This is a genomic window from Pseudomonas sp. S3E12 (genome assembly GCF_001702295.1).
Lineage (GTDB): Bacteria > Pseudomonadota > Gammaproteobacteria > Pseudomonadales > Pseudomonadaceae > Aquipseudomonas > Aquipseudomonas marginalis.
Window position 1 is genome coordinate 566349 of record NZ_MBDT01000005.1, and the last position, 113157, is coordinate 679505.

Sequence of the window (113157 nt, forward strand, 5' to 3'; positions counted from 1 at the left end):
GCGGGGTATGTCACCTATTCCAATCGGCAGAAGACCCGGCAGCTGAATGTGCCGGAAACGTTGTTTCCAAAGGTTGGGGCGGTCAGCCAGGAAGTGGTGGAGGCCATGGTGCGCGGCGCCCAGGAGAAAAGCCTGGCGCGCTTTGCCGTGGCGGTCAGCGGTGTGGCGGGGCCCGATGGTGGTTCGGTGGACAAGCCGGTGGGCACCGTGTGGCTGGCCTTTGGCGTTGGCGAGGAGGTCACGGCCGAGCTTCAGCACTTCCCCGGCAACCGCGATGAGGTCCGCCGACAAACGGTGAAGGCCGCGCTGGAGGGCTTGTTGCGACGAGCTGCAGCAGAAATAGAAAATCAGGGGTAGGCGATCTCCGATCTTTGTGGAACAATACTGTCTACTTATACAGGTGTTGGCCGTCAGGCCTTATTGATTACGTGAGGACTTTAATGGACGACAACAAGAAGAAAGCCTTGGCTGCGGCCCTGGGTCAGATCGAACGTCAATTCGGCAAGGGTGCCGTAATGCGTATGGGCGATCACGACCGTCAGGCGATCCCGGCTATTTCCACTGGCTCTCTGGGTCTGGACATCGCGCTCGGCATTGGCGGCCTGCCAAAAGGCCGTATCGTTGAAATCTACGGTCCTGAATCTTCCGGTAAAACCACCCTGACCCTGTCGGTGATTGCCCAGGCGCAAAAAATGGGCGCTACGTGCGCATTCGTCGACGCCGAGCACGCCCTGGATCCTGAATACGCCGGCAAGCTGGGCGTCAACGTTGACGACCTGCTGGTGTCCCAGCCGGACACCGGTGAGCAAGCCCTGGAAATCACCGACATGCTGGTGCGCTCCAACGCCATCGACGTGATCGTGGTCGACTCCGTGGCAGCTCTGGTACCCAAGGCTGAAATCGAAGGTGAAATGGGCGACATGCATGTGGGCCTGCAAGCCCGCCTGATGTCCCAGGCGCTGCGTAAAATCACCGGTAACATCAAGAACGCCAACTGCCTGGTGATCTTCATCAACCAGATCCGCATGAAGATCGGCGTGATGTTCGGCAGCCCGGAAACCACCACCGGTGGTAACGCGTTGAAGTTCTACGCGTCGGTTCGCCTGGACATCCGCCGTACTGGCGCGGTGAAAGAAGGTGACGAGGTGGTCGGTAGCGAAACCCGCGTCAAGGTCGTGAAAAACAAAGTGGCTCCGCCTTTCCGCCAGGCTGAATTCCAGATTCTCTACGGCAAGGGTATCTACCTGAACGGCGAGATGATCGACCTGGGCGTGCTGCACGGCTTCGTTGAAAAATCCGGTGCATGGTATGCCTACAATGGCAGCAAGATCGGTCAGGGCAAGGCCAACTCGGCCAAGTTCCTGGCGGACAACCCGGATATCGCTGCCACGCTTGAGAAGCAGATCCGCGACAAACTGCTGACCCCAACACCAGACGTGAAAGCTGCCGCCAACCGCGAGCCGGTTGAAGAAGTAGAAGAAGCCGACACTGACATCTGAAGTAAACGATGACCGTTGTACTGGATACACTCGTCGCCGTTCGGCGCACCGCAATGGACCTGCTCGCTCGCCGCGAGCATGGTCGAGTCGAGCTGACGCGTAAACTGCGTCAGCGCGGCGCGGAACCTGAGATGATCGAAACCGCCCTTGACCGTTTGACGGAAGAGGGGCTGCTTTCGGAATCCCGTTATCTCGAAAGTTTTGTCTCCTACCGAGCCCGTTCCGGCTATGGCCCGGCGCGTATTCGCGAAGAGCTGAGCCAGCGCGGTTTACAGCGAGCCGATATCGACCTTGCCTTGCGTGAGTGCGGTATCAGTTGGCAGGCACAACTGGAAGACACCTGGCGCCGCAAATTCTCGGGTCATCTCCCCATTGATGCCAGGGAACGCGCCAAGCAGGGGCGCTTCTTAAGTTATCGCGGTTTTTCGATGGAAATGATCAGCCGCTTATTAAGTGGCCGAGACATGGATGACTGAACACCTTGTTGTGTGGTGAACGGCCTTGTTGTGTGGTGAATAGGCTTGTTGTTTGTTGAATGGGCTTCTTGTGTGGTGAATGGGCTTGTTGTGGTGAGCGGGCTTGTTTGTGGTGAGCGGGCTTGCCCCGCGCTGGGCTGCGAAGCAGCCCCAATGGCCTCACCTTCGATCTAAACCTGAAACACCAAACCTGAAGCCCCCAAAAAAGGCCCGCTATGAAAATAGCGGGCCTTTTTGCGTTTCTGGATTCTGCATTTCTGGATTTCACGCCGGCTGCGGCGCTACCCGCTGTTGCGTCTTCCCCTGAGCCTGCGCCCAGTTCTCCGGCAAGTTGATGTAATCCACCAGCTCCCGCAACCGGCCCTGGTCGCGGCCATTGAAGTTGAACACCAACCGCGTCAAATGGCTGAACTTCGGCTCATCATGCTCCTCGCCCGTATAGGCAAGCTGCTGGAATTCTCCGCTCAATCGCAGGCTGGCAAATTCACTCTGCAAATGAGCCAGAGCTCGATCGCTGAGCGGGTGGTTCATGCGCACCACAAACTCACGTTTCAACCAGCGCGTGGAATGGAAGTTGGCATAGAACTGATTGATCTCTTCCACTGCCTCTTCAGCGCTGTACACCAGGCGTACCAGCTTGAGGTCGGTGGGCAGGATGTAGCGATTGGCTTCCAGCTGGCTACGGATAAAGTCCAGGGCGCCTTGCCAGAAACCGCCACCCGGCGCATCCAGCAACACTACCGGCACCAGCGGGCTTTTGCCGGTCTGGATCAGGGTCAATACTTCCAGGGCTTCATCCAGGGTGCCGAAACCACCGGGGCACAACACCAGCGCATCGGCTTCCTTGACGAAGAACAGTTTGCGGGTAAAGAAGAAGTGGAAGGACAGCAGGTTCTCGGTGCCATCGATGGTCGGGTTGGCATGCTGTTCGAACGGCAGGGTGATATTGAATCCCAGGCTGTGTTCCAGGCCTGCCCCTTCATGGGCCGCCGCCATGATCCCACCGCCGCCGCCGGTGATTACCATCAGGTCCGAACGGGCCAGTGCGGCACCCACCTCGCGGGCCAAGGCGTACAGAGGGCTTTCCACCGGGGTGCGTGCAGAGCCGAACACCGTGACCTTGCGGCGCCCCTTGAACTGTTCGAGTACGCGGAAGGCGTGGTCCAGTTCGCGAATGGCTTGCAAGGTGATCTTGGCGTTCCAGCGGTTGCGGTCGTCCTGGGCCATGCGCAGCACGGTCAGGATCATGTCGCGATACAGGGGGATATTCGGGCTGTTGGGGGCGATCTGCTGGAGCTGAGCTTCAACCTGTTGCGTAAGGTCGGCCCCGTTTTCTTCAAAATGCCGGAGCAGGCGGTCATTCGGTTCGTAAGGCATTCAACTTCTCCTTCTTCACAGAGGCTGGGCCAACGGCGAGAGATTCGTCCGGGGGCCACGACACTGCATGTGTCGCTGCATACCAAGGCATTGCACGTGTTCGCCAGGCAGCAAACGGGCTCTGTATATTCCTTGTGATTTAAAAAACCTTTGCACTGCATGACGCAGGAGGGCAACCCTCTTTTGCCCTGGAAATGTTACAGAACGGTGTGGAAGCCGTGATGAACGGGCGGTCGGGATGACTTGATCATGGGCCGAAAAACCCTTGGCTGGCAACCGCTTATTGGTCACTCGACAGGGAGTTCAGCTGAACTGCAGGGAAACGGAGCAGGGGCGTGCGCGCTACTGAGCAGCAGCGCGCGAAGGGCAAGCGAAGATTACTTTTTCTTCTTGGCGGCAGCCGGTGCCGGGCAATCCGCTTCCACGAATTTCACCGATGCCACAGGGCGGTTGGTCTTGTTCTCGGTGATTTCATAGCGCATCACTGCGCCCTTGGCCATCAGCTCGCGATAACCTTTGTTCAGGCACACGCTTTGCCCCAGCTGGAAATACACCGCCTTGGGGTTGGCGCGCATCTGTTCGGCGCGATCAGGCAATACGCTGAGGTGATCGATCAGTTGCATGCCCTCAACGGTGTAGGCCACTTCCAGGGTTTTTTCGTCGATTTCCCGGGGCAGGTCCTTGTTGCTTTCAGTCGCGACGCTTTGCAGCTTCCGGTTCATTTGGGCCTCCAGCAGCGAGGCCGCCTGGGCGCCCACGGGCAGTACCAGCGCAAGTGCGATGGATGGGGCGGCAAGACGCAGCATGGAACGCAGCATGAAACTCTCCTGATTCGGTTACTGGTGCATAGACCAGCCACTGCGCTGTGCGTTCAGTGGCGCGCAATTATAGGTGACCCCTTGCCACTACAGCCAGGCGTATCGCTGGTAAACTGCGGTCACTTCAGCCTTCCACGAGTTTTCTCCGTGTCGATCTACCCCTCTGTACGGCGCATCCGATGAGCCACGCCGTCTCCCGCCTGCGCACACAGCGCCTGGCACGCGCGATCAAGCCCTTCGTCAATCGAGGCTCCCGTGCCGAACGCTGCCCCGGCTGCCGGGTCATCCCCGAATACTGCCTGTGTGCCTGGCGCCCCCAGGTCGCAGCCAGGTCCGCCATGTGCCTGTTGATGCACGATGTCGAACCGATGAAACCCAGCAACACCGGCTGGTTGATCGCCGACGTGGTCGAGGACACCACGGCATTCGCCTGGTCGCGCACCGAAGTCGACCCGGATTTGCTCACTCTGCTCGCTGACCCGCAGTGGCAGCCCTATATCGTGTTCCCCGGCGAATTCGTGGCGCCCGAGCGTGTTGTCAGTACCGTGGCGGTGGCAGAAGGCAAGCGCCCGCTGTTCATCCTGCTGGATGGCACCTGGAGCGAAGCGCGCAAGATGTTTCGCAAGAGTCCCTATCTGGAGCATCTGCCGGTATTGAGCCTGGCGCCTGAGCAGCTTTCGCGCTACAAACTGCGCCGCTCCAAGCGTGATGACCATTTCTGCACCGCCGAAGTCGCCGCCCTGTGCCTGGAACTGGCCGATGACGCCGCTGCCAGCGAAGTACTGGACGCCTACCTCGACGTATTCAGCACCCATTACCTGGCCGCCAAGTTCCAGTTGCCACTGGACCCGACCGACTGCGTCCATACTCGTCTGGCACCCTATATACCCACGCTATAGCCAGACGACGTTTGCATGATGGCACCGTAAACCTGCATGCCGCTAAAATGCCCATGGGCGTAGTGCTTGACCCCCCAGGCTGCGCTGGGCATGCTGAGCGCCGATTGGGGTGCAACCGTGAGTTTTCGACGTCGTTCCAAGTGCTTTTGACGTTGAACGTACCCTGTGGCGATGGCTGCCTGGCCGTCGCCTTGTGTATTGGTGAACCCCGAACTCATCGGGGCTGCCATAAAAAACAGGATCATTTAATCAATGGCCACATACGAAATCCTGATAGCCGATGACCACCCGCTGTTTCGCAGTGCGCTGCATCAGGCCGTGACCCTGGGCCTTGGCCCCGACGTGCGCCTGGTTGAAGTGGCCAGCATTGCCGAGCTGGAAGCCCGCCTTACCGAGAAATCCGATTGGGACCTGGTGCTGCTCGACCTGAACATGCCCGGCGCCTACGGTTTCTCGGGGCTGGTGCTCCTGCGTGGGCAATACCCGCAGATCCCCGTGGTGATGGTCTCTGCCCAGGAAGACGCCGACGTGGTGGTGCGTTCCAAGGAGTTTGGCGCCAGCGGCTTCATTCCAAAGTCCAGCGCGATGGAAGATATTCAGAAGGCCGTGCGTGCAGTGTTGGACGGTGATGTGTCCTGGCCGCCGCAGGCATTCGAACACATCAACGTGTCCGACGAAGCCAAGGCCGCCCGTGATGGCTTGGCCAGCCTGACACCCCAGCAGTTTCGAGTGCTGACCATGGTCTGCGAAGGTTTGCTGAACAAGCAGATCGCCTATGAGCTGAGTGTGTCGGAAGCGACCATCAAGGCGCATGTCACGGCAATCTTTCGCAAATTGGGGGTGCGCACGCGGACCCAGGCGGCGCTGCTCTTGCAACAACTTGAGTCAATTGCTCAGCATTAAGTTGTTACCGATTCACGCTTTTTTGACTTTGCGTGATCTAGTTTCCCCACTTCTTTGGTTCAGTTGCCTACGTCTATGTCGCCTTTCAAGGGTCAAACCGGTCTCAAACGTATCTTCAATGCAGGGGGCTATTCCCTGGATGGCCTGCGCGCGGCTTTCACCGGTGAGGCGGCGTTCCGTCAACTGGTCTTGTTGAACGTCATCCTGATCCCGCTGAGTTTTTTCCTGCACGTCAGCCGTGTTGAGCGCGCGCTGCTGATTGCGGTGTGCCTGTTGGCCCTGATCGTTGAATTGCTCAATTCGGCGGTAGAAGCGGCGATCGACCGTATTTCCCTTGATCGCCACCCCTTGTCGAAAAACGCCAAGGACATGGGCAGCGCTGCGCAATTCGTGGCGTTGACCATGATCACCCTGGTGTGGGCCGTGATCCTGATCTGACGATCAGGCAATGCTCGGCAGCACGATCTCGTCGCTGCGCTGAACCCCGGCGGTGAAGGTCCGACACAGTTCCAGGAACTCTCGCATGGCCGAGGTCTGGTATTTCTGTTTATGCCAGATGAAGTAGAACTGCCGGGCCAGGTCCAGGTCCGGGGTTTCTACCGGCACCAGGCTGCCACGGCGAAATGCATCGCGCAGCGCCAGCCGGGAAATGCACCCGATGCCCAAACCCGATTCCACCGCCCGTTTGATCGCCTCGGTGTGCTCCAGCTCCAGGCGGATATTCAGCGCGCTGCGGTGATGGCGCATGGCCTGGTCAAAGGTCAGGCGCGTGCCGGAGCCTTGTTCCCGCAGGATCCAGGCCTCATGGGTCAATTCTTCCAGGGTGGCCACGCCGCGCTTGGCCAGGGGGTGCTGAGGTGCACAAAACACCACCAGCTCATCTTCCACCCAGGTTTGCACCTCGATATCGGGGTGGCTGCAGTCGCCTTCGATTAGACCCAGGTCAATTTCGTAGTGCGCAACCTGATGCACGATATTGGCAGTGTTCTGCACATGCAGCTTCACCTGGCTTTCGGGGTGCTGCTGCATGAAGCTGCCGATCAGCAGGGTGGCCAGGTAATTGCCAATGGTCAGGGTAGCGCCGACCGCCAGGGAGCCGAAGCCGGACTTACCGTTGAGCAGGTCTTCGATCTCCTTGGCCTGGTCCAACAGCGCCACCGCTTGAGGCAACAGCTGATGGCCCAAGGCGTTGAGACTCAGGCGCTTGCCGGCACGGTCGAATAATTGGCAGCTGGATTGGCGCTCCAGCTCGGTAATCGAGGTGCTGGCGGCGGATTGAGATAAGGCCAGAAGGCCAGCAGCGCGGGAGACGCTTTCCTGCTGGGCGACGGCGACGAAGACTTGCAGTTGACGGAGAGTAAATCGCATATCGATATAACCGATAACCCTTATCTTAATAATCCAGTTAACAGATATTGTCGCCGCCATTAGAATGCTGTGCAATTGCGCACTTCATCTTTGGCGCAGACCCATTTCCAGGAGTCCCCCGTACATGAGCAACATGAACCACGAGCGTGTCCTCAGTGTTCATCACTGGAACGACACTCTGTTCAGCTTCAAGTGCACCCGCGATCCGGGCCTGCGCTTCGAGAACGGTCAGTTCGTGATGATCGGCCTGCAACAGCCCAACGGCCGCCCGCTCATGCGCGCTTACTCCATTGCCAGCCCGAACTGGGAAGAGCATCTGGAGTTCTTCAGCATCAAGGTGCCGGATGGCCCGCTGACTTCCCAATTGCAGCACTTGAAGGAAGGCGACGAGATCATCATCAGCAAAAAACCGACAGGCACCCTCGTGCTTGACGATTTGAAGCCGGGCAAACACCTCTACCTGCTCAGCACCGGTACTGGCCTTGCTCCGTTCATGAGCGTGATCCAGGACCCGGAAACCTACGAGCGCTTTGAAAAAGTGATCCTGTGCCACGGCGTGCGCTACGTCAACGAAGTCGCTTACCGCGAGTTCATCACCGAGCACCTGCCGCAGAACGAATTCTTCGGCGAGGCCCTGCGTGAGAAGTTGATCTACTACCCGACCGTGACCCGCGAGCCATTCGAAAACGAAGGCCGCCTGACCGACCTGATGCGCAGCGGCAAGCTGTTCAGCGACATCGGCCTGCCACCGATCAACCCAGAGGACGACCGCGCCATGTTGTGCGGCAGCCCAAGTATGTTGGACGAGACCAGCGAAGTGCTGAACAGCTTCGGCCTGAAGGTTTCGCCGCGGATGCGTGAGCCGGGTGATTACTTGATCGAGCGCGCGTTCGTCGAGAAATAACTGCGGTAAAAAATGTGGGAGGGGGCTTGCTCCCGATGGCGGTGGGGCAGTCGATATACACGTTGACTGATCCATCGCCATCGGGAGCAAGCCCCCTCCCACATTGGGTTTCCGGTTTATCCCGCTGGCACCACTTCCAACACACAAATCATCCCGGCCTCTGGATAGTGCCAGCGCACATCCACATCCCAGAACTGCGCCCCGTATTCGCGTTCAGGCCCTGGCGTCTGGTACGCCGGCCGTGGATCCTGTGCCAGACACTGATCGATCAACTCCACCAACGGCTCCCCAAGGCGCTGGGCATGGCCTTGTGCCTGCTGCAGTGCGCTCTTCAGCCACTGCACCGGAATCAGTTGTGGTGCACCACTGGCGATGCTGTTGGTGGCTGTGTCGATGATATCGGCGTAGGGCACATACGGCTTGATATCCAATACCGGGGTGCCATCGAGCAAATCGATCCCGGAAATCCATAGCCGGCCCGGCTCCACCTTGTCCAGCTTGACCACTGACTGGCCAATCCCGTTGGGCCGATGAGTCGCGCGGGTCGCAAACACCCCCATGGACGTGTTGCCACCCAGGCGGGGCGGGCGCACTTTCAGGCGGGGCTTGTCTTCCAGGGCCTGGTGGAACAGAAACAACAGCCACACGTGGCTGACCTGCTCCAGGCCCTGTACCGCCTCGCCCTGGTCGAACGGCGCCACCAACTCCAGCACGCCCCGCGCGGCAGGCGCCAGTTGCGGTTGGCGCGGGATGGCGAACTTCTCCTTGAAGCAGGAGCGTACGAAACCGACCGGCGAGACCTGGTAACCCATGGCTTACGTGCGAACCCGCAGCGTCAGGCCCTTGAGGAAGTTGCGCAGCAGCTGGTCGCCACAGGTGCGGTAGTTGGTATGGCCGAACTTGCGGAACAGTGCGCTCAGTTCAGGCTTGGACACCGGGAATTCGGCAGCCTTGAGGATGGCGTGCATGTCGTCCTCCTTCAGTTCGAAGGCCACACGCAGTTTCTTGAGGATGATGTTGTTGGTCACCGGGGTTTCGATCGGCTGCGGCGGACGGCTTTCGTCCTTGCCGCGCTTGAAAATCACCAGGCCATCGAGGAAGTGGGCCATGACCTCATCCGGACAGAACACAAAGCCTTCTTCCTCGTCTTTCTTGAGGTAGGTCAGCAGGTCTTCCTTGGTCACGTCCATGCCGCCGAGCTTGATAAGCTCGACCATCTTGTTGTCGCTGATGTCGAGCATGTAGCGCACGCTGCGCAGTACGTCGTTGTGAATCATGGTGGGCAATCCTGGTTTTCAACGGTGGGCGCCGCCGGGTGGGGCGGTGCCTGGAAAGGGGGAGGCTGTTTAGAACTTTTCTTTGCCGGACAGGTAACGCCATTGGCCAACCGGCACTTTGCCGATGGACACGCCGCCGATGCGAATGCGGCGGATAGCGACGACTTTCAGGCCAACGGCTTCGCAGAACAGGGCGATCACGCCCGGTTGCGGGTTTTTCATCGCAAAGCGCAGGCGATTTTCGTTCTGCCAGCTGGCTTTTACGGCTGGCAGCTCTTTGCCTTTGTAGGTCAGGCCGTGGTTCAGGCGGTTGAGGCCGTGGGCAACCATGTCGCCTTCAACCTCCACCACGTATTCCTGCTCGATCTTGGCGGCATCGGCGGTCAACTTGCGCAGAATCTTCCAGTCCTGGGTAAACACCAGCAGGCCGCTGGCCTTGGCTTGCAGGTCGGCGCTGGCGGTCAGGCGCAGGAAGTGGCCCTTGAGCGGACGCTTGCTGAAGCGGTGTTCCTCCGAGAGGGTTTCGGCGCTGATCGAGGCCATTGCCGTCTCAGCATCTACACCAACCGGGGCGTGGAACAGGATGGTCACCGGCTCTGGCGCAGTGGCCTTGGCCTCCGGGTCCAGTTCGACCTTCTGGGTGGTGATCTTGAATTGCGGCTCGTCGATCACTTCACCGTCCACCGAGACCCAGCCGCCTTCGATAAACAGCTCAGCCTCCCGACGGGAGCAACCGACCAGTTCGATAAGGCGTTTGGAGAGGCGTATGGGGTCAGTCATGACAAGGGCCGTAACAAAAGGGGGCGGCTATTGTACCTGTGTGGGCGCGGTTAATCCCGGCCCCATTTCATTTAGCCCTGACGGGCGTTTTGTTGTTGCTGGCGCAGGCGCAGGTGCAGCAACGGATAGGGCTGCCCCAGGCCGTCATGCTCGGTGCGTCCGACCACTTCGAAACCCTGCTTGAAATAAAACCCCAAGGCTTGGGGGTTCTGCTCGTTGACGTCGAGTTCGTCGGCGTTCATGCGCTCGATTGCATAACGCAGCAACTGCCGGCCGAGGCCTTGCCCGCGGTATTGCGGGTCGACGAACAGCATCTCCACCTTACCGCACGCCACCCCGGCAAACCCGGTGATGCGTTGGCGCGAGTCACGGGTGCAGATCAGCATCACCGAATCCAGGTAGCGGGTCAGCAGCAGGTTTTTCAGCAATACGATGTAACTGTCCGGCAAAAAATCATGGGTGGCCCGCACCGAGGCCTCCCAGATGCGCGCCAGCTCTGCGTAGTCGCTGGCTTTAGGTGTGTGGATAACTGAATGCTGACGCATGCCCGCTGCCCCTTGCGTTGATTGGCGCTGATGGGCAAAACGATAGACCTAAAAAAGCCCCGCATCTTGTCCAGAAGCAGGGCTTTTCAAGTTTTTTCGATCAGTCGCGCTTTTCAGCCCACAGATCGTACTCATCAGCGTCGGTCACGGTGCACCAGACCTTGTCACCCGGCTTCAAGCCGCTGGCATCGTCGATAAACACGTTACCGTCGATTTCCGGTGCATCGAAGAAGCAACGGCCGACTGCACCTTGCTCGTCGACTTCATCGATCAGCACTTCGATTTCCTTGCCGATACGCAGTTGCAGGCGCGCCGAGCTGATTGCCTGTTGGTGCGCCATGAAGCGCTCCCAACGGTCCTGCTTGACGTCATCCGGGACCACGGCCAGGTCCAGCAGGTTGGCCGGGGCACCTTCCACGGGCGAGTACTGGAAGCAACCCACACGGTCCAGTTGCGCTTCGGTCAGCCAGTCCAGCAGGTACTGGAAGTCTTCTTCGGTTTCGCCGGGGAAGCCGACGATGAAGGTCGAACGGATGATCAGCTCGGGGCAGATCTCGCGCCAGTTCTTGATGCGCGCCAGGGTCTTGTCTTCGAAGGCCGGGCGTTTCATGGCCTTGAGCACTTTCGGGCTGGCGTGCTGGAACGGGATGTCCAGGTACGGCAGGATCTTGCCGGCGGCCATCAACGGGATCAGCTCGTCCACGTGCGGGTACGGATAGACGTAGTGCAGGCGCACCCACACGCCCAGGCTGCTGAGGGCTTCGCAGAGTTCGGTCATGCGGGTTTTCACCGGCGCGCCGTTCCAGAAGCCGGTGCGGTATTTCACGTCGACGCCGTAGGCGCTGGTGTCCTGGGAGATCACCAGCAGCTCCTTGACGCCGGATTTGACCAGGCGCTGGGCCTCGTCGAGTACATCACCCACCGGGCGGCTGACCAGCTTGCCGCGCATCGACGGGATGATGCAGAAGCTGCAGCTGTGGTTGCAGCCTTCGGAAATCTTCAGGTACGCATAGTGACGCGGGGTCAGCTTGATGCCTTGGGGCGGTACCAGGTCGATCAGCGGGTTGTGATCCTGGCGCGGCGGCACCACCTCGTGCACGGCATTGACCACCTGCTCGTACTGCTGCGGGCCGGTCACGGCCAGTACGCTGGGGTGCACGTTGCGGATATTGCCTTCTTCCACACCCATGCAGCCGGTCACGATGACCTTGCCGTTTTCCTTGATGGCTTCGCCGATCACTTCCAGGGACTCTGCCTTGGCCGAGTCGATAAAGCCGCAGGTGTTGACCACCACCACATCGGCGTCCTGGTAAGTGGACACGACGTCATAGCCTTCCATACGCAGTTGCGTGAGGATGCGCTCGGAATCGACCAGAGCCTTCGGGCAACCCAGGGAAACAAAGCCAACCTTGGGGTTGGCTTTTGCGATGGTGGTGGACATGTCTAACCTCGGTATTGAATGACGCCGCCAGTCGGGCACGACAGGGCTGCGGACGGGCGCTTGCTGCGCCTCTGATCAAAAAGTGCGCAATTCTAGCGACGGGCAACGCACTTGACCAGCTTTATGCAGGGAAATGCGACGAGTGTTGTGTTGGGTGAATCGCCCAGCCCTTACACGTTCTTAAGCCCGGACGTCCTGCTCTGTGCGGTGCGTTACAACTTTAGACATGCCCACACCTAACGCCTGAAGCACTTTCAGGAGAGTGGAAAGCTTTGGGTCGCCGCCGACGCCGAGGGACCTATAGAGATTTGCTCTATTGAGGCCCGTGTTCTGCGACAGACTGAGCATCCCGCCGCGAGCGTCCGCCACTCGACGGATAGCGACAAGGAACGCGTCTTCCCCACCCGCTTCATCGATTTCCTCAAGCGCGACAGATAGATATTCCAAGGCAAATGCTTCGTCGTCTCGGAGCATTTCAAGAACACTATCTTCATGAGAACGAGTACGAATGGTCATTTTTGCTGCACCTTGTAAGATTTCCAGAGGGCCTTGGCCTGATCAATGTCGTTCTGCTGCCTGGCCTTTGAGCCGCCGCCCAACAGGAAAACAATTTTTCGATCCTGGATTGCGTAATACACACGAAACCCAGGCCCGAAGTCGAGTTTCATCTCAAAGACCCCGTCACCCACCGACTCGGTAACACCAAAGTGGCCAAGGGAAGCTCGATCCACTCTGGTGGTGATTCTTGCCTTTGAACGCGTGTCTTGCACGGTGTCCAGCCAAGCCTGGTAGATATCCACCCCGTTGACTGAAAGTACGTGTTTCACTTCGTACATGCGGAATGTACCTTAAAAGAGACAGAGCAATGATTGAGTTTTTATATCGACTACGCACGTGATGCAGGCGCGCGATTTATTGATCAGGCAAGGTGGCCAAGGAGCTTGCGCATACACCGCTGAGGCTGCGCTACTGAGCCGGGCGGAAAATATACGGTTGGCCGTAAATGTGATCAATGCAGGCAAAAAGGCTCCAAAATGCCGCTTCATCTACGACTGACGGTGTAAATCGATACCCGAATCACTTGAGCAGGGAAATACGACGACCGCTGCGCTATGCTTCGCGCCGTTGCGCACGGGGAAAACCCTTGGGTCAATAAAACGTCTGTTACGAGAAGTAAAACAGCGCATGCTAGGGTCAGCTTAGACGCGCTGTTTATAAGAGACCTCAGGTCAAAGGGCAGGAGTGGTTGATGGGTCAGGCAATTAGTCAGGCAGCAGGTGCCGAGCATTCCAACGCGAAGCCGATCGGCATGCTGGTGGCAGCGGTCGGGGTGGTTTACGGCGATATCGGTACCAGCCCGCTCTATACCCTCAAAGAGGTGTTCAACGGTGGTTATGGGGTGCAGGTCAACCATGACGGTGTGCTGGGGATCCTGGCGCTGATCTTCTGGTCGTTGATCTGGGTGGTGTCGATCAAATACATGCTGTTCGTGCTGCGCGCCGATAACCAGGGCGAAGGCGGCATCATGGCCCTGACCGCGTTGGCGCGAAGGGCGGCGGGGGAGCGCAAGAAGTTGCGCAGTTTCCTCGTGGTGTGCGGCCTGTGCGGTGCGGCGCTGTTCTATGGCGACAGCATGATTACCCCGGCGATTTCGGTGCTGTCGGCCATTGAAGGCCTGGAACTTGCGTTCGACGGCCTGGAAAAATGGGTGGTGCCGATCGCCCTGGTGGTGCTGGTGGCGCTGTTCCTGATCCAGAAGCACGGTACCGACCGCATCGGCAAGTTGTTCGGGCCGGTGATGGTGACCTGGTTCCTGGTGTTGGGTGGTCTCGGTGTGTATGGCATTACCCTGCACCCTGAAGTGCTCAATGCCCTGAACCCGATGTGGGGCGTGCGTTTCTTCGAGGCCCACCCTGGCATTGGCGTGGCAATCCTCGGTGCGGTAGTGCTGGCGTTGACCGGTGCCGAGGCGCTGTATGCCGACATGGGCCACTTCGGCCGCAAGCCCATCGCCCGCGCCTGGTTCATCCTGGTGTTGCCGGCGCTGGTGCTCAACTATTTCGGCCAGGGCGCCATGCTGCTGGGCGACCCGGAAGCCGCACGCAACCCGTTCTACCTGCTGGCGCCGAGTTGGGCGCTGATCCCGCTGGTGGTGTTGTCCACCCTGGCCACGGTGATTGCGTCCCAGGCGGTGATTTCCGGTGCGTTCTCGTTGACGCGCCAGGCGATCCAGTTGGGTTATATCCCGCGCATGCATATCCAGCACACCTCAAGCGCCGAACAGGGCCAGATCTATATCGGTGCGGTGAACTGGTCACTGATGGTCGGCGTGATCCTGCTGGTGCTGGGTTTCGAGTCCTCCAACGCACTGGCGTCGGCCTACGGCGTGGCGGTGACGGGGACTATGTTGATGACCACGATCCTGGTGTCGGCAGTCATGCTGTTGCTGTGGAAATGGCCACCGATTCTGGCCGTGCCGGTCCTGGTCTGCTGCCTGTTGGTGGACGGGCTGTACTTCGCGGCCAACGTGCCGAAGATCATTCAGGGCGGCGCCTTCCCGGTATTGGCGGGGATTGTGCTGTTCGTGCTGATGACCACCTGGAAGCGCGGCAAGCAATTGCTGGTGGACCGCCTCGATGAAGGTGGCCTGCCGTTGCCGATCTTCATCAGCAGCATCCGCGTGCAGCCGCCGCATCGCGTGCAGGGCACGGCGGTGTTCCTTACCGCGCGCCCGGACGCCGTGCCCCATGCGCTGTTGCACAACCTGTTGCATAACCAGGTGCTGCATGAACAGGTGGTGTTGCTGACAGTGGTCTACGAAGACATCCCGCGTGTCCCGGCCTCACGGCGCTTCGAGGTGGATTCCTACGGCGAGGGGTTCTTTCGCGTGATCCTGCACTTCGGCTTTACCGATGAGCCGGACGTCCCCGAAGCGTTGAAGCTGTGCCATTTGGACGGCCTGGATTTCAGTCCGATGCGCACCACGTACTTCCTCAGCCGTGAAACCGTCATCGCCTCCCGCATCAAGGGCATGGCCCGTTGGCGCGAAGCGTTGTTTGCATTCATGCTCAAGAACGCCAACGGCAACCTGCGGTTCTTCAAGCTCCCGGTCAACCGAGTGATCGAATTGGGCACCCAGGTCGAAATGTAAGCCTGCGCGGTACGGGAGCCGGCAATCGGCTCCCGCTTTACGTCTGAACTCTGTGCAATCCACGGTTGTCGACTAGGCTCTAAGCACTGTTGTGTAGGAGCGGGCTTGCCCGCGAAAAACGTCACGGTAACGCGTTAATCCTGGATAGACGCGGCGCCTATGAGGCCTTCGCGAGCAAGCTCGCTCCTACAAAAGTGCCCAAAAGCCAAGAAGAGGTGCGCCATGAGCCAGCTGCTCGAACCCTATACCCTGCGCCAATTGACCCTTCTCAACCGTATCGCCGTGTCGCCGATGTGTCAGTACTCAAGTGTCGATGGCCTGGCTAACGACTGGCACCTGGTCCACCTCGGCAGCCGCGCGGTCGGTGGCGCCGGGCTGATATTCACCGAAGCTACCGCCGTAACCGCCGATGGCCGCATCACGGCCGAAGACCTGGGCCTGTGGAACGACGAACAGATCGAACCCCTGCGGCGCATCACACGGTTTATCGCCGCCCAGGGCGCGGTGGCGGGCATCCAACTGGCCCATGCCGGGCGCAAGGCCAGCACCCACCGGCCATGGATCGGCAAGCACGGCAGCGTCAAGCCGCAAGACGGTGGCTGGGTGCCGGTGGGGCCGTCGCCGATTGCCTTCGACCCGCAGCACACCCAACCCAAGCCTTTGGATGAGGCGCAGATCCAGCAAGTGATCGCCGATTTTGTCGCCGCCGCCAGGCGCGCCCTGACCGCTGGTTTTGAAGTGGTGGAAATCCACGCCGCCCATGGTTACCTGCTGCATCAATTCCTCTCGCCCATCAGCAACCAGCGGCAGGACCAATATGGCGGCTCCTTCGAGAACCGTATCCGCCTGGTGCTGCAAGTGACCGAAGCGGTGCGCGAAGTCTGGCCCCAGGAGCTGCCGCTGTTCGTGCGGGTGTCGGCCACCGACTGGGTGGAAGATGGCTGGAACCCTGATGAAACCGTTGAACTCGCGCGTCGCCTCAAAGACCTGGGCGTGGACCTGATCGACGTATCTTCCGGTGGCACTGCCGCCAACGCCGAAATCCCCACCGGCCCCGGTTACCAGACGCGCTTTGCCGAGCGTGTACGCAAGGAATCGGGCATCGCCACCGGCACCGTCGGCATGATCACCGAACCGGCCCAGGCCGAGCACATCCTCCGTACCTGCCAGGCCGACATCATCTTCCTGGCGCGTGAACTGCTGCGTGACCCTTACTGGCCGTTGCATGCCGATGATGATCTGGGCGGGCGCAAGGCTATTTGGCCGGCTCAGTACCAACGAGCGACCCACCGGGACCAACCGATCCATGAGTCTGACTTGAGGGATTGATCCTGCGTCGGCGCCCTCGAAACCCACCTTGAACCGGTGGGTTTTTTTTGCCTGCTGCTGTGGGATATGGTTGTAGGTATTTGTTACCGAAGTGGTTTTTTAAGTGAATACTCTAAAAAAATCCCACGCGTAACGAGATTGTTTCTACGCTTAGGGTACGACTGATTTCTGGCCCAGGGAGTCAGTCTGTTTGTACACCGAGGCATTGCGTTCCCCGGGAAACGGTTTGTGGGCACAGGAGTTTTTGATCGATATCAGGAGAAACAGTCCATGGCCAAGTCCTATGGTGTAGCGGGTGCGGTGGTGTCTTTTTTTACCCGCAGGGTGTCCTTGCGTGGCCGCAGGTTGAGTTCGGACGAAGCCGAGTTACTGGCGCAGTATCGCGCCCTGACCGAAAGCGATCAGGTGGCGATGCGGTATTTGATTGGAGCGATGAAGAGTGTGTCGCGGTTCTGATGGCGTGCCCGAGGATCGTTCCCACGCGAGCGTGGGAACGATCTGGATCAGGTGTACTTGCGCTGTTCCGGTGCCGGCGGGAAGTACTGATACAACCAGGTTTCACTCAGGGTGCGGTCCTGGGTGCGGATAAACAGTCGCAGTTCCACCGGCTCCACGCTGTCGCTGGTCGGGTACCAGTCGAACAGGATGCGGTAACCCTTGATGTTGTCGAGCACCAGCACGCTGAAGTCTTTCACTTCACCGTGGGAGCAGGTCACCACCGGCTCGATCCCGGTGCCGGCCGGCAAGCGGTCCAGGCCGCCGCCCTTGAAGTCCACGGCAAACCGGCGCGCCCACACTGGCGGGTAGTGCTCCCCCGGCGCCCAACCTTCGGTAAAGCCGCCCATGCCGGAACGGGTCGCATCGACTTGCGCCAGCGGCGTGCTGACCGGGGGCAGGGCGCTCCAGTACAGCTTGTAGCCATAGTTGAGTGAATCGCCGGCCGCCACCGGCTTTTTCGGGGTCCAGAAGGCCACGATGTTGTCCAGGGTCTCGCCGGTGGTGGGGATTTCCAACAGGTCGATCGAGCCTTCGCCCCAGGCGGTGGTCGGTTCGACCCACAGGCTTGGACGCTTGCTGTACCAGTCGACGGTGTCCTGGTAGCTGGCGAACTCATGGTCGGTCTGCACCAGGCCGAAACCTTTCGGGTCGGTGTCGGCGAACGCATTGAACTGCAGCTTGGCCGGGTTATTCAACGGGCGGCAAATCCACTCGCCATTACCCCGCCACATCGCCAGGCGGTCCGAGTCGTGGATCTGAGGGTGAATGGTGTCGCACATGCGGCGCTCGTGGGTGCCGCAACTGAACATGCTGGTCATGGCGGCGATGCCCAACTGTTCGATGGCGGTACGTGCGTTGATATGGGCGTCGATGGCCATCACCACCTGGTTGGCCTGGCAGTCGATATCGAAGCGGTAGGCACCGGTGGCGCTCGGCGAGTCGAGCAGGGCGTAGACCACAAAGCGGGTCGCGTTCTTGTCCGGGGTCTCGAACCAGAACTGCGTGAAATCGGGGAACTCTTCGCGTTTTTTTGCGTAGGTATCAATCGCCAGGCCACGGGCGGAGAGGCCGTACTGGCCGGTGGAATCCACCGCGCGGAAGTAGCTGGCGCCGAGAAACGACAGCACGTCATGGCGATCCAGTTCCGGCGCCTTGAACAACTTGAAGCCGGAGAAACCCAGGTCGCCGGTCAGCTGTTTGGTGTCGACGGTGGTTTTTTCATAATTGAACAGTGAAGGGCGGAAATGCACTTCGCGGGCTTCACGGGTCTTGGGGTCGACGCTGTGCATGCGCACCGGTGTCTTGAAGCCCATGCCGACGTGGAAGAACTGCACGTCGAGCTGGCCGTTCAATTCCTTCCACAGCGAATGGTTGCCGTCGTAGCCGATGGCGTTGAAATTCTGCGGGGTCATGGTCGCCAGTGTGGGCGGCAGCACCTGTCTGGTGTCTTTATACGCGGTCCCGGCCAGCTGTTTGGCTTGGGCCTTGAGCGTTTCAAAATCGAACGCCACGGCCTTGCCATCGGCGGCACGGTTCCCGGCCCAGGCCTGCGCGGCAAGCAGGCCGCTGGCCGATAAACCGGTGTAGGCCGCAATGGCCATGGAGGCTTTGAGCAAATTCCTGCGGTGCATAGAGACAACCTGTCGTGAGCAAATCCCGCGCCGTTCCTGGCACGTGCTGGATCAGAAATTACGGTTCGGACATGCCTTCGGCCAAACGCAACGGACATTAAACAGACGCCGGATAGCTTAAGCGGTTCGATGACGTAGGAAAATTGATTGATGGCGGGGTGATAGCATTGCAAATGCGACAAGACATTTCCGGCGCTCTGAGTGGACACATTACCCAGGAATTATGAACATCCAAATGTAGGAGCGAGCTTGCTCGCGAAGAACGTCAACGATAACGCGGACATTCTGATTAACCGCGGTGCTCTTGCGTTCTTCGCGAGCAAGCTCGCTCCTACAATAAAGCGTTACGGCGCTTGGGGAGATCAGTGCTTGAACATCACATGCCGAACCATGGTGTAGTCCTCCAGCCCGTACATGGACATATCCTTGCCATACCCCGACAGTTTCTGACCACCGTGGGGCATTTCGCTGACGAGCATGAAATGGGTGTTTACCCAGGTGCAGCCGTACTGCAGGCGCGCGGCCAGGCGATGGGCGCGTCCTACGTCGGCGGTCCATACCGACGACGCCAACCCGTAGTCCGAATCATTGGCCCAGCCCAGTACCTGCACCTCATCGGTGAACTTGGTCACCGACACCACCGGCCCGAACACCTCGCGGCGCACGATCTCATCGTCCTGTTGCGCATCGGCGAGTACGGTCGGCTCAAAGAAGAAACCATTGCCTTCCACCGCCTTGCCACCGGTGACCAGGCGGATATGCGGCTGCGCCACGGCGCGTTCGACAAACCCGGCAACCCGGTCGCGGTGTTGCGCAGTGATCAACGGCCCCAGCTCAGTGGCCGGGTCATCCTGCAAGCCGTATTTGATGCTGGCGACCGCCGCGCCGAGCTTCTCCACAAAGGCATCGTAGATGTCCGCCTGCGCATAAATCCGGCACGCTGCGGTGCAGTCCTGCCCGGCGTTGTAGAAGCCAAAGGTACGAATGCCTTCCACCGCTGCATCGATATCCGCGTCGTTGAAGATGATCACGGGCGCCTTGCCGCCCAGCTCCATGTGCAGGCGCTTCACGCTGTCGGCGGTGCTGGAGATGATATTCGCACCGGTGGCGATGGAACCGGTCAGCGACACCATGCGCACTTTCGGGTGGTTCACCAGCGGGCTGCCCACGGTGGGCCCACGGCCGAACACCAGGTTGAGTACCCCGGCCGGGAAAATCTCCGACGCCAGCTCGACCATCCGCAACGCGGTCAGCGGGGTTTGCTCCGATGGCTTGAGCACCACGGTATTGCCCGCGGCCAGGGCCGGTGCGATTTTCCAGGCGACCATCATCAGTGGGTAGTTCCACGGCGCGATGGACGCGATCACGCCCACCGGGTCGCGACGGATCATCGAGGTGTGGCCGGGCAAGTATTCACCACCGGCCGAACCGCTCATGCATCGGCTGGCGCCGGCGAAGAAGCGGAACACGTCGGCAATTGCCGGGATCTCGTCGTTCAGCGCGGCGCTGTAGGGCTTGCCGCAGTTGTCCGATTCCAGCTTGGCCAGTTCTTCGCCGTGGGCTTCGATCACGTCGGCCAGTTTCAGCAGCAACAGCGAGCGATCCTTGGGCGCGGTCTGCGACCAGCCTTCGAAGGCCGCATCGGCGGCGCGCACGGCGGCGTCGACCTGGGCTTCGCTGGCTTCTTTGATTTCCACCAGCACGCGGCCCAATGCCGGGTTGAACACCGCTTGCGCCGGGCCTTCGCCTTCGACCAGATGGCCGTTGATCAAGAGTTTGGTTTGCATGGTTCAGTCCTCCAAAAAGCGATCGTTATGTCACTGAATAAACCGGCTCTAAATGTGGGAGGGGGCTTGCTCCCGATGACAGTCTTTCAGTCACATCATCTACAACTGACACACTGCTATCGGGAGCAAGCCCCCTCCCACATTTGAGCTCGGTGTCTTCAATAAAAAATTATTTACCACCACTCCCGGCCACGCTTTCACCACCGCGGGTCAGGTAATAGGCGCCCAGGATCGGGAACATCGTCACCAGCATCACCAGCATCGCGACCACATTGGTCACCGGCACATCCCGTGGCCGGCTCAATTGGTTGAGCAACCACAGCGGCAACGTACGTTCGTGGCCGGCGGTGAAGGTGGTGACGATGATTTCGTCGAACGACAGCGCAAACGCCAGCATGCCGCCGGCCAGCAGCGCCGAGCCAAGGTTGGGCATGATGATGTAGCGGAAGGTCTGCCAGCCGTCGGCACCCAGGTCCATCGAGGCTTCGATCAGGCTGTGGGACGTGCGGCGCAGGCGGGCGATGACGTTGTTGTAGACGATCACCACGCAGAACGTCGCGTGGCCGACGATGATGGTGAACATCCCCGGCTCGATGCCTAATGTCTTGAACGTCGCCAGCAGTGCAATACCGGTGATGATCCCCGGCAGCGCAATCGGCAGGATCAACATCAGCGACACGCCTTGCTTGCCAAAGAACTCGCGGCGATACAGCGCCGCCGAGGCCAGGGTGCCCAGCACCATGGCAATCAGGGTGGCGATGGCGGCGATCTGCAACGACAGCTTGATCGCTTCCAACACGTCCGGCCGGGCGAAGGCCACGCTGAACCACTTCAGGGTAAAGCCCTGGGGCGGAAAGCTGAACGCGGCTTCTTCGGTGTTGAAGGCGTAGAGGAAGATGATCAGGATCGGGAAGTGCAGGAATACCAACCCGCCCCAGGCTGCGATCTTCAAGCTTAATGATGATTTCTCAGAGTGCATCGAAGGCCCCCAGGCGTTTGACGATGGACAGGTAAACTGCGATCAGCACGATCGGCACCAGGGTGAACGCCGCCGCCATGGGCATATTGCCGATGGCGCCTTGCTGGGCGTAGACCATGCCGCCGACGAAGTAACCCGGCGGGCCCACCAGTTGCGGCACGATGAAATCGCCCAGGGTCAGCGAAAACGTGAAGATCGAACCGGCGGCAATCCCCGGCACCGACAGCGGCAGGATTACCTGCATGAAGGTCTGGCGCGGCTTGGCGCCGAGGTCGGCGGAGGCTTGCAGCAACGACGGCGGCAAGCGCTCCAGGGACGCCTGGATCGGCAGGATCATGAAGGGCAGCCAGATATAGACGAACACCATGAAGCGCCCCAGGTGAGAGGTGCTCAAGGTGCTGCCGCCCACGCCGGGAATGCCCAGCACGAACTGCAACACCGGTTCCAGGCCCAGGTGCTGCACGAACCACTGCGCCACGCCGCCCTTGGCCAGCAGCAAGGTCCAGGCATACGCCTTGACAATGTAGCTGGCCCACATCGGCATCATCACCGCGATATAGAAGAACGCCTTGGTCTTGCCCGTGGTGTAGCGCGCCATGTAGTAGGCGATCGGGAAGGCGACGATGGCGCTGGCGATCGACACCACGATCGCCATGCCCAGGGTGCGCAGGATGATGTCGAAGTTCGACGGCTGGAACAGCGCGGCGAAGTTGGCCAGGGTCAGGTCCGGGGTGACCGCCATGGTGAAGTCGTCAAAGGTATAGAAGCCTTGCCACAGCAGGGTCAGCAGCGAACCCAGGTAGATCGCGCCGAACCAGATCAGCGGCGGAACCAGCAGCATCGCCAGGTACAGGTTGGGCTTGCGGTACAGCAGGTTGGAAAACCTGCGCATCGGCGGTTGGGAAAGGGCCAGGCTCATGTCACACCTCGCCTGCGCGGTCAGTCAGCGGCGTCATGGCTTCTCGCGCCCAACGGGCGGTGATGGACTGGCCGACCTGATGGCCGCTGCTGATGTCCAGCCACTGGTTGTTGGCCTGGCTGATGTTCAGCGCCTGGCCGTTTTCCAGTTTCAGCTCATAGCGGGTGGCGCTGCCCTGGTACTGGATGTCGTGCAGCAAGCCGCTGATTTCCACTTCGCCGGCGCCCAGCGGGCCCTCGGCAAAACGCACATGTTCCGGACGGATCGAGAACGGCTGCGGGCTGCCGCTGAGGCGCTGGGCCAACTCGCCGCGAATCACGTTGGAGGTGCCGACGAATTCGGCGACGAACGCGGTGGCCGGTTTCATGTACAGGTTGCGCGGGGTGTCGACCTGTTCGATGCGGCCCTTGTTGAACACCGCCACACGGTCGGACATCGACAGCGCTTCGGTCTGGTCGTGGGTGACGAAGATAAAGGTGATGCCGAGCTGGCGTTGCAGCTTCTTCAGCTCGCTTTGCATCTGTTCGCGCAGCTTGAGGTCGAGGGCGCCCAAGGGTTCATCGAGCAGCAACACGCGGGGGCGATTGACCAGGGCACGGGCCAGGGCCACCCGTTGGCGTTGGCCGCCGGAGAGCTGTACCGGCTTGCGCTCGCCGTAGCCACCGAGGGCGACCATTCCCAAGGCTTCTTCGGCGCGGTTGAGGCGTTCGGTCTTGCCCACGCCTTTGACCTTGAGGCCATAGGCGACGTTGTCGCGCACGTTCATATGGGGGAACAGTGCGTAATCCTGGAATACCGTGTTTACGTCACGCTGATACGGCGGCAAGCCAGCGGCTTCCTCGCCATGAATGCGGATCGAGCCTGCGCTCGGCTGCTCGAAACCGGCGATCAGGCGCAGGCAGGTGGTCTTGCCCGAGCCGGATGGGCCGAGCATGGAAAAGAACTCGCCGTCCTGGATATCGATGGAAACCCGGTCAACGGCTTTCACTTCGCCGAACTGCCGGGAAACGTGGGTGAATTGGACTGCAAGCGTCATGGTGCGGTGCTCCAAAAAGGCGCGGGTGGTCGCAGCGCCCGGCCTGGACTGCTGAAAAAACAAAACATCCGTGAATGCGGTCGATGTAGGAGGGGGCAAGCCTCCTCCCACAGGGGATCTATGCCGTCTGCATGGTCTTAGCGGCCGCCCATGATCGCGATGTAGTCCTGGGTCCAGCGGCTGTACGGCACGAACTTGCCGCCCTCGGCCTGCGGGGTTTTCCAGAAGGCGATCTTGTCGAACTGGTCGAAGCCGTTGGTCTTGCAACCCTCGGCGCCGAGCAGTTCGCTTTCCTTGCAGGCTGCGGGCACCGCCGGCAGCGAGCCGAACCAGGCGGCGACATCGCCCTGGACTTTGGGCTGCAGCGACCAGTCCATCCACTTGTAGGCGCAATTCGGGTGCTTGGCCTCGCTGTGCAGCATGGTGGTGTCGGCCCAGCCGGTGGCGCCTTCCTTGGGAATGGTCGAAGCAATCGGCTGCTTCTCGTTTTGCAGGCCGTTGACCTGATACGGCCAGGCGCTGGAGGCCACCACGCCTTCGTTCTTGAAGTCGCTCATTTGCACGGTGGTGTCATGCCAGTAGCGGTGGATCAACGGCTGCTGCGCGCGCAACAAATCGAGCACGGCCTTGTACTGGGTTTCGGTCAGTTCATAGGGGCTCTGGATCCCCAGTTCCGGCTGGGTGCTCTTGAGGTACAGCGCCGCATCGGCGATGTAGATCGGACCGTCATAGGCCTGCACGCGACCTTTGTTCGGCTTGCCGTCCGGCAGGTTCTGCGCATCGAACAGCACGTTCCAGCTGGTGGGCGCGGTCTTGAACACGGTGGTGTTGTACATGAGCACGTTCGGGCCCCACTGGTACGGGGTGCCGTAGGTCTGCTGGCCCACCACGTACCACGGCGCATCCTTGAGGCGCGGGTCGATGTTCTTCCAGTTGGGGATCAACGCCGTGTTGATCGGCTGCACACGCTTGCCGACAATCAATCGCAGCGACGCATCCCCGGACGCGGTGACCAGGTCATAACCGCCCTTGGCCATCAAACTGACCATTTCGTCAGAGGTGGCGGCGGTTTTCACATTGACCTTGCAGCCGGTTTCCTTCTCGAAACCTGTGACCCAGTCGTAGGCCTTGTCGCTTTCGCCACGTTCGATATAGCCGGGCCAGGCGACGATATCCAGCTGGCCTTCTCCAGCGCCCACCGCCTTGAGCGGTTCGGCGGCCTGGATACTGACGCTGGCCAGCAGCGCGGTGGTCAAGGCACTGAGCAGTGCGGTCTTATGCGCAGACATGGGGATTCCCTCTTCTTTAATTATGGTCGGGGCAGTGTGTGAAGCCGTGACGCATGAGCTTAGTTGTTGTTTTAAAGATGCTGGCCGTGGCGGGCCATGATGTGGCGCACCACGCTGTAGTCCTGTAGCGAATCGCTGGACAGATCTTTCCCATACCCCGAGCGCTTCAAGCCGCCGTGTGGCATTTCGCTGACCAGCATGAAATGGCTGTTGATCCAGGTGCAGCCGTATTGCAGGCGTGCGGCGACCTGCATGGCCTTGTCCAGGTTCTGGGTCCAGACGGAGGAGGCCAGGCCGTATTCGGAATCGTTGGCCCAGTCCACCGCCTGTTCCAGTTCGTCGAAGCGGGTCACGGTAACCACCGGGCCGAACACTTCGCGCTGGACGATTTCATCGGTCTGCTTGCAACCGGCGAGCAGCGTCGGCTGGTAATAGAAGCCGGCCCCGGAATGCACGGCCGCGCCGGTGACCCGCTCGATATGCGGCTGGCCGAGGGCGCGCTCGACAAAGCTGGCCACGCGGTCGCGCTGGCGTGTGCTGATCAGCGGGCCGAGTTCGTTATCGGCATCGCGCTTGCCGGCGAAGCGCAGGCTGCTGACGGCTGCGCCCAGTTCGGCGACCAATTTGTCGTGGATGCCCGCCTGGGCGTAGATGCGGCACGCCGCGGTGCAGTCCTGGCCGGCGTTGTAGTAACCGTAGGCACGCACACCTTCGGCCACGGCTTGCAGGTCGGCATCGTTGCACACGATCACCGGCGCCTTGCCGCCCAATTCCAGGTGTGTGCGCTTGAGAGTCTTGGAGGCGGCCTGCAGGATTTTCTGGCCGGTGACGATGTCGCCGGTCAGCGAGACCATGCGCACCTTGGGGTGGCTGACCAAATGGCTGCCCACGCCCTCACCGCCACCGCACAGAATGTTGATGACCCCGCGGGGTAACACGTCCTTCAGGACCGGGGCCAATGCGAGGATTGACAGCGGCGTGTGTTCCGACGGCTTGAACACCAGGGTATTACCGGCCGCCAGCGCCGGGGCGATCTTCCACGCGGCCATCATCAGCGGGTAGTTCCACGGCGCAATCGAGGCCACCACGCCAATCGGATCGCGGCGCACCATGCTGGTGTAGCCCGGCAGGTATTCGCCGCTGAGCTGGCCGGTCTGGCAGCGCACGGCGCCGGCGAAGAAGCGGAACACATCGATGGTGGCGCTCAAGTCGTCCTGGCGTGCCAGGTGCAACGGCTTGCCGCAGTTCAGCGATTCCAGGCGGGCGAGGTAGTCGGCGTGTTTCTCGATGGCGTCGGCGATGCCCAGCAGGACGTTCGAGCGTTGTTGCGGCGTGGTCCGCGACCAGCCAGCAAAAGCGCGGTGTGCGGCGAGGATCGCACTTTCGACCTGCTCGGTGCTGGCCTCGGCGATCTGGGTGAGCACTTCGCCGGTGGCCGGGTTGAGGATCGGCTCGGCAACGCCCTGGCCCTGGACCAGTTCGCCGTCGATCAGCAACGCAGTGAGCAGCGGGGTGGGCGTGCCGGACATTTTTCGTGATCTCTTTTCTTGTGCGGTCATGGGCGTTCTCTTACAAGGCGCCTTACCTTCTCTTATGGATAGACAGAGACTAGAGCTCAGGCGCGAGGTCAACAAATACTAAATACTGAATACAGCATTCGATTAAATAGATGGCTTGCGTGGGTGTGGTTGTTCCCGCGCCACGGTGAGGAACGGATCCACCAAGGCCGGCCGCGCGGTGCCCCGACGCCAGGCCAGGCCGACGTCCAGGGTCTGGCTGAGGTCGGCAATCGGCCGCGCTTCAATAATGTCGCCCTCCAGGGACCAGGGGCGGTAGGTCATGTCCGGTTGGATCGACACGCCCAGGCCCGCGGCCACCAGGCTGCGCACGGCTTCGGTGGAGGCGGTGCGCAGGGTCACGCGCGGTTGCAGGCCGGCAGCGGCCCACAGGCGCTGGGCGTTATGCCCCATTTCGTCGACATTCAACTGAATCAACGGCTCGCCTGCCACGTCGGCGAGGTTGATGCTGTCGTGCTCCAGCAGTGGGTGTTGCGCCGGCAGCCACAGGCGGTGGGGCGAGTGGGTGAGGACTTCGGTCTGCAGGGCGTGGCGATCTTCCAGGTTGGAGAGGATCAGCACGCCCACATCGATCTCGCCGCTGACCAGCAAATGCTCGATATACGGGCGTTCGTCTTCCATCACGCGGATCTCCACGTTGGGGTAGGCGCGCTGGAAGCGGGTGAGCAAATCTGCCAGGTAGTAGCCGGCGACCAGGCTGGTCACGCCGATGATCAACTGCCCGGCGACCTGGTCGGTGCTCTGTTGCAGGCTGCGCTTGGCATTGTCGACGGTGGCGAGGATCAAGTGCGCCTGGCGCAGGAACTGATGGCCCTGGTGCGTGAGGGTCATGCCCTTGGCGTGGCGGTTGAACAGGGTGACGCCGATTTCCTGCTCCAGTTGCTGGATCGCCAGGGTCAGGGTGGACTGGGAAATGAACGCGGTCTGCGCGGCGGCGGAGATCGAGCCGGTCTCGGCCACGGCGATAAAATGCCGGATTTGACGCAAGGTCATCATGCTGGAATTACCAGTGGGGTGTTTTTATAGATTTGTCCGAGTGTATATCGGTTTTAGCGAAGGGCAGTGGCGTTACATCTGGAAGCACTCTAGATCGCGGCTTTTTGGCACTTAGTTTTACGCTGAGGGCCTATTGGTCCATGAACCCTAGTGTCTGGAGGCTACGAATGAATACCCGTGGATTGCTCGATCAGTTGCTCAAGTCCGGCCAGGACATGTTGCAGAACAAAACCGGCGGCCAGCGCAAGCAGGACGATAAAGGCGCCCTCGGCGGGCTGCTCGGCGGCGGCGGTCTGGGCAGCCTGCTCGGCGGTGCGGGCGGTGGCGCCCTGGCGGCGGGCGCCATGGGCCTGTTGCTGGGCAACAAGAAGGCGCGCAAGTTTGGCGGCAAGGCCCTGACCTATGGCGGGCTGGCCGCGTTGGGCGTGATTGCCTACAAAGCCTACGGCAACTGGCAGGCCAAGCAGGCCAACGCGCCTCAGGGTGAGCCGCAAACCATCGACCGCCTGCCACCGGCCCAGGTCGAGCAGCACAGCCAGGGGATCCTCAAGGCATTGGTCGCCGCCGCCAAGGCCGACGGCCATGTGGATGAACGCGAGCGCGCACTGATCGAAGGTGAATTCACCAAGCTGGACAACGACCGCGAACTGCAAAGCTGGCTGCACGCCGAGCTGAACAAGCCGCTGGATCCGGCCGACGTCGCCCGCGCCGCCGGCACCCCGGAAATGGCTGCCGAGATGTACATCGCCAGCGTGATGCTGGTGGACGAGGAGAACTTTATGGAAAAGGCGTATCTGGACGAATTGGCCCGCCAACTCAAGCTCGAACCGGGCTTGAAGCTGGAACTGGAAAAGCAGGTACGGCTTAACCAGTAACCAACGGGGCCGGGCAAATCCAACCTGTGGGAGGGGGCTTGCTCCCGATAGCGGTGGTCCAGTTCGAATCTCTGCAACTGACCCACGGCAATCGGGAGCAAGCCCCCTCCCATAGGTGTTTTTGCAATGTGTGTGTGCCACATCGAAACCCATTGATAAATGAGGGCTTCTGCTCAGCTATACTCCCCTCCATTTGAATGGCCCTTCGAGGAAACACTGTGAAGAATTGGACCTTGCGCCAGCGGATTTTGGCGAGCTTTGCGGTCATTATCGCGATCATGCTGCTGATGGTTGTGGTGTCCTACTCACGGTTGCTGAAGATTGAAGCCAGCCAGGAATCGGTGCGTGACGACGCGGTGCCGGGGGTTTACCTCAGTTCGATGATCCGCAGCGCATGGGTCGACAGTTATTTGCAGACCATCGATATCATTGGCCTGCGTGAGGATAAAACCTTCACCAATAGCGATAAATCGGACTACAAGGCCTTCGAATCGCGTATCGAACAGCAGATGGCCAATTACGAAAAAACCGTGCATAGCCAGGCCGATCGCATGGAGTTCGACAACTTCAAGGCCGCCCACATCAATTACAACAAGGTCCTGGCCCAGGTACTCGATCGCGTCGAAGCCAATGACCTGCCGGCCGCGCGTGAGCTGCTGGAAGAGCAATTGACGCCGATCTGGACCGAAGGGCGCATGAAGCTCAATGACATCATCACGGAAAACAAGGCCGTGTCCGACAACGCGACGGCCGCCATTGACGACGCCGTTGCCTCTGCCAAGGTCAGCATGTTCCTGTCGCTGGCCGTGGCGATCCTCGCCGCCGGCCTGTGTGGCCTGCTGCTGATGCGCGCGATCATGGCGCCGATGCAGCGTATCGTCGAGATCCTCGAAACCATGCGCACCGGAGACTTGAGCAAACGCTTGAACCTGGAGCGCAAGGACGAGTTCGGTGCGGTGGAAACCGGCTTCAACGACATGATGACCGAGCTCACGGCCCTCGTGTCCCAGGCCCAGCGCTCTTCGGTGCAGGTCACCACCTCGGTCACCGAGATTGCGGCCACCTCCAAGCAGCAACAGGCCACTGCCACTGAAACGGCGGCCACTACCACTGAGATCGGTGCCACTTCGCGGGAGATCGCTGCCACTTCCAAGGATCTGGTTCGCACCATGACCGAAGTGTCTACCGCCGCTGACCAGGCCTCGGTGGCCGCCGGTTCCGGCCAGCAAGGTCTGGCGCGCATGGAAGAAACCATGCACTCGGTGATGGGCGCCGCCGACTTGGTGAATGCCAAGCTGGCGATCCTCAATGAGAAGGCCGGCAACATCAACCAGGTGGTGGTGACCATCGTCAAGGTCGCCGACCAGACCAACCTGCTGTCCCTGAATGCCGCCATCGAAGCCGAAAAGGCCGGTGAATACGGGCGCGGTTTTGCCGTGGTGGCCACCGAAGTGCGGCGCCTGGCCGACCAGACCGCCGTGGCCACCTACGACATCGAGCAGATGGTGCGTGAAATCCAGTCAGCGGTTTCGGCGGGCGTGATGGGCATGGACAAGTTCTCCGAAGAAGTCCGTCGAGGCATGTTCGAAGTGCAGCAAGTGGGCGAGCAGCTGTCGCAGATCATCCATCAGGTACAGGCCCTGGCGCCGCGGGTGTTGATGGTCAACGAAGGCATGCAGGCCCAGGCCACCGGCGCCGAGCAGATCAACCATGCCCTGGTGCAACTGGGCGATGCCAGCAGCCAGACGGTGGAGTCCCTGCGCCAGGCCAGCTTTGCCATCGATGAACTGAGCCAGGTTGCGGTGGGTCTGCGCAGCGGCGTGTCGCGTTTCAAAGTCTGATGAGCGACCTCGCGGCTAAACGCGGCGCCATTCCGGCAGCGAAAAAAGCCTTGTTCCTGGTGTTTCACATCGGTAGCGAACGCTTTGCGCTCAAGGCCACGGAGGTGGCCGAGGTGTTGCCACGCCTGCCACTCAAGCCCATCGCCCATGCGCCACTGTGGGTGGCGGGCATCTTTGCCCATCGCGGGGCGTTGGTACCGGTCATCGACCTGAGCGCGCTGACCTTCGGCACAGCGGCCCAGGCGCGGACGAGTACGCGCCTGGTGCTGGTCAATTACCAGCCGCACACCTGGGTCGAATCGCGCTGGCTCGGGCTGATCCTCGAGCAGGCCACGGACACCCTGCGGTGCGACCCGGCGGAATTCCAGCCTTACGGCCTGGATAACCGCCAGGCGCGGTACCTGGGGCCGGTGCGGGAGGATGCCCTGGGCCTGATGCAGTGGATTGGCGTGAATGACGTGCTCACCGATGATGTGCGCGCCCTGTTGTTTTCTGCCGAGCTGAGCCTATGAGCAACGACCCGCGTTTTTTTGCCTTCTTGAAAGAACGTATCGGCCTGGATGTCGCGTCGGTCGGCGAGGCCATCATCGAGCGCGCCGTGCGCCAGCGCAGCCAGGCCGTGCAGGCACAAACACCAGGTGAATACTGGCAGCACCTGCAAAGCTCCGAGGACGAGCAACAAGCGCTGATCGAAGCCGTGATCGTCCCCGAGACCTGGTTTTTTCGTTACCCCGAATCCTTTGCGACCCTGGCCCGACTGGCGCTTGCACGCCTGGCCGAGATCAAGCAGATGCGCGCCCTGCGCATTCTCAGCCTGCCGTGTTCCACCGGCGAAGAACCCTATTCCATTGCCATGGCCTTGCTGGATGCCGGGTTGGCGCCGCACCAGTTCAAGGTACTGGGCCTGGATGTCAGCCCGCTGTCGGTGGAGCGCGCCCGGCGCGGGGTGTATGGCAAGAACTCGTTTCGTGGCGGCGATATTGCCTTTCGCGACCGCCACTTCACGGAATACGGCGACGGGTTCCACATCGCCGACCGCGTGCGTGAACAGGTGCGCCTGCAAGTCGGCAACCTGCTCGACCCGACGCTGCTGGCGAACGAGGCGAGCTACGATTTCGTGTTTTGCCGCAACCTGCTGATCTACTTTGACCAGCCGACCCAGAAGCAAGTCTTCGATGTGCTCAAGGGCCTGACCCATGTGGACGGCGTGCTGTTTATCGGCCCCGCGGAGGGCAGCTTGCTGGGGCGCCACGGCATGCGCTCGATTGGGGTGCCGCAGTCATTTGCCTTCAGCCGGCATGCCGAACCGGTGAAGCCTGAGCCGGTATTCGTGCCCATGCCGACGCCACCGCGCCGCGTCGCGCCGGTACCGGTCAAGCCGCGACCGTTCAGCACGGCCAGCACCCAGGCGGGGCCGATCAAGGCGCCGCCCTCCGATGCGGGCACCTTGCTCAGCCGCATCGCCAGCCTGGCCAACGAAGGTAAAAGTGCCGAGGCCCGCGCCGCCTGCGAGCAGTATCTGAACAGTCACCCGCCGGCCGCCCAGGTGTTCTACTGGCTGGGGTTGCTCAGCGACGTGGCCGGCAGCGCCCTGGAAGCCCAGGGGTTTTATCGTAAAGCCTTGTACCTGGAACCCCAGCACCCGCAGGCCTTGATGCACCTGGCCGCCTTGCTCGAGTCCCAGGGCGACAGTGCGGGGGCGCGCCGTTTACAGGCGCGGGCCGCCCGCAGCGAGCGAGCAGACAGTGAGTCCAAACGATGAGTAGCACCGAGGCGCTCAACACCGCAGGCCTGGACTTGACCCTGGCCGACACCCAAGCCATCGACGACTGCTGGAACCGTATCGGTATCCATGGCGACAAGTCGTGCCCGCTGCTGGTGGAGCATATCCACTGCCGCAACTGTTCGGTGTACTCGGCTGCCGCCACGCGCTTGCTGGACCGCTATGCCTTGCGGCAGGACGACCGTCGTCCGGTGGCGGCTGCCGAGGTTGACGAAAAGATCGTCACCCGCTCGCTGTTGGTGTTTCGCCTCGGCGAGGAATGGCTGGGCATCGCCACCCGCTGCCTGGTGGAGGTGGCCCCGTTGCAACCGATTCATTCGCTGCCGCACCAGCGCTCCCGTGCCTTGCTCGGTGTGGCCAATGTGCGTGGCGCGCTGGTGGCGTGCCTGTCGCTGGTGGAGTTGCTTGGCCTGGAAACAACCCATCAGGGCGCCAGCGGTGGGCGGATCATGCCGCGCATGCTGATCATCGCCGCGCAGGATGGCCCGGTGGTGGTGCCGGTGGACGAAGTGGATGGCATCCATGCCATCGATGAGCGCACCCTGAAGGCGGCGTCGGCCTCGGGTACCCAGGCCAGCGCGCGCTACACCCAAGGTGTGTTGCAGTGGAAAGGCCGTAGCCTGCGGTGGCTGGACGAGGCGCAATTGTTGTCCGCCGTAACCCGGAGCCTCACATGACCCCCGACCAGATGCGCGACGCCTCGCTGCTGGAGCTGTTCAGCCTGGAAGCCGATGCCCAGACCCAGGTGCTGAGCGCGGGCCTGCTGGCCCTGGAGCGCAACCCTACCCAGGCCGACCAGCTTGAAGCCTGCATGCGTGCCGCGCATTCGCTCAAGGGCGCGGCGCGCATCGTCGGGGTGGACGCCGGGGTCAGCGTGGCCCATGTCATGGAGGATTGCCTGGTCAGCGCCCAGGAACGCCGCCTGCACCTGCAACCCGAGCATATCGACGCGTTGCTGCAAGGCACCGACCTGCTGATGCGTATCGCCACCCCTGGCAACGATGTCGGCACGGCGGACATCGACGCCTATGTGGCGTTGATGGAGCGCCTGCTGGATCCATCCCAGCCCAGTGCCTACGTCGCGCCGCTGCCCGCTGTGCCTGAGCCCGCCCCGGCGCCGCTCATCGAAGAGCTGCCGCCGGAGCCTGAGCCCGCACCGCCCGTCGCCAGCGATCCGCCGCGTCAGGGCCGGCGCATGACCGAAGGTGGCGAACGCGTATTGCGCGTGACCGCCGAGCGCTTGAACAGCCTGTTGGACCTCTCGAGCAAGTCCCTGGTGGAAACCCAGCGGCTCAAGCCCTACCTGGCCAGCATGCAGCGTCTCAAACGGATTCAAAGCCAGAGCGTACGCGCCCTGGATACCCTGGATGGCCAGCTCAAGACCCTGGGTTTGAGCCTCGAAGCCGAGGAAGCCCTGGCCGATACCCGTCGCCTGTTGAGCGAAGCCCAGGCGCTGCTGGCGGAAAAGACCGCCGAGCTGGATGAGTTTGGCTGGCAGGCCGGCCAGCGTGCCCAGGTGCTCTACGACACTGCGCTGGCCTGTCGCATGCGCCCGTTTGCCGATGTACTGGCCGGGCAGGTGCGCATGGTGCGCGACCTCGGCCGCAGCCTGGGCAAGCAGGTGCGCCTGGAGATCGAGGGGGAAAAGACCCAGGTCGATCGCGACGTGCTGGAAAAGCTCGAAGCGCCACTCACCCATCTATTGCGCAATGCCGTCGACCACGGTATCGAAATGCCCGAGGAACGCCTGCTGGCAGGCAAACCCGCCGAAGGCCTGATCCGCCTGCGCGCGTCCCATCAGGCCGGCCTGCTGGTGCTGGAGCTGAGTGACGACGGCAATGGCGTCGACCTGGAGCGCCTGCGCGGCACCATCGTCGATCGGCATCTTTCAACCTGGGAGACGGCCTTGAACCTGAGCGAAGAGGAACTGCTGACGTTCCTGTTCCTGCCGGGGTTCAGCCTGCGCGACAAGGTCACCGAAGTGTCCGGACGCGGTGTCGGGCTGGATGCGGTGCAGCATATGGTCCGCCAACTGCGCGGCGCGGTGGTGCTTGAGCAGACGGCAGGGCAGGGCAGTCGCTTCCACCTGGAGGTGCCACTGACCCTGTCGGTGGTGCGCAGCCTGGTGGTGGAAGTCGGCGAGGAAGCCTATGCGTTCCCGCTGGCGCATATCGAGCGCATGTGCGACCTGGCCCCCGACGACATTGTGCAGTTGGAAGGCCGCCAGCATTTCTGGCACGAAGGTCGGCATGTCGGCCTGGTCGCCGCCAGCCAGTTGTTGCAGCGCCCATCGGGGCAGAGCAGTGACGAAACCTTGAAGGTGGTGGTGATTCGCGAGCGCGATGCGGTTTACGGCATTGCCGTGGAACGCTTTATCGGCGAGCGCACCCTGGTGGTGCTGCCGCTGGATGATCGCCTGGGCAAGGTCCAGGATATTTCCGCCGGCGCCTTGCTGGACGACGGCTCGGTGGTATTGATCGTCGATGTGGAAGATATGCTGCGCTCGGTGGACAAGCTGCTCAACACCGGGCGCCTGGAGCGCATCGCCCGGCGCAGCCAGCAGGCCACCGAGGCACCGCGCAAGCGGGTACTGGTGGTGGACGACTCGCTCACTGTGCGGGAGTTGCAACGCAAGTTATTGCTCAATCGCGGGTACGAAGTGGCCGTCGCGGTCGACGGCATGGACGGCTGGAACGCCTTGCGCTCCGAAGATTTCGACCTGCTTATCACTGATATCGATATGCCTCGTATGGACGGTATTGAATTGGTCACACTCCTGCGCCGTGACAGTCGCCTGCAATCGTTGCCGGTGATGGTGGTGTCCTACAAAGACCGTGAAGAAGACCGCCGTCGCGGGCTGGACGCTGGGGCGGATTATTATCTGGCCAAGGCCAGCTTCCACGATGACGCGCTGCTGGATGCCGTGGTGGAGCTGATCGGAGGCGCGCGATCATGAGGATTGCGATCGTCAATGACATGCCCCTGGCCGTGGAGGCCCTGCGCCGTGCCTTGAGCTTCGAGCCCATGCACCAGGTGGTGTGGGTGGCCAGCAATGGCCTGGAGGCGGTGCAGCGCTGCGCCGAATTGACCCCGGACCTGATCCTGATGGACCTGATCATGCCGGTGATGGACGGCGTGGAAGCCACGCGGCAGATCATGGCCGAGACCCCATGCGCGATCCTGCTGGTGACCGTCGACCGCCAGGCCAATATGAGCCGGGTGTTCGAAGCCATGGGCCACGGCGCCCTGGATGTGGTGGACACGCCGGCGCTCGGCGTGGGCAACCCCAAGGATGCGGCGGCGCCATTGCTGCGCAAGATCCTCAACATCGGCTGGCTGATCGGCCAGCGCGGCAGCCGTGTGCGCGCCGAAACCACCCCGGAGCGCAGCACCGGCAAACGCCAGAGCCTGGTGGCTATCGGTTCTTCGGCGGGTGGCCCGGCTGCCCTGGAAATCCTGCTCAAGGGGTTGCCCCGGGACTTTGCCGCCGCCATTGTGCTGGTGCAGCATGTGGATCAGGTCTTCGCCGCCGGCATGGCCGAATGGCTGAGCAGCGCCTCCGGCCTGCCGGTACGACTGGCCCGCGAAGGCGAACCGCCGCAAAGCGGGGTGGTGCTGCTGGCCGGCACCAATCACCACATTCGTTTATTGAAGAATGGCACGCTAGCCTATACCGCAGAGCCGGTGAACGAGATTTACCGGCCTTCGATCGACGTGTTTTTCGAAAGCGTGGCCAGCCACTGGAATGGCGATGCCGTCGGCGTACTGCTGACCGGTATGGGCCGTGACGGGGCCCAGGGGCTCAAGCTAATGCGTGAACAAGGTTATTTGACCATCGCCCAGGATCAGCAAAGCTCGGCGGTGTATGGCATGCCCAAAGCGGCGGCGGCGATTGATGCTGCTGTTGAAATTCGCCCACTGGATAGAATTGCGCCCCGATTGCTGGAGGTCTTTGCAAAATGATCATGACCTTCCGCAGTGTTGGCTTGCAGGCAGTAATTCAGGTGACTGCACATGAATGATTTACAGATCGACGACATCAAGACCGACGAAAACGCCGCCATGGTGTTGCTGGTCGACGACCAGGCCATGATTGGCGAAGCCGTCCGGCGTGGCCTGGCCCACGAAGAAAACATCGACTTCCACTTCTGTGCCGACCCGCACCAGGCGATTGCCCAGGCCATCCGCATCAAACCCACGGTGATCCTGCAGGACCTGGTGATGCCCGGCCTCGACGGCCTGACCCTGGTGCGCGAATACCGCAACCACCCGGCCACGCAGAACATCCCGATCATCGTGCTTTCCACCAAGGAAGACCCGCTGATCAAGAGCGCGGCGTTCTCGGCGGGGGCCAACGATTACCTGGTCAAGCTGCCGGACAATATCGAACTGGTGGCGCGTATCCGCTATCACTCACGCTCCTACATGACCCTGCTGCAGCGCGATGCCGCCTACCGTGCGCTGCGGGTCAGCCAGCAACAGCTGCTGGACACCAACCTGGTGCTGCAACGGCTGATGAACTCCGATGGCCTGACCGGGCTGTCCAACCGTCGCCACTTCGACGAATACCTGGAGCTGGAATGGCGCCGCGCCATGCGTGACCAGACCCAGCTGTCATTGCTGATGATCGACGTGGATTTCTTCAAGACCTACAACGACAGCTTTGGCCACGTCGAGGGTGACGAAGCCCTGCGCAAAGTGGCCAACACCATCCGCGAAGCCAGCAGCCGCCCCTCGGACCTACCGGCGCGCTATGGCGGCGAAGAGTTTGCCCTGGTGTTGCCGAACACCTCGCCGGGTGGGGCACGCCTGGTGGCGGAAAAGCTGCGCATGGCCGTCGCCGCGCTGAAGATCCCGCATATCGCACCGGCGGAAGGCTCGAGCCTGACCATCAGCATCGGGCTGTCGACCATGACGCCGGTGCAGGGTACCGATTGCCGCCAGTTGATCATGGCGGCGGACAAGGGCTTGTATACGGCCAAGCACAACGGGCGAAACCTGGTCGGTATCGAGTGACTTGAGGCCGCAACAGATCAAAATGTGGGAGGGGGCTTGCCCCCTCCCACATTTAACCCTGCGTAATCTGCCTTTTCGCCAGGCGGACTGCCGTTCCCCCCCGTTTGCCGTTATACTCGCCGGCTTTCAAAAGTTCGCCAACGAGTGCTGCCCGCCATGGAAATCAACCCGATCCTTAACACCATCAAGGACCTGTCCGAGCGCTCCGAAACTATTCGGGGGTATCTTTGACTACGATCAAAAGCATGAGCGTCTGACCGAAGTCAATCGCGAGCTTGAAGATCCGAGTGTCTGGAACAAACCTGAATACGCCCAGGAACTGGGACGCGAGCGCGCTGCGCTGGCGCAGATCGTCGACACCCTCGACGAACTGAACACCGGCCTGGCCGATTGCCGCGACCTGCTGGACATGGCCGTCGAAGAAAACGACGAAGGCGCAGTGGGCGATGTCGTCGCCGAGCTGGCCCGTCTCGAGGAAAACCTCGCCAAGCTTGAATTTCGTCGCATGTTCAGCCACGAAATGGACCCGAACAACGCCTACCTGGACATCCAGGCCGGTTCCGGCGGCACCGAAGCCCAGGACTGGGCCAACATCCTGCTGCGCATGTACCTGCGCTGGGCCGACAAACGCGGTTTCGACGCCACCATCATGGAATTGTCGGCCGGTGAAGTCGCCGGCATCAAGGGCGCGACCGTGCACATCAAGGGTGAATACGCCTTTGGCTGGCTGCGTACCGAGATCGGCGTACACCGCCTGGTGCGCAAGAGCCCGTTCGACTCCGGCAACCGTCGCCACACCTCGTTCTCTGCGGTGTTCGTCTCGCCCGAGATCGATGACAAGGTGGAAATCGAGATCAACCCGGCTGACCTGCGTATCGACACCTACCGCTCCTCCGGTGCCGGTGGCCAGCACGTAAACACCACCGACTCGGCCGTACGTATTACCCACGTACCGACCAATACCGTGGTGAGCTGCCAGAACGAACGTTCCCAGCACGCGAACAAGGACACCGCCATGAAAATGCTGCGGGCCAAGTTGTACGAGCAGGAAATGCAGAAGCGCAACGCCGCTTCCCAGGCGCTGGAAGACACCAAGTCGGATATCGGCTGGGGTCACCAGATCCGCTCTTATGTGCTCGATGCGTCGCGGATCAAGGATCTGCGCACTAACATCGAACGCAGCGACTGCGACAAGGTACTCGACGGTGACATTGACGAATACCTGGAAGCCAGCCTGAAATCTGGCCTGTAACCCCTTGTAGGAACCGGGGGGACGCCCAGTCCTTGCCGGCGATCCCCGGCCGCAGGCCGGGGACCACGAACCTGATGGAAAATTTAAAGACATGAGCGACCAACAACTCGACCCGCAAGCCCTGCAACAGGAAGAAAACTCCCTGATCGCCCTGCGCAAGGAAAAGCTGGCTGCCGAGCGCGCCAAGGGCAATGCCTTCCCCAACGACTTCCGTCGCGACAACTACTGCGATGCCTTGCAGAAGCAGTACGCGGACAAGACCAAGGAAGAGCTGGCAGAAGCGGCGATCCCGGTCAAGGTGGCAGGTCGCATCATGCTCAACCGTGGCTCGTTCATGGTGATCCAGGACATGACCGGGCGTATCCAGGTCTACGTCAACCGCAAGACCCTGTCTGAAGAAACCCTGGCCTCGGTGAAAACCTGGGACATGGGCGACATCATCGCCGCCGAAGGCACCCTGGCCCGTTCCGGCAAGGGCGACCTGTACGTGGAAATGACCAGCGTGCGCCTGCTGACCAAGTCCCTGCGCCCGTTGCCGGACAAGCACCACGGCCTGACCGATACCGAGCAACGCTACCGTCAGCGCTACGTTGACCTGATCGTCAACGAAGACGTGCGCCAGACCTTCCGCGTGCGTTCGCAGGTCATCGCGCACATTCGCAGCTTCCTGATGCAGCGTGACTTCCTGGAAGTGGAAACCCCGATGCTGCAGACCATCCCGGGGGGCGCCGCAGCCAAGCCGTTCGAAACCCACCACAACGCACTGGACCTGGAAATGTTCCTGCGTATCGCGCCTGAGTTGTACCTCAAGCGTCTTGTGGTCGGTGGCTTCGAGAAGGTGTTCGAGATCAACCGCAACTTCCGTAACGAAGGCGTCTCGACCCGGCACAACCCGGAATTCACCATGTTGGAGTTCTACCAGGCGTACGCCGACTACGAAGACAACATGGACCTCACCGAAGAACTGTTCCGCGAGCTGGCGCAACTGGTCCTGGGTAGCACCGACGTGCCGTACGGCGACAAGGTGTTCCACTTCGGCGAGCCGTTCGTGCGTCTGTCGGTGTTCGACTCGATCCTCAAGTACAACCCTGAGCTGACCGCCGACGACCTCAACGACATCGACAAGGCCCGCGCCATCGCCAAGAAAGCCGGTGCCAAGGTGCTCGGCTTCGAAGGCCTGGGCAAACTGCAGGTGATGATTTTCGAAGAGCTGGTGGAGCACAAGCTGGAACAGCCGCACTTCATTACCCAGTACCCGTTCGAAGTGTCGCCGCTGGCCCGTCGCAACGACGACAACCCGAACGTCACCGACCGTTTCGAGCTGTTCATCGGCGGCCGCGAAATCGCCAACGCCTACTCCGAGCTTAACGATGCCGAAGACCAGGCCGAGCGCTTCATGGCCCAGGTGGCCGACAAGGACGCCGGCGACGACGAAGCCATGCACTACGACGCCGACTTCGTACGTGCCCTGGAATACGGCATGCCGCCAACGGCCGGTGAAGGTATCGGCATCGACCGCCTGGTGATGTTGTTGACCAACTCGCCGTCGATCCGCGATGTGATCTTGTTCCCGCACATGCGGCCACAAGCGTAAATGTAGCGAAATCCGAAGCCGCCTTTTATAAGGCGGCTTTTTTATGTGGCGTTTTTAAGCGTCAAGCAAACAGCGCCAGGTTTTGATCTATTCAAGGATGTGTGTCGTGAACCGCGTAACCGCTCAAGAAGGTGCCGCCGGCATTGCCGCTGCCGTGGCTGAAAGCGTCCAGTACCAGGGCCGTAAGGCCAGCCGTCGGGGCAGCGAGCAACGCAGGCAAGACATTCTCGATGCAGCCATGCGCATCGTGGTGCGCGATGGCGTGCGCGCCGTGCGCCATCGGGCCGTGGCGGCCGAGGCCGGTGTGCCGTTGTCAGCCACTACCTATTACTTCAAGGACATCGATGACCTGCTCACCGATACCTTCGCCCAGTATGTTGAACGCAGCGCCGCCTTCATGGGCAAGCTATGGGTGCGTAACGAAGGCCTACTGCGTGAGATGGTCGCCTATGGCGATGGCAGCCCGGAATCGCGCTCGCAACTGGCCGATGACATTGCGCGGCTGACCGCCGACTATGTGCTGCGCCAACTGACCAACCGCCGCGAACATTTGATGGCCGAACAGGCCTTCCGCCAGGAAGCCTTGCTCAACCCGCGCCTGGCTGAGCTGGTGCGGTCCCACCAGCAGATCCTGTTGCAGGGCACGGGGCAGTTTTTCCAGGTATTGGGCTCCCGCGAGCCGCAACAGGACGCCAAGGTGTTGACGGCGATTATCAGTCGGATGGAATATCAGGGCCTGCTGGGCGGCGCAGAGCCTCTGACCGGTGAAGAGATGCTTGAGATCCTCAAGCGTTACATGCATTTGGTGTTGGCCTCGGTCTGACACCGGGGGAGTCCAATGAAAACCTGGCGTGTGGCGGTAATCGCCTTGTCGTTCCTGTTGCTCAGCGGTTGCCTGGTCACGTTCAAGGACCCGTTGCCCGCCCATGAGGCGGCGCCGGATGAGTTGCTGGGCCATTGGACCAGCAGGAATGCCTGGGGCGAACCGCTCAATCTGCACATCAGCCGTGCCGGTGAGCACCGCTACAAGGCAGTGAGCTACCCTAAAGCCACGCCGGCCCAGCGCGATGAGTACCTGTTTACCGTTTCGCGTCATGGCAACCGCTGGTACCTGTCGGCACCGTTGCCGGCCCGGTTCGGAGGGCATTACTTCCTGGCGGGGTTCGAGTTCGACGATAAGCACGAATTGGTGGTCTATAACCTCGACCTCGAACAGATTCACCAGGCCATCGGGCAACAGGTGCTGCAGGGCAGCAGCGTGGAGACCGTCGAAGGCGCCGGCGTACGGGTCGACAGTTCCATGAGCCAGGTGTTTGCCTACCTGGATGACCCGGCCAATGCCGATGTGTTCGTTGAAGCCGTGCGCTACCAGCGTGCGGGCAAATAACGTTTAGAGAGGAAGCACCGGGTGGACGATTACCAGCAGACGATACGCAGCTTGTCCGATCGCATTGTGCTGGCGCAAACACCGATTCGCGTCCTCGACGCCGTGAAGTGGGACGACAACATTCGCCAGGGATTCCTCAAGGCCAAGGGCAAGGCCATGCCTGCCGTGGATCGCGACTACTACCTGAACCGACCGCTGTCGTTCGACTCCAGTGCGGTAAAGCTGGAATTCCAGAACATCGAACGCGACATCACTCGCCGCCTCGGCCAGTTCAGCCCGGTGGGGCAGATCATGCGCCGCATGTGCCGCGAATACCGCATGGTGGTGCGCATGCTCGAAGCCCGCGGCACCGAGGACTTCGGTCTGATCTCCCAGGAGCTGTACGGCGCCGCGTCCGATGCCTTCCACGCCGGCGACCCGACCCTGGCTGACCTGGGCCTCATGCTCTCCGACTACCTGAACAATATCGACGGCCGTGGCGACCTCAAGGATGAAGCCAAGACCCTGACCGCCAAGGACGCCGTGGCCCTGCTGCAAACCCGCCTGAACAAGGTATTTGGCGAGGCCGAGGAGACCATCCGGGTGTTTGAGTCCGACGGTATCGTCGCCGATGCCGCCGCGGGCGCCGACTATATCAAGATCCGCGCCGACGCGATGTTCAACGACCGCGACGTGCGTGCGCTGGAAGTCCACGAAGGCCTGGTGCATGTCGGTACCACGCTCAACGGCCAGAACCAGCCGATCTGCACCTTCCTGTCCAAGGGCCCGCCGTCGTCCACCGTGACCCAGGAAGGCCTGGCGATCCTCATGGAGATCATTACGTTCGCCTCCTACCCGAGCCGATTGCGCAAGCTGACCAACCGCACCCGGGCGATCCACATGGTGGAAGAGGGTGCCGACTTCCTGCAGGTGTTCGAGTTCTTCCGCGAGCAAGGCTTTGAAATGGCCGAAAGCTATGGCAACGCCAGCCGGGTATTCCGTGGCTCGGTGCCGAACGGCCTGCCGTTTACCAAGGATCTTTCCTACCTCAAGGGCTTTATCATGGTCTACAACTACATCCAGCTGGCCGTGCGCAAAGGCAAGCTGGAGCAAGTGCCGCTGCTGTTCTGCGGCAAGACCACCCTGGAAGACATGCGCACCTTGCGCCAACTGGTGGACGAAGGCCTGGTGGTGCCGCCCAAGTACCTGCCGGAACAGTTCCGCGACATGAACGCACTGGCGGCGTGGATGTGTTTCTCCAACTTCCTCAACCACTTGAGCCTGGACCGGATCGAGGCGGATTACTCCAATATCCTTTAAACGCTGTTATTCACGAGGCTTCAACGGATGAGAATCCTCGGCATTCTGTGCCTGCTACTCACATTGAACGGTTGCAGCTCGCTGCTGTTCTACCCCGAACCCGGCCTGCCATTCACTCCCGAAAAAGCGCACTTGCAATACCGTGATGTCACCCTCACCACCGCCGACGGCGTCAAGCTGCATGCCTGGTGGCTGCCGGCCAAGGCCGGCGTGCCTCTCAAGGGCACGGTGCTGCACCTGCACGGCAACGGTGGCAACCTGGCCTGGCACCTGGGTGGCAGCTGGTGGTTGCCGGAGCAGGGCTACCAGGTACTGCTGCTGGACTATCGCGGTTACGGGCTGTCGGAAGGCAAGCCCTCACTGCCGGCGATCTATCAGGATGTGGACGCGGCGTTCAACTGGCTCGACCAGGCGCCCGAAACCCAGGGCCAGCCGCTGATTGTGCTTGGCCAAAGCCTGGGCGGCGCGCTGGCGGTGCATTACCTGGCGGAACACCCGCAGCGTCAGTCCCAACTCAAGGCCCTGATACTGGACGGCGTGCCCGCCAGTTATCGTGACGTAGGACAATTCGCCCTGAGCACTTCCTGGTTAACATGGCCCTTGCAGGTGCCCTTGTCTTGGCTGGTGCCCGACGCCGACAGCGCGATCAACGCCATGCCGCACCTGACCGGCGTGCCGAAATTGCTGTTCCACAGCCTCGACGACCCGATCGTGCCCGTGGCCAACGGTATCCGCCTGTATCAGGCCGCGCCACCGCCACGGGTATTGCAGTTGACCCGCGGCGGCCATGTGCAGACCTTTGCCGACAAGACCTGGCAAACCGTGATGCTGCGCTATCTGGACGACCCGCAGCACTTCAACGGCCTGCGCCGCCTGGGCGAGATTCCGAACTACCCCATTCCTAAAGTTGATCCATCAGAGAGCCCGCAATGAGCGAAGAACGCAACATGATCCCGCTGATCCTCACGGGTATCGGCACCATCATCGGCACCGTCGGCTGCCTGTGGTACTACGGCTATTTGCACTTCGCCAAGCCTGAGGATGCGCTGCTGCTCAGCGACTTCACCATGCTCAAGACCGTGCCGGGCGAGGACTACAAGATCTCCCTGACCCCGGCCGCTCAAGTGGCGCAGTGCGTCGATGGCGTGCTGGTCATGTTCGATACTGAGCAGAAAGGCTTGAGCGGTGTGTTGGTCAATAATAAGAAGCAGGCGGTGCGTTGCATGGGGCAGGAAACGCCGCAACTGCAGCAGTAAGCCAGCGCGTCGAGTTCGTGGGAAAGTGCCACTCAATCTGAGGATTCGTCCCTTGGTGCAGGTCCGAGTCTTCGCAGGCCGGAACCATCTCTATTCGTCCGCCACAGACTACGGGCTGATCGGTATGACTGATCGGTCCTTATTCAATTTATTGTGGAGTTAATATTTATGAGCGGTATCAGCGCAATACGGCCTCAGATGAATGCGGACAGCTTTGGTGCCAGCGGAGGCAACGAGCAAGACCTCAGGGGGAAGATTAATGACACAGAAAACAAAATTAACGAATTGAAGGCAAAAGGTTCCCAGGGCGGGCAAGGAAGCGGTGGGGCCGGAGGAGGAGACACTCTCGAGGATTTGGAGAAGTTGCTGGAGAGGCTGAAGAAGGAGCTTGCACAACTGCTGCAATCAACTGCTCCGCAGGGCGCTCAAGGCGGCGAAGGTGGCGAAAAAGGTGTAGGACAGAGCGGTCCGCAAATCCAGCCGCCAAACTACCAAAGCTCAGGCCCCGTCTCCGCCTCCGCCTGATTGCCCACCCGTGGATAACCCGTCTGTCATAGGCGGGTTTTTTCACCGGGCATGGGGCGATAGTCGATGAGGACATCGGCACTTGCGGCAGTCATTGGCGACGGGATTATCTGGAACCATAGCGCGTCATAAAACCACAGAAGGCGGAGTTGCTTACACAGATCGAGGCTGAAAAGGTGGCGATACGCATTGCTGCAATCGACAACATGCTGGACATGATCAGGGGGCATGAGGCGCTGGTAAGGCGAGACGCTCGCAATCATGAGCTTGAGCAGCTGATGGATAAGCTCTCGCAAAATACGTACGGCTCGAAGGTCGAATTGCCCGCCGAGGATACACATCGCACTATCCAGTTCGGCGACCCGAAAAAAAACCCACCGTGAGGTGGGTTTTTTATCCAGCATCAATCAATCAGTTCGCCATGGACGAACGTGGCTTGACCGGCTGGTTGTCGTTGGAGATGGTCACTTCAACGCGGCGGTTCATGGCTCGGCCCGAGACGCTGCCGTTGTCGGCAACCGGGTATTCCTTGCCATAACCCTGGGTCACGATGCGCGAGATATCCACGCCTTGCTGAGCCAGTGCGCGTTGTACCGAGGCCGCGCGGCGCTCCGAAAGGCTCTGGTTGTACGAGTCGGAACCGGTGCTGTCGGTGTAGCCTTCGACTATCACCTTACGATCCGGATTGTCACGCAGGAACTGCGCCAGCTTGGTGATGTTCACCAGGCCGCTGGATTTCAGGTCGGACTTGTTGGTAGCGAACAGCACGTCGCCGAATGTCACCAGCGTACCGCGATCGGTTTGCTTGGCATTCAGGCTGTCCTGCAGCTGCTTGATCTGCGCGTCACGGGCCTCGAGCAGGGCACGGGCACGTTCGTCGCCGGCGTTTTTCAGCTTGGCTTCGGATTCGCGCAGCGCGATGGTGTCTTTGGCCACTTCAACACGCTGGTTGGTCAGGTAGGCCAGTTGGTCAACTTTCTTCTGGTCTTCCTTGTCGCGGTAGGCCTTGTCAGCCTTGTCCAGCCATTCGCTGGCGTCCTTGGTTTCCAGCGCGGCAAGCTTGGTGGCTTGCGGGTTGGTTTGCAGGGACGAGAAGTTGGTCCGTGCGTTTTCCAGGTTCGCGTTGGGCGGGGTAGAGCAGGCCGCCAGGGCAACGCTCATCGCCAGCAGGGCAGGGATCATCAATTGTTTACGCATAGTCGTGTCGTCCTTTCAATTCGATATCGGGTGCAGTGCAATCAGGCGCGGCGCTTTATTTCTGCTGGATAGCAGCCGGGCGCATACCTTCCTGACGCAGCTCCTGAACAGCTTTCTGGGAATCCTTCACAGCCTGTTCGGCCTTGGCCGCCTGGGACTTGCGCTCTGCAACGCGAGCATCCCATTCAGCCTGTTCGGCCAGGCGACGCGCCTCGTCATAGTTCTTGTCGTGCATGGCGATTTCGGCTTGCTTGAGCTTGTCCTGGGCCGATTTCATTTCAACTGCTGCGTACTCGGTGCCGCCGGCGCTCACTGCGCTGTTGACCGCGGACTGAGTCACCGCGTATTGCTCGGTGGGCGGGTTGCCGGCGCAGCCAGCCAAAACGAAGCTGGTGCCGATCGCCAGCGCGGCCAATTTAAGCCCGCGCAGGTGGTTAAACGTGGATTTGGCAGTGCTGGTCTTCATCGTCTTCAACTCCATTGGATAGCTCCTAAAAACATCAAAATCCATCGCAGTCGATGAACGGCCGGGGCGCGGCGGTAAAGCACGACGGGCCCTTTCAAACGGCCGTTCCAAGTGATGGCTTACTGGCTGTGACCGGAGGCTTTTTTCAAAAGTTCAGAAGAGATGGCGATTTGCCTAAAAAAATATCTGACTGATTGGTCAGGGTAAAAAATTGGAACTTTTGCGACGTGCAGGGGTACTCCGAGCCTCGGCAGAGGCCCGGAATACGGGGTTCAGATGGGTGTCAATCGAGTCCGTCAGTGCTTTTGGTCGTCGGCACTGGCAGACAAATCATGCAGATAGCGACGGGACAAGGTCAGGAACCGCGGTGTTGGCCCGACGTCCTCATAGAGCGGGTCGCCCTCTTCATCGGTGGCAATGACCTGTTGCCCCCTGATGTAGGGAAAGCTGGCTTCCAGCTCCTCAAGGGCGGCGCCGATCAGCTCGCCGAGCAGTTCTTCGGTGTGGCGCTTGGGGTACATCTCGGCGATGGCTGCCAGCCGTGCAGCAGCCTCCACATCCAGATGGATGGCGTACTCGGTCTTGGTCAGGCGACCCTTGGCGTTCTCTTCCCAATGCTGGGCCAGTTCTCGAATTTTCATGGCAACCTCAATAAAGCCTGCGGTGGCAGGCGGTGATGAGTGACCAGCCGCGCGCGTGGATAAACGCGGCGGCTCACACTTGAGACTAGCTGCAAGTCACAAGGTTTAAAGTCTTGTCATAAAACGATGCCGGCGGCACTCTGACAGACCTGCGCGTCCCGGATTTCTGGCTGGAGATTGGCTGATGAGTGATATCGATGCACGCTTGCGTGAGGATGTTCACCTGCTGGGTGAACTGTTGGGCAACACCATTCGAGAGCAGTACGGCGATGATTTTCTCGCCAAGATCGAACAGATCCGCAAAGGCGCCAAGGCCGACCGCCGCGGAGCCGCCCCGGACAAAGCCGCGGGTGATGAACTGAGCGCCAGCCTCAATCAGTTGCAGGAAGACGAACTGCTGCCGGTGGCGCGGGCCTTCAACCAGTTCCTCAACCTGGCCAATATCGCCGAGCAGTACCAGTTGATTCACCGGCGCGACGAGTCGCAACCGGCGCCGTTCGAGTCCCGCGTATTGCCGGAGTTACTGGCGCGCCTGCAGGGCGAGGGCCACAGCAATGAGTCCCTGGCCCGCCAGTTGGGGCGCCTGGACATCGAACTGGTCCTCACCGCCCACCCCACCGAAGTGGCACGCCGCACCCTGATCCAGAAATACGACGCCATCGCCGCACAACTGGCGCTGCAGGATCACCGCGACCTCACCACCGCTGAGCGCGAGCAGATCCGCCAGCGCCTGCAACGCTTGATCGCCGAAGCCTGGCACACCGAAGAAATCCGCCGAACGCGGCCCACCCCTGTGGATGAAGCCAAGTGGGGCTTCGCGGTGATCGAGCATTCGTTGTGGCACGCCATCCCCAATTACCTGCGCAAGGCCGACCAGGCGTTACACACTGCAACGGGTCTGCGTTTGCCGCTGGAAGCCGCGCCGATCCGCTTTGCGTCGTGGATGGGCGGCGACCGTGACGGCAACCCGAATGTCACCGCGCCGGTCACCCGCGAGGTGTTGCTGCTGGCGCGCTGGATGGCGGCCGACCTGTACCTGCGCGATATCGATCACCTGGCCTCCGAACTGTCGATGCAACAGGCCAGCCCGGCGTTGCAGGCCAAGGTCGGCGACAGCGTCGAACCCTATCGTGCCCTGCTCAAGCAACTGCGCGAACGCCTGCGCGCCACGCGCCAATGGGCGCATACCGCGTTGAGCAGCAGCACGCCGGCGCCTGCCGAGGTGTTGCAGAACAACCGCGACCTGCTTGAGCCACTGGAGCTGTGCTACCAGTCGCTGCACGCGTGCGGCATGGGCGTGATCGCCGACGGCCCGCTGCTCGATTGCCTGCGCCGGGCCGTCACCTTTGGCCTGTTCCTGGTGCGCCTGGATGTGCGCCAGGATTCCAGTCGTCATTCGGCGGCCATGACCGAAATCACCGATTACCTGGGCCTGGGCCGTTACGAGGACTGGAACGAAGAGATGCGCATCAGCTTCCTGATGAAGGAGCTGGCCAACCGTCGACCGCTGTTGCCGGGCTATTTCAAACCATCGGCCGATACCGCCGAAGTACTCAACACCTGCAAGGAAGTGGCCGCCGCGCCTGCCGCCTCGTTAGGCTCGTATGTCATTTCCATGGCCGGTGCCGCGTCGGACGTATTGGCGGTGCAGCTGCTGCTTAAAGAGTCGGGCGTTCAACGGCCGATGCGCGTGGTGCCGCTGTTCGAAACCCTGGCCGACCTGGATAACGCCGGTCCCGTGATCGAGCAACTGTTGCTGCTGCCGGGCTACCGGGCGCGCTTGCAGGGCCCGCAGGAAGTGATGATCGGCTACTCCGACTCGGCCAAGGACGCCGGCACCACCGCCGCCGCCTGGGCTCAGTACCGGGCCCAGGAGCGGCTGGTGGATATCTGCCGGGAGCAACAGGTGGAATTGCTGCTGTTCCATGGCCGTGGCGGCACCGTCGGGCGTGGCGGCGGCCCGGCCCACGCGGCGATCCTGTCGCAACCGCCGGGTTCGGTGGCGGGGCGTTTCCGTACCACCGAGCAAGGCGAGATGATTCGCTTCAAATTCGGTTTGCCGGACATTGCTGAACAGAACCTCAATCTCTACCTGGCCGCCGTGTTGGAGGCAACGTTGCTGCCACCGCCGCCACCGGAGCCGGCGTGGCGCCACTTGATGGATGAATTGGCGGCCGACGGCGTCAGCGCTTACCGCGCGGTGGTGCGGGAAAATCCGCAATTCGTCGAGTATTTTCGCCAGTCCACCCCGGAGCAGGAGCTGGGCCGTCTACCTTTGGGCAGTCGCCCGGCCAAGCGTCGCGCCGGAGGCATAGAAAGCCTGCGTGCCATTCCGTGGATCTTCGGTTGGACCCAGACTCGCCTGATGCTGCCGGCCTGGCTGGGTTGGGAAGCCGCATTGAGCAAGGCCCTGGAGCGCGGCGAAGGTGAACTGCTGGGGCAGATGCGCGAACAGTGGCCGTTCTTCCGCACCCGCATCGATATGCTGGAAATGGTCCTGGCCAAGGCCGATGCCGATATTGCGCGCCTGTATGACGAGCGTCTGGTGCAGCCGGACCTGTTGCCATTGGGTGCGCACTTACGCGACCTATTGTCGCAGGCATGCGACGTGGTGCTTGGCCTGACCGGCCAGTCGCAACTGCTGGCCCATAGCCCTGATACCCTGGAGTTCATCCGCCTGCGCAACACCTACCTTGACCCCTTGCACCTGTTGCAGGCCGAGTTGCTGGCGCGCTCGCGTCGCCAGGAAGCCGCGCAGGACAGCCCTCTGGAACAGGCGCTGCTGGTGTCCGTGGCCGGTATTGCCGCCGGCCTGCGCAACACCGGCTGAGGTTTTTTGCGTGTGCTCAAAGGCTTGCGGATAAACCACGACGGCCGCCCCGAAAGGGGTGGTCGGCGTTTACAGCGCTGGTTGCACTCAGGCACACCCTACCTATGACGTACGCGTGGCGCGGGTTCCTGCGACTTTTGGCGGCTTGTGTGGTTAGGGCCCGCTGTGTATCTTGATCAGCCTTTGGCCGTTTGGGCGGCCTGGGCCCATAGTTTCATGAGCCCTAATATTATTTTTACGAGATTGGCCCCACGCGGCGAATCCGAGCGTCATCTCTATAAAAAATTGAGGAGCACATCGATGCGCGTCATTCTGCTGGGAGCTCCCGGGGCCGGTAAAGGTACTCAGGCAAAGTTCATCACTGAAAAATTCGGCATTCCACAAATCTCCACTGGCGACATGCTGCGTGCTGCCGTCAAGGCCGGCACCGAGCTGGGCCTGATCGCCAAGAGCGTGATGGACAGCGGTGGCCTGGTCTCCGATGACCTGATCATCAACCTGGTCAAGGAACGCATCAGCCAGGAAGACTGCAAGAACGGCTTCCTGTTCGATGGTTTCCCACGCACCATTCCCCAGGCCGAAGCCCTGGTGAAAGCCGGCGTCGAGCTGGACGCGGTGGTGGAAATCGCGGTTGAAGATGAAGAAATCGTCCAGCGTATCGCCGGTCGTCGCGTCCACGAAGCCTCCGGCCGCGTGTACCACACCGTCTACAACCCGCCTAAAGTTGAAGGCAAGGACGATGTCACCGGTGAAGACCTGGTGCAGCGCAAGGACGACACCGAAGAAACCGTGCGTCATCGCCTGTCGGTCTACCATTCCCAGACCAAGCCGCTGGTGGATTTCTACCAGAAGCTGTCCGCAGCCCAGGGCAAGCCGAAGTACAGCCATATCCCTGGCGTCGGCTCGGTGGAAGCGATCACCGCCAAGGTCCTGCAAGCACTGAGCTGATCCTTTATCGGCTTGATAGACAACGGCCCGCTTGCGGGCCGTTGTTGTTTATACTGGCGCACTTTTTTTGACTTGGACACCCACACCGATGAGCACCCTGCTGGCCCTGGACACCGCGACTGAAGCTTGCTCCGTTGCCTTGCTGCACGATGGCAAGGTCACAAGCCACTACGAGGTGATCCCGCGCCTGCATGCGCAGAAGCTGTTGCCGATGATCAAGCAGCTGCTTGAAGACGCGGGCACCACCCTGTCGGCCGTGGATGCCATCGCCTTTGGCCGTGGCCCGGGAGCGTTCACCGGGGTGCGCATCGCCATTGGCGTGGTCCAGGGCCTGGCCTTTGCGTTGGAGCGCCCGGTCCTGCCGGTCTCTAACCTGGCCGTACTGGCTCAGCGTGCCTTGCGCGAACACGGCGCCCAGCAGGTGGCGGCGGCGATCGATGCGCGTATGGACGAAGTGTATTGGGGCTGCTACCGCGAAACGGCTGGCGAAATGCGCCTTGTCGGCGAGGAAGCGGTGCAGCCACCGGAATCGGCGGTATTGCCCGACGATGCCAGCGGTGACTGGTTCGGCGCTGGAACTGGCTGGGGGTATGGCGAGCGTATCGGTGTTCAACCGGCTGGGCAGGACGCCACCCTGTTGCCTCATGCCGAAGATCTGCTGACCCTGGCACGCTTTGCGTTCGAACGTGGCGAGGCGATTCCTGCGGATCAGGCCGCACCGGTCTACCTGCGCGATAAAGTCGCGCAGACCAAGGCGGAAAGAGGGATTATTTGACGCCAAAAATGATGGCAATTTGAGGCAAAAGTCGCCAATCGTCAGAATTTGCCCGGGTTTTTAAACCTTTTTCAAATTATGTGTTCTAGTTATCACCAGAGCATTTGCGCGCGACGGACAGTGCTGCCAAAATGCCATTACTGATAGCGAGTTCGCGCCTATGCGTATAGATGGATTTTCCTCACAGTCGTACCCGATCAAGCGCAAGCCGCGTAAGGCAAACGCCAGGGTGGACGACTCCGTCGAGGATTCGCCGGACTTCATTGAGGTGCAATCCGATGCGCAGGCCAGTTCACAAGCCCGCATCAGCGGCGTTCCCGCCCGTCAGCAAGACATGGTCTTCCCGCGTTCCATGAGCAAAAGCGTTGCCACCGCCCTGGCCAGCTACCTGACCACCGCTGGATTTGTCGAATGGGATATGGAAGTGCTGGGTCTCGACATCCACATCTGATGCGCCTGCCTTACTACCTCGGCTGCCCGTCCTGGAGTGAAAACGCCTGGCGCGAGTACCTGTACCCAGCCGACGCCCGCTCCGGCGATTACCTTGCCCTTTATTCCCAGGTCTTCAACGCCGTCGAAGGCAATACCACGTTCTACGCTCGCCCTTCGGCCGCTACTGTGCAGCGCTGGGCTGAGATCATGCCCGACGATTTTCGTTTCACGGCCAAGTTCCCCGGTGACATCAGTCACGGTGGCGACTTGCGTGAGCAATTGCCGGCAGCGGAAAGTTTTGTCGGTTTGATGAGCCCGCTCGGTGAACGTGTTTCGCCGCTGTGGCTGCAGCTGTCGGCGAGTTTTTCGCCGCAACGCCTGGCTGAACTGGCCGGCTTTATCGATGGTCTGGAGCGCCCGATGGCGGTGGAAGTGCGCCACCCTGAGTTCTTCGCCAAGGGCGATGCCGAGCGCATGCTCAACCGTTTGTTGCGTGATCGCGGTGTCGAGCGCATCTGCCTCGACCCGCGCGCGTTGTTCAGTTGCACGTCGACCTCGGCGGCGGTACTGCACGCACAATCGAAAAAGCCCAAGGTGCCGCCCCGTCCGGCAGCGCTGACCCGGTTTCCCCAAGTGCGTTTTATCGGTCATCCCGAGCTTGAGGCGAATGACCCGTTCCTGGTGCCGTGGGTGGAAAAAATCGCGGGTTGGATCGAAGAAGGCCGCACACCCTATGTGTTCCTGCACACCTCGGATAATCGCCTTGCCGCGCAACTGGCCCTGCGTTTTCACACGCAACTCATGGCGCGCCTGCCCGGCCTGCCGGCGCTGCCGACCTTGCATCGGGAACCCGAAGCCGAGCAACTGGGGTTACTCTAGGGCTCCTTTTTCCGCCAGGAGTCAGTCATGGATGCCCAAACCCTTCGCGCCGAAACCTTCAAGGCCCTGCATGAGCGCGACCGCGCCTTCGTGATGCCTAACCCGTGGGACGCCGGCTCTGCGGTGATGCTCACCACCCTTGGCTTTGAAGCCCTGGCCACGACCAGCGCGGGTTATGCGTTCAGCCTGGGACGCCCGGACGCGGAAGGGGCGTTGTCCCTGGAAGACACCTTGCGCAATGCCAGCATGATTGCCAAGGCCACCGCGCTGCCGGTGGCGGCCGACCTGGAAAACGGCTTCAGCGATACCCCCGAAGGGTGTGCCGAAACCATCTTGCGGGCGGCGGCCAGCGGTATCGTGGGGGGCTCTATCGAAGATGCCACCGGCGTTGCCGTCGACCCGATCTATCCCTTCGACCTCTCCGTAGAGCGCGTGGAAGCCACCGTCGCCGCTGCCCGCAGCTTGCCATTCCCCTTCACACTGACGGCCCGCGCGGAAAACCTCCTGCATGGTCGCCTGGATCTGCCCGACACTATTCGCCGCTTGCAGGCCTACGCCGAAGCCGGCGCCGACGTGCTCTATGCGCCGGGACTGCGCAGTGCCGAGGACGTGCTGGCGGTGGTCAAGGCCGTGGCGCCAAAGCCGGTGAACGTGTTGATGTCCGGCGCCCTGAAACTCAGCGTGGCGCAATTGAGTGCGATGGGGGTAAAGCGCATCAGCGTGGGCTCGGCCATGGCACTGGCGGCCTATGGTGAATTCTACCGCGCGGCCCAGGAAGTCTATGAGCTGGGCACCTTCAGCTTTACCGAACGCTCGATGCCCTTCAGCCAGGCCAATCAGTTCTTCAAGGACTGAGCCGTGCGTTTTTTCAAACTGCTGGGTGCTCTGCTGGTGCTCAGTGCTGCATTTGCCGTGGGTGTGTGGCGTGGCTGGTTGCCGCTGCCGGCTGAATGGAACCCCTGGTCGCCGCTGGACGTACGGTCCAGCCCGAACCTGTTGACCCGCTACAAGCTGGGACGCCTGCAGGATGACCCCGAGCTGTGCGACCAAGTGCTGAAAACCTCTGGTTTGCGTGTCAGCCATCAGGCTGACACGCCCGCCGACGCTGCCTGTCCGCTGCGCAATACCTTGCGCGTGCAGGGTGCAGACGTGGCATTAAGCAGCAGCTTTCTCGCCAGTTGCCCGTTGGCCGTGGCGTTCGCGCTGTTCGAGCGCCACAGCCTGCAACCGGCAGCCCAGGCGGTGTTCGGTCAGGCGGTGACACGGGTCGATCATCTGGGCAGCTTTGCCTGTCGCAACATGTATAACCGTGCCGAAGGACGGCTCAGCCAGCATGCGTCGGCCAATGCCTTGGATATTGCCGGGTTTCGCCTGGCGGATGGGCGCAGTATCAGCGTGCTCAAGGATTGGTCCGGGGAGGGCGACAGCGCGCGGTTCCTGCGCCAGGTGCGCGATGGCGCCTGTGATGATTTCAATGTGGTGTTGAGCCCGGACTACAACGCCGCGCACCGCAACCATTTCCATCTGGACATGGGCCGTTGGTGGGTGTGTCGCTAGGCCGCCAGGCGCAGGTTGTGGGTGATCAGTGGGCGTGCCCAGTGGTAGTCGAAGTCCAGCGCCTTCTGTTGCGCCAGCAGTTCTTCGGTTGGGTAAGGCGTGGCGGGTGGTGGCAACAGGTCCAGTTCGAACTCGGCAATCGGCAAGTGCAGAGGCCGTGGTTCCGGCGCCGGGCCGGGCTCAGGCAATGGCTGGCCGGCCGTCAGGACGATGGGGCGAACCCAAGCGCTTTCGAAATTCTGCTGGCGCTGCTGCGCGACGATTTCTTCCTGCGGGAATGGCGTGGCGGCCGGTGGCAGCAACTCGGTTTCGAATTCGGCGATAGGCAGGAACAGTGGCTCAGGTGGCGCAATCTCGGTGTCTTTGACGTCGCACTCACGCTGCGTGAGGATCTGCGACAACAGGTCGGCACCGGCGCTGGGCTCTACCGCCGGGTCCGCCGGTGCCGGCGCCTTGGCGGCGAGCGCGTCCGGCGTTTCACCGAGCTGCTCGGCCAGCGCCCGGGCGAAGAAGTCCTGCCACACATGACTCACCCCGGCCAGCGCTTGGGTATTGCGCAGGCCGTAGTGGTTATGGGTCGGCAGTACACCGATGGTTAGGGGGAGAATGTCTGACATTTTTCTCGGTCGACGCTCAGCTCTGGCAAAATACCTGACTGTTGTTTTTATCGGCCGTTGTTTGCCGATCCTTAATATTTTTGAGCGTAGCGATTGATGAGCGAACAACCAGCGGCCAGCCGCATCCAGGTCGAGGCCTTGGGCGAAGGTTTCCAGGCCCGGGCCGAGCAGTGGGCTGAACAGCTCGGCTTGCCTTTACAGCTTGCGGATGCGGATTTTTCCCTGCAGGTAGGCGAGCATGGCCTGCAACTGCAACAGTTGGGGCCTGAGGCGCCGGGGCCGGTGCGGGTGGACTTCGTCGAAGGCGGCGCGGCTCACCGGCGGCTGTATGGTGGCGGCAGCGGACAGATGATCGCCAAGGCCGTGGGCATTGCCCAGGGCGTACGTCCCCGTGTGCTGGACGCCACGGCCGGCCTGGGCAAGGACGCGTTCGTGCTGGCCAGCTTGGGCTGTGAGATGAGCCTGATCGAGCGCCAACCGCTGATTGGCGCCCTGCTCGAAGATGGCCTGGCACGCGCTACGCAGGATTTTGACGTAGCGCCCATCGTGGCGCGCATGAAGCTGCTCAAGGGCAACTCCATTGACGTGATGCTCAATTGGCAAGGGGAGCCGCCCCAGGTGATCTACCTCGACCCGATGTTCCCTCACCGTGAGAAAACCGCCCTGGTGAAGAAAGAAATGCGCTTGTTCCGGCCACTGGTGGGGGATGATCCGGATGCACCGGCTCTGCTGGCCGCCGCCCTGGCCTTGGCCAGCCACCGCGTGGTGGTCAAGCGCCCGCGCAAGGCGCCCTGTATCGAAGGGCCCAAGCCGAGCCATGCGCTGGATGGCAAGTCCAGCCGGTATGACATTTATCCCAAGAAAGCGCTCAAGCCTTAAGCCACAAGCAGCTTGCAGCTAATCACCTGCAACTGCATCTCTCCTATAGGCCCGCATAAACAACCCCACCACCTCCTGCACATGGGCTTCGGCGGCTTCCTCACTCAGTTGCCCGCCGCAGCCATACAGCAGGCAGAAGTTCGCCGTGCCCTTGAGCAGGCAGAAGAAGTGCTCGGCCGCCGTAAACGGTCTGTCGATGCTCAGCGCGCCGCTCTGATCGATCTTGCCGAGCAGGCGCTCCATGCCCTGGAGCATGCGCATGGGCCCGGCTTCAAAGAAGATTTGGGAGAGTTTCACGTCCTGATTGCCGGTGGTCATCATCAGGCGATGCAGGTTCACCGACTCTTCACTGTTGATCAGCCGATGGAACCCCCGCGCGATATTCAACAATACCGTTTCCACCGGCATGCCTTCGGGCAGTTCGAAGTACATCACCGGCAACTGTTCCTCGCACTTGGCCACCACGGCGGCGGTGAACAAGGTTTCTTTGTCGGTGAAGTGGCTGTAGACGGTCAGTTTCGACACGCCGGCCTCAAGGGCCACGGCATCCATGCTGGTGTTGGCGTAGCCGTTGCTCAAGAACAGGGTTTTCGCTGCCGAGAGGATTGCCTGGCGTTTTGCCATGTCCTTGGGACGCCCGGGGCTATTGGTGTTTACACGATTGTCGGACATTTTCACCTTTAATACTGGACTGGCGAGTTTGGTATTAATAACATACCGGCCAGTATAATTATTCCTAGCTCCATTTGCGAAAGGTCCTTCAGCATGCGCAGCACTGTCCTGCCCTTTGCGTTGCCTGTCTGCCTGGTCTTCCTGTTAGCCGCCTGCGGCCATGAAGAAGCGGTCCAGACCACCGTCCGCCCGGCCATGGTGGTGCAGCCGCAACCCTCGGCGCAGTCGACGGACAGCTACCCCGGTGAAGTACGCGCTCGCTATGAGCCGGACCTGGCCTTTCGCATCGGTGGCAAAGTCAGCAAGCGTCTGGTGGAGGAGGGCGAGCGGGTCAAGACCAACCAGGCGCTGGCGGAACTTGACCCTCAGGATGTGCGCCTGCAACTGGAGGCCGCCCGTGCCCAGGTCGCCGCTGCCGAGGCTAACCTGCGCCTGGTGCGCGCTGAGCGTGATCGCTACAAGACCCTGATGGACCGTCAGATGGTCAGCCGTTCCCAGTACGACAATTCCGAAAACCTTTACCGTTCCGGTGAAGCGCGCCTCAAGCAGATCAAGGCCGAGTTCGACGTGGCCAGTAACCAGGCCGGCTACGCCGTATTGCGCGCCCCCCAGGATGGCGTCGTCGCCAAGCGCGCGGTGGAAGTCGGCCAAGTGGTCTCCGCTGGCCAGACCGTGTTCACTCTGGCTACCGATGGCGAGCGCGAAGTGCTCATCAGCCTGCCCGAACAAGGGTTTGGTCGCTTCAAGATCGGTCAACCGGTCGCGGTGGAGTTGTGGAGCCAGCCGGGCCAGCGTTTTACCGGGCGCATCCGTGAACTGTCGCCTGCGGCTGATCCAAAATCGCGCACCTTCGCCGCTCGCGTTGCCTTCACCGGCGGCAAAGTCCCGGCGGAACTGGGGCAAAGCGCTCGCGTATTCATACAGGCCGACGGCGTTATTCCGCTGTCGGTACCGCTGTCTGCCCTGAGTGCGGAGAACGGTGCGTCCTACGTCTGGCGTGTACAGCCGGACAGCACCCTCAAGCGCACTCCGGTACGCATTGGCGCCTTCGGCGAAAAAACCGTACCGGTGCTGGAGGGCTTGGCCCCCACCGATTGGGTGGTCGCAGCCGGCGTGCATGTGCTCCATGAGGGTCAGCAAGTGCGTCCGGTGGACGGCTCCAACCGTATAGTGAACCTGGCGGCCAAGGAGTAGTCCCCGATGGCTTTCAATCTTTCCGAATGGGCGTTGCGTAACCGCCAGATCGTACTGTTCCTGATGATCCTGCTGGCTGTGGTCGGTACCTTGTCCTACACCAAGCTGGGGCAAAGCGAAGATCCACCGTTTACCTTCAAGGCCATGGTGATCAAGACCAACTGGCCCGGCGCTACGGCCCAGGAAGTCTCGCGCCAGGTCACCGAGCGTATCGAGAAAAAACTGATGGAGACCGGCGAATACGAGCGCATTGTCTCGTTCTCCCGCCCGGGTGAGTCCACCGTCACCTTCATTGCGCGCGACTCCATGCACTCCGTGCAGATTCCTGAGTTGTGGTACCAGGTGCGCAAGAAGATCAGCGACATCCGGCAGACCTTGCCGCCGGATATCCAGGGGCCGTTTTTCAACGACGAGTTCGGTACCACCTTCGGCAATATCTACGCCCTGACTGGCGACGGCTTCGACTATGCCGTGCTCAAGGACTACGCCGACCGCATCCAGATTCAACTGCAACGGGTGGCGGATGTGGGCAAGGTCGAGTTACTTGGCCTACAGGATGAGAAGATCTGGATCGAGCTGTCCAACCTCAAGCTCGCCACCCTTGGCCTGCCGTTGGCCGCTGTACAGCAGGCGTTGCAGGAGCAGAACGCGGTGTCCACTGCCGGCTTCTTTGAAACCCCGAGCGAGCGTGTGCAACTGCGCGTGTCGGGCAACTTCAAGACGGTGGAAGAGATCCGCAACTTTCCGATTCGTGTCGCTGATCGAACCTTCCGGATTGGCGATGTAGCCGACATTCACCGCGGTTTCAACGATCCACCGGCACCGCGCATGCGTTACATGGGGGCGGACGCTATCGGACTGGCCGTGGCCATGCGTGATGGTGGCGATATCCTGGTGTTGGGCAAGGCCCTCGAAGGCGAATTCGCACGTTTGCAAAAGAACCTTCCGGCGGGCATGGAGCTGCGCAAGGTGTCAGACCAACCGGCAGCGGTGAAAACCGGTGTCGGCGAATTCGTGCAGGTGTTGGCCGAGGCATTGGCAATTGTCTTGCTGGTGAGTTTCTTCTCCCTCGGCATACGCACTGGCATGGTCGTAGCCCTGGCGATACCGCTGGTGCTGGCAATGACCTTTGCCACCATGTATTACCTCGGTATCGGCCTGCACAAGATTTCCCTCGGCGCGTTAGTGCTGGCCCTCGGCTTGCTGGTGGATGACGCCATCATTGCCGTGGAAATGATGGCAATCAAAATGGAGCAGGGCTACGACCGGCTCAAGGCGGCCAGTTTTGCCTGGACCAGCACCGCCTTCCCGATGCTCACTGGTACGCTGATCACGGCCGCCGGTTTCCTGCCGATTGCCACTGCGCAATCGAGCACAGGTGAATACACGCGCTCGATCTTCCAGGTCGTGACCATCGCGTTGCTCGCCTCATGGATCGCCGCCGTGGTGTTTGTGCCGTACCTGGGGGAAAAACTCCTGCCGGACCTGGCGAAGATTCACGCGGCCAAACACGGCACCGATGGCCCGGATCCCTATGGCACGCCGTTCTACCAACGTGTAAGACGTTTGGTAGAGTGGTGCGTGCGTCGGCGCAAAACCGTGATTGTCCTGACGTTGCTACTGTTTATCGGCTCGGTGGCGTTGTTTCGCTTTGTGCCGCAACAGTTCTTCCCGGCCTCAGGCCGCCTGGAATTGATGGTCGACCTGAAACTGGCCGAAGGCGCTTCCCTGAGCAACACCGCCGACCAGGTCAAGCGCCTGGAAGCCTTGCTCAAGGAACACGCCGGCATTGATAACTATGTGGCCTACGTCGGCACCGGTTCGCCGCGTTTCTACCTGCCACTGGACCAGCAACTGCCAGCGGCCAGTTTTGCGCAGTTCGTGGTGTTGGCTAAGACCATCGAGGGGCGCGAAAGCCTGCGCACCTGGCTGATCGAAACCCTCAACGAACAATTCCCCGACCTGCGCTCGCGGGTTACCCGCCTGGAAAACGGCCCTCCCGTCGGCTACCCGGTGCAGTTTCGCGTAACCGGCGAACACATCGAGGAAGTCCGCGCCCTTGCACGGAAGGTCGCGGCCAAGGTTCGCGAAAATACCCACGTCGTCAACGTGCACCTGGACTGGGAAGAGCCGAGCAAGATCGTCTACCTCAATATCGACCAGGACCGCGCCCGCGCCCTCGGTGTCAGTACCGCCAACCTGTCGAAATTCCTGCAAAGCTCACTGACCGGTTCCAGCGTCAGTCAATACCGGGAGGACAACGAGTTGATCGAAATTCTCCTGCGCGGCACCGTCCACGAGCGCACCGAGTTGTCGCTGCTGCCCAGCCTGGCGGTGCCGACCGACAACGGTAAAAGCGTGGCCCTGTCGCAGATCGCCACCCTCGAATACGGCTTCGAAGAGGGCATTATCTGGCACCGCAACCGCTTGCCGACGGTGACCGTGCGCGCCGATATCTACGGCAAGGAACAGCCGGCAACGTTGGTCCAGCAAATCCTGCCAACCCTTGAGGGCGTGCGCGCCGAATTGCCGGATGGCTACCTGCTGGAAGTCGGTGGCACCGTCGAAGACTCCGCCCGTGGGCAGAACTCGGTGAAGGCCGGCGTGCCGCTGTTTATCGTGGTGGTACTGACCTTGCTGATGCTGCAACTGCGCAGCTTCTCACGCACGGCGATGGTGTTTCTGACCGCGCCGTTGGGCCTGATTGGCGTGACGCTGTTCCTGCTGGTGTTCCGCCAGCCCTTCGGCTTCGTGGCCATGCTCGGGACCATCGCGTTGTCGGGGATGATCATGCGCAACTCGGTGATCCTGGTGGACCAGATCGAGCAGGACATCAAGGCCGGGCTGGCGCCGTGGCAGGCAATTATCGAAGCCACCGTGCGGCGTTTCCGCCCGATTGTGCTGACTGCCCTGGCGGCGGTGCTGGCGATGATCCCGCTGTCACGCAGCGTGTTCTTCGGGCCGATGGCGGTGGCGATCATGGGCGGCTTGATCGTGGCGACGGCGTTGACCCTATTGTTCCTTCCGGCCCTGTATGCTGCGTGGTTCCGAGTGAGGAAGGACGTCGCGTAATCATGCTGGCCACTGTTTCTGCCCTGATGTTGTTGCTGCTCGCCCCCGGCCCGACCAATACCCTGCTGTTTCGTGCAGGGGGGCTGTTCGGGTTCCGGGCTTCGTGGACACTGCTATTTATCGAGTGCCTGGCCTACGTGCTGCAAGTCTCGGCGTGGGGCGTAGCGTTGTTCTACCTGGCCGCTTACTCCCCTTGGGCCGTCAAACTGATCCAGCTGGCGGCGGGTACTTACTTGCTCGTGGTGTCCTGGCGCTTATGGCGCAGCGCAAAAACCTCGGACGGTGTGACCCGGGATCGCTTCACTGGTGGGTATTTTTTCTGGATGACGGTGATGAACCCAAAAGGGCTATTGATCGCCTCGTTGATCGCGCCACCGGATACGTTTACCCACTGGCCCGGCTACCTTTCCTTCATGTGCACGCTGGCATTGGTCGTGGTTCTGGTCGGGTCGGCCTGGATCGTATTCGGCGTCGGTGTCGTCGGGCGCGGGCGTCACTGGTTGACGCCGCGTGTCATCAACAGGACCGCTGCGCTCGCCATTGGTTGTTTTGCCTCGGTCCTGCTTGGCCACCTGGCGACCTCGATTCTCAACTGACGCGATCCGTCCTGCTGCGCTTATGACGGTGTCTCAACGCGTGGCTCGCTCAGTTCGCTCATCTGGCATGTACGGGGCTGCTGGAACATCGCGCTGTTTCTTACGAGGGACGGAACCATTCAAGCCTGCGCGCCACACAGCATTACCCGCCCGCATGCAGCGAACCTGCAGCTCGCGGGCGCTGGGTGTTGGTCTAAATTGAATTGGAAGGAGAGATGATGTTTATATTAACGTGGCCGCTGCAAATCATGAACTCGATGCTGGGTGGTGGCATGGGGCTCGGAGGGGGGATGGGCCAGAACCCACCTATCAACATCAATATCAACAATGACAATAACAACCTGAACCACAACCTGAACCACAACCAGACCTCGATCAACCTGTCGAGTCTTCCGGTCAGGCCTTGGATACCTTATTAAAAGTATCCCTTATGGCTTGGGTCATGAGCGTTGAACGCTTTGACCCCTGGCGCTGCAGCAAGAAGCAAAAAAGCCCTGAGGTCATCAGGGCTTTTTCGTGGTTCATCAGTACTGTCTTGCCTGCCGTTTAAAGTGCGCCGAACACCTTCTTCGCCAGACTGGTGGCCGCCGCCGCCGGGTTCTTGCGAATCGTCTCTTCCTGCTGCGCAATCATCTTGAACAAACCATCCAGCGCCTGTTCGGTCACGTAGTTTTCGACGTTGGCGCTCTTGGCATCCACCGCGCCAAACGCGGCGGCCTTACCTGCGAGGGCGTTGTACTGCTGGGCCACGCCCACCTTGTCGGTAGCGGCCTTGACGATCGGCAGGAACTTGGCGCGGATCTGTTCGCGACTGCTCTTGTTCAGGTACTGGGTGGCGGAGTCCTGGCCGCCGCTGAGGATGCCCTTGGCGTCGGTCACGCTCATGTTTTTCACGGCATTGACCAGGATCGGCTGGGCCTGGGTCACGGCGGTTTCAGCGGCTTTGTTCATGCTGTCTTCCAACTGCGTGACCTGGTCACCCATGCCGAACATTTTCAGCTTGTCGGCGACTTTGCCCAGCTTGCCCGGCAGGCCGATCTTCACTTCAGGGTTGTTGCTGAAACCACCGGGTACACCCAGTTGTTTCACGGCGATCTGTGCGCCTTGGGTCAGGGCGTCCTTGAGGCCGCCGCTGGCGTCGCCCTGGGACAGGCTACTGAGGTCCAGGGCCATGGCGTTGGCGCCGAGCAGCAGGCCGGCACACAGGGCAGTGAGGCGAAGGGAGTTGCGGAGCATGGGGGCGTCCTTATGTTCGAGTTCAGGGTGCTACGGCGTTCACGCGCACGCGCAGCGGTTGTGGATCCTGGCCGTTGAGCTGCACCGTGTGCCGTTCGGTGGTGATAAACAGTAGCTTGCCATCCAGTTCGATGCGAGCGCTCACCGAATAACTGTGGCCCGGCTTGACCTGTGCGGGGTCGTAGGTCAGGTGAAACGGCAGCGGCACCTGGCCTTTGACCGGGCCTTTCTGCTCGGCCAGCGTCACCGCGGGCGCGTCCGCCAGGGACACGTCCTGCAGGCTCACGCTCAAGGTGGCGGCGGGCGGCAGGGCAATGCGTTGCAGGTAGAACACTTCGCCGTCGAGGCTGGCCTTGGGCGCTGGATGCATGGATTGGCAGGCTCCGAGCAGGGCGGTGAGACCCAGGAGAATGATTTTTTTCATGGTGCAGCTCCTTTTCAACGGCGCCAGCATCCAACTGGCGCCTTGTTCAATCTAGCGTGTTTCTTCTGCTTCCACCGGCGCTTCGGCCGCGCCATCCACACGGTGCAGGGCCACCTGGCGGATCGACAGGCGAATCTCCGCGGGCAACACGCGCTTGGCCGCGCCTTCGGCCAGTTCGCCGAGCAGATCGTGGTAGCTCAACTTGCCGGCCTCGTCGCGGCGCAGCACATCTTGCTCCAGCAAGGTCTGGATGAAATGTCGGAAAAGGCTCTTGTCGAAGAATTCCGGGGCGTTGAGGCCATGCAGGATCGACAGGCGCTGGGCCATGATCGTGCACAGGTCTTCCAGTTCTTCGGCGCTGATGCTGTTCTGGCCGCTGTTGAGCAACAGCGAGATCGCCATGTAGAAGCGTTGCAGGGTCTGGGCGATGGTCCTGGAAAGCAGGGTCAGCAGCACGAAGTGTCGCGAGCTCGGTGCAGGGCGCAGGAACACATTGTTTTCGAAGCGCAGCAGGCCCTGTTCGACGAACGCGTCCAGCCATTGATCGACCACCGTATCCAGCTCTTCCAGCGACCAGCGGATAAACAGCTCCGATTGCAGGTACGGGTACAGCGCGTGGGTATAGCGCAGGATCTGCTCGCGGCTCATCCGCGAGCTGCTCTGGAAGAAGCTGGCCAGCAGCGCCGGCAGGGCGAAGATGTGCAGCACGTTGTTGCGGTAGTAGGTCATCAGGACGGCGTTCTGCTCGTCCAGGTACAGAATTTTGCCCAGGGCATCGCTCTGTTCCGACAGCAGGTCCATGTCCTTGACGTGCTTGATCAGAGCCAGGCCGTCGCCTTCGGGCAAGGTGGTGTGGGGCGAATAAGGCACGCGGCGCAGCAGCGCCAGGTACAGGTCCAACTGGCGGGCCATGGCCTGTTCATCCAGGGCCAGGCGCGTGGTCGACAGCAGCGCCAGAGCCACCAGGTTCACCGGGTTCACAGCGGCGGCTTCGTTCAGGTGGCGGGCCACCTGCTCGCCGAGGCGGTTGGTGGTTTCGTTGAGCCAGGCCGGTTTGTAGTTCGGGCCCAGTTCCTGGGCGCGCCAGTCCGGTTGCTCGGCGTCGAGGAACTCGGCCAGCTTGATCGGCTCGCCGAAGTTGACCGCGACCTGGCCAAAGCGCTGCTTGAGCGCGCCGACCACTTTGAAAATATCGAAGATCGACTCTTTCTTCTTGCTCGCACCCCGCAGCTCGCCGAGATACGTGCGGCCTTCGAGCACGCGCTCATAGCCGATATACACCGGCACGAACACGATCGGCATGCGCGAGGAGCGCAGGAAACTGCGCAGCGTAATCGCCAGCATCCCGGTCTTCGGCTGCAGCATGCGCCCGGTGCGCGAGCGCCCGCCTTCGACGAAGTACTCCACCGGGAAGCCCTTGGTGAACAAGGTGTGCAGGTATTCGTTGAACACCGAGGTGTACAGCGGGTTGCCCTTGAAGGTGCGGCGCATGAAAAACGCACCGCCACGGCGCAACAGGCTGCCGATCACCGGCATGTTCAGGTTGATGCCGGCGGCGATATGCGGCGGGGTCAGGCCGTTCTTGAACAGCAGGTAGGACAGCAGCAGGTAGTCGATATGGCTGCGGTGGCAAGGCACATAAATCACCTCGTAGCCCTGGGCAACCTGTTGCACGCCCTCGATGTTATTGACCTTGATGCCGTCGTAGATCTTGTTCCAGAACCAGCTCAGCACCACTTCCAGGAAGCGGATCGCGGTGTAGGTGTAGTCCGAGGCGATCTCGTTGCCGTAGCGCAGGGCCAGGGCCTTGGCTTTTTCCGGGCTGATTTTTTCCCGCTCGGCTTCGTCAAGGATGGCCTGGCGCACCAGCGGCATGTTGACCAGGCCTTTCACCAGATTGCGCCGGTGGGACAAATCGGGGCCGATCACCGCCGTCTTCAGGTTACGAAAGTGCACGCGCAGGATGCGTTGGGCCATGCGCACGGTGCGTTCGTGGCCTTTATTGTGCTCGATCAATTCACGCAGGTTGATGGGCGCGGAGAATTGCACGCGGGTCTTGCGCCCCAGGATCAGGATGCTCAACAACCGGCGTAGACGCCCGGTGACCGCCCAGCTGTCGGCAAACAGCAGTTTCCACGGGCTGGACTCGCTCGCAGGGGTTTGTCCCCAGAACACGCTGACCGGAATGATTTGTGCATTCTCTTCGGCGTGTTCGCTGAGGGTGTTGACCAGGCGGGTCAGGGTCGGCGGCGCGCCACGCTTGTCCTGGCGCCCCAGCCAGTCCGGCTCGGGCGTGAGGTAGAAGAACGCCGCGGGTTCCATCAACGGGCCTACCGATACCGGCAGCACCGGGCGCGGCAGGCCGGCCTTGGTGCACTCGGCATCGACCACGGCCAATTCGGTGAGGGAGGGCGATTGCAGGACGTAAAACACCGGCCGGCTGCGGTCCAGGTTGAGGGTAAGGGACGACTGGTTGATCGTCTCCGAGCGAACCCAGAGGTACAACAGTCGGCGCAAGGTGCCAAACACCAGACGGCGGAACGGGGAGCGGGTCATAGGCGAGCTGCTTCAAGTGGGAAAAACCGAGCAGGCGCTCGGGCGGGTAGTGTGCCGTATTCGCCGAAAATCGGCAAAAAAGCAGCGATGTAAACTTGAGTTGATCGTTTTTGAGCCTGTCTTATACTCGGCAGTTCAACGCGATCGGCTCAACAATAACAATCAAGTGGGAGTGAACAGATGGCAACGCGCGAGACAGGCAATGTGAAGTGGTTCAACGACGCCAAGGGCTATGGCTTCATCCAGCGTGAAGATGGCAAGGATGTGTTTGTGCACTACCGCGCCATTCGCGGCGACGGCCACCGCTCGTTGGCCGAGGGCCAGCAGGTGGAATACGCCGTGGTAAGCGGCGAGAAGGGGTTGCAGGCGGAGGATGTAGTCGGTCTGTAAGTTCACCACATGAACCCATGTGGGAGGGGGCTTGCTCCCGATGGCAGAGTGTCAGTCACTGAATACATTGGCTGATACACCGCTATCGGGGGCAAGCCCCCTCCCACATGTTGATTGTGGTTTACCTCTCAGGCTCAGGCAGTTTTCCAGGTGATCTGCTCTTCACCGTCCGCGCTGATGCGAATCCAGGTGTCGGCGCTTTCCTCACCTTCTTCCTCGACCCAGCTCCCCGGTGCACAGCGCACTTCCACGTTCAGCGCAGCAAACGCAGCGCGGGCGCAGGCAATGTCGTCTTCCCACGGCGTCTGGTCACTTTCCAGGTACAGGCTGTTCCACTTGCCTACGGCTTTCGGCAGCCAGGTGACCGGCACATTGCCGGCCTTGCACTTGTAGGTCTGGCCACGCTGGACCCAGTCGCTGCAAGGGCCCAGGGCGGTGCCCAGCCAGGCGGCGATGGCCTTGTAGTCGACGTCGGCGTCCTTCAGGTAAATCTCGATATCGGGTTGGCGCATGGATATTCCTCGTTGCGGGATTCGAAAATCCATTCGCGGATGGTTAAACGTCGGTTATTGAAGCACGAAATAATCGTAGCGCATCGACACCGTGACCAGCAGCGGCTCGGCCGCCTCGATCACCTCGGTACGGCGTTCGGCACTGGCGCGCCAGCCGTGAGGGGTCATGGCCAGCAGGTTGGCGCGGTCCTGGGGCTCGGCCAGGCTCAAGGTGAATTCCAGGGTTTCACTGTGGGCCAGGCTCATGCCGTCCGGCACCAGGGCCAGGTGCTTGTCGTCGGTGTACTCGCGCACTTCGTCGTAAAGGCGCTCGCGCAGTTCCATCAGGTGGCCGCTGGTCGGGCCGACCTTCATCAGGCCGCCGCCGGGACTGAGCAGGCGCTTGGCCTCTTGCCAATCCAACGGGCTGAACACACTGGCGAGGAACTGGCAGCTGGCGTCGGCCAACGGCACGCGGGCCATGCTGGCGATCAACCAGGTCAGCGCCGGGTCGCGTTTGCACGCGCGCTTGACCGCTTCCTTGGAAATGTCCAGGGCGTAGCCATCGGCATGGGGCAGGGCCGCGGCGATTTGCGCGGTGTAGTAACCCTCGCCGCAACCGATGTCCACCCAGCGCTGCGGTGCGCGTTCGGCGGCCAGCTCGGCCAGGCGCTTGGCCACCGGGGCGTAGTGCCCGGCGTTGAGAAAGTCACGGCGCGCCTCGACCATGGCCAGGTTGTCGCCCGGGTCGCGGCTGTTCTTGTGCTGCACCGGCAACAGGTTCAGGTAACCCTGGCGCGCGCGGTCGAACCGGTGCCCGGCCGGGCACGCCACGCCATTGTCCACCGCGTTGAGCGGGGCGCTGCAAATCGGGCAGGCCAGCATCAGGCGAGCAACTTGATCAGGGTCTGGTAATAGATTTCGGTCAGCACGTCGAGGTCGCTGGCCAGGATCCGCTCGTTGACCTGGTGGATCGTCGCGTTTACCGGGCCCAACTCGACCACCTGGGTGCCGAGGGTCGCAATGAAGCGCCCATCGGAGGTGCCGCCACTGGTGGAGGCCTGGGTCTCACGCCCGGTGATCGCCTTGATGCTGGCCGACACCGCATCGAGCAACGCGCCCGGCTCGGTGAGGAACGGCAGGCCCGACAGCGCCCACTCCACATGCCAGTCCAGGCCATGCTTGTCGAGAATTGCCGCAACGCGCTGTTGCAGGCCTTCGACCGTGGATTCGGTGGAAAAACGGAAGTTGAACACCGCCGTCAGGTCACCCGGAATCACGTTGGTGGCGCCGGTGCCAGAGTTGAGGTTGGAGATCTGGAAGCTGGTCGGTGGGAAGAAGGCGTTGCCGTTGTCCCAGTGCTCGGCGGCCAGTTCGGCCAGGGCCGGTGCGGCCAGGTGGATCGGGTTCTTCGCCAGGTGCGGGTAGGCCACATGGCCCTGTACGCCGCGCACGGTCAGGGTGGCGCCGAGGGAGCCGCGACGGCCGTTCTTGACCACGTCACCCACCAGGGTGGTGCTCGACGGTTCGCCGACGATGCACCAGTCCAGGCGCTCCTTGCGCGCGGCCAGGCGTTCGATCACGGCCTTGGTGCCATGGTGCGCCGGGCCTTCCTCATCGCTGGTGATCAGGAACGCGACCGAGCCCTTGTGGTCCGGGTAGTCGCTGACGAAGCGCTCGGCCGCCACCAGCATGGCGGCCAGGCTGCCTTTCATGTCGGCCGCGCCACGCCCGCAGAGCATGCCGTTTTCGTCGATCAATGCGTCGAACGGGTCGTTCTGCCAGGCTTGCACCGGGCCCGTGGGGACCACGTCGGTATGGCCGGCGAAGCACAGCACCGGGCCGTCATGCTTGCCATGGGTGGCCCAGAAGTTGTCCACGTCCTCGATGCGCATCGGCTCCAGCGCAAAACCGGCGTCGCCCAGGCGCTGCATCATCAGCTTCTGGCAATCGGCGTCGATCGGCGTGACCGAGGGGCGACGGATCAGGTCGATGGCAAGTTGAAGGGTCGGCGAAAGGTCGGCATGGGCCGTCATGGGAAAACTCCGGGAAGCATGTCTGGAAGAGCGGGGCGGGCGGACAAAACGGCCGTTATCTTATAGCAAAACGGCGACCAGAGGCCGCCGTTTAGTGCATTGCGCACGTTTTTAAGCCACAGGTGCAGGCTCAGGTGCCACGGCCGGTTTTGGCAGCGACGACAGGAACGCCATGATCAACGCCGCCACATACGGCAGCGATTGCACCAGCAGCATCACCACCCAGAAACGTATGTCATTGCTCGGCAGGCCCTGCACCAGGTAGATCCCCAGCGCCGCGCCCCACAACAGCAGCATGATAAACATTTCTTCGCGGGCTTCGGAAATCGCTACCCAGAAGCCGTGGTTATCCGCGTTTTTCGGTGTACGAAAGAACGGAATGCTGGTGGTGAAGAAACCATACAGCACCGCCTTGGCGATGGTGTGGGACAACGCCAGGCCAGCCAGGGCGGCGCAGAACGCATCCTTGAGGTTCACACCTACCGCGCGGCGGTAGAGGAAGATGATCTTGCCCACCTTGAACACGAACAACGCCAACGGCGGGATCGCGAAAATCAACAGCGGCGGGTCGACCCGGGTCGGCACGATGATCATCGCCGCCGACCACAACAGCGCGCCGACGGTGAAGAAGATGTTCATGCCGTCCGCCACCCACGGCAACCAGCCCGCGAGGAAGTGGTAGCGCTGGCCACGGGTCAGCTCGGTGTCTTTGCCGCGCAGCAGGCTGGCGGTGTGGCGCTTGATGATCTGGATCGCGCCATAGGCCCAGCGGAAGCGCTGTTTCTTGAAGTCGATAAAGGTATCCGGCATCAGGCCCTTGCCGTAGCTGTCGTGGTAGTACGCCGCCGACAGGCCTTTCTCGAATACCCGCAGGCCCAATTCGGCGTCTTCGCAGATGCACCAGTCGGCCCAGCCCAGTTCCTCGAGCACCGAGCGACGGGTCATGGTCATGGTGCCGTGCTGGATAATCGCGTCGCGGTCGTTACGGGTGACCATGCCGATATGGAAGAAGCCTTTGTATTCGGCGTAGCAGAGCTTCTTGAAGGTACTTTCGTTCTGATCGCGGTAGTCCTGCGGCGACTGCACCACGGCGATTTTCGGGTCGGCGAAGTGCGGCACCATGTGCTTGAGCCAGTTCGGCGACACGCAGTAGTCCGAGTCGATCACCGCGATCACTTCGGCATCCTTGGCGGTGTGCGGGATCAGGTAGTTCAGTGCACCGCCCTTGAAACCGGCCAGGGGTGCGACGTGGAAAAACTTGAAGCGCGGGCCCAGGGTTTCGCAGTAGTCGCGCACCGGTTCCCATACCGCCGGGTCCTTGGTGTTGTTGTCGATGATCAGGACTTCGTAGTCCGGGTAGTCGAGGGCCGCCAGGGCGTCGAGGGTCTGTTTGACCATCTCTGGCGGCTCGTTGTAGCACGGCACATGGATCGACACTTTCGGGCGGTAGTCCGATTCCCCTTCCACCGGCAGGAATTCACGCCGGCGCTTGTGGGTCCATACCGCTTCCGCCAGTTCGTGGGCTTCGGTCAGCAACACAATGAACACGCCCAGGGCGCCCAGGGCCAACAAGATGCCGACGGTCACGCTGAACCAGGTGCTGTATTGCTGGCTGTAGTCGTAGCCGATCCACACCAGTACCGAACCACAGAGGAACGCGATAAAGGTCAGGAAGGTGCGGCCACGCTGGCGCAGGGATGAGCCGTCGATCATCAGCAGGGTCAGGGACAGCAAGGCGAGCACCACCGAGCCGATCGCCAGGACGCGCCACTGCGGGATTGCCACCACCGGCCCTTCGAAGTTGAATTTCTGCTGGCGCGCGGCGTTGTACACGCCCCAATACGCGCCGGCCGAGCCTTCGTCGCTGACCTTCCACGGCTGGTCGAAGGCCTCGATCACGAAGTAGTTGTAGCCCTGGCGGTTCAGCTTGTTCACCAGCGTACGCAGGTAAATGGCCTGGTCTGCGGGGGACGTTTCATTCCCGCCGCGCATACGGCCGTTACTTGGCCAACCCACTTCCGACAACAGCAGCGGCTTTTTCGGGAACAGTTTCTTCAGGTCCCTGGCACGGTCGAGTACGTACTGGCCGGCCTTGTCCATCGGGATGTATTCCCAGAACGGCAGGATGTGAGCGGCGATCAGGTCGACGTGCTTGGCCAGTTGCGGGTTCTTTTCCCAGATATGCCATTGCTCGGAGGTCGTCACCGGTACTTTCACGGCGCTGCGTACCCGGTCCAGCAACACGATCAGGGCTTCAGGCGTGATCTCTTCACGGAACAAGGCTTCGTTACCGACCACGACCCGCACGACACTGCGCGAGCTGTTGGCGATCTCGATGGCCCGCTGGACTTCGCGCTCGTTACGCTCCAGGTCCGGGCTGATCCAGATCCCCAGGGTTACGCGCAGGCCGAACTCTTCGGCCAGCTTGGGAATGTCCCCCAGCGTGCCGTCGACCGAGTAGGTGCGGATGTTATCCGTCAGCTTGCTCATGATCTCCAGATCGCGCCGCATCTGCTCGTCGGTGGGGTACTGGTCTTTTTGCGGGTACTGGCCTTGCTGGAACGGCGAGTAGGAAAAACCGGAGATCTGTTCGGGCCAGTTGGGAGCAGTGACCGGGCGGTTGATCAGCGCCCAGAAGCCGGTGAACAGCGCGGCAATTGCCAGCACTATCACCAGGTTGAGTCCAAATTTACGCGATGCCATGGTTATGTCGGGTTCCAAAGGGTGTGGAACGAAAAGAGGTGTCGGCCTGCACCGAACGGCGCGCATCCTACACCGGCCTTTCCCTGACCGTACAGCAAGCCGAGAAAAACCGGACATTGGGCAGCGAAAGTACATCTAAGTTCTTAACTTGTAGCTTGTAGCTTAAAACTTGTCGCTGCGTAGCCCTATAATGCGCGCCGGTTTTTGGGGTAATGGTCATGAGTACAGAAGATCCGCGGTTTGCAGGCGTCGCCCGCTTGTATGGCATTGAAGGCCTGGAGCGCTTGAAAGCGGCCCATGTGGCGATCGTCGGCGTCGGCGGCGTCGGCTCCTGGGCGGCGGAAGCCATGGCCCGTTGCGGAGTGGGCGAGATTTCGCTGTTCGACCTGGACGACGTCTGCGTCAGCAACAGCAACCGCCAGTTGCACGCCTTGGACAGCACCGTGGGTAAGCCCAAGGTCGAGGTGATGGCCGAGCGCCTGCGCGCGATCAACCCGGATTGCACGGTGCATGCGGTGGCGGATTTCGTCACCCGCGACACCATGGCCGAGTACATCACGCCCACTATCGACTGCGTGATCGACTGCATCGACGCGGTTAACGCCAAGGCCGCACTGATTGCCTGGTGCAAGCGCCGCAAGATCCAGATCATCACGACTGGTGGCGCCGGTGGGCAGATCGACCCGACGCTGATCCAGGTCTGCGACCTGAACCGCACCTTTAATGACCCCTTGGCGTCGAAAGTGCGCTCCACCTTGCGCCGTGACTACGGCTTTTCCCGCACCGTGACCCGCCATTACAGCGTGCCGTGCGTGTTTTCCACCGAGCAACTGCGCTACCCCAAGCCGGATGGCAGCATCTGTTTGCAGAAGAGTTTTGTCGGTGATGGGGTGAAGCTGGACTGCGCCGGCGGGTTTGGCGCGGTGATGATGGTGACGGCGACCTTCGGCATGGTCGCGGCGACCAAGGCGGTGGACAAGATTGTGGCCGGGGTGCGCAGGCCTTCGGAGCGGGTCAAGCCCGCCTGAGTCTCAGAACGTTACACGGTTCAAATGTGGGTATGACTGAGTTCGCGCATGCGCTGCAGGACTGCATTCAGCCCATTGCTGCGCGACGGCGACAGTTGACGGGAAAGCCCCAGCTGATTGAACCAATCCGGCAAGTCGACCGCCTGCAACTCGTCCGCCGACAGCCCATTGACCCGCGCCAGCAGCAATGCCACCAAGCCACGAATCATCCGCGCATCGCTGCTCGCGGCGAACTGCCAGTGGCCATCGTGCAAGCGCCCCACCAACCACACCAGGCTCTCACAGCCCTGCACCAGGTTGGCATCGACCTTCTCCTCGTCCGCCAATACGGGCAGACGTTCACCCCACTGCATCAGCATTCGCGCGCGCTGTTCCCAACTGCCGACTGACTGGAAGGCCTCCAGCGCAGCTACCGCATCTACCGGCAGGCTCATCGCAGCATATCCAGCGCCCGGTCCAGCGCTTCAAAGAAGTGTTCCAGGTCATCGGAGTCGTTATACAGCGCCAGGGAGACACGGATCGCCCCCGACAAGTGCATCGCCTTGAGCAGCGGCATCGCGCAGTGATGGCCGGCGCGTACGGCAATGCCTTGCTCGGTCAGCAGGTGTGCGAGGTCGGCATTGTGCACGCCCTCGACCACAAAACTGACCAGCGCCGCCTGCGGCGAGCCCAGCACACGGACGCCATTGCGCGCATTCAGCCCGCGCAACAGGTAGTCATGCAGGGCCGCTTCATGGGTGAGAATCGCCTGTGGGTCCAGCGAACCCAGGTAGTCCAGAGCCGCGCCCAGGCCGATCACGCCGGCAATCGGCGGGGTGCCGGCTTCGAACCCCAGCGGTGCCGGGCGGAAGCTGGCGCTGTGGTAGTCGGCCTGTTGCACCATCTCGCCACCGAATTGCCAATGGCGCAGGTGATGCAGGGCTGCGTGGCTGCCGTACAGCACGCCGACGCCGTCCGGACCGTACAGCTTGTGGCTGGAAAACACATAGAAGTCGCAGCCCAGGGCCTGCACGTCGTGGCGGCCGTGGACGATGCCTTGGGCGCCATCGACCACGGTCAGGGCACCGTGGGCCTGGGCCAACGCCAGCAAGGCCGGCAACGGCTGCCAGGTGCCAAGGACGTTGGACAGTTGGCTCACCGCCAGCAGGCGCGTACGCGGGCCGATCGACTCGGCGGCGGCTTGCAGGTCGATCACGCCGTCATCGCCGAGAGGCAATACCACCAGGGTGAGCGCGCGACGCTTGGCCAGTTGCTGCCACGGCAACAGGTTGGCGTGGTGTTCCAGGGCGCTGATGACAATCTCATCGCCCGCATTGAATAAGTGCTCAAGGCCATAAGCCAGGAGGTTCAGCGCTGACGTCGCGCCGTGGGTGAACACGATTTGCCCGCTGTCACCTGCATTCAACCACTGCACAACCTTGCTGCGACTGTCCTCGAAGGCCTGGGTCGCATGGGCACCCGGCAAATGCTGGGCGCGGTGCACATTGGCGGCGCCATTGGCGTAGTAATGGCTGATGGCATCCAGCAGGGCCTGGGGTTTTTGCGTCGTCGCGGCGTTGTCCAGATAAGTCTGGTCTTGCCGTTGAAGGGTGGCGATGGCCGGAAAGTCGGCGCGCCAGGGGGAGGGCACAAGCATGGTGTTCAAGACTCGTATAAGCGGGCCCCAGGGTCGGGGCCCGCCAGTGGCATCGAGTGGCTGCTTAGTTGTGAGCGTGCAGCGCTTCGTTCAGTTCGATGGCCGATTTGTGGGTTTTGCACTCCACGGCACCGGTCTCGGAGTTACGGCGGAACAGCAGGTCCGGTTGGCCGGCCAGCTCACGGGCCTTGACCACCTTGACCAGTTGGTTCGACTCGTCCAGCAGCGCAACCTTGGTGCCGGCGGTGACATACAGGCCCGATTCCACGGTGTTGCGGTCGCCCAACGGGATACCGATACCGGCGTTGGCGCCGATCAGGCAGCCTTCGCCGACCTTGATCACGATGTTGCCGCCGCCCGACAGGGTGCCCATGGTGGAGCAACCGCCGCCCAGGTCCGAACCCTTGCCGACGAACACGCCGGCCGATACACGGCCTTCGATCATGCCCGGGCCTTCGGTGCCGGCGTTGAAGTTGACGAAACCTTCGTGCATCACGGTGGTGCCTTCGCCCACGTAGGCGCCGAGGCGAATACGCGCGGCATCCGCGATACGCACGCCGCTCGGTACCACGTAGTCGGTCATTTTCGGGAACTTGTCCACCGAGAACACTTCCAGCAACTCGCCACGCAGGCGGGCTTCCAGTTGGCGTTCGGCCAACTCGTTGATGTCGATCGCGCCCTGGCTGGTCCAGGCCACGTTCGGCAGTTGCGGGAACACACCGGCGAGGCTCAGGCCGTGTGGCTTGACCAGGCGATGGGACAGCAGGTGCAGCTTGAGGTAGGCCTCCGGGGTGGACGTCAGTGCGGCGTCTTCGGCCAGCAAGGTGGCGACCAGCGGCGTGTGGCTTTCAGCCAGGCGGCTCAGCAGGGCGGCCTGGGTGGCGTCGACGCCTTTGAGCGCGTCAGCCAGTTGCAGGGCCTGGGCGACGGTGAAGGTGATCGCCTGGTTGCCTTCGCTGTAGCCGAGGATCGGCGCGATGGCGGCAACGATTTCAGCCGATGGGTTGAGCAGGGGTTGTGCGTAAAACACTTCCAGCCAAGCACCTTGGCGGTTCTGAGTGCCGACGCCGAAGCCCAGGCTGAACAGGGAATTGGACATGCTGTTACCTCTACAAAAATGGAAGGGCTGGCCTACTTGAGGGCCGCCGAATAACTATCTGGCTTGAAGCCAATCAGGGTTCTGTCGCCGAGATCAAGCACCGGGCGCTTGATCATCGAAGGTTGTGCGAGCATCAATTCAATGGCTTTCGACTGATCGAGATCGGCTTTGCGTTCGTCTTCGAGTTTGCGAAAGGTGGTGCCCGCACGGTTCAAAACCACCTGCCAACCGTGCTCGTTGCACCATTGGGTCAAGTGTTCGCGGTCGATACCGGCCGTTTTGTAGTCGTGGAACTCATAGCTCACCGCGTGCTCGTCGAGCCAGGTGCGCGCCTTTTTCATGGTGTCGCAGGCTTTGATGCCGAAAAGGTGCAACGTTTTGCTTGAAGCGGTCAAGGAATTGCCCCCCCTGCTTTACTGATGCAAGTGCCAATGAAAATGAAAGGTCACGGATTATGCCACGCCCAGAGATTTTGGGTGCCGCTCGTCAGCAGCGTGCGACTTTTGTGCAAAAGCCAGCGCGCAGCATAGGCCGGTAAGATAGCCGGGTAATATGGCACTTCAACGGCCAGTTGTTGCCTGATGTGTGTCGTTGCAAGCCGATCGTCCGGGAAACCCGCGTTATGCAAACCGCCTACACCGTTCTTATCCTGCTGATGCTGGTCAGCGTTTCGCGTCTGGTCGGACGTGTCATCCCCCTGCCGTTACCCCTGGTGCAGATTGCCGCCGGCGCCTTGCTGGCCTGGCCCACGCTGGGACTGCATGTGGCGCTGGACCCGGAGCTGTTCCTGTTTCTGTTCCTGCCACCGCTGCTGTTCTCCGATGGCTGGCGCATGCCCAAGCGCGAATTGTGGCGCCTGCGTGGGCCGATCCTGACACTCGCCGTCGGGTTGGTGCTGTTCACCGTGGTCGGTGCCGGCTACTTCATTCATTGGTTATTGCCGACGATCCCACTGCCGGTGGCCTTCGCCCTGGCGGCCGTGTTGTCGCCCACCGATGCCGTGGCCGTGTCGGCAATTGCCCAGAACCGCTTGCCGACGCCGCTGATGCATATGCTCCAGGGCGAAGCGTTGATGAATGACGCCTCGGGCCTGGTGACCTTCAAGTTCGCCTTGGCGGCCGCGTTGACCGGTGTGTTCTCGTTGGCCGATGCCAGCCTGACCTTTGTCTTGGTGGCCTTGGGCGGCCTGGCGGTGGGGGTGGCGCTGAGTTGGCTGGTCGGCCGCCTGCGCGCCTGGATGATTGCCCGGGGCTGGGATGACCCGGCAACGCATGTGGTGTTCATGTTGCTGCTGCCGTTTGCGGCCTACGTGTTGGCCGAACGCCTCGGCGCCTCGGGCATCTTGTCGGCGGTCGCGGCGGGCATGATGCAAAGCTGGCTCGACCTGCTGCCTCGCCAGACCAGCACGCGCCTGCTCAATCGCAGCGTCTGGTCATTGCTGGAGTTTGCCTTCAATGGCCTGATCTTCCTGCTGCTGGGCCTGCAATTGCCGGACATCATCAAGGCCGTGGCCAGTCATGAGCCGACGCTGTGGCCCACCTTGTTGTATCGCTGCCTGGATGTGATTGCGATTTTCCTGGTGTTGGTGGTGCTGCGTTTTATCTGGGTGCAGAGCATCTGGCGCCTATCGGGTTTGCTCCGGCGACTGCGTGGGAAAAGTGAGTTGACCCTGGTGCCCACTGCGCGTTCCTGCTGGCTGTTGACCGTGGGCGGTGTGCGCGGTGCGGTGACCCTGGCCGGTGTAATGTCGGTGCCATTGCTGTTGGTGCCAGGCCAGGATTTCCCCGAGCGCGACCTGCTGATCTTTATCGCAGCGGGTGTGATCCTGCTGTCACTGATCGCCGCCTGCATCGCCCTGCCGCTGCTCTTGCGGGGCGTTGAAAAAAGTCCGGACGAAAAGCGCCATAACGAAGTGCGCGAGGCCTGGAAAAAAACCGCCGTGGCGGCTATCCATGCCCTGGAGGCGGAAGAGCCCGTGGAAACAACAACCCAGGACGCCGCCCAGGCCGCGCTGGCCACTGAACTCAAGGCGCGCCTGATGTCGGAATATCGCCATCAGCTGGAGGTTTACAACGATTCAGCCGAGGCCCAGGCGCTGGCCCAGCAAATGGATCAACTGGAGCGAAAGTTGCGGCTCAAGGCGCTGCGCGCGCAGCGGTTGGAGTTGTACAGCTTGAGCCGTCATCACCAGATTGGTGATGACGTGTTGCGAGAGGTGCTGGCAGAGTTGGATATGAGTGAGGCGAATTTGGGGCCCGTGAAGTAAAAGTGGTATTACGCAGTGGGAGGGCGATCAGGTTTGATTAATATCTTCATCAACGTATAAATGAGTTGCCCCGCAGGCGTGCTGTCCTGCGGATAAAGCAATTGAATAAAATGCTTATCACCCTCTGATAATTGCAACGGTTTAGGGATTTCGTTTGGACTTTTCAATCGCGGCCTGGAGAAATTGTAGTGCATGATTGATTTTTCATCGTAAGGCGAAGTTTTCACGGCGCTGCGATGTGATTTCCTGAGGATGTCGTGGTAAGCCTCACCTCGTGTTTTATTTCGGGATTCGTAATCTTTGTAAACTTCATCGTCATCAAATACCAATGTCCGATCCGGGTGCTGGTGTTCATGCCTTAAACCCAGCGCATGACCAAACTCATGTACCACCTGCGCTTCAATACGTTCCGGCGAACTGCCGAAGCCAATACTCATCGTCGGTTCAGAGGGAGAGGCGTTTTTTGCGTCCGTTCCAACATACGACCAGCCTGCAGTGCTCGTGTTGTTTGCGGTAATTCTGATATCGCCCTGCGCTGTATCGACGAACTTCAAGTGCAGGTTTGTGTGAGGCGTCCATTTTCTTATATTGGCTTTTACCAGCGTCTTCTGCGCGTCCGTCATATCCAGCAACGCTATCTTCAGGACTGAATGCTGTGGCCAGAGTTTGTCGGGGGTGGCGATGCCACGTTTATGCCGGGTGGGATTTGATTCGGGCGTCGTAAAGGCGGCTGTATTGTATGGGGAAGTAGCGGGAGGCAAGTTGCAGACGGTCATGTCTTCTCTCCATCAAAAGTAAAAAGCCAGGCAGCCATGAACGGCACGGACTGCCATTGGCATCATTGTTGGCTGCTGCTTTTGGTGGGTGAGAGACGCAGGCGTGTTCCCGTTCAAAGGGTTGCTTGATCTTTCTTTGAGTTGGCCGCTCCGGAACGCGCGAGCGGCCCTTGGGATCAGCGACGACGCTGAATGAAGTCCCGAATTCGCTCAGCCGCTTCCACGCACTCGGCAAGCGGTGCAACCAGCGCCAGGCGCACACGGCCAGCTCCGGGGTTGACGCCATCCACTTCCCGGGACAGGTACGAACCCGGCACCACGGTCACGTGTTCCTCCACGAACAAATCGCGGCAGAACGCGGCATCATCGCCTTGCACATTCGGCCACAGGTAGAAGCCGCCGTCCGGGGCCTGTACGTCCAGCACCGGCTTGAGGATCGCCAGCACGGCATCAAACTTCTCGCGGTACAGGTCGCGGTTGGCCTGCACATGGGCCTCGTCCTGCCAGGCCGCAATGCTTGCCAGCTGGGTTTGCACCGGCATCGCACAGCCATGGTAAGTGCGGTACAGCAGGAAACCCTTGAGGATCTCGGCGTCGCCCGCGACAAAACCGGAGCGCAGGCCTGGCAGGTTGGAGCGCTTGGACAGGCTGTGGAACACCACGCAACGCTTGAAGTCCTGGCGGCCCAGCTCGACGCACGCGCTGAGCAGGCCCGGTGGCGGGGTTTGTTCGTCGAAGTACAGTTCGCTGTAGCACTCGTCGGCAGCGATAACGAAGTCATATTCGTCGGCCAGGGCGATGAGTTTTTTCAGGGTGTCGACCGGGATCAGTGCACCGGTCGGGTTGCCGGGGGAGCACAGGAACAGGATCTGGCAGCGTTTCCAGATGTCCGGCGATACTGCGTCGAAATCCGGGTTGAAGCCGTTTTCATCCAGGCATGGCAGGTAGTGCGGCTTGGCCCCGGCCAGGAACGCGGCGCCTTCGTAGATCTGGTAGAAGGGGTTCGGGCTGACCACCAGCGCGTCGTCGCCCCGGTTGACCACGGTCTGGGTGAAGGCGAACAGCGCTTCACGGGTGCCGTTGACCGGCAGGATAGTGCGCGCCGGATCCAGCCAGCCCTTGGGTACGTCGAAGCGGCGTTCGCACCAGGCGCCAATGGCCTCGCGCAGGGCCGGGATGCCCAGGGTGGTGGGGTAGACCGCCATCTGGTCGAGGTTGTTGGCCAGGGCATCGGCAACGAACTGCGGCGATTTGTGCTTGGGTTCGCCGATGGACAACGCGATCGGGCGCTTGTCCGGGTTCGGCGTGACGCTGCCCAGCAGGGCGCGCAGCTTTTCGAACGGGTAGGGCTGGAGCTGGTTCAGGGCGTTGTTCATCGGTGGATCTCGTGCAAGGCGTTAAAAACTGGGAGGGGAGCGGTGGGCCGCTCCTGGTATCAAATCGTCAGGCGCGTCAGCTCGACACCGGGTTCCTGGGTCACGCTCAACTGCTGCACGATCGCCGCCTGCAAGCGCAGGCACAGCTCCGGGTCGGACAGCGGCTGGTTATCGGCATCGGTAATAAAGAACACGTCCTCCACGCGCTCGCCGAGGGTCGCAATCTTGGCGTTCTGCAGTGACAAATCGAATTCAAGGAAAATGCCGCCGATCCGTGCCAGCAGGCCTGGCCGGTCCGGCGCGCTGAGTTCCAGCACGGTCACCGGGCGCTGCGCATCGTTGGAAATGGTCACCTGGGGCGCAAAGGCAAAGTGCTTGAGCTGACGCGGTACCCGGCGCTGGATGATCGTCGGGTAGTCGTCGGGGTTACGCAGGGCTTCGGTCAGGCCTTCGCGGATCTTTTTCACCCGCGCCGGGTTATCGCCGATGGACTCGCCTTCGGTGTCGAGCACGATATAGGTGTCGAGGGTGAACTGGCTGCTGGAGGTGATGACCCGTGCGTCGTGGATGTTCAGGTTGAGCTGGTCCATGGCCGCCACGGTCACGGCGAAGAAGTCGTGCTGGTCGGGCGCATAGATGAAGATCTGCGTGCCGCCTTCGAATTCGCGCTGGGTGGTTTCCTTGATCAACACCAACGGGCCGCCATCGGCCGGCTGTTGCAGGATCGCGTCGCTGTGCCAGGCGACATCGCCGGCGGTGTGGCGCAGGAAGTAATCGTCCCCCAATTGCGACCACAACTGCTCGACATCGTCCGGGTCGTTGCCGCCGCGCACCAGGATGTCCAAGGCGGCGCTTTGGGTGCGGCGGATTTGCTCTTCGCGGTCCACCGGGTTTTCCAGGCCACGGCGCAGCGCGCGCTTGGTCTCGGTGTAGAGCTGGCGCAACAGGCTGGCGCGCCAGGAATTCCACAGGGTCGGGTTGGTGGCGTTGATGTCGGAAACGGTCAGCACGTACAGGTAGTCGAGGCGGGTTTCATCGCCGACGATCCCTGCGAAGTCGTGGATCACCTGCGGGTCGGACAAGTCCTTGCGCTGGGCGGTGGTCGACATTACCAGGTGGTTTTGCACCAGCCACACGATCAGGCGGCTGTCCCACAACGGCAACTGATGGCGTTGGCAGAACGCCTCGGCATCGACCGCGCCGATTTCCGAGTGGTCGCCATGCCGGCCCTTGCCGATGTCGTGGTACAGGCCGGCCAGGTAGATCAACTCCGGCTTGGGCAGCTTGGCCATGAGCTTGCTGGCCAGCGGGAATTTCTCTGACACCTGGGTGTACTGCAACTTGCGCAGGTGCTTGATCAGGTTGAGGGTGTGGGCGTCCACGGTGTAGATGTGAAACAGGTCGTGCTGCATCTGCCCGACGATAAACCCGAACTCCGGCAGGTAACGCCCGAGGATGCCATAGCGGTTCATGCGCCGCAGGTTGCGATGGATGCCGATCTTGCACTTGAACAGTTCGATAAACAGGCTGGTGTTGCGAATGTCGTTGCGAAAGTCGTCGTCGATCAGGTGACGGTTTTCCCGCAGCAGGCGGATGGTGTCGGCGCGTACGCCCTTGATTTCCGGCTGCTGGGCCATCAGCACGAAGATTTCCAGCATGGCGAACGGAGTGCGGCGGAACACGTTGTCGTTGCGTGCCTCGATATAGCCGTCGTGCAGTTGGAAGCGCGAATTGATCGGCTGCGGCGGTGCTTCGTCTTCCGGAGCGAGGATCACTTCTTCGAAATGCTGGATGATCAGGTCGCTGAGCTGGGCAATGCTCATGACCACCCGGTAGTACTGCTGCATGAAGCTTTCGATGCTGGTCTTCGCGTCTTCACCTTCAAACCCCAGCAGGGTGGCGATGGAGCGCTGGTGGTCGAACAGCAGACGATCTTCGGAGCGCCCGGCGAGCATGTGCAGGGCGTAGCGCACTTTCCACAGGAACTCCTGGGACGACGCCAGCAGGGCGTTTTCGCTCTCTACCAGGAAGCCTTCGCCGGCCAGGGCGCGCAGGTTCAGGGTGCCGTATTGGCGGCGCGCTACCCACAGAATCGTCTGGATGTCGCGCAACCCGCCCGGCGAGCCTTTGACGTTGGGTTCGAGGTTGTATTCGGTGTCGTTGTACTTGTGGTGCCGGGCCTTCTGCTCCGCACGCTTGGCCAGGAAGAAATCCTTGCTCGGCCACATGTGCGCGGTGCTGGTGACTTCGAGCATGCGCTGGCGCAGGCGCTCGGGGCCGGCGATGGTGCGGCTTTCCATCAGGTTGGTGATGACGGTCAGGTCGGCGCGGGCCTCTTCGGCGCACTCATCCACCGAGCGCACGCTCTGGCCGACTTCCAGGCCGATGTCCCACAGCAGTGTCAGAAAGCGCTCAATGGAATCGCGAAAGATCTCATGGTCGGCGCTGTCCAGCAGGATCAGCAGGTCGATGTCGGAGTAGGGGTGCAGCTCGCCCCGACCGTAGCCGCCGACCGCTACCAGGGCAATATCGGCGTCTTCGCTCCAGCTGAACTGTTCCCAGGCTTTTTGCAGGATGTTATCGACGAACCAGGCGCGGTCTTCGATCAGCCGGCGGATGTCCCGGCCGCTGCGAAAGCGCTCGTCGAGCACCTCGCGGGCCTGGCGGATCGCCTTTTTGAACGCGGCGATGGGGCTCGCTTTCAGTGCCAGCTCGGCCTGGAACTGGCCACGGTCGAAGAGTTCGGGATCCACCTGGGGCATTGATCGGCTTTCCTTTCTATCTATCAGTCAGTCACAACACAGTTTGGGAAAACCTTGGCAGCCCTTCACGCCGAAACGCGTGGGATCGTGTCGTCGGCGCGCAGGGTGAAGATCTCGTAGCCGGTCTCGGTGACCAGCAGGGTGTGTTCCCACTGGGCCGAGAGCTTGCGGTCCTTGGTGATGGCGGTCCAGCCGTCGCCCAGCACCTTGGTGTCGGCCTTGCCCTGGTTGATCATCGGCTCGATGGTAAAGGTCATGCCTGCCTTGAGCTCCATGCCGGTGCCGGCGCGGCCGTAGTGCAGGATCTGCGGTTCTTCGTGGAAGACCGTGCCGATACCATGGCCGCAGAATTCACGCACCACCGAGAAACCGTTCTTTTCGGCATGCTTCTGGATCACTTCACCGATGTCGCCCAGGCGGCAGCCAGGCTTGACGATCTCGATGGCCTTGTACATGCATTCCTGGGTGACCTGGGACAGGCGCTCGGCCCACACCGGCACGGTGCCGACGTGGAACATGCGGCTGGTGTCGCCGAAGTAGCGGTCCTTGATCACGGTGACGTCGATGTTCAGGGTGTCGCCGTCCTTCAACGGCTTGTCGCCCGGAATCCCGTGGCAGACCACGTGGTTGACCGAAGTACAGATCGACTTGGGGAAGCCCTTGTAGTTCAGCGGCGCAGGAATGGCGCCCTGCACATTGACTATATAGTCGTGGCAGATCTGGTTCAGGGTTTCCGTGGTAACGCCGGGCTTGACGTGTTCTGCAATCATTTCCAGCACGTCGGCAGCCAGTTTGCCGGCAATGCGCATGCCGGCGATGTCTTCGGCGGTTTTCAAACTAACGGTCATACAGGCTCTCTCTAGCGCGATGCGCTGAAATCAATACGGTTTACGGGCGTGCGACAAAAGGTTGCAGAATTCGCACAAGCGCCAAAAAACGCGATTCTAACAGACGCGGGCCGCAAATCATGAGCCCCCGACGATCGCTTCTCTCTATCAGATGGGGTTATATCGGCTCTATTCAAAGGGTTGCGTACACGTCGCCCAGGCCAAATGTGATTGCGTGTTTCGTTTTCGCCCTTCGTGTGGTATAAAATGCGCCGCTTTCCGGGGATACCCCGAAAAGCTTAAATCCACACACGTGTCGACACGATGACCTGGGTGCCGGAGGCCTTGATGCCGCTGGTTGGTCATTGGGATACGTGGAGGCCAAACCCGACTTATTAAGGAACTATCATGTCCCAAGTCAACATGCGCGATATGCTGAAGGCCGGTGTGCACTTCGGTCACCAGACCCGTTACTGGAACCCGAAAATGGGTAAATACATTTTCGGCGCGCGTAACAAGATCCACATCATCAACCTTGAAAAAACCCTGCCAATGTTCAACGAAGCTCTGACTTTCGTAGAGCGCCTGGCCCAGGGCAAAAACAAGATCCTGTTCGTCGGCACCAAGCGTTCCGCTGGCAAGATCGTTGCTGAAGAAGCAGCACGTTGCGGTTCGCCGTACGTCGATCACCGCTGGTTGGGCGGCATGCTGACCAACTTCAAAACCATCCGTGCTTCCATCAAGCGTCTGCGTGACCTTGAAGTGCAGGCCGAAGACGGTACTTTCGCCAAGCTGACCAAGAAAGAAGCGCTGATGCGCACTCGTGACCTGGAAAAGCTCGATCGTTCCCTGGGTGGTATCAAGGACATGGGCGGTCTGCCTGACGCACTGTTCGTTATCGACGTTGATCACGAGCGCATCGCGATCACCGAAGCCAACAAGCTGGGCATCCCTGTTATCGGCGTAGTCGATACCAACAGCAGCCCGGAAGGCGTTGACTACATCATCCCAGGCAACGATGACGCCATCCGCGCTATCCAGCTGTACATGGGTTCGATGGCTGACGCTGTCATCCGTGGTCGCAACCACGTTGCTGGTGGTACCGAGCAGTTCGTTGAAGACGCTCCGGTAGCCGCAGCTGAGTAATTGACGCCCTGGCGTTGACTCAGTAAGCAAAAAGGGGGCTTGGCCCCCTTTTTGCCACCTCGAAAACCATTTGTCAGCAGCGCAGCTACATCACCTGTAACGTGCAGCGGCTAACAAGGGTGGTTCGGGAAGAATTGATCCCCCGTTCGATCGGGTGGAATGGTTGAAAACCTATCCAAGAGGAATTTGAAAATGGCAGCAATTACTGCAGCGTTGGTTAAAGAACTGCGTGAGCGTACCGGCGAAGGCATGATGGATTGCAAGAAAGCCCTGGAAAAGGCTGACGGCGACATCGAAAAAGCCATTGATGACATGCGTGCTTCCGGCGCCATCAAGGCTGCCAAGAAAGCAGGCAACGTGGCTGCTGAAGGCGCTATCGCTCTGAAAGAAGACGGCAAATCTGCTGTTCTGCTGGAAGTGAACTCCCAGACCGACTTCCTGGCCCTGCAGGACGACTTCAAGGCATTTGTTGCTGCCAGCGTTGAAAAAGCGTTCGCCGACAAGCTGACTGACGTCGCTCCGCTGATCGCCGCTCAAGAAGCTGATCGCCTGGTACTGGTCGGCAAGGTTGGCGAAAACGTCAACATCCGTCGTCTGGTACGCGTTGAAGGTGATGTTGTCGGTGGTTACCTGCACGGCAACAAGATCGGTGTTGCAGTGGTCCTGAAGGGCGGCAACGTTGAGCTGGCCAAAGACATCGCTATGCACGTAGCGGCCAGCAACCCTGAGTTCCTGCTGCCTTCGGAAGTTTCTGCCGAAGCGATCGAGCGTGAAAAAGCTGTGTTCCTGCAGCTGAACGAAGAAAAAATCAAAGGCAAGCCAGAAAACATTGTTGAGAACATGGTCAAGGGCCGTATCAGCAAGTTCCTGGCTGAGGCAAGCCTGGTTGAGCAGGCGTTCGTCAAGAACCCTGAAATCAAGGTTGGCGAACTGGCCAAGAAAGCCGGTGCTGAAATCGTTTCCTTCACTTACTTCAAGGTAGGCGAAGGCATCGAGAAGCCGGTCGACAACTTCGCTGAAGAAGTTGCTGCCCAGCTGGCTGCCGCCAAGCAATAAGACAGTTTTTAACTGTCGCCCGAAAGAGGCTGCCCGCTCACGCGCGCAGCCTCTTTTCAAATGGGCAGGCCGATTTAATTTGGCTTACCCTCGGAACTGGCTTACAAAGCCGTGTTCCGATGGCGCTGTGAGAGCGTCCAGCTAGAGTGATCGCAAGCCGTAAACGGCTCGCCAAGAATTTTTTAAAAATACGCCGCAGGAGAGATTCGCAATGGCTCAGCAGGGCAGTGGTTATCAGGCTCGCTATAAACGCATTCTACTCAAGCTTAGCGGCGAGGCCCTGATGGGCTCGGAAGAGTTCGGGATCGACCCCAAGGTACTCGACCGCATGGCGCTGGAAGTCGGCCAGTTGGTCGGCATCGGCGTACAGGTCGGCCTGGTGATCGGTGGCGGTAACCTGTTCCGCGGCGCGGCACTGAGTGCGGCCGGCATGGATCGGGTCACCGGCGACCACATGGGCATGCTGGCCACTGTGATGAACGCCCTGGCCATGCGTGACGCCCTGGAGCGTGCCAATATCTCGGCTATCGTGATGTCGGCTATTTCCATGGTGGGCGTGACCGATCACTATGATCGTCGCAAAGCCATGCGCCACCTGAACGCCAAAGAGGTGGTGATCTTCGCTGCCGGTACCGGCAACCCGTTCTTCACCACGGACTCGGCTGCTTGCCTGCGCGCCATCGAGATCGATGCCGACGTGGTGCTCAAGGCGACCAAGGTAGATGGCGTGTACACCGCAGACCCATTCAAAGACCCGCATGCCGAGAAGTTCGATCATCTGACCTACGATGAAGTGCTGGATCGCAAGCTGGGCGTGATGGACCTGACGGCTATTTGCCTGTGCCGCGACCATAAGATGCCGCTGCGCGTATTTAACATGAACAAGCCCGGTGCCCTGCTGAATATCGTACACGGCGGCGCGGAAGGGACTCTGATCGAGGAAGGCCAACAATGATCAACGAAATCAAGAAAGACGCCCAAGCGCGTATGCAGAAATCCCTGGAGTCTCTGAGCCACGCATTCGGCCAGATTCGTACCGGCAAGGCGCACCCGAGCATCCTGGGCAGCGTGATGGTGCCCTACTATGGCACTGATACCCCGCTGAGCGGCGTGGCCAACGTTACTGTAAAGGATTCGCGCACCCTGCAAGTCGTGGCCTTCGAGCGCAACATGCTCGCTGCAGTCGACAAGGCCATCCAGAGCGCCGGCCTGAACCTCAACCCCACCAACCTGGGTGAGTTGCTGCTGATCTCCATGCCGGCCCTGACTGAAGAAACCCGCAAGGGCTTCACCAAGCAGGCCCGCAGCGCGGCTGAAGATGCACGGGTTGCAGTGCGTAACATTCGTCGTGATGCCTTGGGCGAGCTGAAGAAACTGGTCAAGGACAAGGAAATCAGCGAAGACGAAGAGCGTCGTGCCGTCGCCGATATCGACAAGCTGACCAAGGAAGCCGAGGCGAAGATCACCCAGGCAACCGACGAAAAAGAAAAGGACCTGATGGCCGTATAAGGGGTCAGGACGCCTTCATGGAAAAGACCAAGCAGACTGTGCCCTCCGTGGTGCCGCGCCATGTCGCGATCATCATGGATGGGAATAATCGCTGGGCGAAGAAACGCTTTATGCCGGGTGTTGCCGGGCATAAGGCGGGTGTCGATGCGGTGCGGGCCGTGATCGAGGTGTGTGCCGAGGCCAAGGTCGAGGTATTGACCTTGTTCGCGTTCTCCAGTGAAAACTGGCAGCGACCCGCCGAAGAAGTCAGTGCCTTGATGGATCTGTTCTTCAAGGCGCTGCGTCGTGAGGCCAAGCGCCTGAATGACAACAACATCAGCCTGCGCATCATCGGCGACCGCTCGCGCTTCCACCCGGAACTGCAGGCGGCCATGCGTGAAGCCGAGGCGATCACTGCCGGTACTGACCGCTTTGTGCTGCAAATCGCCGCCAACTACGGTGGCCAGTGGGACATTGCCCAGGCTGCGCAGCGACTGGCCCGCGAAGTGCAGGCCGGTCACCTGCGGCCGGACGACATCACGCCTGAACTGTTACAGACCTGCCTGGTGACCGGCGACCTGCCGTTACCTGACTTGTGTATCCGTACCGGTGGTGAGCATCGCATCAGCAATTTCCTCTTATGGCAATTGGCCTATACCGAGTTGTACTTCTCCGACCTGTTCTGGCCGGACTTCAAACACGATGCCATGCGCACTGCGCTGGCCGATTTCGCTTCCCGTCAGCGTCGCTTCGGTAAAACGAGTGAGCAGATCGAAGCTGGGGCCCGGGTTTAAATGCTTAAACAACGAATCATCACCGCACTGATACTGTTGCCGATTGCCTTGTGCGGGTTTTTCCTGCTGGATGGCTCCGGCTTTGCGCTGTTTATCGGCCTGGTGGTAACCCTGGGTGCCTGGGAATGGGCGCGATTGGCAGGTTTCAACGCACAGTTGCCGCGTGTGGTGTATGCCCTTGTGGTGGCGGTGCTGCTGTTTCTGATGCACACCCTGTCGAGCATCATCGTGCCTTGGGTGTTGGGGGCGGCGGTGCTGTGGTGGGCGCTTGCGACCTACCTGGTGCTGACTTTTCCGCGCAGCAGTGGCCAGTGGTCCAGTGTCGCCAGCAAGCTGGTGATTGGCTTGCTGATTCTGTTGCCCGCCTGGCAAGGGCTGGTGGAGATCAAGAATTCGCCCATGGGTAACTGGTTGATCATGGCGGTGATGGTGCTGGTCTGGGGCGCAGATATCGGTGCCTACTTCTCTGGTCGTGCATTCGGCAAGCGCAAGCTGGCGCCGGCAGTCAGTCCGGGCAAGAGTTGGGAAGGCGTGTATGGCGGCCTGGCGTTGACGCTGGCGATCACCCTGGCGGTGGGGCTGGTGCGCGACTGGTCGGCGAAGGAAATCTTCCTGGCCCTGCTGGGCACGGCCATCGTCGTATTTATCTCGGTGGTCGGTGATCTCACAGAAAGCATGTTCAAGCGCCAGGCCGGGATCAAGGACAGCAGCAACCTGCTGCCGGGTCATGGCGGGGTGCTGGATCGTATCGATAGCCTTACCGCAGCCATCCCGATCTTTGCCGTGCTGTTGTGGATGACCGCTTCGTGAGCCGCCTGCAACAAGTGACCGTGCTGGGTGCAACCGGCTCGGTAGGGTTGAGCACCCTGGATGTGATCGCTCGTCATCCTGACCGCTATCAAGTGTTTGCCCTGACCGGGTTCACCCGCCTCAGCGAACTGCTGGCACTGTGCGTGCGCCACGTGCCGCGCTTTGCCGTGGTGCCCGGGCGTTCGGCGGCACGGAGCCTGCAGGATGATCTGCGGGCTGCCGGGCTGGCCACTCAGGTGCTGGTGGGGGAGGAGGGGTTGTGCCAGGTCTCGGCCGATGCCGAGGTGGATACGGTGGTGGCCGCTATTGTCGGTGCGGCCGGCTTGCGTCCGACCTTGGCTGCCGTGGATGCGGGCAAGAAAATCCTGCTGGCCAACAAAGAAGCGCTGGTGATGTCCGGCGCGCTCTTCATGCAGGCGGTGCGCAAGAGCGGCGCCGTATTGCTGCCCCTCGACAGTGAACACAATGCGATCTTCCAATGCATGCCCGGCGACTTTGCTCGTGGCCTGGGCCAGGTGGGTGTGCGTCGGATTCTGCTGACCGCGTCGGGTGGTCCTTTCCGGCAAACTCCTTTGGCGGAGTTGGAGCAGGTGTCTCCGGACCAGGCGTGTGCTCATCCTAACTGGTCGATGGGGCGCAAGATCTCCGTCGACTCGGCAAGCATGATGAATAAAGGCCTGGAGTTGATCGAGGCGTGCTGGTTGTTCGATGCGCGACCGGAGCAGGTCGAGGTGGTGATTCACCCGCAAAGTGTGATTCATTCGCTGGTCGACTACGTGGATGGCTCGGTATTGGCTCAATTGGGCAATCCGGATATGCGCACCCCGATCGCCAATGCCCTGGCCTGGCCGGAGCGAATCGATTCCGGCGTGGCGCCACTGGATCTGTTTGCCATTGCCCGCTTGGACTTCGAGGCGCCGGACGAGCAACGTTTTCCGTGCCTGCGTCTGGCACGTGAGGCCGCGGAGGCGGGTAACAGCGCGCCGGCGATGCTCAATGCGGCGAATGAAGTGGCCGTGGCGGCGTTTCTCGAACGGCGCATCCGCTTTCCGCAGATCGCGAGTATCATCGAGGACGTCCTGGGTCTTGAGCCCGTGGTCGCGGTGAACGACCTCGGCGCGGTATTCGAGGCGGACACCAAGGCACGCGCTTTGGCCGAACAATGGTTGAACCGCAACGCGCGTTAGTCTTGTGGGCGCGATTGAGCCCTGGGGCACTGGATTGGAATGCGGAGAAATTAGATGAGTGCGCTTTACATGATTGTCGGCACCCTGGTTGCTCTGGGGGTGCTGGTTACCTTCCACGAATTCGGTCACTTTTGGGTGGCACGTCGTTGCGGCGTCAAGGTACTGCGCTTTTCCGTCGGCTTCGGTATGCCGCTGGTTCGCTGGCATGACCGGCACGGCACCGAGTTCGTGATCGCGGCCATCCCGTTGGGTGGCTACGTCAAGATGCTCGATGAGCGTGAAGGCGAAGTGCCGGCCGATCAGTTGGACCAATCCTTCAATCGCAAGACCGTTCGTCAGCGTATCGCCATTGTTGCGGCCGGTCCGATCGCCAACTTCCTCCTGGCGATGCTGTTTTTCTGGGTCCTGGCCATGCTCGGCAGCGAGCAGGTGCGTCCTGTCATCGGCGCGGTCGAGGCGGACAGTATCGCCGCCAAGGCAGGTCTGGTCGCAGGGCAGGAAATTGTTTCCATTGATGGTGAGCCGACGACGGGTTGGGGCGCGGTCAATTTGCAACTGGTCCGTCGTTTGGGTGAAAGCGGCACTGTCAACGTCGTGGTGCGTGAGCAGGATTCCAGTGCCGAGACCCCGCGCACGTTGGCCTTGGACCATTGGCTCAAGGGCGCTGACGAGCCTGATCCGATCAAGTCCCTGGGCATCCGGCCATGGCGTCCTGCGCTGCCGCCAGTGCTTGCCGAGCTGGATCCGAAGGGGCCGGCCCAGGCCGCGGGTCTGAAAACCGGCGATCGCTTGCTGGCCCTCGATGGCCAGGTGTTGGGTGAGTGGCAGCAGGTGGTCGACCTGGTACGTGTACGCCCTGATACAAGGATTGTGCTGAAAATTGAGCGTGACGGTGCTCAAATCGACGTCCCCGTGACCCTGGCGGTACGTGGGGAAGCCAAGGCGGTCGGGGGTTACCTGGGTGCAGGCGTCAAGAGTCCGGAGTGGCCGCCCTCGATGGTGCGTGAGGTCAGTTTCGGGCCGCTGGCGGCCATTGGCGAGGGTGCAAAACGCACCTGGACCATGAGTGTGCTGACCCTCGAATCCCTCAAGAAAATGTTGTTCGGCGAGCTCTCGGTAAAAAACTTGAGTGGACCGATAACCATTGCTAAAGTGGCGGGCGCTTCTGCCCAGTCGGGTGTCGCGGATTTCCTGAATTTCCTGGCTTATCTGAGTATTAGCCTGGGTGTTCTGAATTTGCTGCCCATTCCAGTATTGGATGGGGGGCATCTGTTGTTTTATCTGGTCGAGTGGGTGCGTGGTCGCCCCTTGTCGGATCGGGTGCAGGGTTGGGGGATACAGATCGGTATCAGCTTGGTGGTCGGGGTGATGTTATTAGCCTTGGTCAACGATCTGGGTCGACTGTAACGCTTCGCTGAATTGCGAATCTGCCGCATTTTGCGGCAGTTTGTTTATTGCCAGTTGGAATAAGAAAGGACTTCATGAAACGTCTGCTGCTAACTGCGGTTCTCACCGTATTGATGATCGCCGAAGTTCACGCCGAGTCCTTCACCATCTCCGATATTCGCGTCAACGGCCTCCAGCGGGTTTCCGCGGGTAGCGTCTTTGGTGCCTTGCCGTTGAACGTCGGGGAACAGGCTGATGACCGTCGCCTGGTGGAATCCACTCGTGCGCTGTTCAAAACCGGGTTCTTTCAAGACATCCAACTGGGTCGCGAAGGTAACGTCCTGGTTATCACCGTCGTCGAGCGACCTTCCGTCGCCAGTATCGAGATCGAAGGCAACAAGGCGATCTCCACTGAAGACCTGATGAAAGGCCTGAAGCAATCCGGCCTGGCCGAGGGCGAGATCTTCCAGCGCGCCACCCTTGAGGGTGTGCGTAACGAACTGCAACGCCAGTACGTTGCCCAGGGCCGCTACTCCGCGACCGTGGAGACGGAAGTCGTGCCGCAGCCTCGTAACCGTGTCGGCCTCAAGGTCAACATCAACGAAGGTACCGTGGCGGCCATTCAGCACATCAACGTGGTGGGCAACACCAAGTTCGCTGATGAAGACCTGATCGACCTGTTCGAGCTCAAGACCACCAATTGGTTGTCGTTCTTCAAGAACGATGACAAGTACGCCCGCGAAAAACTCTCCGGTGACCTGGAACGCCTGCGCTCCTACTACCTGGACCGTGGCTATATCAACATGGATATCGCTTCGACCCAGGTGTCCATCACCCCGGACAAGAAGCACGTCTACATCACTGTCAACGTCAACGAAGGCGAGAAGTACAAGGTTCGTGACGTGAAGCTCAGCGGCGACTTGAAAGTGCCTGAAGACCAGGTCAAGGCCCTGTTGCTGGTGCAGAAAGACCAGGTGTTCTCGCGCAAGCTGATGACCACCACGTCCGAACTGATCACCCGTCGCCTGGGTAACGAAGGCTATACCTTCGCTAACGTCAACGGCGTGCCTACCCCCCACGATGAAGACCACACCGTGGACATCACCTTTGTCGTCGATCCAGGCAAGCGTGCCTACGTGAACCGCATCAACTTCCGTGGCAACACCAAGTCTGCGGACGAAGTGCTGCGCCGCGAAATGCGCCAGATGGAAGGTGGCTGGGCATCGACTTACCTGATCGACCAGTCCAAGACCCGTCTTGAGCGCCTGGGCTTCTTCAAGGAAGTGAACGTCGAAACGCCAGCCGTACCGGGTGTGGATGACCAGGTTGACGTGAACTACGCCGTGGAAGAGCAAGCGTCGGGTTCGATCACCGCCAGTGTCGGTTTCGCACAAAGTGCCGGCCTGATCCTCGGTGGTTCCATCACCCAGAACAACTTCCTGGGTACCGGTAACAAGGTGTCCATCGGCCTGACCCGAAGCGAATACCAGAGCCGTTATAACTTCGGTTATGTCGACCCCTACTGGACTGCCGACGGCGTGAGCCTGGGCTACAACGCCTTCTACCGCACCACCGACTACAAAGACCTCGACGTCGACGTAGCCAGCTATGCAATCGACAGCCTGGGCGTAGGCGCCAACATCGGTTACCCGATCAGCGAGACTTCGCGCCTGACCTTCGGCCTGACTGCGCAACAGGATGAGATCAAGACCGGTGTGTACACCGTGGACGAGATCTTCGACTTCACTCGCAAGGAAGGCGACAAGTTCCTGAACTTCAAGGCGTCCGCCGGCTGGTCCGAGTCGACCCTGAACAAAGGCGTGCTTGCCACCCGTGGCCATTCCCAGAGCCTGACGCTGGAAGCAACGACGCCGGGCAGCGACCTGTCGTTCTTCAAGCTCGACTACCGTGGCCAGTTGTTCCAGCCGTTGAGCGATAACTACACCATGCGCCTGCACACCGAGCTGGGCTATGGCGACGGTTATGGTTCCACCAATGGGCTGCCGTTCTACGAGAACTACTACGCGGGTGGCTTCAACTCCGTGCGGGGCTTCAAGGACAGCACCCTGGGTCCACGTGGTACACCGAGCCGTGGCGTTGGTGTGACCGGTAACCAGGGCACCGTCGCTGACTCCGACAACGACCCTCTGCCATTCGGTGGTAACGTGTTGATCCAGGGTGGTGCGGAAATCCTGTTCCCGCTGCCGTTCGTCAAGGATCAGCGGTCCCTGCGTACTTCGGTCTTCTGGGATGTGGGTAACGTGTTCGACTCCAAGTGCGAACAGATCACCAACCCAAGCGGCGTGAAGTCACGGACTGAGTGCAACGACGTGAGCCTCAGCAACCTGGCGAGCTCGGTGGGTGTCGGTGTGACCTGGGTGACCGCGCTTGGCCCGTTGAGCTTTGCTCTGGCCATGCCGATCAAGAAACCGGATAACGCTGAAACCCAGATTTTCCAATTCTCCCTCGGCCAGACGTTCTAAGCGTCTGACCCAAGATAACGACAACGGATTCTGTAGGAGTACATCGTGCGTAAGTTGACTCAATTGGTTCTGCTGGCCACCGTGCTGGTAGCCACCCCGGCCTTCGCCGAAATGAAAATCGCCGTCCTGAACTATCAGATGGCCCTGCTGGAATCCGATGCGGCCAAGAAATACGCCGTGGATGCGGAGAAAAAATTCGGTCCGCAACTGACCAAGCTCAAGACGTTGGAAAGCAGCGCCAAGGGTATCCAGGACCGTCTGGTAGCGGGTGGCGACAAGATGCAGCAAGGCGAGCGCGAGCGTCTGGAGCTTGAGTTCAAGCAAAAGGCCCGTGACTACCAGTTCCAATCCAAGGAGCTGAACGAAGCCAAGGCTGTTGCCGACCGTGAAATGCTGAAACAGCTGAAGCCTAAACTCGACAGCGCCGTGGAAGAAGTCATCAAGAAAGGTGCCTTTGACCTGGTGTTCGAGCGTGGCGCAGTGATTGACGTCAAGCCTCAATACGACATCACCCGTCAGGTGATCGAGCGCATGAACCAGCTGAAGTAAGCCATGACCGCGACTATCAAGCTCGGCGAGTTGGCCGAGTTCCTGGGAGCCACCTTGCGTGGTTCCCCGGAGAAGGAAATCACTGGGCTAGCCACCTTGCAGGAGGCTGGCCCAGCTCAGTTGAGCTTCCTCGCAAACCCCCAATACCGTAAATACCTGGTCGACTGCCAGGCCGCAGCCGTGTTGCTGAAGGCCGCTGACGCCGAGAGTTACGCCGGGGATGCCCTGGTAGTGGCTGACCCCTACCTGTCTTACGCAAAGGCGTCTCATCTGTTCGACCCGAAGCCCAAGGCAGCAGGTGGTGTTCATCCGTCTGCGGTTATCGCCGATGATGCCCAGGTTGACCCTGCGGCCAGCATCGGTGCGTTTGCGGTGATCGAGAGCGGCGCACGCATCGCGGCCGGTGTAACAGTCGGCGCGCATTGCTTTATCGGCGCTCGCTGTGTAATCGGCGCCGACGGTTGGCTGGCACCTCGCGTGACCCTGTACCACGACGTGCGTATCGGTGAACGTGTGGTCATTCAATCGGGTGCCGTGATCGGCGGTGAAGGCTTTGGCTTTGCCAACTCGAAAGGCGTCTGGCACAAGATTGCCCAGGTTGGCGGCGTATTGATTGGCGACGACGTGGAAATCGGTGTCAACACGGCTGTCGATCGCGGAGCCCTGGCCGATACCGTGATTGGTAACGGCGTGAAGCTCGACAACCAGATCCAGATCGCCCACAACGTGCAGATTGGCGATCACACCGCCATGGCCGCGTGTGTAGGCATTTCCGGCAGCACCCGAATCGGCAAGCATTGCATGCTCGCCGGTGGCGTAGGGCTGGTGGGGCATATCGATATTTGCGACAACGTTTTCATCACCGGCATGACCATGGTCACCCACTCGATTACCGAGCCGGGTGCCTATTCTTCCGGTACCGCCATGCAGCCTGCAGCTGAATGGCGCAAGAGCGCAGCACGTTTGAGGCAGCTCGACGACATGGCTCGACGTCTCAAACAGCTGGAAAAGCGTGTTGGGGACGTGACCCCTGGCGGTAATGCTTCATCAGAAGGCTGATACCATTTCCATATCAAGTGTGCACAGCCGCTAGACTGCCTCCTTGATTTGCTAGCGGGGCGTGCGTTTAGTCGCCCGCCCCCAATCTTTATTACAGGCTTCCCCCCGAAATGATGGACATCAACGAGATTCGCGAATACCTGCCCCACCGTTACCCGTTCCTGCTGGTGGACCGTGTAGTGGACCTCAATGTTGAGGAAAAGCGCATTCGTGCCTACAAGAATGTCAGCATCAACGAACCGTTCTTCAACGGTCACTTTCCCGCGCATCCCATCATGCCGGGCGTATTGATCATCGAAGCAATGGCCCAGGCTGCCGGTATCCTTGGTTTCAAAATGCTCGACCTCAAGCCTGCCGACGGCACGCTTTACTATTTCGTCGGCTCCGACAAGTTGCGCTTTCGCAACCCGGTTACCCCGGGTGACCAGTTGATCCTGGAAGCCAAGTTCATCAGCTGCAAGCGCCAGATCTGGAAGTTCGAATGCCAGGCCTCGGTAGATGGCAAGCCGGTGTGCTCTGCCGAGATCATCTGTGCGGAACGCAAACTATGAGTTTGATTGACCCTCGCGCAATCATCGATCCGTCGGCCGTACTGGCCGCCGACGTTGAGGTCGGCCCCTGGTCGATCATCGGCGCAGGTGTGGAAATCGGCGAGGGGACTGTCATCGGGCCGCACGTGATCCTCAAGGGTCCGACCCGCATTGGCAAACACAACCGCATCTACCAGTTTTCCTCGGTAGGCGAAGACACCCCGGACATGAAGTACAAGGGTGAAGAAACCCGCCTGGTAATCGGTGATCACAACATCATCCGTGAAGGCGTGACCATTCACCGTGGCACCGTGCAGGATCGTGCCGAGACCACGCTGGGTGATCACAACCTGGTCATGGCCTATGCCCATATCGGTCATGACAGCGTGATCGGCAACCACTGCATCCTGGTCAACAACACCGCGTTGGCTGGCCATGTACACGTTGACGATTGGGCGATCCTGTCCGGCTTTACCCTGGTGCATCAGTATTGCCATATCGGCGCCCACAGCTTTTCCGGCATGGGCACTGCCATCGGCAAGGACGTTCCGGCGTTCGTCACGGTGTTCGGCAACCCGGCCGAAGCCCGCAGCATGAACTTCGAAGGCATGCGCCGTCGTGGCTTCAGCGAAGAGGCGATTCACGCCCTGCGCCGTGCCTACAAGGTGGTCTACCGTCAGGGGCTGACGGTAGACCAGGCGTTGATCCAACTGGCCGAGCCGGCAGCGTTGTTTCCGGAAGTCGCGGTGTTCCGTGACTCGATCCAGGCATCGACCCGCGGCATCACTCGCTGATCATGGCTACTCTGCGTATCGCGCTGGTGGCCGGAGAAGCTTCCGGCGACATTTTGGGCGCAGGTCTGATGCGGGCACTCAAGGCCCGGCACCCTGCGGTGGAGTTTATCGGCGTCGGCGGCCCGCTGATGCAGGCCGAAGGCCTCACGTCGTACTTCCCCATGGAGCGTCTGTCGGTCATGGGTCTGGTCGAAGTGCTGGGTCGCCTGCGTGAGCTCCTGGCTCGTCGCAAGCTGCTGATCCAGACGTTGATCGAAGAAAAGCCCGATGTCTTTATCGGCATCGATGCGCCGGACTTCACCCTCAATATCGAACTCAAGTTGCGTCAGGCCGGGATCAAGACCGTGCACTACGTCAGCCCCTCTGTGTGGGCGTGGCGGCAGAAACGTGTGTTGAAGATCCGCGAAGGCTGCGACCTGATGTTGACCCTGTTGCCGTTCGAAGCCAGGTTCTACGAGGAGAAGGGTGTGCCAGTGCGGTTTGTCGGGCATACCCTGGCTGACAGCATTCCTTTGCAGGCTGATCGTGCAGCCGCGCGTGCTGAACTGGGCCTGCCCGACGGCCCGCTCGTTGCGCTGATGCCGGGCAGTCGAGGCGGCGAAGTGGGCCGTCTTGCCAGCGTGTTTTTCGATGCTGCCGAGCGCCTGCAAGCCTTGAAGCCCGGGGTACGTTTTGTGTTGCCCTGCGCCAGCCCGCAACGGCGTGCACAAATCGAGACACTGCTGGTCGGTCGCAATCTGCCATTGACCCTGCTCGACGGCCAGTCGCACCTGGCCCTGGCGGCCTGTGATGCGGTGCTGATCGCTTCGGGTACCGCGACCTTGGAGGCCCTGCTCTACAAGCGCCCGATGGTCGTGGCCTATCGCCTGGCGCCGCTGACCTTCTGGATTCTCAAGCGCATGGTCAAAAGTCCTTACATCTCCTTGCCCAACTTGCTGGCCCAGCGCTTGTTGGTGCCGGAATTATTGCAGGACGATGCAACCCCCGAAGCCCTCGCGCAAACCCTATTGCCCTTGATCGATGGCGGCGAAGAACAGACCCGTGGTTTTGACGACATCCACCGCACCCTGCGCCGTGATGCATCGAACCAGGCGGCCGACGCCGTATTGACCTTGATCGGCCAAAAACAGGAAGCTTTATGAGCACGCAAATAGGCCTGGATTTCAGCCTCGTTGCCCAAGCCCACGAACTGGTGGCCGGTGTTGACGAAGTGGGGCGCGGCCCGCTGTGTGGTGCGGTGGTTACGGCGGCCGTGATCCTGGATCCGAACCGCCCGATCCTGGGCCTCAACGACTCAAAGAAACTCACCGAAGCGCGTCGTGAAAAACTCTACGACGAAATCTGTGAAAAGGCCCTGAGCTGGCATATCGCCCGGGCCGAAGTCGAAGAAATCGACGAATTGAACATTCTGCACGCCACGATGCTGGCCATGCAGCGTGCCGTTGAAGGCCTGCATATCACCCCAAAACTGGCGATGATCGACGGCAACCGTTGCCCGAAGCTGGCGATGCCGGCTGAGGCGGTGGTCAAGGGCGATAGCAAGGTTCCAGCCATTGCCGCCGCGTCGATCCTGGCCAAGGTCAGCCGAGACCGTGAAATGGCTGCCTTCGAATTGATTTACCCCGGTTACGGGATCGGGGGCCATAAAGGCTATCCGACGCCCGTTCATCTGGAAGCCCTGGCCCGTCTCGGCCCAACGCCTATCCATCGGCGCTCGTTTGCCCCGGTGCGCCAGGCGTATGAGCTGCGCGAGAACCTCAGCGAGGTTTAGTCGCAAGGCTGATGTTTTTGCCAAGGCCCGGTACAATCCCGGGCCTTGTTGTTTCTAAGTTTCTGGACAGGATCACTATGCCGGCTTCATTCGTTCACCTGCGCCTGCACACTGAATACTCCCTGGTCGACGGCCTTGTACGGATCAAACCGCTGGTCAAGACCCTGGTGGGCATGAACATGCCTGCGGTCGCGGTTACCGATCAGAACAACATGTGCTCCCTGGTCAAGTTCTACAAGAACGCCATGGGCGCCGGCATCAAGCCGATCTGCGGCGCCGACCTGTGGCTGTCCAACAAAGACCCGGATAACCCCCTGAGCCGCATCAGCCTGCTGGCGATGAATGGCGTGGGTTATCGCAACCTCACCGAATTGATTTCCCGTGGCTTTATCGACGGCCAGCGCAACGGCTCGATCATCATCGAGCGCGAATGGGTCGCCGAGGCCAGCGAAGGCCTGATCATGCTGTCGGCCGCCAAAGAAGGCGAGATCGGTATCGCGCTGCTGGGTGGTAATCCCCATGAAGCCGAAGTGCTGGCGAGGGAGTGGATGCAGGTCTTCCCCGACCGTTTCTACCTGGAAGTCCAGCGCACCAACCGTCCCAACGATGAAGAGCATCTGCACGCCGCCGTAGCCCTGGCCGACAAGCTGGGCGCACCCTTGGTGGCGACCAACGATGTGCGCTTTATCAAGAAGGAAGATTTCGAGGCCCACGAAACCCGCGTGTGCATCGGCGAAGGCCGGGCCCTGGATGACCCGCGCCGCTCCAAGAACTATAGCGAAGAGCAGTACCTCAAGAGCGCGGACGAAATGGCCGAGCTGTTCAGCGACCTGCCCGAGGCCCTGGAAAACTCCGTCGAGATTGCCAAGCGCTGCAATATCGAAGTGAAGCTGGGCAAGCACTTTTTGCCCAACTTCCCGATTCCCGATGGCATGACCATCGACGAGTATTTCCGCAAGGTGTCGTTTGATGGTCTGGAGGAGCGGCTCTCCGTCCTGCTGCCCAGGGACACCACCGAAGATTACGAGGCCAAGCGCCAGGTCTATGTCGATCGGCTGAATTTCGAGCTGGATATCATCATCCAGATGGGGTTCCCCGGTTACTTCCTGATCGTGATGGACTTTATCCAGTGGGCCAAGAGCAACGGCGTGCCGGTAGGTCCGGGCCGGGGGTCGGGTGCCGGCTCGCTGGTCGCCTATGTACAGAAGATCACCGACCTTGATCCACTGGAATATGACCTGCTGTTCGAACGGTTCCTGAACCCGGAACGGGTCTCCATGCCCGACTTCGACGTCGACTTCTGCATGGACGGTCGCGACCGTGTGATCGAATACGTGGCCGAGAAATACGGCCGCAACGCCGTGAGCCAGATCATCACCTTCGGTTCCATGGCGGCCAAGGCGGTTATCCGTGACGTAGCGCGGGTGCAGGGCAAGTCTTACGGCCTGGCGGACCGCCTGTCGAAGATGATCCCGTTCGAAGTCGGCATGACCCTGGAAAAAGCCTACGAGCAGGAAGAGATCCTGCGCGACTTCATCAAGGTCGATGAAGAAGCCGCCGAAATCTGGGAGATGGCGCGCAAGCTCGAAGGCGTGGTGCGTAACGTCGGTAAACACGCCGGTGGCGTGGTCATTGCGCCGACCAAGCTGACTGACTTTTCGCCTATCTATTGCGATGAAGAGGGCGGCGGCCTGGTCACCCAGTTCGACAAGGACGATGTGGAGGCGGCCGGCCTGGTGAAGTTCGACTTCCTCGGCCTGCGGACCCTGACGATCATCGACTGGGCACTCAAGACCATCAACCGCGACCGCGCCAAGGTCAACGAAGAACCGCTGGATATCGCCTTCATCCCGCTGGACGACAAGCCCACCTACACCTTGCTGCAAAAAGCCGAAACCACGGCGGTGTTCCAGCTTGAGTCCCGCGGCATGAAAGAGCTGATCAAAAAGCTCAAGCCCGACTGCCTGGAAGACTTGATCGCACTGGTGGCCCTGTTCCGTCCGGGCCCGCTGCAATCGGGCATGGTGGATGACTTCATCAACCGTAAGCACGGCCGTGCCGAACTGGCGTATCCGCACTCCGACTACCAGTACGAAGGCCTCAAGCCGGTATTGGCGCCGACCTACGGCATCATCCTGTACCAGGAACAGGTGATGCAGATCGCCCAGGTGATGGCCGGCTACACCCTCGGTGGCGCGGACATGCTGCGGCGGGCCATGGGTAAGAAAAAGCCCGAGGAAATGGCCAAGCAACGCGGCGGTTTCATTGAGGGTTGTGCCACCAACAATATCGATGCCGATCTGGCCGGTAACATTTTCGACCTGGTGGAAAAATTCGCCGGTTATGGCTTCAACAAATCCCACTCCGCCGCCTACGGCCTGGTGTCGTATCAGACCGCCTGGCTGAAAGCCCACTACCCGGCGCCGTTCATGGCTGCGGTACTCTCGGCGGATATGCACAACACCGACAAGGTCGTGACCTTGATCGAAGAAGTGCGCACCATGAAGCTGCGCCTCGACGCGCCGGACGTGAACGCCTCGGAGTTCAAGTTCACGGTGAACGACGAAGGTCGCATCATCTATGGCCTGGGCGCGATCAAGGGCGTGGGCGAAGGCCCGGTGGAAGCCATCACCGAAGCGCGCCAGGACGGGCCGTTCAAGGATCTGTTCGACTTCTGCGCACGGGTTGACCTCAAGCGCATCAACAAACGTACCCTCGACGGCCTGATCCGCAGCGGCGCGCTCGACCGTCTCGGCCCGTATTTCCACGATGAGCCGAAGGCGTATCAGGCGAATATCGATCGCAATCGCGCGGTGCTGCTCACCGCCATGGAAGAAGCGATCAAGGCCGCCGAACAGACCGCCCGCACCCATGACAGCGGCCACGCCGACCTGTTTGGCGGGTTGTTCGTCGAAGAAGATGCGGACGTGTATGCCAACCACCGCAAGGCCAAGGAGCTGACCCTCAAGGAACGCCTCAAGGGTGAGAAAGACACCTTGGGCCTGTACCTCACCGGTCACCCGATTGACGAATATGAAGGCGAGATCCGTCGTTTCGCCCGTCAACGCATCATCGATCTGAAACCGGCGCGGGATACCCAGACCGTCGCCGGCATGATCATCGCCCTGCGGGTGATGAAAAACAAAAAGGGCGACAAGATGGGCTTTATCACCCTCGACGACCGCTCGGGCCGGATCGAGGCGTCGCTGTTTGCCGACGCCTTTCATTCCGCGCAGTCGCTGCTGCAGACCGACGCCATGGTGGTGGTGGAAGGGGAGGTCAGCAACGATGACTTCTCCGGCGGCTTGCGCCTGCGGATCAAGCGGGTGATGAGCATGGAAGATGCGCGCACCAACCTGGCCGAAAGCCTGCGCCTGAAGGTGAAGACCGAAGCCCTCAAGGGCGATCAGCTACGCTGGTTGGGTGACCTGCTCAAGCGCCATCGCGGCGCCTGCCCGGTGACCATGGAGTACACGGGCAACGACGCCAAGGCCATGTTGCAGTTTGGCGAGACGTGGCGAATTGATCCCGCTGACGGCTTGATTCAAGCTTTGCGTGACCAGTTCGGTCGTGACAACGTCTTCCTCCAATACCGTTGACGGTCAGGACGCCTGACCTCGGCTGAACATTTAATCTCGACCTAAACGCGCCTCTCCCTTAAGGTAGGGCGCGAATAGACAACCGGCTGGCCAGGCAACCCTTGGCCGTCGACCCAAGACGGACGCTTATGAACCCGAATTTTCTTGATTTCGAACAGCCGATCGCTGACCTGCAAGCCAAGATCGAAGAGCTGCGCCTGGTCGGCAATGACAATTCGCTGAATATCGGCGATGAGATCGCTCGCCTGCAAGACAAGAGCAGCACGCTCACCGAAGACATCTTCGGCAAGCTGACCAGCTGGCAGATCGCGCGCCTGGCCCGCCACCCGCGCCGTCCGTATACCCTGGACTACATTCAGCACATCTTCACCGAGTTCGACGAGCTGCACGGCGACCGCCATTTCTCCGACGACGCGGCCATCGTGGGCGGTATCGCTCGCCTGGACGACCAGCCGGTCATGGTCATCGGTCACCAGAAAGGCCGTGAAGTGCGCGAGAAAGTACGCCGCAACTTCGGCATGCCGCGTCCGGAAGGTTACCGCAAGGCGTGCCGCCTGATGGAAATGGCCGAGCGCTTCAAGATGCCGATCCTGACCTTTATCGACACCCCGGGTGCTTACCCGGGTATCGATGCCGAAGAGCGCAACCAGAGCGAAGCGATTGCCTGGAACCTGCGGGTGATGGCCCGCCTGAAAACCCCGATCATCGCCACCGTGATTGGTGAAGGTGGCTCCGGCGGTGCACTGGCCATTGGCGTCTGCGATCAGCTGAACATGCTGCAATATTCGACCTACGCGGTGATCTCGCCGGAAGGTTGCGCCTCGATCCTGTGGAAAACCGCAGAAAAGGCGCCGGACGCTGCCGAAGCCATGGGCATCACTGCCGATCGCCTCAAGGGCCTGGGTATCGTCGACAAAGTGATCGCCGAGCCATTGGGCGGCGCCCACCGCGACCCGGTCGCCGCTGCTGCCACTATCCGTGCCGAGCTGGGTTCGCAACTGGCGATGCTCAAGAAGCTGGATAACGAAGCGCTGCTGGCCCGTCGCTACGAGCGCCTGATGAGCTACGGTCTGTAAGCCGACGCCGTAATTTATGTGGGAGGGGGCTTGCCCCCGATTGCAGGGTCTCAGTCACCACATCTTGTGACTGACCCACCGCTATCGGGAGCAAGCCCCCTCCCACATTTGCTTTGTGTATGCTTGGTCTACGTATTCCTGATTTGCGGCGGTAACGTTTGATGAAACCAACCTTGCCCGCCAAGCTCCTGCAAGCCCTGTCCCCCTGGCGCAACGCCCCGGCCTGGCATATCGCTTTCTCGGGTGGGCTTGATTCCACTGTCCTTCTGCATCTCCTGGTCATCCTGGCAAAATCCGAAACATTACCGCCCCTCAGCGCTGTCCATGTCCACCATGGTCTGCAGGCTGTTGCCGACGCTTGGCCAAGCCATTGCCAGTCGGTGTGCGACAGCCTGGGCGTACCCTTGCGGGTTATGCACGTGCACGTGCAGCCCGGCGCCAGCCTTGAGCGTGCCGCCCGTGAGGCGCGTTACCAGGCGTTTACCGAAGTGGCCAGGGTGGGGGAAGCAGTGCTCACCGGCCAACATCTTGATGATCAAGCCGAAACGCTGCTATTCCGCCTGCTGCGCGGTGCCGGGGTGCGAGGGCTTGCCGCAATGCCTGCGCATCGCCCGTTGGCAGGTGGTTTCCTGGTGCGGCCGTTGCTGGAGGTCTCGCGCGCCGAGCTGGAAGCCTACGCCGATGAGCATCAACTCAAGTGGATTGAAGATCCTTCCAACACCGATCCACGTTTCTCCCGTAATTACCTGCGTCACCGCGTGATCCCGACGCTGACGGCGCGTTGGCCCCAAGCGGTCTCCAGCCTGGCCCGGACTGCCGACCACCTCGGTGAAGCCCAGGCGCTGCTGGGTGAATTGGCCTGCATGGACCTGCAAGCCGCTGATCAGCCTTCGCGGTTTCCTTGGCTGGCGGTGCCATCATTGGACCTTGGTCCGCTGCGCGAACTTTCCGATGCCCGTCAGCGCAATGTCCTGCGCCATTGGCTGGCGCCGCTGACCCGTTTACCCGACAGCGATCATTGGGCTGGCTGGTATTCCCTGCGCGACGCCAAGGGCGACGCACAGCCCTTATGGCGTCTGGCTGATGGGGATTTGCAGCGTTGCGGCGCACGCATCTGGTGGTTGCCTCGCGGCTGGTCGGAGTTTTCCCACGCATCGGTGAGCTGGCCTGATCCGCAAAACCCACTAGAGTTACCCGGCAATGGCCTGCTGGAAATGAGCGGCAAGGTGCCCGAAGGCCCGCTGGAGGTCCGTTATCGCCAGGGCGGTGAAATGCTTGAACTACCAGGCCGAGGCCGGCGTGACTTGAAGCGCTTGCTTAATGAGCATGGTGTGCCGGGCTTCGTCCGTGGCAGATTGCCGCTGCTGTATCAGGGCGAGCAATTGCTCGGCGTGCCCCTCCTCACTGGACTCTGGGCCGCACCGAGTGAAGCTTGGCAATTACATTGGATGCCAGAGACCTGCGATCAAGGTTTGAGCTGATAGCGCCTTTCCGGTAGACTACGCTCCCTTCTTGATACAACTTCTGTGGATTCGCCTGAATCGCAGCAGTTGCCGATTACCAAGCAGTCTTTGCTGGGCGATTCCAAAAAATGTGTAGCGATCAACGTACCGGCAGTTTCACTGCTGGTCTGTCACAACGCGGCGGTTTTTTTGAAAGGTGCACTGTGATTAATGCAGGTGATCGGGGGCTTCGGCCTCTCTTCGCTTTCCCCGGCGGCTCGGACCGCTTTAACGCAGACTTCTAGGGTTTTTCATGACGCGCTACATATTCGTCACGGGCGGTGTTGTTTCTTCATTGGGGAAAGGCATTGCCTCCGCTTCATTGGCGGCCATCCTGGAGGCGCGGGGGCTTAAAGTCACCATGCTCAAGCTGGACCCGTACATCAACGTCGACCCGGGCACCATGAGCCCGTTCCAGCACGGTGAAGTGTTCGTCACACACGACGGCGCCGAGACCGACCTGGACCTGGGCCACTACGAGCGGTTCATCCGCACGACCATGACCCAGAACAACAACTTCACCACCGGCCGTGTCTACGAGCACGTGCTGCGCAAAGAGCGCCGTGGTGACTACCTGGGTGCAACCATCCAGGTGATCCCGCACATCACCGACGAGATCAAGCGCCGCATCATCAAGGGTGCAGGCGATGCCGACGTGGCGATGGTCGAGATCGGTGGCACCGTGGGTGACATCGAATCCCAGCCGTTCCTCGAAGCCATCCGCCAGCTGCGTTTCGAAGTCGGCGCCAAGCGCGCGATGCTGATGCACCTCACGTTGGTGCCGTACATCGCCACCGCCGGCGAAACCAAAACCAAGCCTACCCAGCACTCGGTCAAGGAACTGCGTTCCATCGGCCTGCAGCCGGACGTGCTGGTATGCCGCTCCGACCATCCGATCGATATTTCCTCGCGTCGCAAGATCGCGCAGTTCACCAACGTTGAAGAACGTGCGGTGATCGCCCTGGAAGACGCCGACACCATCTACAAGATCCCGGGCATCCTGCATTCGCAAGGCCTGGATGATTTTGTGGTCGAGCGTTTCGGCCTGCAGTGCAACGGCGCGGACCTGTCCGAGTGGGAAGCCGTGGTTGACGCCAAGCTCAACCCTGAGCACGAAGTCACCATCGCCATGGTCGGCAAGTACATGGAACTGCTGGATGCGTACAAGTCGCTGATCGAAGCGATGAGCCACGCGGGCATCAGCAACCGTACCAAGGTCAACCTGCGCTACATCGATTCCGAAGACATCGAGAACCAGGGCACCGCGCTGCTCGAAGGTGTCGATGCGATCCTCGTTCCAGGCGGTTTCGGCCTGCGTGGCGTGGAAGGCAAGATCACTGCCGTGCAGTACGCCCGCGAGAACAAGGTGCCGTACCTGGGCATCTGCCTGGGCATGCAAGTGGCCGTTATCGAGTTCGCCCGTAACGTGATGGGCTGGAAAGACGCCAACTCCACCGAGTTCGACAGCAAGAGCGGCCACCCGGTCGTGGGCCTGATCACCGAATGGGAAGACGCCACCGGCGCCGTCGAAATCCGTACCGAAAGCTCCGACCTGGGCGGCACCATGCGCCTTGGCGCGCAAGATTGCCTGCTGGAGCCGGGTTCTCTGGTTCACGACTGCTACGGCAAGGACGTGATCGTCGAGCGTCACCGTCACCGCTACGAAGTGAACAACAACCTGCTGCCGCAGATCAAAGAGGCTGGCCTGAAAATCTCCGGTCGCTCCGGTGATGGCGCGCTGGTTGAAGTGGTCGAGGCCCCGGATCATCCATGGTTCGTCGCTTGCCAGTTCCACCCTGAGTTCACCTCGACTCCGCGCGACGGTCACCCGTTGTTCAGCGGTTTCGTCAAGGCTGCACTGACGCAACACCAGAAGAAGGCGTAAACCTGATGGCCCAGAAGATCATTCGCGTAGGCGACATCGAGATTGCCAACGACAAGCCCATGGTGCTGTTCGGCGGCATGAACGTGCTGGAAAGCCGTGACATGGCGATGCAGGTCTGTGAAGAGTACGTCAAGGTTACCGAGAAACTGGGTATCCCCTACGTGTTCAAGGCCAGCTTCGACAAGGCCAACCGTTCGTCCGTGACCTCCTACCGCGGCCCGGGCCTTGAAGAAGGCATGCGGATCTTCCAGGACATCAAGCAAGCCTTCGGCGTGCCGATCATCACCGACGTCCACGAGCCTGAACAGGCTGCCGTGGTTGCCGAGGTGTGCGACATCATCCAGTTGCCGGCCTTCCTGTCGCGCCAGACCGACCTCGTGGTCGCGATGGCCAGGACCGGCGCTGTGATCAATATCAAGAAAGCCCAGTTCCTCGCGCCCCAGGAGATGAAACACATCCTGAACAAGTGCGTGGAAGCGGGTAACGACCAGTTGATCCTCTGCGAGCGCGGTTCAAGCTTCGGCTACAACAACCTCGTGGTGGACATGCTCGGTTTCGGCATCATGAAGCAGTTCGAATACCCGGTGTTCTTCGACGTGACCCACGCGCTGCAAATGCCCGGTGGTCGCGCCGATTCCGCCGGTGGGCGCCGTGCCCAGGTACTGGACCTGGCCAAGGCCGGCATCAGCCAGTCTCTGGCGGGCCTGTTCCTCGAAGCCCACCCGGACCCGGACAACGCCAAATGCGACGGCCCATGCGCCCTGCGCCTGGACAAGCTGGAGCCATTCCTGGCCCAGCTCAAGCAGTTGGACGAACTGGTCAAGAGTTTTCCGACGGTAGAGACCGCGTAAGCGTTGATTCTCCGGTAGACTTTCCCACGCTTTACGCTCAGGCCTACGGGCCTGAGCCTTGTCGCCTGCAAGCCTGCCCCGTTGTTCCACCCTTGCGGTCGGTCAAAAGATTTCCTTCAGCTGCGTCGTTTTCGTCAACTTTGGAGTGTTTACAACAATGGCAAAAATCGTCGACATCAAAGGTCGTGAAGTTCTCGACTCCCGTGGCAACCCCACCGTCGAAGCCGACGTGCTTCTCGATAACGGCATCATCGGCAGCGCCTGCGCGCCGTCCGGTGCTTCCACAGGTTCGCGCGAAGCGCTGGAACTGCGTGATGGCGACAAGAGCCGTTACCTGGGCAAGGGTGTCCTCAAGGCTGTAGCCAACATCAACGGCCCGATCCGTGACCTGCTGCTGGGCAAGGACCCGCTGGACCAGAAAGCCCTGGACCACGCGATGATCAAGCTCGACGGCACTGAAAACAAAGGCAGCCTCGGCGCCAACGCCATCCTCGCCGTGTCCCTGGCTGCTGCCAAGGCGGCCGCCCAGGACCAGGACCTGCCGCTGTACGCCCACATCGCCAACCTGAACGGTACGCCGGGTGTCTACTCGATGCCGGTTCCGATGATGAACATCATCAACGGTGGCGAGCATGCTGATAACAACGTCGACATCCAGGAATTCATGGTGCAGCCGGTCGGCGCCAAGACCTTCTCCGAAGGCCTGCGCATGGGCACCGAGATTTTCCATCACCTCAAAGCCGTGCTGAAAGCCCGTGGCCTGAGCACTGCCGTGGGTGACGAAGGTGGTTTCGCACCGAACCTGGCGTCCAACGAAGATGCGCTGAAAGTGATCTCCGAAGCTGTGGCCAACGCCGGCTACACACTGGGCACCGACGTGACCCTGGCCCTGGACTGCGCCGCCAGCGAGTTCTACGAAGATGGCAAATACAACCTGTCCGGCGAAGGCCAGGTGTTCAACTCCGAAGGCTTTGCCGATTACCTCAAGGGCCTGACCCAGCGCTATCCGATCATCTCGATCGAAGATGGCCTGGACGAGTCCGACTGGGATGGCTGGAAGATCCTCACCGACAAGATCGGCGAAAAAGTCCAGCTGGTGGGTGACGACCTGTTCGTGACCAACACCAAGATCCTGAAAGAAGGCATCGACAAAAAGATCGCCAACTCGATCCTGATCAAGTTCAACCAGATCGGCACCCTGACCGAAACCCTGGAAGCCATCCAGATGGCCAAGGCTGCGGGCTACACCGCCGTGATCTCGCACCGCTCCGGCGAAACCGAAGATTCGACCATCGCCGACCTGGCCGTGGGCACTTCGGCGGGCCAGATCAAGACCGGCTCCCTGTGCCGTTCCGACCGCGTGTCCAAGTACAACCAATTGCTGCGTATCGAAGAGCAACTGGCCGGCAAAGCCAAGTACAACGGTCGCGGCGAGTTTCGCGGCTGATCGGTAAGTGGTAAAAAGTCGGTGGATTGCGTCGGAAAGATCACGAAGGTGCGAGTTTCGACGCTAATCTGATGGCTATCAAGCACAAGCCTGGTTCTTCCAGGCTTCGTGCTATCAGTTGCTGTAAAAGTTTTGCATGGCGTGTTTTTCCACTGGATACCCGATATTCGATGCGCAGTCCCAATTGGTTGTTCCTCGTCTTGCTCTTGTTGCTGGCTGGCCTGCAGTACCGCCTATGGGTAGGTAATGGCAGCTTTGCGCAGGTAAAAGACCTGACCCAGCAAATTGCCGACCAGCACGCCGAGAACGAACGCCTGCTGGAGCGCAACCGCGTCCTCGATGCCGAAGTGCTTGAGCTGAAAAAGGGTACCGAGACCGTTGAAGAGCGGGCCCGTCATGAGTTGGGCATGGTCAAGGAGGGTGAAACCCTCTACCAGTTGGCCCAATGAGTTACCGTTTGCCGGCCTTCTGGGCCGTGATACCTGCCGCGGGCGTCGGTGCCCGTATGGCCGCGGACCGTCCCAAGCAATACTTGCAATTGGGCGGGCGCACTATTCTCGAACACAGCCTTGGCTGTTTTCTCGACCATCCCAGCCTCAAGGGGTTGGTGGTCAGTCTTGCTGCTGATGATCCGTATTGGCCCGACCTGGCGTGTGCCGCTGACCCGCGTATCCAACGTGCGGACGGTGGTTCGGAGCGCTCGGGTTCGGTGCTCAATGCACTGTTGCAACTCAATGCCCTGGGCGCCGGCGATGACGATTGGGTGTTGGTGCATGATGCGGCGCGGCCTAATTTGAGCCGTGATGATCTCGACAAGTTGCTGGCCGAATTAGCGGACGATCCGGTGGGCGGCCTGCTGGCGGTGCCGGCCCGCGATACCCTCAAGCGCGTCGACAAGCAGGGGCGGGTGGTGGAAACCGTCGACCGCAGCTTGATCTGGCAAGCCTATACGCCGCAGATGTTCCGCCTCGGTGCCTTGCACCGCGCATTGGCTGACAGCCTGGTGGCCGATGCGGTGATCACTGATGAAGCCTCGGCCATGGAATGGTCCGGGCAGGCGCCGCGCTTGATCGAAGGGCGCTCGGACAATATCAAGGTGACCCGGCCGGAAGACCTGGAGTGGCTGCGGTTGCGGTGGGCGAATCGTCGTTAATCAACCGCTGTACTCCGGCCGTTCGGCCAAGCCCTCTTTCAAGAAATCCACCAACTTCCTGACCTTTGGCGACAAATGTCGCTGCTGCGGATACAGCGCCCACACCGCCGTATTCGGCGGCTGATGCGCCTCCAGCAGCGACACCAGCGCGCCGCTGTGCAGATGCTCCAGCACGTAATAGTCCGGCAGTTGGCACAGCCCCACCCCTTGCAGCGCCGCATCCAGCACCGCTTGCCCACTGTTGCAGCGCCAGTTTCCCTGTACCCGTTGGGAAAATTCGCGCCCGTCCTGGGCCAGCTGCCAAATATCCGAGCTGCCGATCAGGCAGTTATGTCGACTCAATTCCGACAAGCTATGGGGCCGTCCATATCGGGCCAGGTAGGACGGCGACGCGCACAGGTACATACGCCGAGGTGCGAGGCGGCTGGCAACCATGCGCGAATCCTGCAAGCGTCCCAGGCGAATCGCCAGGTCAAGGCCTTCGTGCACCAGGTCCAGTTGGCGGTTGCTCAATTCGATATCCACCCGCAATTGCGGGTACAGGCCCATGAACCGCGTCACCAGCGGCACGATGAAACGCTCGCCATAGGCCACCGCGCAGGTCATGCGCAACATGCCTTTCGGTTCGCTGGTGAGGTCGCCCACGGCGCGCAGGGCTTCTTCGCGGCCGTCCTGCAGGCGTTGGCAATGTTGCAAAAATGTCTGACCTGCTTCGGTCAGGGTCACCTTACGCGTACTGCGATACAGCAACCGCGTTTGCAGGCGCTCTTCCAGGCGTGCCACCTGGCGGCTGATGTGGGACGAAGACACACCCAGCCGCTCGGCGGCTGCCGTGAATTGGCTGCATTCGGCGACGGCGACAAATTCATCGATGCCTTCCCAACGGTTTTCCAGCACGTTGATTATCCCTGTACGGCAATAAAGTTTTGCTTTCGCCTGGATTATTAATCAACGAGCCATGTTTTACACTCACCGCCTCAGTTTTTAACCCGATGGAGAAACCCGGATGATCAAGTCCCGCGCTGCCGTTGCCTTTGAAGCCAAGAAACCCCTCGAGATCGTGGAAGTCGACGTGGCCATGCCCAAGGCGGGCGAAGTGCTGTTGCGTGTGGTCGCCTCCGGGGTTTGTCATACCGACGCCTACACCCTGTCCGGCGCTGACCCGGAAGGCATCTTCCCCTCCATCCTTGGCCATGAAGGCGGTGCGGTGGTCGAAGCCATCGGCGAGGGCGTGACTTCGGTGGCGGTGGGCGACCATGTGATCCCGCTGTACACCCCGGAATGCGGCAAGTGCAAGTTCTGCCTCTCGGGTAAGACCAACCTGTGCCAGGCCATTCGTTCCACCCAGGGCAAAGGCCTGATGCCGGATGGCACCACGCGTTTTTCCTACAAGGGTCAGCCGATTTTCCACTACATGGGCACCTCGACGTTCTCCGAGTACACCGTGCTGCCGGAAATTTCCGTCGCCAAGATTCCCAAAGAAGCGCCGCTGGAGAAGGTCTGCCTGCTCGGCTGTGGCGTCACCACCGGCATCGGTGCGGTGCTCAACACCGCCAAGGTCAAGCCGGGCGACACCGTGGCCATCTTCGGTCTCGGCGGTATCGGCCTGTCGGCCGTGATCGGTGCGGTCAAGGCTAAGGCCGGCCGTATCATTGCGATTGACATCAACCCGGCCAAGTTCGAGATCGCCAAGCAACTGGGCGCCACCGACTGCATCAACCCGAAAGACTATGACCGCCCGATCCAGGACGTGATTGTCGATTTGACTGATGGCGGCGTGGACTTTTCCTTCGAGTGCATCGGCAACGTGCAACTGATGCGTGCCGCGCTCGAGTGTTGCCACAAGGGGTGGGGCGAGTCGGTGATCATCGGCGTTGCCGGTGCCGGCCAGGAAATCTCCACCCGCCCATTCCAGCTGGTGACCGGTCGTGTCTGGCGTGGCTCGGCGTTCGGTGGCGTACGCGGCCGTACCGAGTTGCCAAGCTACGTGGAAATGGCCCAGACCGGCGAGATTCCGCTGGACACGTTCATCACCCACACCATGGGCCTGGAAGACATCAACAAAGCGTTTGACCTGATGCATGAAGGCAAGAGCATTCGTACCGTCATTCACTTCTGAGGTTGCCCATGAGCCTGGAAAACCTGTCGTGCCAGAAGAGCTTCGGCGGCTGGCATAAACGCTACAAGCATCACTCCGATGTGCTCGGCTGCGACATGACCTTCGCCGTCTACCTGCCGCCGCAAGCGGAGCAGGGCGGCAAGTTGCCGGTGCTGTACTGGCTGTCTGGCCTGACCTGCACCGATGAGAACTTCATGCAGAAAGCCGGTGCCCAGCGCATGGCGGCGGAACTGGGGTTGATCATCGTGGCGCCGGACACCAGCCCGCGTGGGCCAGGTGTACCGGGCGACCCGGACAATGCCTGGGATTTCGGCCTGGGCGCAGGGTTTTACCTGAATGCCACGCAGGAACCGTGGGCCAAGCACTATCGGATGCATGACTACGTGGTGCAGGAGTTGCCGGCATTGGTCGAGGCGCATTTCCCGGCTTCGGACAAACGCGGTATCAGCGGCCACTCCATGGGCGGCCACGGTGCGTTGGTGTGTGCCTTGCGTAACCCCGGGCGCTACCTGTCGGTGTCGGCGTTTTCGCCGATCAATAATCCGATGGATTGTCCGTGGGGCCAGAAAGCCTTCTCCCGTTACCTGGGTGAAGAGCGCGCCAAATGGCGTGAATGGGATGCCTGTGTGCTGATCGGCGAAGCCTCGGAAAAGCTGCCGTTGCTGGTGGACCAGGGCGACCGCGACGATTTCCTTGCCGTGCAGCTCAAGCCCGAAGCCTTGCAGCAAGCGGCCAAGGCGGCCAGCCATCCACTGGAACTGCGCCTGCAGCCCGGCTACGACCACAGCTACTTCTTTATCGCCAGCTTCATCGAAGACCATTTGCGACATCATGGTCGTGCTTTGCTCGGTTAATGTGAGGCAAAAGTAGGTAGAATCACGCCCTGAATTAAATCGGGGCGTTTTTTTATGCGTATTGGCCACGGCTACGATGTGCACCGTTTCGCTGAAGGCGATTTCATCACCCTGGGCGGCGTGCGCATTGCACACCACCATGGGTTGCTGGCTCATTCCGACGGCGACGTTGTCCTGCATGCCTTGAGCGATGCCTTGCTCGGCGCGGCGGCGCTGGGCGATATCGGCAAGCACTTTCCGGATACCGATCCCACCTTCAAGGGCGCGGACAGCCGTGTCCTGCTGCGCCATGTGGTCGGCCTGATCCATGCCAAGGGCTGGAAGGTCGGCAATGTCGATAACACCATCGTGGCCCAGGCGCCGAAAATGGCCCCGCATATCGAATCCATGCGCGCACTGATTGCCGCAGACCTGCAAATTGAATTGGATCAAGTCAACGTGAAAGCCACCACCACCGAAAAGCTCGGGTTCACCGGTCGTGAAGAGGGCATCGCGGTGCACTCCGTCGCCTTGTTGCTGCGCGCATGAACGACCTGCAACTGCTGGGCCCGCGTGCCTATGGCGAGGCCCTGGGCAGCGCGGTCCTGAAAGCCACGGCTGAAGATTTCCAGGTCGACGAAGTGCTCGATATTCCGCTCAGCGGCGAAGGCGAGCACCTGTGGTTGTGGGTTGAGAAGCGCGGGCTCAATACTGAGGAAGCCGCGCGGCGTATCGCCAAGGCGGCTGGCGTGCCGTTGCGCACTGTCAGCTATGCCGGGCTCAAGGACCGTCAGGCGTTGACCCGCCAGTGGTTCAGCGTTCAATTGCCGGGCAAGGCCGATCCGGACATGAGCGGTGCGGAAAACGACACCCTCAGGATCCTGAAAACCGCCCGCCACAAGCGCAAGCTGCAGCGCGGCGCGCATTCGGCCAACGGCTTTACCTTGCGCCTGACCCAATTGGCCGGTGAT

At 60.9% G+C, this 113157-nt stretch carries 108 protein-coding genes (2 of these 108 running past the window's edge); 69 read left to right on the plus strand and 39 right to left on the minus strand.

Annotated elements, in window-relative coordinates; translation table 11 throughout:
- From BB029_RS07380 to recX, 3 genes are all read left to right on the plus strand, one after another.
- Positions 1-357: the 3' portion of a CinA family protein gene (locus BB029_RS07380; protein ID WP_027604550.1), read on the plus strand. Its footprint begins 144 nt before the window's first position; the window shows 357 of its 501 coding nt (coding positions 145-501); the start codon falls outside the window, past its left edge; it ends in the stop codon at positions 355-357.
- Positions 358-440: 83 nt separating this feature from the next.
- Positions 441-1499 carry a recombinase RecA gene (gene recA / locus BB029_RS07385; protein WP_065926514.1) on the plus strand — a complete coding sequence of 353 codons (1059 nt, stop codon included), beginning with the start codon at positions 441-443 and terminating at the stop codon, positions 1497-1499.
- Positions 1500-1507: 8 nt separating this feature from the next.
- Positions 1508-1975 (plus strand): recombination regulator RecX, encoded by a 468-nt coding sequence (recX, locus tag BB029_RS07390; protein WP_012722522.1) that lies wholly within the window; start codon positions 1508-1510, stop codon positions 1973-1975.
- 264 nt (positions 1976-2239) lie between these two features.
- On the opposite strand, the gene BB029_RS07395 is transcribed toward recX, so the two are convergent.
- The gene (locus BB029_RS07395; protein WP_065926513.1) at positions 2240-3352 is read right to left on the minus strand and encodes a TIGR00730 family Rossman fold protein; all 1113 of its coding nucleotides are present in this window, start codon (positions 3350-3352) and stop codon (positions 2240-2242) included.
- Positions 3353-3729: 377 nt separating this feature from the next.
- The gene (locus BB029_RS07400) at positions 3730-4170 is read right to left on the minus strand and encodes a PA3611 family quorum-sensing-regulated virulence factor (protein ID WP_027604548.1); all 441 of its coding nucleotides are present in this window, start codon (positions 4168-4170) and stop codon (positions 3730-3732) included.
- Positions 4171-4349: 179 nt separating this feature from the next.
- On the opposite strand from BB029_RS07400, the gene BB029_RS07405 reads away from it, so the two are divergent.
- The 3 genes from BB029_RS07405 (at position 4350) to BB029_RS07420 (ending at position 6410) form a co-directional block, all read left to right on the plus strand.
- A complete protein-coding gene (locus tag BB029_RS07405) occupies positions 4350-5069 on the plus strand; it encodes a tRNA-uridine aminocarboxypropyltransferase (protein ID WP_065938720.1) in 720 nt (239 codons plus the stop codon).
- 252 nt (positions 5070-5321) lie between these two features.
- Positions 5322-5972 (plus strand): response regulator transcription factor ErdR, encoded by a 651-nt coding sequence (erdR, locus tag BB029_RS07415; protein ID WP_065926510.1) that lies wholly within the window; start codon positions 5322-5324, stop codon positions 5970-5972.
- A 75-nt stretch (positions 5973-6047) separates the two neighbouring features.
- Positions 6048-6410 (plus strand): diacylglycerol kinase, encoded by a 363-nt coding sequence (locus BB029_RS07420; RefSeq protein WP_065938722.1) that lies wholly within the window; start codon positions 6048-6050, stop codon positions 6408-6410.
- Between the two features lie 3 nt (positions 6411-6413).
- Here BB029_RS07420 and BB029_RS07425 read toward each other — a convergent pair whose 3' ends face one another.
- Positions 6414-7340, minus strand: coding sequence for a LysR family transcriptional regulator (locus tag BB029_RS07425; protein ID WP_065938723.1), 927 nt, complete (start codon positions 7338-7340; stop codon positions 6414-6416).
- 124 nt (positions 7341-7464) lie between these two features.
- Here BB029_RS07425 and fpr point away from each other — a divergent pair, with 124 nt between their 5' ends.
- Positions 7465-8244, plus strand: coding sequence for a ferredoxin-NADP reductase (gene fpr / locus BB029_RS07430; protein ID WP_003172178.1), 780 nt, complete (start codon positions 7465-7467; stop codon positions 8242-8244).
- Positions 8245-8360: 116 nt separating this feature from the next.
- On the opposite strand, the gene tsaA is transcribed toward fpr, so the two are convergent.
- The 7 genes from tsaA to BB029_RS07465 all read right to left on the minus strand — a co-directional run bounded on the left by tsaA (position 8361) and on the right by BB029_RS07465 (position 13123).
- The gene (gene tsaA / locus BB029_RS07435; protein ID WP_065938724.1) at positions 8361-9056 is read right to left on the minus strand and encodes a tRNA (N6-threonylcarbamoyladenosine(37)-N6)-methyltransferase TrmO; all 696 of its coding nucleotides are present in this window, start codon (positions 9054-9056) and stop codon (positions 8361-8363) included.
- Positions 9057-9059: 3 nt separating this feature from the next.
- Positions 9060-9521 carry a DUF1456 family protein gene (locus BB029_RS07440; RefSeq protein WP_027604540.1) on the minus strand — a complete coding sequence of 154 codons (462 nt, stop codon included), beginning with the start codon at positions 9519-9521 and terminating at the stop codon, positions 9060-9062.
- Positions 9522-9590: 69 nt separating this feature from the next.
- Complete coding sequence (locus tag BB029_RS07445) at positions 9591-10301, minus strand: rRNA pseudouridine synthase (protein WP_027604539.1); 711 nt, start codon at positions 10299-10301, stop codon at positions 9591-9593.
- 71 nt (positions 10302-10372) lie between these two features.
- Positions 10373-10846 carry a GNAT family N-acetyltransferase gene (locus tag BB029_RS07450; RefSeq protein ID WP_065938725.1) on the minus strand — a complete coding sequence of 158 codons (474 nt, stop codon included), beginning with the start codon at positions 10844-10846 and terminating at the stop codon, positions 10373-10375.
- A 100-nt stretch (positions 10847-10946) separates the two neighbouring features.
- Positions 10947-12287, minus strand: coding sequence for a 30S ribosomal protein S12 methylthiotransferase RimO (gene rimO, locus BB029_RS07455; RefSeq protein ID WP_003231334.1), 1341 nt, complete (start codon positions 12285-12287; stop codon positions 10947-10949).
- Between the two features lie 180 nt (positions 12288-12467).
- Positions 12468-12803 (minus strand): addiction module antidote protein, encoded by a 336-nt coding sequence (locus BB029_RS07460; RefSeq protein ID WP_043293399.1) that lies wholly within the window; start codon positions 12801-12803, stop codon positions 12468-12470.
- Positions 12800-13123: a type II toxin-antitoxin system RelE/ParE family toxin gene (locus tag BB029_RS07465; protein ID WP_065938726.1), complete on the minus strand. Its 324-nt coding sequence runs from the start codon at positions 13121-13123 to the stop codon at positions 12800-12802. The genes BB029_RS07460 and BB029_RS07465 overlap by 4 nt, the downstream gene beginning before the upstream one ends.
- Before the next feature lie 413 nt (positions 13124-13536).
- Here BB029_RS07465 and BB029_RS07470 point away from each other — a divergent pair, with 413 nt between their 5' ends.
- The 3 genes from BB029_RS07470 (at position 13537) to BB029_RS07480 (ending at position 17223) form a co-directional block, all read left to right on the plus strand.
- Positions 13537-15438, plus strand: coding sequence for a potassium transporter Kup (locus tag BB029_RS07470; protein WP_065938727.1), 1902 nt, complete (start codon positions 13537-13539; stop codon positions 15436-15438).
- Between the two features lie 222 nt (positions 15439-15660).
- Entirely contained in the window at positions 15661-16767 is a 1107-nt protein-coding gene (locus BB029_RS07475) for an NADH:flavin oxidoreductase/NADH oxidase (protein ID WP_027604534.1), read from the plus strand.
- Positions 16768-17037: 270 nt separating this feature from the next.
- The gene (locus BB029_RS07480; RefSeq protein ID WP_065926501.1) at positions 17038-17223 is read left to right on the plus strand and encodes a hypothetical protein; all 186 of its coding nucleotides are present in this window, start codon (positions 17038-17040) and stop codon (positions 17221-17223) included.
- A 47-nt stretch (positions 17224-17270) separates the two neighbouring features.
- Here the strand turns inward: BB029_RS07480 and BB029_RS07485 are convergent, their stop codons facing one another.
- The 8 genes from BB029_RS07485 to BB029_RS07520 form a co-directional block, all read right to left on the minus strand.
- Positions 17271-18896: a glucan biosynthesis protein D gene (locus BB029_RS07485; protein ID WP_065938728.1), complete on the minus strand. Its 1626-nt coding sequence runs from the start codon at positions 18894-18896 to the stop codon at positions 17271-17273.
- A 362-nt stretch (positions 18897-19258) separates the two neighbouring features.
- Entirely contained in the window at positions 19259-20683 is a 1425-nt protein-coding gene (locus BB029_RS07490; RefSeq protein WP_065938729.1) for a gamma-aminobutyraldehyde dehydrogenase, read from the minus strand.
- A 169-nt stretch (positions 20684-20852) separates the two neighbouring features.
- Entirely contained in the window at positions 20853-21662 is an 810-nt protein-coding gene (locus tag BB029_RS07495) for an ABC transporter permease (RefSeq protein WP_065938730.1), read from the minus strand.
- Entirely contained in the window at positions 21652-22581 is a 930-nt protein-coding gene (locus tag BB029_RS07500; RefSeq protein WP_027604529.1) for an ABC transporter permease, read from the minus strand. The genes BB029_RS07495 and BB029_RS07500 overlap by 11 nt, the downstream gene beginning before the upstream one ends.
- 1 nt (position 22582) lies before the next feature.
- Positions 22583-23617 (minus strand): ABC transporter ATP-binding protein, encoded by a 1035-nt coding sequence (locus tag BB029_RS07505; RefSeq protein ID WP_065938731.1) that lies wholly within the window; start codon positions 23615-23617, stop codon positions 22583-22585.
- Between the two features lie 137 nt (positions 23618-23754).
- A complete protein-coding gene (gene ydcS, locus BB029_RS07510; RefSeq protein ID WP_065926496.1) occupies positions 23755-24906 on the minus strand; it encodes a putative ABC transporter substrate-binding protein YdcS in 1152 nt (383 codons plus the stop codon).
- 71 nt (positions 24907-24977) lie between these two features.
- Positions 24978-26435: a gamma-aminobutyraldehyde dehydrogenase gene (locus BB029_RS07515; protein ID WP_065938732.1), complete on the minus strand. Its 1458-nt coding sequence runs from the start codon at positions 26433-26435 to the stop codon at positions 24978-24980.
- A 132-nt stretch (positions 26436-26567) separates the two neighbouring features.
- Positions 26568-27479 carry a LysR family transcriptional regulator gene (locus BB029_RS07520; RefSeq protein WP_065938733.1) on the minus strand — a complete coding sequence of 304 codons (912 nt, stop codon included), beginning with the start codon at positions 27477-27479 and terminating at the stop codon, positions 26568-26570.
- 167 nt (positions 27480-27646) lie between these two features.
- Here BB029_RS07520 and BB029_RS07525 point away from each other — a divergent pair, with 167 nt between their 5' ends.
- From BB029_RS07525 to BB029_RS31875, 17 genes are all read left to right on the plus strand, one after another.
- On the plus strand, positions 27647-28354 hold the full coding sequence (locus tag BB029_RS07525) for a tellurite resistance TerB family protein (protein ID WP_065938734.1): 708 nt from the start codon (positions 27647-27649) through the stop codon (positions 28352-28354).
- 218 nt (positions 28355-28572) lie between these two features.
- A complete protein-coding gene (locus BB029_RS07530; protein ID WP_027604523.1) occupies positions 28573-30195 on the plus strand; it encodes a methyl-accepting chemotaxis protein in 1623 nt (540 codons plus the stop codon).
- Positions 30195-30707, plus strand: a complete 513-nt coding sequence (locus BB029_RS07535) for a chemotaxis protein CheW (protein WP_065938735.1) — start codon at positions 30195-30197, stop codon at positions 30705-30707. Before BB029_RS07530 ends, BB029_RS07535 begins: the two co-directional genes overlap by 1 nt.
- Positions 30704-31957 (plus strand): protein-glutamate O-methyltransferase CheR, encoded by a 1254-nt coding sequence (locus tag BB029_RS07540; protein WP_065938736.1) that lies wholly within the window; start codon positions 30704-30706, stop codon positions 31955-31957. The genes BB029_RS07535 and BB029_RS07540 overlap by 4 nt, the downstream gene beginning before the upstream one ends.
- A complete protein-coding gene (locus BB029_RS07545) occupies positions 31954-32655 on the plus strand; it encodes a chemotaxis protein CheW (protein ID WP_065938737.1) in 702 nt (233 codons plus the stop codon). Before BB029_RS07540 ends, BB029_RS07545 begins: the two co-directional genes overlap by 4 nt.
- A complete protein-coding gene (locus tag BB029_RS07550; protein WP_065938738.1) occupies positions 32652-34934 on the plus strand; it encodes a hybrid sensor histidine kinase/response regulator in 2283 nt (760 codons plus the stop codon). The genes BB029_RS07545 and BB029_RS07550 overlap by 4 nt, the downstream gene beginning before the upstream one ends.
- Positions 34931-35941, plus strand: a complete 1011-nt coding sequence (locus BB029_RS07555) for a chemotaxis response regulator protein-glutamate methylesterase (RefSeq protein WP_065938739.1) — start codon at positions 34931-34933, stop codon at positions 35939-35941. Before BB029_RS07550 ends, BB029_RS07555 begins: the two co-directional genes overlap by 4 nt.
- Positions 35942-35992: 51 nt before the next feature.
- Complete coding sequence (locus BB029_RS07560) at positions 35993-36994, plus strand: PleD family two-component system response regulator (protein ID WP_065926488.1); 1002 nt, start codon at positions 35993-35995, stop codon at positions 36992-36994.
- Positions 36995-37150: 156 nt separating this feature from the next.
- Positions 37151-38246, plus strand: a protein-coding gene (prfB, locus tag BB029_RS07570; protein WP_098465888.1) for a peptide chain release factor 2 whose coding sequence is annotated in 2 segments (ribosomal slippage) — positions 37151-37222 and positions 37224-38246 — 1095 coding nt in all. Because the reading frame shifts where the segments join, the coding sequence is not laid out codon by codon here.
- A gap of 91 nt (positions 38247-38337) precedes the next feature.
- Positions 38338-39840 carry a lysine--tRNA ligase gene (gene lysS, locus BB029_RS07575; RefSeq protein WP_027604516.1) on the plus strand — a complete coding sequence of 501 codons (1503 nt, stop codon included), beginning with the start codon at positions 38338-38340 and terminating at the stop codon, positions 39838-39840.
- A 106-nt stretch (positions 39841-39946) separates the two neighbouring features.
- Complete coding sequence (locus BB029_RS07580; RefSeq protein WP_027604515.1) at positions 39947-40663, plus strand: TetR/AcrR family transcriptional regulator; 717 nt, start codon at positions 39947-39949, stop codon at positions 40661-40663.
- 15 nt (positions 40664-40678) lie between these two features.
- A complete protein-coding gene (locus BB029_RS07585) occupies positions 40679-41227 on the plus strand; it encodes a hypothetical protein (RefSeq protein WP_065938740.1) in 549 nt (182 codons plus the stop codon).
- A 21-nt stretch (positions 41228-41248) separates the two neighbouring features.
- Positions 41249-42526 (plus strand): flavohemoglobin expression-modulating QEGLA motif protein, encoded by a 1278-nt coding sequence (locus tag BB029_RS07590; protein WP_027604513.1) that lies wholly within the window; start codon positions 41249-41251, stop codon positions 42524-42526.
- A gap of 27 nt (positions 42527-42553) precedes the next feature.
- Positions 42554-43459: an alpha/beta hydrolase gene (locus BB029_RS07595; protein WP_065938741.1), complete on the plus strand. Its 906-nt coding sequence runs from the start codon at positions 42554-42556 to the stop codon at positions 43457-43459.
- Positions 43456-43782, plus strand: a complete 327-nt coding sequence (locus BB029_RS07600) for a hypothetical protein (RefSeq protein ID WP_003172217.1) — start codon at positions 43456-43458, stop codon at positions 43780-43782. The genes BB029_RS07595 and BB029_RS07600 overlap by 4 nt, the downstream gene beginning before the upstream one ends.
- A gap of 168 nt (positions 43783-43950) precedes the next feature.
- The gene (locus BB029_RS07605; protein WP_065938742.1) at positions 43951-44307 is read left to right on the plus strand and encodes a hypothetical protein; all 357 of its coding nucleotides are present in this window, start codon (positions 43951-43953) and stop codon (positions 44305-44307) included.
- Positions 44308-44456: 149 nt separating this feature from the next.
- A complete protein-coding gene (locus BB029_RS31875) occupies positions 44457-44690 on the plus strand; it encodes a hypothetical protein (protein WP_083236350.1) in 234 nt (77 codons plus the stop codon).
- Between the two features lie 28 nt (positions 44691-44718).
- Here the strand turns inward: BB029_RS31875 and BB029_RS07615 are convergent, their stop codons facing one another.
- From BB029_RS07615 to BB029_RS07625, 3 genes are all read right to left on the minus strand, one after another.
- Positions 44719-45504, minus strand: a complete 786-nt coding sequence (locus tag BB029_RS07615) for an OmpA family protein (protein WP_065938744.1) — start codon at positions 45502-45504, stop codon at positions 44719-44721.
- 55 nt (positions 45505-45559) lie between these two features.
- The gene (locus BB029_RS07620) at positions 45560-45970 is read right to left on the minus strand and encodes a DUF4398 domain-containing protein (RefSeq protein ID WP_169899499.1); all 411 of its coding nucleotides are present in this window, start codon (positions 45968-45970) and stop codon (positions 45560-45562) included.
- A gap of 296 nt (positions 45971-46266) precedes the next feature.
- Entirely contained in the window at positions 46267-46611 is a 345-nt protein-coding gene (locus tag BB029_RS07625) for a pilin assembly protein (protein ID WP_065938745.1), read from the minus strand.
- A 184-nt stretch (positions 46612-46795) separates the two neighbouring features.
- Here BB029_RS07625 and ppc point away from each other — a divergent pair, with 184 nt between their 5' ends.
- The 7 genes from ppc (at position 46796) to BB029_RS07660 (ending at position 54032) form a co-directional block, all read left to right on the plus strand.
- Entirely contained in the window at positions 46796-49441 is a 2646-nt protein-coding gene (ppc, locus tag BB029_RS07630) for a phosphoenolpyruvate carboxylase (protein ID WP_065938746.1), read from the plus strand.
- Between the two features lie 300 nt (positions 49442-49741).
- Complete coding sequence (gene adk / locus BB029_RS07635) at positions 49742-50389, plus strand: adenylate kinase (protein ID WP_010212617.1); 648 nt, start codon at positions 49742-49744, stop codon at positions 50387-50389.
- A gap of 88 nt (positions 50390-50477) precedes the next feature.
- On the plus strand, positions 50478-51164 hold the full coding sequence (tsaB, locus tag BB029_RS07640; protein ID WP_065938747.1) for a tRNA (adenosine(37)-N6)-threonylcarbamoyltransferase complex dimerization subunit type 1 TsaB: 687 nt from the start codon (positions 50478-50480) through the stop codon (positions 51162-51164).
- Positions 51165-51324: 160 nt separating this feature from the next.
- Positions 51325-51615, plus strand: coding sequence for a hypothetical protein (locus tag BB029_RS07645; protein WP_065938748.1), 291 nt, complete (start codon positions 51325-51327; stop codon positions 51613-51615).
- Complete coding sequence (locus BB029_RS07650) at positions 51615-52475, plus strand: DUF72 domain-containing protein (RefSeq protein WP_065938749.1); 861 nt, start codon at positions 51615-51617, stop codon at positions 52473-52475. The genes BB029_RS07645 and BB029_RS07650 overlap by 1 nt, the downstream gene beginning before the upstream one ends.
- 27 nt (positions 52476-52502) lie before the next feature.
- A complete protein-coding gene (locus tag BB029_RS07655) occupies positions 52503-53330 on the plus strand; it encodes an oxaloacetate decarboxylase (protein ID WP_065938750.1) in 828 nt (275 codons plus the stop codon).
- 3 nt (positions 53331-53333) lie between these two features.
- Positions 53334-54032, plus strand: a complete 699-nt coding sequence (locus BB029_RS07660; protein ID WP_065938751.1) for an extensin family protein — start codon at positions 53334-53336, stop codon at positions 54030-54032.
- Here the strand turns inward: BB029_RS07660 and BB029_RS07665 are convergent.
- Complete coding sequence (locus BB029_RS07665) at positions 54029-54649, minus strand: energy transducer TonB (RefSeq protein WP_065938752.1); 621 nt, start codon at positions 54647-54649, stop codon at positions 54029-54031. The genes BB029_RS07660 and BB029_RS07665 overlap by 4 nt on opposite strands.
- Before the next feature lie 96 nt (positions 54650-54745).
- On the opposite strand from BB029_RS07665, the gene BB029_RS07670 reads away from it, so the two are divergent.
- The gene (locus BB029_RS07670; protein ID WP_065938753.1) at positions 54746-55528 is read left to right on the plus strand and encodes a class I SAM-dependent methyltransferase; all 783 of its coding nucleotides are present in this window, start codon (positions 54746-54748) and stop codon (positions 55526-55528) included.
- A gap of 18 nt (positions 55529-55546) precedes the next feature.
- Here BB029_RS07670 and BB029_RS07675 read toward each other — a convergent pair whose 3' ends face one another.
- The gene (locus tag BB029_RS07675) at positions 55547-56200 is read right to left on the minus strand and encodes a TetR/AcrR family transcriptional regulator (protein ID WP_065938754.1); all 654 of its coding nucleotides are present in this window, start codon (positions 56198-56200) and stop codon (positions 55547-55549) included.
- A 93-nt stretch (positions 56201-56293) separates the two neighbouring features.
- Here BB029_RS07675 and BB029_RS07680 point away from each other — a divergent pair, with 93 nt between their 5' ends.
- The 4 genes from BB029_RS07680 to BB029_RS07695 all read left to right on the plus strand — a co-directional run bounded on the left by BB029_RS07680 (position 56294) and on the right by BB029_RS07695 (position 61481).
- Positions 56294-57394 (plus strand): efflux RND transporter periplasmic adaptor subunit, encoded by a 1101-nt coding sequence (locus BB029_RS07680; protein WP_065938755.1) that lies wholly within the window; start codon positions 56294-56296, stop codon positions 57392-57394.
- 6 nt (positions 57395-57400) lie between these two features.
- On the plus strand, positions 57401-60466 hold the full coding sequence (locus BB029_RS07685; RefSeq protein ID WP_065938756.1) for an efflux RND transporter permease subunit: 3066 nt from the start codon (positions 57401-57403) through the stop codon (positions 60464-60466).
- Positions 60467-60468: 2 nt separating this feature from the next.
- On the plus strand, positions 60469-61062 hold the full coding sequence (locus BB029_RS07690) for a LysE family translocator (RefSeq protein ID WP_065938757.1): 594 nt from the start codon (positions 60469-60471) through the stop codon (positions 61060-61062).
- Positions 61063-61280: 218 nt separating this feature from the next.
- Positions 61281-61481 (plus strand): hypothetical protein, encoded by a 201-nt coding sequence (locus tag BB029_RS07695; protein ID WP_065938758.1) that lies wholly within the window; start codon positions 61281-61283, stop codon positions 61479-61481.
- Between the two features lie 127 nt (positions 61482-61608).
- On the opposite strand, the gene BB029_RS07700 is transcribed toward BB029_RS07695, so the two are convergent.
- Genes BB029_RS07700 through plsB form a run of 3 tightly spaced genes read right to left on the minus strand, consistent with a single transcriptional unit; the run spans position 61609 to position 65278 of the window.
- Complete coding sequence (locus BB029_RS07700; RefSeq protein WP_065938759.1) at positions 61609-62298, minus strand: DUF4197 domain-containing protein; 690 nt, start codon at positions 62296-62298, stop codon at positions 61609-61611.
- Positions 62299-62320: 22 nt separating this feature from the next.
- On the minus strand, positions 62321-62722 hold the full coding sequence (locus BB029_RS07705) for a YbaY family lipoprotein (protein WP_027604494.1): 402 nt from the start codon (positions 62720-62722) through the stop codon (positions 62321-62323).
- 51 nt (positions 62723-62773) lie between these two features.
- Entirely contained in the window at positions 62774-65278 is a 2505-nt protein-coding gene (plsB, locus tag BB029_RS07710) for a glycerol-3-phosphate 1-O-acyltransferase PlsB (RefSeq protein WP_065938760.1), read from the minus strand.
- A gap of 180 nt (positions 65279-65458) precedes the next feature.
- Between plsB and BB029_RS07715 the strand changes: the two genes are divergently transcribed.
- Complete coding sequence (locus BB029_RS07715; RefSeq protein ID WP_017529713.1) at positions 65459-65668, plus strand: cold shock domain-containing protein; 210 nt, start codon at positions 65459-65461, stop codon at positions 65666-65668.
- Positions 65669-65802: 134 nt separating this feature from the next.
- Here the strand turns inward: BB029_RS07715 and BB029_RS07720 are convergent, their stop codons facing one another.
- From BB029_RS07720 to BB029_RS07735, 4 genes are all read right to left on the minus strand, one after another.
- Positions 65803-66180, minus strand: a complete 378-nt coding sequence (locus BB029_RS07720) for a hypothetical protein (RefSeq protein ID WP_065938761.1) — start codon at positions 66178-66180, stop codon at positions 65803-65805.
- Positions 66181-66234: 54 nt separating this feature from the next.
- Positions 66235-67044: a putative RNA methyltransferase gene (locus BB029_RS07725; protein ID WP_065938762.1), complete on the minus strand. Its 810-nt coding sequence runs from the start codon at positions 67042-67044 to the stop codon at positions 66235-66237.
- Positions 67044-68195, minus strand: coding sequence for a succinyl-diaminopimelate desuccinylase (gene dapE / locus BB029_RS07730; protein ID WP_027604490.1), 1152 nt, complete (start codon positions 68193-68195; stop codon positions 67044-67046). The genes BB029_RS07725 and dapE overlap by 1 nt, the downstream gene beginning before the upstream one ends.
- A gap of 111 nt (positions 68196-68306) precedes the next feature.
- Positions 68307-70898 (minus strand): glycosyltransferase, encoded by a 2592-nt coding sequence (locus tag BB029_RS07735; protein ID WP_065938763.1) that lies wholly within the window; start codon positions 70896-70898, stop codon positions 68307-68309.
- 218 nt (positions 70899-71116) lie between these two features.
- Between BB029_RS07735 and tcdA the strand changes: the two genes are divergently transcribed.
- Positions 71117-71926 (plus strand): tRNA cyclic N6-threonylcarbamoyladenosine(37) synthase TcdA, encoded by an 810-nt coding sequence (gene tcdA / locus BB029_RS07740; RefSeq protein ID WP_065938764.1) that lies wholly within the window; start codon positions 71117-71119, stop codon positions 71924-71926.
- A 20-nt stretch (positions 71927-71946) separates the two neighbouring features.
- Here tcdA and BB029_RS07745 read toward each other — a convergent pair whose 3' ends face one another.
- The 4 genes from BB029_RS07745 to BB029_RS07760 all read right to left on the minus strand — a co-directional run bounded on the left by BB029_RS07745 (position 71947) and on the right by BB029_RS07760 (position 75002).
- On the minus strand, positions 71947-72360 hold the full coding sequence (locus BB029_RS07745) for a SufE family protein (protein ID WP_065938765.1): 414 nt from the start codon (positions 72358-72360) through the stop codon (positions 71947-71949).
- Positions 72357-73562, minus strand: a complete 1206-nt coding sequence (locus BB029_RS07750; RefSeq protein WP_065938766.1) for an aminotransferase class V-fold PLP-dependent enzyme — start codon at positions 73560-73562, stop codon at positions 72357-72359. The genes BB029_RS07745 and BB029_RS07750 overlap by 4 nt, the downstream gene beginning before the upstream one ends.
- A 64-nt stretch (positions 73563-73626) precedes the next feature.
- A complete protein-coding gene (gene dapD / locus BB029_RS07755) occupies positions 73627-74661 on the minus strand; it encodes a 2,3,4,5-tetrahydropyridine-2,6-dicarboxylate N-succinyltransferase (protein WP_027604485.1) in 1035 nt (344 codons plus the stop codon).
- A 32-nt stretch (positions 74662-74693) separates the two neighbouring features.
- The gene (locus tag BB029_RS07760; RefSeq protein ID WP_231982825.1) at positions 74694-75002 is read right to left on the minus strand and encodes an arsenate reductase; all 309 of its coding nucleotides are present in this window, start codon (positions 75000-75002) and stop codon (positions 74694-74696) included.
- Positions 75003-75283: 281 nt separating this feature from the next.
- Between BB029_RS07760 and BB029_RS07765 the strand changes: the two genes are divergently transcribed.
- Complete coding sequence (locus BB029_RS07765; RefSeq protein ID WP_065938767.1) at positions 75284-76927, plus strand: Na+/H+ antiporter; 1644 nt, start codon at positions 75284-75286, stop codon at positions 76925-76927.
- An 8-nt stretch (positions 76928-76935) separates the two neighbouring features.
- Here BB029_RS07765 and BB029_RS07770 read toward each other — a convergent pair whose 3' ends face one another.
- The 4 genes from BB029_RS07770 to map form a co-directional block, all read right to left on the minus strand.
- A complete protein-coding gene (locus BB029_RS07770; RefSeq protein WP_065938768.1) occupies positions 76936-77703 on the minus strand; it encodes a M57 family metalloprotease in 768 nt (255 codons plus the stop codon).
- A 176-nt stretch (positions 77704-77879) separates the two neighbouring features.
- Positions 77880-79079, minus strand: a complete 1200-nt coding sequence (gene dapC, locus BB029_RS07775) for a succinyldiaminopimelate transaminase (protein WP_065938769.1) — start codon at positions 79077-79079, stop codon at positions 77880-77882.
- A gap of 59 nt (positions 79080-79138) precedes the next feature.
- Positions 79139-81841 carry a [protein-PII] uridylyltransferase gene (locus BB029_RS07780; protein ID WP_065938770.1) on the minus strand — a complete coding sequence of 901 codons (2703 nt, stop codon included), beginning with the start codon at positions 81839-81841 and terminating at the stop codon, positions 79139-79141.
- Positions 81842-81906: 65 nt separating this feature from the next.
- Positions 81907-82689 carry a type I methionyl aminopeptidase gene (gene map / locus BB029_RS07785; protein ID WP_012722594.1) on the minus strand — a complete coding sequence of 261 codons (783 nt, stop codon included), beginning with the start codon at positions 82687-82689 and terminating at the stop codon, positions 81907-81909.
- Between the two features lie 387 nt (positions 82690-83076).
- On the opposite strand from map, the gene rpsB reads away from it, so the two are divergent.
- The 23 genes from rpsB to ispD all read left to right on the plus strand — a co-directional run bounded on the left by rpsB (position 83077) and on the right by ispD (position 109234).
- Positions 83077-83814 (plus strand): 30S ribosomal protein S2, encoded by a 738-nt coding sequence (gene rpsB / locus BB029_RS07790; RefSeq protein WP_065938771.1) that lies wholly within the window; start codon positions 83077-83079, stop codon positions 83812-83814.
- A 192-nt stretch (positions 83815-84006) separates the two neighbouring features.
- Positions 84007-84870, plus strand: a complete 864-nt coding sequence (gene tsf, locus BB029_RS07795; RefSeq protein WP_027604480.1) for a translation elongation factor Ts — start codon at positions 84007-84009, stop codon at positions 84868-84870.
- Positions 84871-85081: 211 nt separating this feature from the next.
- Positions 85082-85825, plus strand: a complete 744-nt coding sequence (gene pyrH, locus BB029_RS07800) for a UMP kinase (protein WP_003172271.1) — start codon at positions 85082-85084, stop codon at positions 85823-85825.
- Positions 85822-86379 carry a ribosome recycling factor gene (frr, locus tag BB029_RS07805; RefSeq protein WP_027604479.1) on the plus strand — a complete coding sequence of 186 codons (558 nt, stop codon included), beginning with the start codon at positions 85822-85824 and terminating at the stop codon, positions 86377-86379. Before pyrH ends, frr begins: the two co-directional genes overlap by 4 nt.
- Before the next feature lie 17 nt (positions 86380-86396).
- Positions 86397-87152 (plus strand): polyprenyl diphosphate synthase, encoded by a 756-nt coding sequence (uppS, locus tag BB029_RS07810; protein ID WP_027604478.1) that lies wholly within the window; start codon positions 86397-86399, stop codon positions 87150-87152.
- Entirely contained in the window at positions 87153-87962 is an 810-nt protein-coding gene (locus BB029_RS07815) for a phosphatidate cytidylyltransferase (protein WP_065938772.1), read from the plus strand.
- Positions 87959-89149 carry a 1-deoxy-D-xylulose-5-phosphate reductoisomerase gene (gene ispC / locus BB029_RS07820; RefSeq protein ID WP_065938773.1) on the plus strand — a complete coding sequence of 397 codons (1191 nt, stop codon included), beginning with the start codon at positions 87959-87961 and terminating at the stop codon, positions 89147-89149. The genes BB029_RS07815 and ispC overlap by 4 nt, the downstream gene beginning before the upstream one ends.
- Before the next feature lie 54 nt (positions 89150-89203).
- Positions 89204-90556 carry a sigma E protease regulator RseP gene (rseP, locus tag BB029_RS07825; RefSeq protein WP_065938774.1) on the plus strand — a complete coding sequence of 451 codons (1353 nt, stop codon included), beginning with the start codon at positions 89204-89206 and terminating at the stop codon, positions 90554-90556.
- Between the two features lie 74 nt (positions 90557-90630).
- Positions 90631-93018, plus strand: a complete 2388-nt coding sequence (gene bamA / locus BB029_RS07830) for an outer membrane protein assembly factor BamA (protein ID WP_053137245.1) — start codon at positions 90631-90633, stop codon at positions 93016-93018.
- 45 nt (positions 93019-93063) lie between these two features.
- A complete protein-coding gene (locus BB029_RS07835; RefSeq protein WP_003219314.1) occupies positions 93064-93567 on the plus strand; it encodes an OmpH family outer membrane protein in 504 nt (167 codons plus the stop codon).
- A 3-nt stretch (positions 93568-93570) separates the two neighbouring features.
- A complete protein-coding gene (lpxD, locus tag BB029_RS07840; RefSeq protein WP_065938775.1) occupies positions 93571-94626 on the plus strand; it encodes a UDP-3-O-(3-hydroxymyristoyl)glucosamine N-acyltransferase in 1056 nt (351 codons plus the stop codon).
- Between the two features lie 110 nt (positions 94627-94736).
- A complete protein-coding gene (gene fabZ, locus BB029_RS07845) occupies positions 94737-95177 on the plus strand; it encodes a 3-hydroxyacyl-ACP dehydratase FabZ (RefSeq protein ID WP_003172281.1) in 441 nt (146 codons plus the stop codon).
- The gene (lpxA, locus tag BB029_RS07850) at positions 95174-95950 is read left to right on the plus strand and encodes an acyl-ACP--UDP-N-acetylglucosamine O-acyltransferase (protein WP_027604472.1); all 777 of its coding nucleotides are present in this window, start codon (positions 95174-95176) and stop codon (positions 95948-95950) included. Before fabZ ends, lpxA begins: the two co-directional genes overlap by 4 nt.
- Positions 95951-95952: 2 nt before the next feature.
- Positions 95953-97092 carry a lipid-A-disaccharide synthase gene (gene lpxB / locus BB029_RS07855; protein ID WP_065938776.1) on the plus strand — a complete coding sequence of 380 codons (1140 nt, stop codon included), beginning with the start codon at positions 95953-95955 and terminating at the stop codon, positions 97090-97092.
- A complete protein-coding gene (rnhB, locus tag BB029_RS07860; protein WP_065938777.1) occupies positions 97089-97721 on the plus strand; it encodes a ribonuclease HII in 633 nt (210 codons plus the stop codon). Before lpxB ends, rnhB begins: the two co-directional genes overlap by 4 nt.
- A gap of 77 nt (positions 97722-97798) precedes the next feature.
- The gene (gene dnaE / locus BB029_RS07865; protein ID WP_065938778.1) at positions 97799-101320 is read left to right on the plus strand and encodes a DNA polymerase III subunit alpha; all 3522 of its coding nucleotides are present in this window, start codon (positions 97799-97801) and stop codon (positions 101318-101320) included.
- Positions 101321-101448: 128 nt separating this feature from the next.
- Positions 101449-102396 (plus strand): acetyl-CoA carboxylase carboxyltransferase subunit alpha, encoded by a 948-nt coding sequence (locus BB029_RS07870; protein ID WP_065938779.1) that lies wholly within the window; start codon positions 101449-101451, stop codon positions 102394-102396.
- Positions 102397-102557: 161 nt separating this feature from the next.
- Complete coding sequence (gene tilS / locus BB029_RS07875; protein WP_065938780.1) at positions 102558-103877, plus strand: tRNA lysidine(34) synthetase TilS; 1320 nt, start codon at positions 102558-102560, stop codon at positions 103875-103877.
- Positions 103878-104151: 274 nt separating this feature from the next.
- Positions 104152-105783: a CTP synthase gene (locus BB029_RS07880; protein ID WP_065938781.1), complete on the plus strand. Its 1632-nt coding sequence runs from the start codon at positions 104152-104154 to the stop codon at positions 105781-105783.
- A gap of 5 nt (positions 105784-105788) precedes the next feature.
- Entirely contained in the window at positions 105789-106634 is an 846-nt protein-coding gene (kdsA, locus tag BB029_RS07885; RefSeq protein WP_027604465.1) for a 3-deoxy-8-phosphooctulonate synthase, read from the plus strand.
- 157 nt (positions 106635-106791) lie between these two features.
- Positions 106792-108081 carry a phosphopyruvate hydratase gene (gene eno, locus BB029_RS07890; protein ID WP_027604464.1) on the plus strand — a complete coding sequence of 430 codons (1290 nt, stop codon included), beginning with the start codon at positions 106792-106794 and terminating at the stop codon, positions 108079-108081.
- A 170-nt stretch (positions 108082-108251) separates the two neighbouring features.
- Positions 108252-108530: a cell division protein FtsB gene (gene ftsB, locus BB029_RS07895; protein WP_003172294.1), complete on the plus strand. Its 279-nt coding sequence runs from the start codon at positions 108252-108254 to the stop codon at positions 108528-108530.
- Positions 108527-109234 (plus strand): 2-C-methyl-D-erythritol 4-phosphate cytidylyltransferase, encoded by a 708-nt coding sequence (gene ispD / locus BB029_RS07900; RefSeq protein ID WP_065938782.1) that lies wholly within the window; start codon positions 108527-108529, stop codon positions 109232-109234. The genes ftsB and ispD overlap by 4 nt, the downstream gene beginning before the upstream one ends.
- On the opposite strand, the gene BB029_RS07905 is transcribed toward ispD, so the two are convergent.
- Complete coding sequence (locus BB029_RS07905; protein ID WP_027604462.1) at positions 109235-110131, minus strand: LysR substrate-binding domain-containing protein; 897 nt, start codon at positions 110129-110131, stop codon at positions 109235-109237. It lies immediately after the preceding gene.
- Between the two features lie 109 nt (positions 110132-110240).
- Here BB029_RS07905 and BB029_RS07910 point away from each other — a divergent pair, with 109 nt between their 5' ends.
- The 4 genes in view from BB029_RS07910 to truD are tightly spaced (at most 54 nt apart) and all read left to right on the plus strand, a layout consistent with a single transcriptional unit that may run on beyond the window.
- Positions 110241-111353 (plus strand): S-(hydroxymethyl)glutathione dehydrogenase/class III alcohol dehydrogenase, encoded by a 1113-nt coding sequence (locus BB029_RS07910; RefSeq protein ID WP_065926449.1) that lies wholly within the window; start codon positions 110241-110243, stop codon positions 111351-111353.
- A 2-nt stretch (positions 111354-111355) separates the two neighbouring features.
- Positions 111356-112207, plus strand: a complete 852-nt coding sequence (gene fghA / locus BB029_RS07915; RefSeq protein ID WP_174556992.1) for an S-formylglutathione hydrolase — start codon at positions 111356-111358, stop codon at positions 112205-112207.
- 54 nt (positions 112208-112261) lie between these two features.
- Positions 112262-112735, plus strand: a complete 474-nt coding sequence (gene ispF / locus BB029_RS07920; RefSeq protein ID WP_012722614.1) for a 2-C-methyl-D-erythritol 2,4-cyclodiphosphate synthase — start codon at positions 112262-112264, stop codon at positions 112733-112735.
- Positions 112732-113157: the beginning of a tRNA pseudouridine(13) synthase TruD gene (truD, locus tag BB029_RS07925; protein WP_027604460.1), read on the plus strand. 633 nt of this gene lie beyond the right edge of the window; 426 of the gene's 1059 nt are visible here — the first part of the coding sequence; it begins with the start codon at positions 112732-112734; the stop codon falls past the right edge of the window. The genes ispF and truD overlap by 4 nt, the downstream gene beginning before the upstream one ends.

What these genes read in the sequence shown, in the direction of transcription:
- recA (WP_065926514.1), top strand. Translation starts at nt 441, where the DNA reads ATGGACGACAACAAGAAGAAAGCCTTGGCTGCGGCCCTGGGTCAGATC.
- recX (WP_012722522.1), top strand. Translation starts at nt 1,508, where the DNA reads ATGACCGTTGTACTGGATACACTCGTCGCCGTTCGGCGCACCGCAATG.
- BB029_RS07395 (WP_065926513.1), bottom strand. Translation starts at nt 3,352, where the DNA reads ATGCCTTACGAACCGAATGACCGCCTGCTCCGGCATTTTGAAGAAAAC.
- BB029_RS07400 (WP_027604548.1), bottom strand. Translation starts at nt 4,170, where the DNA reads ATGCTGCGTTCCATGCTGCGTCTTGCCGCCCCATCCATCGCACTTGCG.
- BB029_RS07405 (WP_065938720.1), top strand. Translation starts at nt 4,350, where the DNA reads ATGAGCCACGCCGTCTCCCGCCTGCGCACACAGCGCCTGGCACGCGCG.
- erdR (WP_065926510.1), top strand. Translation starts at nt 5,322, where the DNA reads ATGGCCACATACGAAATCCTGATAGCCGATGACCACCCGCTGTTTCGC.
- BB029_RS07420 (WP_065938722.1), top strand. Translation starts at nt 6,048, where the DNA reads ATGTCGCCTTTCAAGGGTCAAACCGGTCTCAAACGTATCTTCAATGCA.
- BB029_RS07425 (WP_065938723.1), bottom strand. Translation starts at nt 7,340, where the DNA reads ATGCGATTTACTCTCCGTCAACTGCAAGTCTTCGTCGCCGTCGCCCAG.
- fpr (WP_003172178.1), top strand. Translation starts at nt 7,465, where the DNA reads ATGAGCAACATGAACCACGAGCGTGTCCTCAGTGTTCATCACTGGAAC.
- tsaA (WP_065938724.1), bottom strand. Translation starts at nt 9,056, where the DNA reads ATGGGTTACCAGGTCTCGCCGGTCGGTTTCGTACGCTCCTGCTTCAAG.
- BB029_RS07440 (WP_027604540.1), bottom strand. Translation starts at nt 9,521, where the DNA reads ATGATTCACAACGACGTACTGCGCAGCGTGCGCTACATGCTCGACATC.
- BB029_RS07445 (WP_027604539.1), bottom strand. Translation starts at nt 10,301, where the DNA reads ATGACTGACCCCATACGCCTCTCCAAACGCCTTATCGAACTGGTCGGT.
- BB029_RS07450 (WP_065938725.1), bottom strand. Translation starts at nt 10,846, where the DNA reads ATGCGTCAGCATTCAGTTATCCACACACCTAAAGCCAGCGACTACGCA.
- rimO (WP_003231334.1), bottom strand. Translation starts at nt 12,287, where the DNA reads ATGTCCACCACCATCGCAAAAGCCAACCCCAAGGTTGGCTTTGTTTCC.
- BB029_RS07460 (WP_043293399.1), bottom strand. Translation starts at nt 12,803, where the DNA reads ATGACCATTCGTACTCGTTCTCATGAAGATAGTGTTCTTGAAATGCTC.
- BB029_RS07465 (WP_065938726.1), bottom strand. Translation starts at nt 13,123, where the DNA reads ATGTACGAAGTGAAACACGTACTTTCAGTCAACGGGGTGGATATCTAC.
- BB029_RS07470 (WP_065938727.1), top strand. Translation starts at nt 13,537, where the DNA reads ATGGGTCAGGCAATTAGTCAGGCAGCAGGTGCCGAGCATTCCAACGCG.
- BB029_RS07475 (WP_027604534.1), top strand. Translation starts at nt 15,661, where the DNA reads ATGAGCCAGCTGCTCGAACCCTATACCCTGCGCCAATTGACCCTTCTC.
- BB029_RS07480 (WP_065926501.1), top strand. Translation starts at nt 17,038, where the DNA reads ATGGCCAAGTCCTATGGTGTAGCGGGTGCGGTGGTGTCTTTTTTTACC.
- BB029_RS07485 (WP_065938728.1), bottom strand. Translation starts at nt 18,896, where the DNA reads ATGCACCGCAGGAATTTGCTCAAAGCCTCCATGGCCATTGCGGCCTAC.
- BB029_RS07490 (WP_065938729.1), bottom strand. Translation starts at nt 20,683, where the DNA reads ATGCAAACCAAACTCTTGATCAACGGCCATCTGGTCGAAGGCGAAGGC.
- BB029_RS07495 (WP_065938730.1), bottom strand. Translation starts at nt 21,662, where the DNA reads ATGCACTCTGAGAAATCATCATTAAGCTTGAAGATCGCAGCCTGGGGC.
- BB029_RS07500 (WP_027604529.1), bottom strand. Translation starts at nt 22,581, where the DNA reads ATGAGCCTGGCCCTTTCCCAACCGCCGATGCGCAGGTTTTCCAACCTG.
- BB029_RS07505 (WP_065938731.1), bottom strand. Translation starts at nt 23,617, where the DNA reads ATGACGCTTGCAGTCCAATTCACCCACGTTTCCCGGCAGTTCGGCGAA.
- ydcS (WP_065926496.1), bottom strand. Translation starts at nt 24,906, where the DNA reads ATGTCTGCGCATAAGACCGCACTGCTCAGTGCCTTGACCACCGCGCTG.
- BB029_RS07515 (WP_065938732.1), bottom strand. Translation starts at nt 26,435, where the DNA reads ATGTCCGGCACGCCCACCCCGCTGCTCACTGCGTTGCTGATCGACGGC.
- BB029_RS07520 (WP_065938733.1), bottom strand. Translation starts at nt 27,479, where the DNA reads ATGATGACCTTGCGTCAAATCCGGCATTTTATCGCCGTGGCCGAGACC.
- BB029_RS07525 (WP_065938734.1), top strand. Translation starts at nt 27,647, where the DNA reads ATGAATACCCGTGGATTGCTCGATCAGTTGCTCAAGTCCGGCCAGGAC.
- BB029_RS07535 (WP_065938735.1), top strand. Translation starts at nt 30,195, where the DNA reads ATGAGCGACCTCGCGGCTAAACGCGGCGCCATTCCGGCAGCGAAAAAA.
- BB029_RS07540 (WP_065938736.1), top strand. Translation starts at nt 30,704, where the DNA reads ATGAGCAACGACCCGCGTTTTTTTGCCTTCTTGAAAGAACGTATCGGC.
- BB029_RS07545 (WP_065938737.1), top strand. Translation starts at nt 31,954, where the DNA reads ATGAGTAGCACCGAGGCGCTCAACACCGCAGGCCTGGACTTGACCCTG.
- BB029_RS07550 (WP_065938738.1), top strand. Translation starts at nt 32,652, where the DNA reads ATGACCCCCGACCAGATGCGCGACGCCTCGCTGCTGGAGCTGTTCAGC.
- BB029_RS07555 (WP_065938739.1), top strand. Translation starts at nt 34,931, where the DNA reads ATGAGGATTGCGATCGTCAATGACATGCCCCTGGCCGTGGAGGCCCTG.
- BB029_RS07560 (WP_065926488.1), top strand. Translation starts at nt 35,993, where the DNA reads ATGAATGATTTACAGATCGACGACATCAAGACCGACGAAAACGCCGCC.
- lysS (WP_027604516.1), top strand. Translation starts at nt 38,338, where the DNA reads ATGAGCGACCAACAACTCGACCCGCAAGCCCTGCAACAGGAAGAAAAC.
- BB029_RS07585 (WP_065938740.1), top strand. Translation starts at nt 40,679, where the DNA reads ATGAAAACCTGGCGTGTGGCGGTAATCGCCTTGTCGTTCCTGTTGCTC.
- BB029_RS07595 (WP_065938741.1), top strand. Translation starts at nt 42,554, where the DNA reads ATGAGAATCCTCGGCATTCTGTGCCTGCTACTCACATTGAACGGTTGC.
- BB029_RS07600 (WP_003172217.1), top strand. Translation starts at nt 43,456, where the DNA reads ATGAGCGAAGAACGCAACATGATCCCGCTGATCCTCACGGGTATCGGC.
- BB029_RS07605 (WP_065938742.1), top strand. Translation starts at nt 43,951, where the DNA reads ATGAGCGGTATCAGCGCAATACGGCCTCAGATGAATGCGGACAGCTTT.
- BB029_RS07615 (WP_065938744.1), bottom strand. Translation starts at nt 45,504, where the DNA reads ATGCGTAAACAATTGATGATCCCTGCCCTGCTGGCGATGAGCGTTGCC.
- BB029_RS07620 (WP_169899499.1), bottom strand. Translation starts at nt 45,970, where the DNA reads ATGAAGACCAGCACTGCCAAATCCACGTTTAACCACCTGCGCGGGCTT.
- BB029_RS07625 (WP_065938745.1), bottom strand. Translation starts at nt 46,611, where the DNA reads ATGAAAATTCGAGAACTGGCCCAGCATTGGGAAGAGAACGCCAAGGGT.
- ppc (WP_065938746.1), top strand. Translation starts at nt 46,796, where the DNA reads ATGAGTGATATCGATGCACGCTTGCGTGAGGATGTTCACCTGCTGGGT.
- adk (WP_010212617.1), top strand. Translation starts at nt 49,742, where the DNA reads ATGCGCGTCATTCTGCTGGGAGCTCCCGGGGCCGGTAAAGGTACTCAG.
- tsaB (WP_065938747.1), top strand. Translation starts at nt 50,478, where the DNA reads ATGAGCACCCTGCTGGCCCTGGACACCGCGACTGAAGCTTGCTCCGTT.
- BB029_RS07645 (WP_065938748.1), top strand. Translation starts at nt 51,325, where the DNA reads ATGCGTATAGATGGATTTTCCTCACAGTCGTACCCGATCAAGCGCAAG.
- BB029_RS07650 (WP_065938749.1), top strand. Translation starts at nt 51,615, where the DNA reads ATGCGCCTGCCTTACTACCTCGGCTGCCCGTCCTGGAGTGAAAACGCC.
- BB029_RS07655 (WP_065938750.1), top strand. Translation starts at nt 52,503, where the DNA reads ATGGATGCCCAAACCCTTCGCGCCGAAACCTTCAAGGCCCTGCATGAG.
- BB029_RS07665 (WP_065938752.1), bottom strand. Translation starts at nt 54,649, where the DNA reads ATGTCAGACATTCTCCCCCTAACCATCGGTGTACTGCCGACCCATAAC.
- BB029_RS07670 (WP_065938753.1), top strand. Translation starts at nt 54,746, where the DNA reads ATGAGCGAACAACCAGCGGCCAGCCGCATCCAGGTCGAGGCCTTGGGC.
- BB029_RS07675 (WP_065938754.1), bottom strand. Translation starts at nt 56,200, where the DNA reads ATGTCCGACAATCGTGTAAACACCAATAGCCCCGGGCGTCCCAAGGAC.
- BB029_RS07680 (WP_065938755.1), top strand. Translation starts at nt 56,294, where the DNA reads ATGCGCAGCACTGTCCTGCCCTTTGCGTTGCCTGTCTGCCTGGTCTTC.
- BB029_RS07685 (WP_065938756.1), top strand. Translation starts at nt 57,401, where the DNA reads ATGGCTTTCAATCTTTCCGAATGGGCGTTGCGTAACCGCCAGATCGTA.
- BB029_RS07690 (WP_065938757.1), top strand. Translation starts at nt 60,469, where the DNA reads ATGCTGGCCACTGTTTCTGCCCTGATGTTGTTGCTGCTCGCCCCCGGC.
- BB029_RS07695 (WP_065938758.1), top strand. Translation starts at nt 61,281, where the DNA reads ATGTTTATATTAACGTGGCCGCTGCAAATCATGAACTCGATGCTGGGT.
- BB029_RS07700 (WP_065938759.1), bottom strand. Translation starts at nt 62,298, where the DNA reads ATGCTCCGCAACTCCCTTCGCCTCACTGCCCTGTGTGCCGGCCTGCTG.
- BB029_RS07705 (WP_027604494.1), bottom strand. Translation starts at nt 62,722, where the DNA reads ATGAAAAAAATCATTCTCCTGGGTCTCACCGCCCTGCTCGGAGCCTGC.
- plsB (WP_065938760.1), bottom strand. Translation starts at nt 65,278, where the DNA reads ATGACCCGCTCCCCGTTCCGCCGTCTGGTGTTTGGCACCTTGCGCCGA.
- BB029_RS07715 (WP_017529713.1), top strand. Translation starts at nt 65,459, where the DNA reads ATGGCAACGCGCGAGACAGGCAATGTGAAGTGGTTCAACGACGCCAAG.
- BB029_RS07720 (WP_065938761.1), bottom strand. Translation starts at nt 66,180, where the DNA reads ATGCGCCAACCCGATATCGAGATTTACCTGAAGGACGCCGACGTCGAC.
- BB029_RS07725 (WP_065938762.1), bottom strand. Translation starts at nt 67,044, where the DNA reads ATGCTGGCCTGCCCGATTTGCAGCGCCCCGCTCAACGCGGTGGACAAT.
- dapE (WP_027604490.1), bottom strand. Translation starts at nt 68,195, where the DNA reads ATGACGGCCCATGCCGACCTTTCGCCGACCCTTCAACTTGCCATCGAC.
- BB029_RS07735 (WP_065938763.1), bottom strand. Translation starts at nt 70,898, where the DNA reads ATGGCATCGCGTAAATTTGGACTCAACCTGGTGATAGTGCTGGCAATT.
- tcdA (WP_065938764.1), top strand. Translation starts at nt 71,117, where the DNA reads ATGAGTACAGAAGATCCGCGGTTTGCAGGCGTCGCCCGCTTGTATGGC.
- BB029_RS07745 (WP_065938765.1), bottom strand. Translation starts at nt 72,360, where the DNA reads ATGAGCCTGCCGGTAGATGCGGTAGCTGCGCTGGAGGCCTTCCAGTCA.
- BB029_RS07750 (WP_065938766.1), bottom strand. Translation starts at nt 73,562, where the DNA reads ATGCTTGTGCCCTCCCCCTGGCGCGCCGACTTTCCGGCCATCGCCACC.
- dapD (WP_027604485.1), bottom strand. Translation starts at nt 74,661, where the DNA reads ATGTCCAATTCCCTGTTCAGCCTGGGCTTCGGCGTCGGCACTCAGAAC.
- BB029_RS07760 (WP_231982825.1), bottom strand. Translation starts at nt 75,002, where the DNA reads ATGAAAAAGGCGCGCACCTGGCTCGACGAGCACGCGGTGAGCTATGAG.
- BB029_RS07765 (WP_065938767.1), top strand. Translation starts at nt 75,284, where the DNA reads ATGCAAACCGCCTACACCGTTCTTATCCTGCTGATGCTGGTCAGCGTT.
- BB029_RS07770 (WP_065938768.1), bottom strand. Translation starts at nt 77,703, where the DNA reads ATGACCGTCTGCAACTTGCCTCCCGCTACTTCCCCATACAATACAGCC.
- dapC (WP_065938769.1), bottom strand. Translation starts at nt 79,079, where the DNA reads ATGAACAACGCCCTGAACCAGCTCCAGCCCTACCCGTTCGAAAAGCTG.
- BB029_RS07780 (WP_065938770.1), bottom strand. Translation starts at nt 81,841, where the DNA reads ATGCCCCAGGTGGATCCCGAACTCTTCGACCGTGGCCAGTTCCAGGCC.
- map (WP_012722594.1), bottom strand. Translation starts at nt 82,689, where the DNA reads ATGACCGTTAGTTTGAAAACCGCCGAAGACATCGCCGGCATGCGCATT.
- rpsB (WP_065938771.1), top strand. Translation starts at nt 83,077, where the DNA reads ATGTCCCAAGTCAACATGCGCGATATGCTGAAGGCCGGTGTGCACTTC.
- tsf (WP_027604480.1), top strand. Translation starts at nt 84,007, where the DNA reads ATGGCAGCAATTACTGCAGCGTTGGTTAAAGAACTGCGTGAGCGTACC.
- pyrH (WP_003172271.1), top strand. Translation starts at nt 85,082, where the DNA reads ATGGCTCAGCAGGGCAGTGGTTATCAGGCTCGCTATAAACGCATTCTA.
- frr (WP_027604479.1), top strand. Translation starts at nt 85,822, where the DNA reads ATGATCAACGAAATCAAGAAAGACGCCCAAGCGCGTATGCAGAAATCC.
- uppS (WP_027604478.1), top strand. Translation starts at nt 86,397, where the DNA reads ATGGAAAAGACCAAGCAGACTGTGCCCTCCGTGGTGCCGCGCCATGTC.
- BB029_RS07815 (WP_065938772.1), top strand. Translation starts at nt 87,153, where the DNA reads ATGCTTAAACAACGAATCATCACCGCACTGATACTGTTGCCGATTGCC.
- rseP (WP_065938774.1), top strand. Translation starts at nt 89,204, where the DNA reads ATGAGTGCGCTTTACATGATTGTCGGCACCCTGGTTGCTCTGGGGGTG.
- bamA (WP_053137245.1), top strand. Translation starts at nt 90,631, where the DNA reads ATGAAACGTCTGCTGCTAACTGCGGTTCTCACCGTATTGATGATCGCC.
- lpxD (WP_065938775.1), top strand. Translation starts at nt 93,571, where the DNA reads ATGACCGCGACTATCAAGCTCGGCGAGTTGGCCGAGTTCCTGGGAGCC.
- fabZ (WP_003172281.1), top strand. Translation starts at nt 94,737, where the DNA reads ATGATGGACATCAACGAGATTCGCGAATACCTGCCCCACCGTTACCCG.
- lpxA (WP_027604472.1), top strand. Translation starts at nt 95,174, where the DNA reads ATGAGTTTGATTGACCCTCGCGCAATCATCGATCCGTCGGCCGTACTG.
- lpxB (WP_065938776.1), top strand. Translation starts at nt 95,953, where the DNA reads ATGGCTACTCTGCGTATCGCGCTGGTGGCCGGAGAAGCTTCCGGCGAC.
- rnhB (WP_065938777.1), top strand. Translation starts at nt 97,089, where the DNA reads ATGAGCACGCAAATAGGCCTGGATTTCAGCCTCGTTGCCCAAGCCCAC.
- dnaE (WP_065938778.1), top strand. Translation starts at nt 97,799, where the DNA reads ATGCCGGCTTCATTCGTTCACCTGCGCCTGCACACTGAATACTCCCTG.
- BB029_RS07870 (WP_065938779.1), top strand. Translation starts at nt 101,449, where the DNA reads ATGAACCCGAATTTTCTTGATTTCGAACAGCCGATCGCTGACCTGCAA.
- tilS (WP_065938780.1), top strand. Translation starts at nt 102,558, where the DNA reads ATGAAACCAACCTTGCCCGCCAAGCTCCTGCAAGCCCTGTCCCCCTGG.
- BB029_RS07880 (WP_065938781.1), top strand. Translation starts at nt 104,152, where the DNA reads ATGACGCGCTACATATTCGTCACGGGCGGTGTTGTTTCTTCATTGGGG.
- kdsA (WP_027604465.1), top strand. Translation starts at nt 105,789, where the DNA reads ATGGCCCAGAAGATCATTCGCGTAGGCGACATCGAGATTGCCAACGAC.
- eno (WP_027604464.1), top strand. Translation starts at nt 106,792, where the DNA reads ATGGCAAAAATCGTCGACATCAAAGGTCGTGAAGTTCTCGACTCCCGT.
- ftsB (WP_003172294.1), top strand. Translation starts at nt 108,252, where the DNA reads ATGCGCAGTCCCAATTGGTTGTTCCTCGTCTTGCTCTTGTTGCTGGCT.
- ispD (WP_065938782.1), top strand. Translation starts at nt 108,527, where the DNA reads ATGAGTTACCGTTTGCCGGCCTTCTGGGCCGTGATACCTGCCGCGGGC.
- BB029_RS07910 (WP_065926449.1), top strand. Translation starts at nt 110,241, where the DNA reads ATGATCAAGTCCCGCGCTGCCGTTGCCTTTGAAGCCAAGAAACCCCTC.
- ispF (WP_012722614.1), top strand. Translation starts at nt 112,262, where the DNA reads ATGCGTATTGGCCACGGCTACGATGTGCACCGTTTCGCTGAAGGCGAT.